The sequence below is a fragment of the Streptomyces sp. ERV7 genome (assembly GCF_001653515.1).
In the GTDB taxonomy this organism is placed as follows: domain Bacteria; phylum Actinomycetota; class Actinomycetes; order Streptomycetales; family Streptomycetaceae; genus Streptomyces.
This window is the reverse complement of record NZ_LYOY01000001.1, coordinates 903,352-1,017,674: the sequence shown is the minus strand read 5'-3', so window position 1 is coordinate 1,017,674 and position 114,323 is coordinate 903,352. Positions and strand designations below refer to the sequence as shown.

Below are 114,323 nucleotides of genomic sequence, written 5' to 3'. Positions count from 1 at the left end.
GCCGACCCTGGCGCTCGACTCGGTCGCGCTGACCGTGCGGCCCGGCGAGTCCCACGCGCTCGTCGGCCGCAACGGCGCGGGCAAGTCGACCCTGGTCGGCGTGGTCACCGGACTGCACCGGCCGGACGCCGGCACGGTGGCCTTCGGCGGGGCGCCCGCGCCCGCGTTCGGCGACCGGGCCGCCTGGCAGTCCAAGGTCGCGTGCGTCTACCAGCGGTCCATGGTCGTCCCGGAGCTGACCGTCGCCGAGAACCTCTTCCTCAACCGGTTCGAGGCCGGACCGATCCGCTGGGGCCGGCTGCGGCGCCGCGCGGCGGAGCTGCTCGCCGAGTACGGGGTGAACGTCGACCCGGACGTACGCGCCCGGGAACTGACCGTGGAGCAGCGCCAGTTCGTGGAGATCGCCCGCGCGCTGTCCTTCGGCGCCCGGCTGATCGTCCTGGACGAGCCGACCGCCCAGCTGGACGCGCGCGGCATCCAGCGGCTGTTCACCAAGCTGCGCGAGCTCCAGGCCCAGGGCGTGGCGTTCCTCTTCATCTCGCACCACCTCCAGGAGGTGTACGAGCTGTGCACCGCCGTCACCGTCTACCGCGACGCCCGGCACGTGCTGACCGCGCCGGTGGCCGAGCTCGCCAAGGACGACCTGGTGGCGGCGATGACCGGCGAGACGGGCGGCGGGGCCTCGCGGCGCACGGGTGCCCGTGCGGTGCGCTCCTCGGACGCGGCCCCGGTCCTGACGGTGGAAGGGCTCGCCCTGGACGGCGAGTTCGAGCCGCTCGACCTCGCGGTGCGCCCCGGCGAGGTGCTCGGCCTCGCGGGGGCCGCCGCCAGCGGGAACACCGCGCTCGGCGAGACCCTGGCCGGGATGCGGCGGGCGAGCGCGGGCCGGATCGCGGTGCGGGGGAGAGCGGTGCGGCCCGGCAGCGTGCCGCACGCGCTCGACGCGGGCATCGGCTACATCCCCGAGGACCGGCACCGCCAGGGCCTGGTGCCCGGGCGCTCGGTCGCCGAGAACGCCACGCTCACGGTCACCGACCAGCTCGGGCCGTGGGGGACCGTACTGCCCTCCCGTACGAGGGAGTTCGCACGGTCGATGATCGCCTCGCTCGACATCAAGACCCGGGGGCCCGGACAGCCGGTGTCCGGGCTCTCCGGCGGCAACCAGCAGAAGGTCGTGGTGGCGCGGGCGCTGGCCAGGAGACCGGTGGCGCTGGTCGCGGTGCGCCCCACCGCCGGCGTCGACGTGAAGTCCAAGGAGGCGCTGCTCGCGGTGGTGCGCCGGGTGGCCGACGAGGGGAACGCCGCCGTGATCGTCTCCGACGAGCTGGACGACCTGCGGGTGTGCGACCGGGTGCTCGCCCTGTTCCACGGACGGGTCGTCGCCGAATACGACAGCGGGTGGACCGACCGGGACCTGGTCGCCGCCATGGAAGGTGTGGGGGAGCGGCCATGACCGAGACGGTGACGACGGCGCCCGCCGAGGTGACGGGCGCGGGCGCGCTGCGGCGGCTCGCGCAGGTGCGCTGGAGCGACTTCTCGCTGGTCCCGGTGATCCTGGTGCTGATGGTGATCGGCTTCGTCGTCTCGCCGGTCTTCCTCACGTCGGACAACCTGATCAGCGTGATCCAGCAGTCCTCCGAGCTGAGCCTGCTGGTGCTCGGGCAGGCGCTGATCCTCATCTGCGGCCGGATGGACCTCTCCCTGGAGTCCACCATCGGGATCGCGCCGGTGGTCGCGATGTGGCTGGTGCTGCCTTCGGAGGGCGGCCGGTTCGCGGGGCTCGGCCTGCTGCCGACCTGGACGGCGATCCCGCTCTGCCTCCTGGTGGGCCTGGTGATCGGCGCGGTCAACGGCTTCCTGATGCTGAAGCTGAACGTCAACGGGTTCATCGCCACCCTCGGCATGCTGACGATGCTGCGCGGCCTCCATGTCGGCATCACCGAGGGCAAGTCGATCACCGAGGTGCCGGAGTCCTTCCGCTACCTCGGCAAGACGGAGTGGCTGGGCGCCCCGGCCGCCGTCTGGATCTGTCTGGCCCTCTTCGCCGCCGGCGGCGCCGCACTCGCCTGGCTGCGCCACGGGCGGGCGCTGTACGCGATCGGGGGCAACCCGGAGGCGGCGCGGGCGGCCGGGATCCGGGTGGACCGGATCACCTGGGCGGTGCTCGCGATCGGCGGCCTGCTCGCCGCGTTCGCGGGGATCCTCTACACCGGCCACTACGGCTCGGTGGCCGCGACCCAGGGCAACGGCTGGATCTTCCAGGTGTTCGCGGCGGCGGTGATCGGCGGGATCAGCCTCAAGGGCGGCCGGGGCACGCTGTTCGGCGCGCTCACGGGCGTACTGACGCTGCAACTGGTGGTCAATGTGATGACCCTGGGCGGGGTGCCCGCACTGTGGAACCAGTTCCTGAACGGGGCGATCATCATCGTCGCGCTGGTGATCTCACGCTTCGCGAGCGGCGAGAAGCAGGACTAGGGGGCGTGGTGCTTCGTCTGCGGACGCCGCCCCCTACAACGTCGACCGCAACCACTGCTCCACGCTCGCGATGTGGACCGTCGCCCAGGACCGTGCCGCCTCCGCGTCACGGTCGCGCAGGGCCGCGAGGATCGCGCGGTGCTCGTGCAGGGTGCGGGCCACCGCGTCCTCCTGGGTGAGGCCGCGCCACACCCGGGCCCGGGTGGTGGGGCCGGAGAGGCCGTCCAGGAGGGAGCAGAGCACCGAGTTCCCGGCGCTCTGCACGATTCCCCGGTGGAACTCCAGATCGCAGGCGACCAGCTCCTCCACCGACGGCTCGGGGCCGAGCGCGTCCAACTGGGCGGTGAGCGCGTCCAGTTCCGCGTCCTCGATCCGGGCGGCCGCCATCGCGGTCGCCGCCGGCTCCAGGATCCGCCGCACCGCCAGGAACTCCAGGACCGTGTCGTCGCGGTGGAAGTCCACGACGAAGCTCATCGCCTCAAGGAGCAACTGGGGGTCCAGGCTGGTCACATACGTACCGTCGCCCTGGCGTACGTCCAGGATGCGGATCAGGGAGAGCGCGCGGACGGCCTCCCGGAGCGAGTTCCTGGACAGACCGAGCTCGGCGGCGAGTTCGCTCTCCTTGGGCAGCCGGTCGCCCGGGCGCAGCGCACCGGAGACGATCATTTCCTTGATCTTCTCGATGGCCTCGTCGGTGACTGCCATGGGGCGACCTCCATACATCCGATGAATCGGTCCCCATTATGCGTCCGATCCGCGTCGGCGCATACGAAAGGGGCGGCTCCCCCCGTGGGAACCGCCCCTTCCGGCTGACTGGCCGGACTAACTATACGTCAGTTCTTCTTGCCGAGCAGGTCGTCGACCTTGCCGCGGATCTCGTCCGTGGCCAGGCCCCGGATCGTGAGCGTGGTGCGGCGGCGCAGCACGTCGTCGGCCGTCTCGGCCCACTCGTGGTCGCGCGCGTAGACGACCTGCGCCCAGATCTCCGGGGCGTCCGGGTGGATCCGCTCGGCCAGCGCCGCGTCCTCGTTGGCCAGGCGCGCGATGTCGAAGGACAGCGAGCCGTAGTGCGTGGCGAGGTGCTTGGCGGTGTCGGCGGCCATCCGCGGGCCGGGCGCCGGGCCGTCCACCATCAGACGGTGGGCGACGGCGCGCGGGTTGGCTATCCCGGGCAGCGGCAGCTTGCCGGGGAGCGAGGAGATGGGCTCGAAGTCGTCACCGAGCGGACGGCCCGGAAGCTGCTCCAGCTTCTGCATCACCGTACGGCCGATGTGGCGGAAGGTCGTCCACTTGCCGCCGGCGACCGACAGCATGCCGCCGCGGCCCTCGGTGACGACCGTCTCGCGCTTGGCCTTGGAGGTGTCGCCGGGACCGCCCGGAAGCACCCGCAGACCGGCGAAGGAGTAGGTGATCAGATCGCGCGACAGCTGCTGGTCGCGGATCGAGAACGCGGCCTCGTCCAGGATCTGCGCGGTGTCCGCCTCGGTGACCGCGACGTCCGCCGGATCGCCCTCGAACTCCTCGTCCGTGGTGCCGAGCAGGAGCATGTCCTCCCACGGCAGGGCGAAGGTGATGCGGTACTTGTCGATCGGGGTCGCGAGCGCGGCCTTCCAGGGGGAGGTGCGCTTGAGGACCAGGTGCGCGCCCTTGGACAGCCGGATGGAGGGAGCCGCGTCGGGGTCCTCCATCTTGCGCAGGTGGTCGACCCAGGGGCCGGTCGCGTTCAGCACCAGTCGGGCGTTGACGCCGAACTCGTCGCCCGAGAGGCGGTCGCGCAGATCGGCGCCGGTGACCCGGCCCTTGGTGAAGCGCAGCCCGGTGACCTCGGAGTGGTTGAGCACCGCGGCGCCCGCGTCCACGGCGGCGCGGACGGTCATCAGGGCCATGCGCGCGTCGTTCATCTGGTCGTCGCCGTACACGGCCACGGCCTTGAGGTTGTCCGTGCGCAGCTCCGGCACGTCCTGCGCGGCCTTGGAGGGGGAGAGCAGGTGGCCGACGCCGTCACCGAAGGCGGACAGCGCCGAGTAGGCGAAGACGCCCGCGCCGAGCTTGGCCGCGCCGTGCGGGCCGCCCTTGTAGACGGGCAGGTAGAAGGTGAGCGGGTTGGCGAGGTGCGGTGCCACCTGACGCGACACCGCACGCCGCTCGAAGTGGTTCTCGGCCACCAGCTTCACCGCGCCGGTCTGCAGGTAGCGCAGACCGCCGTGGAGGAGCTTGGAGGAGGCCGAGGAGGTGGCGCCGGCGAAGTCGCCGGCGTCCACCAGGGCCACCCGCAGCCCGGACTGCGCGGCGTGCCAGGCGGTGGAGATGCCCAGGATGCCGCCGCCGATCACCAGGAGGTCGTACGTCGCCTTGGAAAGCTGCTCCCGAGTTTCGGCGCGGCTCGGGTGGGAGCCGGAGGCCGGGTGCGTCCCAAGGGCAGGGACGCTCTGCAGGGTGGTCATTTCGATTACTCCTCGTCCTCGATCCAGCCCATGGTCCGCTCGACGGCCTTGAGCCAGCTCTTGTACTCGCTGTCACGCTTGTCGGCGTCCATGCGAGGGGTCCATTCCGCCGCCCGGCGCCAGTTGGCGCGCAGCGCGTCGGTGTCCGGCCAGAAGCCGACGGCCAGACCGGCGGCGTAGGCGGCGCCGAGGCAGGTGGTCTCGGCGACCATCGGACGCACCACGGGCGCGTCCAGGAAGTCCGAGAGCGTCTGCATCAGCAGGTTGTTGGAGGTCATGCCGCCGTCGACCTTGAGCGCGGTCAGCTCGACGCCGGAGTCCTTCGTCATGGCGTCGGTGATCTCGCGGGTCTGCCAGGCGGTGGCCTCGAGCACGGCGCGCGCGATGTGCGCCTTGGTGACGTACCGGGTGAGACCGGCGATCACACCGCGGGCGTCGGAGCGCCAGTACGGGGCGAACAGACCGGAGAAGGCCGGCACGAAGTACGCGCCGCCGTTGTCCTCGACCGAGGAGGCCAGGGTCTCGATCTCCGCGGCGGTCTTGATCATGCCCATCTGGTCGCGCATCCACTGGACGAGCGAGCCGGTGACGGCGATCGAGCCCTCAAGGGCGTAGACCGGCTTCTGGTCGCCGATCTGGTAGCCGACGGTGGTCAGCAGGCCGTTGTAGGAGTTGACGGGCTTGTCACCGGTGTTCATCAGCATGAAGGTGCCGGTGCCGTACGTGGACTTGGCCTCGCCCTCGGAGAAGCAGGTCTGGCCGAAGAGGGCCGCCTGCTGGTCGCCGAGCGCGGAGGCGACCGGGATGCCGTCCAGGACGCCGCCCTTGGCGTGGCCGTACACCTCGGCGGAGGAGCGGATCTCGGGCAGCACGGCCGCCGGGATCTCCATGGACTGGAGGATCTTCTCGTCCCAGGCCATCTCGTGGAGGTTCATGAGCAGCGTGCGCGAGGCGTTGGTGACGTCCGTGACGTGCACACCGCCCTCGACACCGCCGGTCAGGTTCCAGATGACCCAGGAGTCCATGGTGCCGAAGAGGATGTCGCCGCGCTCGGCGCGCTCACGCAGGCCCTCGACGTTGTCGAGCAGCCAGCGGACCTTGGGGCCGGCGAAGTACGAGGCGAGCGGCAGGCCCGTCTCGCGGCGGAAGCGGTCCTGGCCGACGTTGCGGCCGAGCTCCTTGCAGAGCGCGTCGGTGCGGGTGTCCTGCCACACGAGCGCGTTGTGCACGGGCTCGCCGGTGTTCTTGTCCCACATCAGCGTGGTCTCGCGCTGGTTGGTGATGCCGATCGCCTTGACGTCGGCGGCGGTGATGCCCGCCTTGTCGATGGCGCCCGCCACGACTTCCTGGACGTTGGTCCAGATCTCGGCGGCGTCGTGCTCGACCCAGCCCGGCTTCGGGAAGATCTGCTCGTGCTCCTTCTGGTCGACCGAGACGATCCGGCCGTCCTTGTCGAAGACGATGCAGCGCGAAGAGGTGGTGCCCTGGTCGATGGCCGCGATGAAGGGCCCGTGGCCGTGCGAGGCGGTGGTGTGGGTGTCGCTCACGGAGTGCTCCTGGAGGTCTGAAGGTCTCTACGGCTTCTCAACGCCGTACGGCTCAGGCGAACGCGAGGTTGTACAGGCCGCCCGCGAGGGCGGCACCGGCCAGCGGGCCGACGACCGGCACCCAGGCGTAGCCCCAGTCCGAACCGCCCTTGTTGGGCAGCGGCAGCAGCGCGTGCACGATGCGCGGACCCAGGTCGCGGAACGGGTTGATGGCGTAGCCGGTGGGGCCGCCGAGCGAGAGGCCGAGGCCGACGACGACCAGCGAGGTGATCAGTACGCCGATGACGCCGAGGCCCTTGCCGTCGCCGTTCAGGCCCTGGGTCAGGATGGCCAGGACCAGCACGGCGGTGCCGATGATCTCGGTGGTGAGGTTCTGTATCGCGTTGCGGATCTCGGGGCCGGTGGAGAAGATCCCGAGCACCGGGCCGGCGTGGGAGGCGCCGTTGTGCGGGCCCTCGATCGCCTTGGCAGCGTTTTCGTCAGGCTGGCCGACGATCTCCGGATCGGTCAGATGCGCCTGGAACTGGCCGTAGTAGGCGAGCCAGACCAGGGTGGCGCCGATCATGGCGCCGAGCAGCTGTCCCGCCAGGTAGGTGGGCACGTCGCTCCACTCGGTGCCGCCCTCGATGGCGAGGCCGAGCGTCACCGCCGGGTTGAGGTGCGCACCCGAGAGCGGGGCGGAGATGTAAGCGCCGGTGAGCACCGCGAAGCCCCACCCGAAGGTGATGGCGAGCCAGCCCGCGTTGCGTGCCTTGGAGCTCTTCAGTGTGACGGCGGCGCACACGCCACCGCCGAGCAGGATGAGAACGGCGGTACCGATGATCTCGCCGGTGAAGATGTCGGAGCTGGACACCCGCGACTCCTTTGTCCTTCGTCCAGGGGAAGGCGAACCCCGGGTCAATCCGGTGGTCCGCGCCCTCACGTCGAGGGCTTGGCGGCCCTTGGCGTTGTCACACTCTAACTCGTATTGCCGTTAGGTGTTCGACAATGCCGACCGATGAACGGCAGTGTTGCCCCGGGGTTAAGTCGACGTCAAGGGTTCTGTGGCCGGTATCCCGATCGTTACCAGCAGGTATCTTTCGGCCACATTGATCGAATACTTCCGGCCAGGATCGGAAACGATCAGTACCGCGCCGGAAGTGGCTGGTCAGACGCTCAGAAGCGGCCGGCGCCCAGGTCGCGCGAGACCGAGCGGGCGCAGTCGCGCACCGCCGCCACCAGGTCGGACCGGATCTCGCCGTCCCTGCACACGCGCTCCACGGCCCCGGTCACCCCCACCGCGCCCACCGGCATCCGGCGCCGGTCGAAGATGGGTGCGGCAACCGAGGCCACCCCGTCCCAGGTCTCCTCGGTGTCGCCGGCCCAGCCTCGCGCGCGGATCAGGTCGAGCAGCTCCTCGAAACGGTCCGGCTCGGTCACCGTGCGGGGCGTGAACGCCGTCCGCTCGCCGTCCACCGCCTCGGTGTGCGCCACCGGGTCGAAGGCGGAGAGGACCTTGCCGAGCGCGGTGGAGTGCAGCGGCTGCATCGCCCCGACCTCCAGCACCTGTCGGCTGTCGTCGGGCCGGAAGACGTGGTGCATGATCAGCACGCCCTGCTGGTGCAGGACGCCCACGTACACGCTCTCGCCGCTGGAGCGGGCCAGGTCGTCGGTCCACACCAGGGCACGGGCCCGCAGCTCGTGGACGTCCAGATAGCTGTTGCCCAGGCGCAGCAGCTCCGCGCCGAGCTGGTAGCGGCCGGAGGCCGGGTCCTGCTCGACGAACCCCTCCGCCTGGAGGGTGCGCAGGATGCCGTGCGCGGTGCCCTTCGCGAGGCCCAGCGCGGAGGCCACCTCGGACAGGCCGAGCCGCCGCTCGCCGCCCGCGAGCAGCCGCAGCATGGCGGCCGCCCTTTCGAGCGACTGGATGTTCCGCGCCATCGCGCTTCCTCCCACTTCGGAACGTTGAGTTCGACAATGCTGAACAGTATCGGCCGTTGTCGACCCCCTGTCACCGTGATGGCGGCCCCCGCCGGCATCCGGCCAGTTCAGATGACAGACGCACCGGGGCCATCCGGCCGTCACCCGGGCGGCCCCCCGCGCGGTCCGCCCCGTGGGACACCTGTGCTCATGCAGCCCCCACCCGGTTACCCTGACCGGGTGCGGCCTCCCAGAGGACGCCGCGAAGCCGACAGCCGTCGCACTCCAGGGAGCACATCCATGGCCTCGTTGCCGACCCCTTCCGCCGACAGCCGGACCCGCGCCGACGCGCTACGCGAAGCGCTCGCCACCCGAGTGGTGGTGGCCGACGGAGCGATGGGCACCATGCTCCAGGCCCAGGACCCCACCCTGGAGGACTTCCAGGACCTAGAGGGCTGCAACGAGATCCTCAACGTCACCCGGCCCGACATCGTGCGCTCGGTGCACCGGGAGTACTTCGCGGTCGGCGTCGACTGCGTGGAGACCAACACCTTCGGCGCGAACCACTCGGCGCTCGGTGAGTACGACATCCCGGAGCGGGTGTACGAGCTGTCCGAGTCGGGCGCCCGGATCGCCCGCGAGGTGGCCGACGAGTTCACCGCCGCCACCGGACAGCAGCGCTGGGTGCTCGGCTCCATGGGCCCCGGCACCAAGCTGCCCACCCTGGGCCACGCCCCGTACACCCTGCTGCGCGACGCCTACCAGCAGAACGCCGAGGGCATGCTCGCGGGCGGCGCCGACGCGCTCCTGGTGGAGACCACCCAGGACCTGCTCCAGACCAAGGCCGCGATCCTCGGCGCCCAGCGCGCCCTGGACGTGGCCGGCTACCGGGTCCCGATCATCTGCTCGGTCACCGTCGAGACCACCGGCACCATGCTGCTCGGCTCCGAGATCGGCGCCGCGCTCACCGCCCTGGAGCCGCTGGGCATCGACATGATCGGCCTGAACTGCGCCACCGGCCCGGCCGAGATGAGCGAGCACCTGCGCTACCTCGCCCGCAACTCCCGGGTGCCGCTGTCCTGCATGCCCAACGCCGGACTGCCCGTCCTCGGCAAGGACGGCGCGCACTACCCGCTCTCCGCGCCAGAGCTCGCCGACGCCCAGGAGACGTTCGTCCGCGAGTACGGCCTCTCCCTGGTCGGCGGCTGCTGCGGCACCACGCCCGAGCACCTGCGCCAGGTCGTCGAGCGGGTCCGCGGCCTCGCCCCCACCGAGCGGCACCCGCGCCCCGAGCCCGGCGCCGCCTCGCTCTACCAGAGCGTGCCGTTCCGCCAGGACACCTCGTACATGGCGATCGGCGAGCGCACCAACGCCAACGGCTCCAAGAAGTTCCGCGAGGCCATGCTGGAGGCCCGCTGGGACGACTGCGTGGAGATGGCCCGCGACCAGATCCGCGAGGGCGCCCACATGCTCGACCTCTGCGTCGACTACGTGGGCCGCGACGGCGTCGCCGACATGGAGGAGCTGGCCGGCCGCTTCGCCACCGCCTCCACCCTGCCGATCGTCCTCGACTCCACCGAGGTGAACGTCCTCCAGGCCGGTCTGGAGAAGCTCGGCGGGCGTGCGGTCATCAACTCCGTCAACTACGAGGACGGCGACGGCCCCGAGTCGCGCTTCGCCCAGGTCACCAAGCTCGCCGTGGAGCACGGCGCGGCGCTGATCGCGCTCACCATCGACGAGGAGGGCCAGGCCCGTACCGTCGAGAACAAGGTCGCCATCGCCGAGCGGCTCATCGACGACCTCACCGGCAACTGGGGCGTGCGCGAGTCCGACATCCTCATCGACGCGCTGACCTTCACCATCTGCACCGGCCAGGAGGAGTCCCGGGGCGACGGCATCGCCACCATCGAGGCGATCCGCGAACTCAAGCGCCGCCGCCCGGACGTCCAGACCACCCTCGGTCTGTCCAACATCTCCTTCGGCCTCAACCCGGCCGCCCGCGTCGTCCTCAACTCGGTGTTCCTGGACGAGTGCGTCAAGGCGGGCCTCGACTCCGCGATCGTGCACGCCTCCAAGATCCTGCCGATCGCGCGCCTCGACGAGGAGCAGGTCAAGGTCGCCCACGACCTGATCTACGACCGCCGCGAAGAGGGCTACGACCCGCTCCAGCGGCTCATGGAGCTCTTCGAGGGCGTCAGCACCAAGTCCATGAAGGCGGGCAAGGCCGAGGAACTGCTCGCGCTGCCGCTGGACGAGCGTCTGCAGCGCCGGATCATCGACGGCGAGAAGAACGGTCTGCAGGCCGACCTCGACGAGGCGCTTCAGACCCGCCCGGCGCTCGACATCGTCAACGACACCCTCCTGGAGGGCATGAAGGTCGTCGGCGAGCTCTTCGGCTCCGGCCAGATGCAGCTGCCGTTCGTCCTGCAGTCCGCCGAGGTCATGAAGACCGCGGTGGCCCATCTGGAGCCGCACATGGAGAAGTCCGACGCGGAGGGCAAGGGCACCATCGTCCTCGCCACCGTGCGCGGAGACGTCCACGACATCGGCAAGAACCTCGTCGACATCATCCTGTCCAACAACGGCTACAACGTCGTCAACCTCGGCATCAAGCAGCCCGTCTCCGCGATCCTGGAGGCGGCCGAGGAGCACCGCGCCGACGTCATCGGCATGTCCGGCCTGCTGGTGAAGTCGACCGTGATCATGAAGGAGAACCTGGAGGAGCTCAACCAGCGCAAGCTGGCGGCCGACTACCCGGTGATCCTGGGCGGCGCGGCCCTCACGCGCGCGTACGTCGAGCAGGACCTGCACGAGATCTACGAGGGCGAAGTCCGCTACGCCCGCGACGCGTTCGAGGGTCTGCGTCTGATGGACGCCCTGGTCGCGGTGAAGCGCGGGGTGCCCGGCGCGACCCTGCCCGAGCTCAAGCAGCGCCGGGTGGCCAAGCGCGCGACGGCCCTGCCCGAGGCGGAGGAGCCCGAGGGCTCGGTCCGCTCGGACGTGTCCGTCGACAACCGCATCCCCGAGCCGCCGTTCTGGGGCACCCGCGTGATCAAGGGCATCGGCCTCAAGGAGTACGCCTCCTGGCTCGACGAGGGCGCGCTCTTCAAGGGCCAGTGGGGCCTCAAGCAGAACCGGGCCGGCGACGGGCCGAGCTACGAGGAGCTGGTGGAGAGCGAGGGCCGGCCGCGGCTGCGCGGCTGGCTGGAGCAGCTGCACACCAGGAACCTCCTTGAGGCGGCCGTCGTCCACGGCTACTTCCCGTGCGTCTCCAAGGGCGACGACCTGATCATCCTGAACGAGGACGGCTCGGAGCGGACCCGCTTCACCTTCCCGCGCCAGCGCCGCGGCCGCCGGCTGTGCCTGGCGGACTTCTTCCGCCCGGAGGAGTCCGGCGAGACCGATGTGGTCGGGCTCCAGGTGGTCACGGTCGGCTCCAGGATCGGCGAGGCCACGGCCGAGCTGTTCGAGGCCAACTCCTACCGCGACTACCTCGAACTGCACGGCCTGTCCGTGCAGTTGGCCGAGGCGCTGGCCGAGTACTGGCACGCGCGCGTGCGCGGCGAGCTCGGCTTCTCGGGCGAGGACCCCTCGGAGGTCGAGGACATGTTCGCGCTCAAGTACCGCGGCGCGCGCTTCTCGCTGGGCTACGGGGCCTGCCCCGACCTGGAGGACCGCGCCAAGATCGCCGAGCTGCTGCGGCCCGAGCGGATCGGCGTCCACCTCTCCGAGGAGTTCCAGCTCCACCCCGAGCAGTCCACGGACGCCATCGTCATCCACCACCCCGAGGCGAAGTACTTCAACGCCCGTTGAGCAGGGGCGTGAGCATCACCACGAGCGTTTCCCGCTGACGAGACGTACACTGGTCGGTCCAGTGCAGGCCGGTTCCCACCCTGGGAACCGGCCTTCTCGTCCCTCCAGGAGGTGTGCCCGGATGACCACCACGGTTCCCGCGCCCGTAACCGGTACGGCCGAAGGCTCCGCCCTCGAAGCCGTCTTCCTCGACATGGACGGCACACTGGTCGACACCGAGGGGTTCTGGTGGGACGCCGAGGTGGAGGTCTTCGCCGCGCTCGGCCACCAGCTCCAGGAGAGCTGGCGCGACGTCGTGGTGGGCGGCCCCATGACCCGCAGCGCCGGGTTCCTCATCGAGGCCACGGGTGCGGACATCACCGTCCCCGAGCTCACGGTCCTGCTCAACGACGGCTTCGAGGCGCGCATCGGCCGAGGGGTGCCGCTGATGCCCGGGGCCGCCCGGCTGCTGGGCGAGCTCGCCGAGCACTCGGTGCCCACCGCCCTGGTCTCCGCCTCGCACCGGCGGATCATCGACCGGATCCTGCACTCGCTCGGCCCGCGCAACTTCGCGCTCACCGTCGCCGGGGACGAGGTCGGCCGCACCAAGCCGCACCCCGAGCCGTATCTGTTCGCCGCCTCGGGCCTCGGCGCGGACCCCACCAGATGCGCGGTCATCGAGGACACCGCGACCGGTGTGGCGGCCGCCGAGGCGGCCGGCTGCCGGGTGGTGGCGGTGCCGTCCGTCGCCCCCATCGAGGCCGCCTCCGGCCGGGTCGTCGTCGAATCCCTCGAACAGGTCGACCTGGCTTTTCTGCGGACCTTGATCACGCGCATGAACTGATTCGTTCACACAGCGCGACTCCTGAATGCGGCGCAAACTGATCGCATCCGAGCGTGCATTTTCCGTGACCTCGTAAGAAGATCACGGCACCATCACAACGGCGGAATTCACGACGGGTCAACGCCTGTCAAGAGGGTGACCTTCGTCACCTGATCTGCCGTCAATGACCCCCGGCAAGGGCGTCTCCGGGTGCTCCGGAGGTGCCCTTGTGTCCTGTTTGGTGATCTCCTGTACGAAAGATTCCCTCGCTCCGATATCGGTGGGCCGCTATTTCCGGCCACTGCGTGGCGTGTGAATGGAGCAGGCCCAGTACGGGCTTTCCCGGCCCGCCCACTAATCTCGTCGCGAGAACTTCGCCGCACCCTCAACTGCCCCGGCACCCACCAAGCCGCCGGGCGCGCAGGTCCGATCGTACGTACCGGCCCGATCGCCCCCGCCCCGACCGGGCGGCCGCGGCGGAGTCTTCCGTACACCGCTGTACCCCAGTGCCGGACACATAGGGAGAACGTCCAGGATGAACCGCAAGACTTTGGTGCTGCTGCCGGCCGTAGTGGGCCTGCTCGCCCCCGTACTCGCCGCATGTGGCGGCGCGGGAAGTGGGGGCGACGGCGGCAAGGCCATCGTCGTGGGCACCACGGACCAGTTCGTGGTCACCAAGGACGCGCCCGCTCCCTTCGACCCGGCCTACGCGTACGACACCGGCGCCTGGAACGTGCTGCGCCAGACCGTGCAGATGCTGGTCCACGTGCCGCGCGGCGGCGGTGAGCCGGTCCCGGACGCGGCCTCCAGCTGCTCGTTCACCGACAAGGAGAACGAGAGCTACCGCTGCAAGCTGCGCAGCGGCCTCAAGTTCGCCGACGGCTCCAAGCTGACCGCCGCCGACGTCCACTACTCCATCCAGCGCGTCCTGAACATCAAGGACGACAACGGTCCCGTCGCTCTGCTCGACAACATCGACACGATGGAGACCAAGGGCGACGACGAGATCGTCTTCCATCTGAAGACCCCCGACGCCACCTTCCCGTACAAGCTCGCGACGCCCGCCGCCGCGATCGTGCAGAAGGACAAGTACCAGCCCAAGAAGCTGCGCGGCGGCTTCGAGGTCGACGGATCCGGCCCGTACACGCTCAAGGCCGAGTACAAGGGCGACCAGGTCGTCAAGGCCGTCTTCAGCAAGAACCCCCACTACAAGGGGGACTTGAAGGTCAACCACGACAAGGTCGAGCTGCGCTCGTTCCCCGACGCCGACTCCATGGGCACCGAGCTCGAGTCCGGCAAGATCGACATGATGACCCGCTCCATGTCGCCGGAGCAGATCCAGAAGTACTCGGTCACCCCGCCGAAGAACGTCAACCTCGTCGAGATGCCCGGCCTGGAGATCCGCTACCTGGGCTTCAACACCAACGACCCGTCGGTGAAGAACAAGGCCGTCCGCCAGGCGATGGCCGCCGTCGTCGACCGCGGCGCGCTGGCCTCCAAGGTGTACGGGGCGACCGCCGAGCCGCTCTACTCGCTCATCCCGACCTCGATCGCCGGGCACACCAACTCGTTCTTCAACAAGTACGGCGAGCCGAGCAAGCAGAAGGCCGCGGGCATCCTGAAGGCCGCGAACATCCCCACCCCGGTGAAGCTGACGCTGAACTACACGGGCGACCACTACGGCCCGGGTACCGCCAAGGAGTTCTCGATCCTGCGGGACCAGCTGAACGCCACCGGGCTGTTCGCCACCACGCTCAAGGCGACCGACTGGCCCAAGTACCGCCCGGCCCAGAAGGCCGGCGAGTACGCCGTCTACGGCCTCGGCTGGTTCCCCGACTTCCCGGACCCGGACAACTACGTCGCGCCCTTCCTCGGCCGCGACAACTTCCTCAACTCGCCGTACTCCAACGTCGAGGTGCGCAACACCCTGATCCCGGAGTCCCGGGTCGCGGCGGACCGCAACCAGGCCTCCAAGCCGTTCGAGAAGATCCAGGACATCGTCGCCAACGACGTCCCCGTGCTGCCGCTGTGGCAGGGCAAGCAGTACGTCGCCGCCCGCAGCGACATCACGGGCACCGAGTGGGCGCTCAACTCCTCCGCCGACCTCCAGCTCTGGGAGCTGGGCCGCGGCGTGAAGTAACGCAGGACCCGGCCGCGATTCTTCACGTGCCGGCAAGCAATTTCAGTGAGGCCGCGGCTGCCGGGGGGCGACCCCCGGGCCCCGGCCGAGCAACGACTGTGAGGCACTTGCACGTGAAGATACGGAACCGATGGCTGACGGCCCCGCTCGCCGCGGGGCTGGCAGCCGGTCTCCTCAGCGGCTGCGGCTCGGAGGACGGATCCTCGTCCGGGAGCGGCGACTCGGTGGTCATGGGGATGTCGGACGACATCCAGGCCACCGACCCGGCCTCCGGCTACGACCCGGGCTCCTGGCTGCTGTTCAACAACGTCTTCCAGTCGCTGCTCAGCTTCCCCAAGGGAAGCTCCACCCCGCAGCCCGAGGCGGCCGAGCGCTGCTCGTTCGACAAGGGAGGCTCCCAGGTCTTCCGCTGCACCCTGCGCTCCGGTCTGAAGTTCAGCAACGGCAACGCGCTGACCTCGCAGGACGTCAAGTTCTCGTTCGAGCGGGTGCTGCGCATCAACGACGCCAACGGGCCCGCGCCGCTGCTCTCCACCCTGGGCAAGATCGACACCCCGGACAAGCAGACGGTCGTCTTCCACCTCAAGGTGCCGGACGCCACCTTCCCCAGCAGGATCGCCTCGGGTGCGGGCTCGATCGTCGACCACGAGACGTACCCGGCGGACAAGCTGCGCACCGACAACAAGGCGGTCGGCTCGGGCGTCTACAAGCTCGACGCCTTCGGCGAGAACGAGGCGAGCTTCTCGGTCAACTCGGGCTACAAGGGCAGCGCCAAGGTCAAGAACTCCGGCATGACCATGAAGCTCTACCACGGCCGTCAGAAGGACCTGGCGGACGCGCTGAAGCAGGGCGACATCGACCTCGCCTACCGCGGTCTCACCGCCAAGGACATCGCCGACCTCCAGGCCGCCAGCGTGGCCGACAAGAAGGGCGTCAAGGTCGTCGAGGGCACCGGCGCCGAGGTCCAGCACCTGGCCTTCAACATGAACGACCCGGTCGCCGGCAAGCTCGCCGTCCGCAAGGCCATCGCCTACCTCGTCGACCGCGAGGCGCTGGTGCGCGACGTCTACAAGTCGACCGCGACGCCGCTCTACTCGATCGTCCCGTCCGGCATCACCGCGCACAGCACCGCGCTGTTCGACATGTACGGCGGCAGTCCGCAGCCCGCGAAGGCCAAGCAGGTCCTGCACAAGGCCGGCCTCACCGGCAAGGTGAAGCTCACCCTGTGGTCGACGCCGATCCGCTACGGACCGGGCACCGACGAGGAAATGCGGACCATCGCCAAGCAGCTCAACGCGAGCGGGCTGTTCGAGGCCGATGTGAAGTCGGTCGAGTTCAAGCAGTACGAGAAGGACATCGCGGCGGGCAAGTACGGCGTCTATGTGAAGGGCTGGATCCCCGACTACCCGGATCCGGACAACTTCACCTCGCCGTTCTTCGGCAAGGACAACGTGCTGTCCAACCGCTACGTCAACAAGGCGATCACCGACGAGATCATCCCGTCGACCGCCGCCACGGAGGACCGCTCGGCCACCGAGGCCGACTTCAGCCGCCTCCAGGACCTCGTCGCGGCCGATCTGCCGATCCTGCCGCTGTGGCAGGGCAAGCAGTACGCGGTGGCCCGCGAGGGCGTGGTGGGCCTGGAGTGGACCCTGGACCCGTCGACGGTCTTCCGGTTCTGGGAGATCAGCAAGAACTAGGCGCTCCGCTTCGCCGTGAACGCGAGCGAGGGGGGTGCGGGGTCAACCCCGCACCCCCCTCGTGCTGTTCCGCTCCGCCGCGCTCGGGCGGGCTCGGGCTACTGCGCTCCGGGCCGGACCAGGCCGCTCTCGTACGCGTACACCGCCGCCTGGACCCGGTCGCGCAGGCCCAGCTTGGTCAGCACATGGCCGACGTGCGTCTTCACCGTCGTCTCGCTGACGAACAGGTCCGCGGCGATCTCCGCGTTGGAGAGCCCGCGTGCCACCAGCTTCAGGACCTCGACCTCGCGGTCGGTGAGCGTGTGCAGCGTGTCCGGGACCGGCTCCTCACCCGAGGGGAGGTGGTCCGCGTATTTGTCGAGCAGCCGGCGGGTGATCGACGGGGCGAGCATCGCCTCGCCCGCCGCGACCACCCGGATCGCCTGCACCAGCTCATTGGCCGGGGCGTCCTTCAGCAGGAAGCCGCTGGCCCCCGCCTTCAGCGCCTCCACCACGTACTCGTCGAGGTCGAAGGTGGTCAGCACCAGCACCTTGGCCGGGCCGTCCTTGCCCGGGCCGCTGATCTGCCGGGTCGCCTCCACGCCGTCCATCCGGGGCATCCGGATGTCCATCAGCACCACATCGGGCTGGAGCGCCCGCACCTGGTCGAGGGCCTGGAGACCGTCGCCGGCCTCGCCCACCACCGCGATGTCCTGCTCGGCCTCCAGGATCATCCGGAAGCCGGTGCGCAGCAGCGGCTGGTCGTCGACCAGTAGGACGCGGATCGCCACGGGAACTCCTCATCAGGATTGCTGGACCGGGTCCATTCTGCCCTGCTCATCCCGCGCCACCCCGGCTGGGAGCACCTGGAGCGGCTGTCCTCACCCGGGGGGCGCCCCCGGATCCCCGGCCCGGGGCGTCGCACTTCAGCCTGCGGAATCCCCGACCTGGATCAAAGGAAGCGGATAAGCCGGGGGAGTCCCCCCGAATTCCGGACAGACCGCCTGGTGGTCGCACCAGCCGCACAGCTTGGTCGGCCGCGGCCGCCAGTCACCCGTCTCGGTGGCCAGCCGGATCGCCTCCCACAGGGCGTGCAGCTTCCGCTCCACCTGGTGCAGATCCGCCTCCACCGGGTCGTACGTCAGCACGTCCCCGCTGCCCAGGTACACCAGCTGGAGGCGGCGCGGCAGCACGTTCTTCAGCCGCCAGACCACCAGTGCGTAGAACTTCATCTGGAACAGGGCACCCTCCGCGTACTCCGGACGCGGGGCCTTGCCCGTCTTGTAGTCGACGATCCGGACCTCGCCGGTCGGCGCCACGTCGACCCGGTCGATCACGCCGCGCAGCCGCAGCCCCGACTCCAGCTCCGTCTCGACGAAGAACTCGCGCTCCACCGGCTCCAGGAGGGTGGGGTCCTCCAGGGAGAACCACCGCTCCACCAGCCGCTCGGCCTCGGCCAGCCACTTCGCCAGCCGCTCGCCCTCGGCGTCCTCGGCGAACAGCTCCGTCAGCTCCGGCTTGGACTCCAGGAGCCGGTCCCACTGGCCCGGGATCATCGCCTTCGCGCGCGGAGCGGTGCGCTCCGCCGCCGGGTCGTCGAAGAGGCGCTCCAGCACCGCGTGCACCAGCGTGCCGCGGGTCGCCGCCTCGCTCGGCTTCTCGGGGAGCTTGTCGATCACCCGGAACCGGTACAGCAAGGGGCACTGCATGAAGTCGTTCGCCCGCGACGGCGACAACGACACGGGTCGCCGGGCCGCCGCGGCCCCTTCGGTGCTCGTATCCATGACACAGACCCTACGACCCGCCACTGACAGCGAGCGGAATACCATCGACGACGAGCCCCCTCACACTGCATGATCGTGACAGAAGCACCGACGAAGGGACACCGTGGACGAGAGCGGCGACAGCAAAAGGCCGCAGTCCGGCGCGGGCGACGAGGACCCCGGCGCCGCGCCCGGCAGCGGCAAGTCGCCCCGTGGACCGGAGCCGGGCGGCGGACTCCTCATGGGGCGCCCCTTCGGCGTGCCGGTCTACGTCGCCCCCAGCTGGTTCCTGGTCGCGGCCCTGATCACCTGGGTCTTCGGCGGCCAGCTCGACCGTGTGCTGCCCGAGCTCGGCGCCGCCCGCTACCTCGTCTCGCTCTTCTTCGCGGTCGCCTTCTACGCCTCGGTGCTGGTCCACGAGCTGGCCCACACCGTCGCCGCGCTGCGCTTCAAGCTCCCCGTGCGCCGCATCCAGCTCCAGTTCTTCGGCGGCGTCTCCGAGATCGAGAAGGAGACCGAGACCCCGGGCCGCGAGTTCGTGCTCGCCTTCGTCGGCCCGCTGCTCTCGCTGGTCCTGTCGGGGCTGTTCTACCTCGGTATGCAGGCCGTCGAGCCCGGCACCGTCCCCGGTGTGCTGCTCGCCGGACTGATGATCTCCAACCTGATCGTGGCGGGCTTCAACCTGCTGCCCGGACTGCCGCTGGACGGCGGCCGGATGCTCCGCGCCGTGGTGTGGAAGATCACTGGCAAGCCCATGAGCGGCACCGTCGCCGCCGCCTGGGTCGGCCGCGCCCTCGCCGTCACCGTCCTCATCGGCCTCCCGCTGCTCACCCAGACCGGCGCCCTCGGCAACGCGCCGGAAGAGGTCGACGGCATGGACACCGTCACCGACGCGCTGCTCGCCGCGATCCTCGCCGCGATCATCTGGACCGGCGCGGGCAACAGCCTGCGGATGGCCCGGCTGCGCGAGCACCTGCCTGAGCTGCGCGCCCGCAACCTCACCCGCCGGGCCGTCCCGGTCGAGTCGAGCACCCCGCTCTCCGAGGCGCTGCGCCGGGCCAACGAGGCCGGGGCGCGGGCCCTGGTCGTCGTCGACGGCCACGGCGACCCCACCGGTCTGGTCCGCGAGGCGGCCATCGTCGGAGTGCCGGAGCACCGCCGTCCCTGGGTCGCGGTCAGCGGTCTCTCCCAGGACCTCACCGACGGGATGCGCGTCCCGGCCGAGCTGGCCGGCGAACCGCTGCTCGACAAGCTCCGCGCCACCCCCGCCACCGAGTACCTGGTGGTCGAGGAGACCGGGGAGATCTACGGGGTGCTCTCGGCGGCCGACGTCGAAAAGGCCTTCGTCGCGGCGATGGCCCGGCCCACCGCGTAACCGCCGGCCCGTCCCGACCGCGCCCGCGCAGGCCGTGGCGCTCCGCGGTCAACAGGGCCGGTACCCTGTTCGTATGTCCGAACCGACCGGTGCCGCCCGCCGTCGCGGGCCCTTCAAGGTCGGGGACCAGGTCCAGCTCACCGACCCCAAGGGACGCCACTACACGTTCACGCTCGAAGCCGGGAAGAACTTTCACACCCACAAGGGTTCCTTCCCGCACGACGAGCTGATCGGCGCTCCCGAGGGCAGTGTTGTCCGTACCACCGGGAACGTCGCGTACCTCGCGCTGCGCCCGCTGCTCCCCGACTACGTCCTGTCCATGCCCCGCGGCGCCGCCGTGGTCTACCCCAAGGACGCGGGGCAGATCCTGGCCTTCGCCGACATCTTCGCCGGCGCGCGCGTCGTCGAGGCGGGTGTGGGCTCCGGCTCGCTCAGCGCCTTCCTGCTGCGCGCCATCGGCGACCACGGCATGCTCCACTCCTACGAGCGCCGCGCGGACTTCGCCGAGATCGCCCAGCAGAACGTGGAGCGCTACTTCGGCGAGCCGCACCCCGCCTGGCAGCTCACCGTCGGCGACCTCCAGGACAACCTGTCGGACACCGATGTCGACCGCGTCATCCTGGACATGCTCGCCCCCTGGGAGTGCCTGGACGCCGTCTCCAAGGCGCTGGTGCCCGGCGGCATCCTCTGCTGCTACGTGGCCACCACCACCCAGCTCTCGCGCACCGTCGAGGCCATCCGCGAGATCGGCTGCTTCGCCGAGCCGCAGCCGTGGGAGTCGATGATCCGCAACTGGCACGTGGAGGGCCTCGCGGTCCGCCCCGACCACCGGATGATCGGCCACACCGGCTTCCTCGTCACCGCCCGCCGTCTCGCGGACGGCGTCGAGCCCCCGCTGCGCCGCCGCCGCCCCGCCAAGGGCGCGTACGGAGACGACTACGAGGGCCCCAACAAGGACTGACGAGCCCGTCAGCACAACGCACCGGCGCCGCCGCCGAGTTCCCGGACACTCCGGGGAACTCGGCGGCGGCGCTTTTCCGTTGGAGGCAGGGGAGGTACGGACGGAGGTACGGACACAGCGGCGCGCGAGGCGGCGCAGAACGTCCGGACCCCGCTGTTCCGCCCGACTGTGACGTGTGGCACGATGCTGGCCACTCCCACCAACCGCACCGCCCCTCACAGGAGACCCACCGCGTGCAGAACGCCGCCGTCCCCGAGCTCGCGCACACCCACGCCCGCCCGGTGCACTGGCTGGCCACGGCCGCCGCGATGGCCGGTGTCGTGGCGCTGGCCGGCTGGCTGCAGCCCGAGGCCGCCAAGGCCTCCCAAGGGGCCCCCGGAGCCCGTGTGGCGGCGGCTCCGGCCCCCGACACGGCGGCCGTCGTCTACCCGCTCCAGTGCGGCTCGGTGGGCACCCGGGTGGCGTCCCGGGCCACCGGGGACCTCGACGGCGACGGCAGTCCCGAGACCGTGGCCGTCGTCCACTGCCGGGCGGGCTCGGGCACCCCGCCGAGCGGGATCTACGTGCTGACCCGGCCGGCCGTGAAGGGCGCCCCGCCCCGTCTGGTGGCGACGCTGGCCGACCCCCGCGAGAAGCTGAGTGTCCTCGGCCTCGCGGTCCAGGACGGGGCGGTCACCGCGACCCTGCTCGGCTACTCGTCGGCGAGCGTGCCGCGCTGCTGCCCCGACCAGGAGCAGAAGGCCAAGTGGCGCTGGCAGGGCGGGAAGTTCGTCCGGAGCACCCAGTCCCCGGCGCCGAGCATCTGATCCGTCACCCAGCGTACGGACTCCGTCACTTACCGTCTCAGTCGGCGTCCGGCCCGTAGACCTCGACGCTGTCCGAAACCCGTCGTACATGAATGCAGTCGCCCGGGCAGTCCTTCACCGAGTCGACGACGTCCTGGAGCAGGGGCAGCAGGACCGGTGTCGCGGCGCCCGGCGTCTGCAGCAGCTCGTCGTCGGCGCTCTTCACATAGGCCAGACCGTCGATGTCCAGCTCGAAGACCTCGGGCGCGTACTGGACACAGATGCCGTCGCCGGTGCAGAGCTCCTGGTCGATCCAGACTTCAAGAGCGTCGTTCATGTCGCCTGCCGTTCGTGCGCGGTGCTGTGTTCGTACGGTGTGCCCCACCTCACGGGACGGCCGAGCAATCGGTACCAGTCCTGACGGGTGTTGACCGACTCGACGATACAACCGCCCGCTTTCCGATGTTGATGGGTGGGTATTCCCCTGGCGTGAGGGAGAGCGCAAGGGTGAAGATCGGACACACCCCGAGGTCTTTGTGATCTAGGGGTTTCAATCACCACCCGCCCAGGTAGGGTCAGGAAGCGTCCAGCTCCCCTTGGAGGAGGTGAGGACCGTGGCAGCCCACGACGACGACATCAACCGCGGCATCCGGCCGGGGCGGGGGTCTGAGGACCCAGCCGGCCAGGTTGCCTATCTAGAGCAGGAAATCGCCGTCCTGCGACGTAAGCTCGCCGACTCTCCGCGTCATACGAGGATTCTCGAAGAGCGGATCGTCGAGCTGCAGACCAACCTGGCGGGTGTGTCCGCGCAGAACGAGCGGCTCGCCAATACGCTCCGCGAGGCCCGGGACCAGATCGTGGCCCTCAAGGAGGAGGTCGACCGGCTCGCACAGCCGCCGGCCGGCTTCGGTGTCTTCCTGCAGTCCAACGAGGACGGCACCGCCGACATCTTCACCGGGGGCCGCAAGCTCCGGGTGAACGTCAGCCCCAGCGTCGAGCTCGACGAGCTCCGGCGCGGCCAGGAAGTCATGCTCAACGAAGCGCTCAACGTGGTCGAGGCCATGGAGTTCGAGCGCGCCGGGGACATCGTCACCCTCAAGGAGATCCTGGAGGACGGCGAGCGCGCCCTGGTGGTCGGGCACACCGACGAGGAAAGGGTGGTGAGGCTCGCCGAGCCGCTCCTGGACATCACCATCCGCCCCGGCGACGCCCTCCTGCTCGAACCCCGCTCCGGCTATGTGTACGAGGTGGTCCCCAAGAGCGAGGTCGAGGAACTCGTCCTCGAAGAGGTCCCGGACGTCGACTACGACAAGATCGGCGGACTCGGCGGCCAGATCGAGATGATCCGCGACGCGGTCGAGCTCCCGTACCTCTACCCGGACCTCTTCAAGGAGCACGAACTGCGGCCGCCCAAGGGCATCCTGCTCTACGGGCCGCCCGGCTGCGGCAAGACGCTCATCGCCAAGGCCGTCGCCAACTCGCTCGCCAAGAAGGTCGCCGAGGTCACCGGCCAGCCCGCGGGGAAGAGCTACTTCCTCAACATCAAGGGCCCCGAACTCCTCAACAAGTACGTCGGTGAGACCGAGCGTCACATTCGCCTGGTCTTCCAGCGAGCCCGGGAGAAGGCCAGCGAGGGCACCCCCGTCATCGTCTTCTTCGACGAGATGGAGTCCCTCTTCCGCACCCGCGGATCCGGCGTCAGCTCGGACGTGGAGAACACCATCGTCCCGCAGCTGCTCGCCGAGATCGACGGTGTGGAGGGCCTGGAGAACGTCATCGTCATCGGCGCCTCCAACCGCGAGGACATGATCGACCCGGCCATCCTGCGCCCCGGGCGCCTGGACGTGAAGATCAAGATCGAGCGGCCGGACGCCGAGGCGGCCAAGGACATCTTCGCCAAGTACCTCACGGCCACCCTGCCGCTGCACTCGGACGACCTGTCCGAACACAGCGGTTCCAAGGACGCCGCGGCACACGCGATGATCCAGTCCGTCGTCGAGCAGATGTACGCGGAATCCGAGGAGAACCGCTTCCTGGAAGTCACGTACGCCAACGGCGACAAGGAAGTCCTCTACTTCAAGGACTTCAACTCCGGCGCCATGATCCAGAACATCGTGGACCGGGCCAAGAAGATGGCCATCAAGGCCTTCCTCGACCACAACCAGAAGGGCATCCGGGTCTCCCACCTCCTCCAGGCCTGCGTGGACGAGTTCAAGGAGAACGAGGACCTGCCCAACACCACCAACCCCGACGACTGGGCCCGTATCTCCGGAAAGAAGGGCGAGCGGATCGTGTTCATCCGTACCCTCGTCACCGGAAAGCAGGGCGCGGACACCGGGCGCTCCATCGACACGGTGGCCAACACCGGTCAGTACCTGTAGAACACGGGGCGGCTGCGGGTGCCCGACCGGGCATCCGCAGCCGACTGCTTTTCCGGCCAAAAACAGGCCAGAGACCGACCAAGAGCAATGACGGAATTGATCTCCCCACCAGCGCAAAGGCGTTCTAGGCTCTTCCGTACCGCCGCGTCGCGCAGTGCGGGGACGGGCACCGCACACGCACCGGAGAATCAGCGGTACTTGAGCGCCGCTCCCGGAGGGGAGCGCCGCCGGGCAAGGAGGGCCGCATGACCGTACGGCGAGTAATGGGCATCGAGACGGAGTACGGCATCTCCGTCCCCGGCCACCCCAATGCCAATGCCATGCTCACCTCGTCCCAGATCGTCAACGCCTACGCGGCGGCGATGCACCGGGCGCGCCGCGCCCGCTGGGACTTCGAGGAGGAGAACCCGCTGCGGGACGCCCGCGGCTTCGACCTCGCCCGCGAGGCCGCCGACTCCAGCCAGCTCACCGACGAGGACATCGGCCTCGCCAACGTCATCCTCACCAACGGGGCACGGCTCTACGTCGACCACGCACACCCCGAGTACAGCTCGCCCGAGGTCACCAACCCGCGCGACGCGGTGCTGTGGGACAAGGCCGGCGAGCGCATCATGGCCGAGGCGGCCGAACGCGCGGCGCAGCTCCCCGGCGCCCAGCCGATCCACCTCTACAAGAACAACACGGACAACAAGGGCGCGTCCTACGGCACGCACGAGAACTACCTGATGAAGCGGGAGACCCCGTTCTCGGACATCGTGCGCCACCTCACCCCGTTCTTCGTCTCCCGCCAGGTCATCACCGGCGCCGGCCGCGTCGGCATCGGCCAGGACGGGCACGAGCACGGCTTCCAGATCAGTCAGCGCGCCGACTACTTCGAGGTCGAGGTGGGTCTGGAGACCACCCTCAAGCGCCCCATCATCAACACCCGCGACGAGCCGCACGCGGACGCGGAGAAATACCGCCGGCTGCACGTCATCATCGGCGACGCCAACCTCTCCGAGATCTCCACCTACCTCAAGCTCGGTACGACGGCGCTCGTCCTCTCCATGATCGAGGACGGTTTCATCAACGTCGACCTCGCCGTCGACCAGCCGGTCCGCACCCTCCACCAGGTCTCCCACGACCCCGATCTGCGCCATCTCGTCACCCTGCGCAGCGGCCGCACCCTGACCGCCGTACAACTCCAGATGGAGTACTTCGAGCTGGCGCGCAAGTACGTGGAGGAGCGGTTCGGCGTCGACGCCGACGACCAGACCAAGGACGTCCTCGGCCGCTGGGAGGACGTGCTCAACCGGCTGGAGAACGACCCGATGAGCCTGTCCGGCGAGCTCGACTGGATCGCCAAGCGGGAGCTCATGGAGGGCTACCGGCGGCGCGACGGCCTCGGCTGGGACGCGGCCAGGCTTCACCTCGTCGACCTCCAGTACGCCGACGTACGGGCCGAGAGGGGCCTCTACAACCGGCTGGCGGCCCGCGGGAAGATGAAGCGCCTCCTCGACGAGCCCGCGGTCTCCCGGGCCCGGGCGAAGCCCCCGGAGGACACCAGGGCGTACTTCCGCGGCCGCTGCCTGGAGCAGTACGCGGACGACGTCGCCGCGGCCTCCTGGGACTCGGTGATCTTCGACCTGCCGGGCCGGGACTCGCTCCAGCGCGTACCAACCCTGGAACCGCTTCGCGGAACGCGTAATCACGTGAAGGAGCTGCTCGACCGCTGCCGGACGGCCGAGGATCTGGTCCGGGTGCTCTCGGGCGGCTGACCCGGGGCTGAAAAGTCGACGGCGTGGGAAACACAGAGGTAGGCCCCGCACGTTCCACCAAGTGCGGGGCCGATGTCAGGCCCTGCTTGTAGGGTCTGATCAAGGACATCGAACCGAGCGGGGTGAGGTAGATGGCGACCAAGGACACCGGCGGCGGACAGCAGAAGGCCACGCGTTCCACCGAGGAGGTCGAGGAGCAGACCCAGGACGCGCAGGCTTCCGAGGACCTCAAGGAGCGCCACGAGAAGCTGTCCGACGACGTCGACTCGGTGCTGGACGAGATCGACGATGTGCTGGAGGAGAACGCGGAGGACTTCGTCCGCTCCTTCGTTCAGAAGGGTGGACAGTAGTCCACGGATGTGAACGGCGAAGGGTGTGGGTGAGGGAGCGACGGCTCCCTCCGGCGGGGCGGCACCCGGTGTGCCCAACCCGCCCTTCCGCCCTCGCCGTTCATGTGGATCACCGCCGCGGGAGATGGGTAAGGTCCGTGGCGTACGGTGCTTCAACTGCAATTCGGCCATCGGCAAGTTGGGAGACGATCCCGACACAGTTCGTCGGGCTGCCGCCTACCTGGAGGGAACCTCGTGGAAGCCAACACTCGTGGCACAGGGCGTCTACCAGCTGCCTTCCTGACGCCGGGCTCGTCCTCGTTCATGGACTTCCTGTCCGACCACTCGCCGGAGATGCTGCCCGGCAAGCGCGTACTGCCGCCCGTGCAGGGGCATGTGGAGGCGCCGCACGGCACCACCATCGTCGCCGCCACGTTCCCCGGCGGCGTGGTGCTCGCCGGTGACCGGCGGGCGACGATGGGCAACATGATCGCCCAGCGCGACATCGAGAAGGTCTTCCCCGCCGACGAGTACTCGGCGGTGGGCATCGCCGGCACCGCCGGTCTCGCCGTGGAGATGGTCAAGCTCTTCCAGCTGGAGCTGGAGCACTTCGAGAAGGTCGAGGGCGCCACCCTCTCCCTGGAGGGCAAGGCCAACCGGCTCTCCACGATGATCCGCGGCAACCTCGGCATGGCCATGCAGGGCCTGGCCGTGGTCCCGCTCTTCGCGGGGTACGACGTGGACCGCGACAGGGGCCGCATCTTCTCCTACGACGTCACCGGCGGCCGTTCCGAGGAGCACGGCTTCGCGGCCACCGGCTCCGGCTCGATCTTCGCCCGGGGCTCGATGAAGAAGCTCTACCGCGACGACCTCACCGAGGCGCAGACGACGACCCTGGTCGTCCAGGCGCTCTACGACGCGGCGGACGACGACTCGGCGACCGGCGGTCCCGACGTCGCCCGCCGGATCTATCCCATCGTCACCGTCATCAGCGACGAGGGCTTCCGGAGGCTGACCGACGCGGAGTCCTCCGAGATCGCCCGCTCGATCCTGGAGCGGCGTCTGGAGCAGCCCGACGGCCCGCGCGCCGCGCTGCTCTGAGGCCGCAGAGATGACCCCGCCACTGACAGAAAGGGACGGATAGCCGGTGTCGACGCCGTTCTATGTCTCACCCCAGCAGGCCATGGCCGACCGTGCCGAGTACGCCCGCAAGGGCATCGCGCGCGGCCGCAGCCTGGTCGTGCTGCAGTACGCCGACGGCATCGTGTTCGTCGGCGAGAACCCGTCCCGCGCGCTGCACAAGTTCAGCGAGATCTACGACCGGATCGGCTTCGCGGCCGCCGGCAAGTACAACGAGTACGAGAACCTCCGCATCGGCGGTGTGCGCTACGCGGATCTGCGCGGGTACACCTACGACCGCGACGATGTGACGGCCCGTGGTCTGGCGAACGTGTACGCGCAGACACTGGGCACCATCTTCTCCAGCGTCGGCGAGAAGCCGTACGAGGTGGAGCTGGTGGTCGCCGAGGTCGGGGCGACGCCGGAGGAGGACCAGATCTACCGGCTGCCGCACGACGGCTCGATCGTGGACGAGCACGGCTCGGTCGCGGTCGGCGGCAACGCGGAGCAGATCAGTACCTTCCTGGACCAGCGCCACCAGGACGGTATGTCGCTGGCGGAGGCGCTGAAGCTGGCCGTGCAGGCCCTGTCGAACCAGACGAACGGCGCCGAGCGGGAGATCCCCGCGGAGCGTCTGGAGGTCGCGGTGCTCGACCGGACGCGGCCGCAGCAGCGGAAGTTCAAGCGGATCGTCGGCCGTCAGCTGTCCCGTCTGCTGCAGACGGAAGAGGCGAGCGCCGAGCCGACCGAGGTGCCGTCGGACAACGACGACGAGTAGAAGTCGCCACAGAGGCCCGTGCTCCCCGCCGCCCGCCAGGTCGTACACCCCCACTGACAGCGAGCCCTGGGCCACCGTCGCCACCCTCGCGTCCAGATCCACCCCCACGACGTTACGGTCCGGGCCGCCCGCCGGGGAATTCCCCTGGTGCGGGGGCCGGGGCGGGCCCCGGTTAGGCTCGTGCCGTGGCGCTCAAGAACATCCCGGACCCCGGTTTCTCCGACGACGACGGCACCGCCGACCCCGAACTCACGGCGGCGCTCGCCGCCTGGGCCGAGGACAGGGGGAGCGGCGCGGCCCAGTCCCGCGTCCTGGCCGCGCTCAAGGGCGCCCGGCTGCTCGTCCCCGTCGTCGCCGTGCTCGGCGAGGTGGAGACCGACGAGAACGGGCTGCGCCGCGAGAAGACCAGCGACATGGCGGTGCCCACGCTCACCGCGGGCGACCGCAAGGCGCTGCCCGCCTTCACCTCGCTCGCCTCGCTCGCGCTGTGGGACCCGGAGGCCCGGCCCGTCGCCGTACCGCTGCACCAGGCGCTCCAGGCCGCCGCGCACGAGCGCGCCGACACGGTCGTCCTCGATCTGGCGGGGCCCGTCGCGTACGAGCTGAAGGGCGGCGCGCTGCTCGCCCTGGCCGAGGGGCGCACCAGCGCGGACCCGCTCGACGACCCGGCCGTCATCGAGGCGGTGCGCACGGCGGTCGCCGCCGAGCCCGCCGTCCTGCGCGCCCACCTCGGCCCCGGCAGCGCCGACGGCACGCTCGTCCTGGTGCTGGCCGACGGAGCGGTGCCGGCCGAGGCCGCGCGCCGGGTCGTCGAGCTGCTCGCCGCCGACGAGGTGCTGCGCGCCCGTCTCGTCCGGGGCCTCGACCTCGCCCTGCTCCCGGCCGCGGCACCGCAGCCCAACGCCCCCCTGTTCACGCGCTGAGCGGACGACGGACACAAAGAGGCGCCCCCGGGGAACCGGGGGCGCCTCACTTCGTACGGGAGGGAGCGGCGACTAGCCGTATACCGGGCCCGTGTACTTCTCGCCGGGGCCCTGGCCGGGCTCGTCCGGGACGATGGACGCCTCGCGGAAGGCGAGCTGGAGGGACTTCAGGCCGTCGCGCAGCGGGGCGGCGTGGAACGAGCTGATCTCGGTGGTGCTGGCGTCGAGCAGACCGGCCAGCGCGTGCACGAGCTTGCGGGCCTCGTCCAGGTCCTTGTGCTCGTCGCCCTCCTCCGTCAGTCCGAGCTTCACCGCGGCGGCGCTCATCAGGTTCACGGCGACCGTGACGATCACCTCGACGGCCGGGACCTCCGCGATGTCGCGGGTCATGGTGTCGAAGTCGGTGGTCCCGGAGGACTGGGGGGCGTTCTCACTCATGCCCCACACGATAGGCGCTGCGGCGGTGTGCGCACGATTGGCCCCCGTGCCGGTGTGCTGCTAACCTTGTGTAACGACCGGCCAGGTACTCCCATGTGCCCGGCCCACAAGTGGAGGCTCCGATCTCCCACCTGACTGCCCTCCGGGGCGGCGGGTCATCCGGTCAGACGGTAGCCATCGTTCCGTACGGACGATGGAGCCGTCCGATGTGCGCCCCGCGGTTGACCGCGGCGGTGTTCCGGTTGTTCATGGAGCCCCGCCTGTGTCCCGTCCGGGGCATTTTTCATGTGCCGTGATGGTTGGTCCCGAGTGAAAGTACGCGCTTGTCTGCCAGACAGGCGTGTGGTGCTACCGAGGAGGATCCATCAGCGCCGAGCCCCGCATCAACGACCGGATTCGCGTTCCCGAAGTGCGACTTGTCGGTCCCAGCGGCGAGCAGGTCGGGATTGTTCCGCTTGCCAAGGCCCTGGAGCTCGCACAGGAGTACGACCTGGACCTGGTCGAGGTCGCGGCGAACGCCCGTCCGCCCGTGTGCAAGCTCATGGACTACGGGAAGTTCAAGTACGAGTCGGCCATGAAGGCCCGTGAGGCGCGCAAGAACCAGGCGCACACGGTCATCAAGGAGATGAAGCTCCGGCCGAAGATCGACCCGCACGACTATGACACCAAGAAGGGTCACGTCGTCCGGTTCCTCAAGCAGGGCGACAAGGTCAAGATCACGATCATGTTCCGTGGTCGTGAGCAGTCCCGGCCGGAGCTCGGCTACCGACTGCTCCAGCGCCTCGCTTCGGACGTGGAGGACCTCGGCTTCGTCGAGTCCAGCCCGAAGCAGGACGGCCGAAACATGATCATGGTCCTCGGTCCGCACAAGAAGAAGACCGAGGCGATGGCCGAAGCCCGCGAGGCGCAGGCCGCCCGCAAGGCGGAGCGCCAGGGTCTGCCGGCCGAGGCGGACGACTCCGTTGAGGAGCCGGTCGTCGAGGCGTCGGCCGAGGAACCCGCCGAGGCCTGATTCCCGGGCAGCCAGCCCAGGACAACCGATACATATGACGCTCCCGCGCGCCGGTCCCCGGACCGGCTGGGGGCGCCACTGACGAGGAGATAACGGCGCTATGCCGAAGAACAAGTCGCACAGCGGTGCCAGCAAGCGCTTCAAGATCACCGGCTCCGGCAAGGTGCTCCGTGAGCGTGCCGGCAAGCGCCACCTGCTCGAGCACAAGTCGTCCAAGCTGACGCGTCGCCTCACCGGCAACGCCGAGATGGCCCCGGGCGACGCCAAGAAGATCAAGAAGCTTCTCGGCAAGTGACGTTCCTCCGCCTCCGGTTCAACCGGGGGCGGGACGTCGAGACCGGGACCTATTCGAATTCGGGCCGTGTGATCACGCACCACGGCCCCGCTACAAGGAGTTAACAAGTGGCACGCGTCAAGCGGGCAGTCAACGCCCACAAGAAGCGCCGGGCGATCCTCGAGGCGGCCTCCGGCTACCGCGGTCAGCGTTCGCGCCTGTACCGCAAGGCCAAGGAGCAGGTCACCCACTCGCTGGTCTACAACTACAACGACCGCAAGAAGCGCAAGGGCGACTTCCGTCAGCTGTGGATCCAGCGCATCAACGCCGCTGCCCGCCAGAACGGCATGACGTACAACCGCCTCATCCAGGGTCTGAAGGCCGCCAACATCGAGGTGGACCGCAAGATCCTGGCCGAGCTCGCGGTCAACGACGCCAACGCGTTCGCCGCGCTCGTCGAGGTGGCCCAGAAGGCCCTCCCGAGCGACGTCAACGCCCCGAAGGCCGCGTAAGCGCCTGACGGCTTGTTGAGCCGGACCGGACCCGCAGGCCGATGGCCTGCGGGTCCGGGTGCGTTACGGGACCTTTCCCGGGGGCGGCGCCCCCCGGGCCCCCGCACCGGGGGCTCCGCCCCTCGACCCCGCTCCCGGGGGTCGCGCTTTCCGGCCCGGTTCAGGGGGGTGCGCCCCGGGTTCCTGCTCCCGGGGGCTGTGCCCCTCAACCCCGCTCCCTGGGCTGCGGCCCCCGACCCCGCTCGGGGGGTGCAACCCGGGTCCCTGCTCCCGGGGGCCTGCGCCCCTCGACCCCGCTCCGGGGCCCCGTGTCCGGCGGGTCGGTCCCGGTCCGTAGCGCCGTGGGCCGTAGGCCGCACGTTCCCGTTCCACCTCGTAGAGAGAGACCCGCGAGCACATGCCCATGCCCGAGCTGATCTCCCCGCGCTCCCCCCGCGTCGCTGCCGCCAGGCGGCTCGCGCGGCGTAACTTTCGTGGCAAGGAGCGCCGGTTCATCGCCGAGGGGCCGCAGGCCGTCCGGGAGGCCGTGGAGCACCGCAGCGGCGGCGAGGCGACGCTGACCGAGCTGTTCACCACCGTCGAGGCGGCGGAGCGGTACGCGGACATCGTGGCCGCCGCCCGCGACGCCGGGGCCCGGGTGCACTACGCGGACGACGAGGTGCTCGCCGAGGTCTCCCAGACCGTCACCCCGCAGGGGCTGGTCGGTGTCTGCCGCTTCCTGGACTCCCCGTTCGAGGACATCCTCAAGGCGCGGCCCAAGCTCGTCGCCGTCCTCGCGCACGTCCGCGACCCCGGCAACGCCGGCACCGTACTGCGCTGCGCGGACGCCGCCGGTGCCGACGCGGTCGTCCTCACCGACGCCTCCGTCGACCTGTACAACCCCAAGTCGGTGCGCGCCTCGGTCGGTTCGCTCTTCCATCTGCCGGTCGCCGTCGGCGTACCGGTGGAGCAGGCCGTGCAGGGGCTGCGGGACGCCGGGGTGCGCATCCTCGCCGCCGACGGAGCGGGCGAGGACGACCTCGACGACGAGCTCGACGCGGGCACCATGGGCGGTCCCACCGCCTGGATCTTCGGCAACGAGGCCTGGGGCCTGCCGGAGGAGACCAGGGCGCTGGCGGACGCCGTGGTGCGCGTCCCGATCCACGGCAGGGCCGAGAGCCTCAACCTGGCGACCGCCGCCGCGGTGTGCCTGTACGCCTCGGCGCGGGCCCAGCGCACCCGTACTCCTCGCTGAGGGGGTCCGCACCGTCACCTCCAGCTAGTAGTGTGACGGGCTCGGGGGCCCACTGTGCGCTTCGGAGAGGTGGGATACGGGGATGGCTGTCGGCGTGAGGACCATCGGCGAGAATGCCCTGGTGCGCCCTTCCGGTGGCCCGGACGCCCTGGGGATAGACCCCGAGGACCTGCCCGACGGTCTCGTCGTCGCCGACGAGAAGGGCCGGGTCATCTGCTTCAACGCGGCCGCCGCCCGGATCACCGCGGTCGCCAGGCGCGACGCGCTCGGCGTGGAGCTGGAGCGCGCCCTGCCGCTTGAGGACCTCAAGGGCCGCCGCTGGTGGCAGCTGACCGACCCGTACGGCGGACTCGCCATCCGCGTCGGCCAGCCCGAGCGCAATCTGCTGCTGCCCGGCGGGCGCGAGGTGCTGGTCTCCGCGCGGTACGTGCGCGAGCACCCCACCGGACCGGTGCGCCGGGTCGTGGTGAGCCTGCGCTCCACCGAGGCGCGGCGGCGCACCGAGCGCTCGCACGCCGAGCTGATCGCCACCGTCGCCCATGAGCTGCGCTCGCCGCTGACCTCCGTCAAGGGGTTCACCGCGACGCTGCTCGCCAAGTGGGAGCGGTTCACGGACGACCAGAAGCGGCTGATGCTGGAGACCGTCGACGCCGACGCCAACCGCGTCACCCGGCTGATCGCCGAGCTCCTGGACATCTCCCGGATCGACTCGGGCCGCCTGGAGGTGCGCCGCCAGCCGGTGGACATAGCGGCCGCCGTCGGCCGGCACATCCAGGCCCATGTGGCCTCCGGACAGGTCCCCGACCGCTTCCTCGTCCGCATCCAGCGCCCGCTGCCCGATCTGTGGGCGGATCCCGACAAGATCGACCAGGTCCTGGGCAACCTGCTGGAAAACGCGGTGCGCCACGGCGAGGGAACCGTCACCATCGAGGTGGCACCCGCGCCCGTCCGTATCGACGAGCACGACGAGAAGGGAACGGCCGTCACCGTGAGCGACGAAGGCCCCGGCATCCCCGAGGAGTCGATGGGCCGTGTCTTCACCCGCTTCTGGCGGGGCAGCAAACGCGGCGGCACCGGCCTCGGCCTCTACATCGTCAAGGGCATCGTGGAGGCGCACGGCGGGACGATCGCGGTGGGCCGCGGCTCCGGCGGCGGCGCCGAGTTCCGATTTATCCTGCCCGTCAGCGCCCCGGCCTACCTCCAGTAGCGACCGCCGGGCCGCCCACGGGCGCATCCGCACGTACCCACCCCGTTAGACTCGACCTTTGGCGCGTTCGTGTCCGTGCTGTCGCGCGGCCCAGTCGCTGTCGCGGTGGCGGGACCCCCAGCCAAGCCAATCGGAAGTACGGGAAGAGATGTCGGCACCCAATAAGTCGTACGACCCTGTTGAGGTCGAGGCACTGAAACCGGAAGAGATCGAGCGCATGCGGGACGAGGCGCTCGCCGCCTTCGCCGCGGCCGGTGACCTCGAGGCGCTCGCTCACGCGAAGACCGCGCACGCCGGTGGCACCTCGCCCCTGTCCCTCGCCAACCGCGAGATCGGCGCCCTGCCGCCGCAGGCCAAGGCCGCGGCAGGCAAGCTCGTGGGCATGGCCCGCGGCGCCGTGAACAAGGCGCTGGCCGCCCGCCAGAGCGAGCTGGAGGCCGAGCGCGACGCGCGCGTCCTGGTCGAGGAGGCGGTGGACGTCTCGCTGCCGTACGACCGTGTACCGGCCGGCGCCCGCCACCCGCTCACCACGCTCTCCGAGCGCATCGAGGACATCTTCGTGGCCATGGGCTACGAGGTCGCCGAGGGCCCGCAGGTCGAGGCCGAGTGGTTCAACTTCGACGCGCTCAACATCGGCCCGGACCACCCGGCCCGCGGCGAGGCGGACACCTTCTTCGTCCAGGCCGCCGACGGCACGGCGAACTCCGGCACGGTGCTGCGCACGCACACCTCCCCGGTGCAGATCCGCTCGCTGCTCGACCGTGAGCCGCCGGTGTACGTGATCTGCCCCGGCCGGGTCTACCGCACGGACGAGCTGGACGCCACGCACACCCCCGTCTTCAACCAGGTCGAGCTGCTCGCCGTCGACGAGGGCCTGACCATGGCGGACCTCAAGGGCACCCTGGACCACATGGTCCAGTCGCTCTTCGGCCAGGACATGAAGACCCGGCTGCGGCCGAACTTCTTCCCGTTCACCGAGCCGTCCGCCGAGATGGACATGGTCTGCTACGTGTGCCGCGGCGAGTCCGTCGGCAACCCCGACCGCCCCTGCCGCACCTGCTCCAGCGAGGGCTGGATCGAGCTCGGCGGCTGCGGCATGGTCAACCCGAAGGTGCTCACCGCCTGCGGCGTCGACCCCGAGAAGTACAGCGGATTCGCCTTCGGCTTCGGCATCGAACGCCTGCTGATGTTCCGCCACAACGTCGAAGACATGCGAGACATGGTCGAGGGTGACGTCCGGTTCACCCGGCCGTTCGGGATGGAGATCTGATGCGGGTCCCGCTTTCTTGGCTGCGGGAGTACGTCGACCTGCCGGCGACCGAGACCGGCCGTGACGTCCAGGCCAAGCTCGTTTCCGCCGGCCTCGAGGTCGAGACCGTCGAGCAGCTCGGCGCCGGCCTCAAGGGCCCCCTGGTCGTCGGCCAGGTGCTGACCATCGAGGAGCTGGAGGGCTTCAAGAAGCCCATCCGCTTCTGCACGGTCGACGTCGGCACGGCCAACGGCACCGGCGAGCCGCAGGAGATCGTCTGCGGCGCCCGGAACTTCCAGGTCGGCGACAAGGTCGTCGTGGTGCTCCCCGGCGCCGTGCTGCCCGGCGACTTCGCCATCGCCGCCCGCCAGACGTACGGCAAGACCTCGCACGGCATGATCTGCTCCGGCGACGAGCTGGGCATGGGCGACGACGGCAGCGGCGGCATCATCGTCCTGCCGCACGAGCACGAGGCCGGCACCGACGCGATCGCGCTCCTGGAGCTCGTCGACGAGGTCCTGGACATCGCGGTGACCGCCAACCGCGGCGACTGCCTGTCGATGCGCGGTGTGGCCCGCGAGACCGCCATCGCGTACGGTCTGCCGCTGCGCGACCCGGCGCTGCTCGACGTGCCCGCGCCCAACTCGTACGGCTACCCGGTGAAGATCGTCGACCCGATCGGCTGCGACCGCTTCACCGCGCGCACCGTCGGAGGCCTCGACCCCGAGGCCCGCTCGCCGATCTGGCTCCAGCGCCGGCTGCAGAAGGCCGGGATGCGCCCGATCTCGCTCGCCGTCGACGTCACCAACTACGTGATGATCGAGCTCGGCCAGCCGCTGCACGCCTACGACCGCTCGCTGGTCGACGGCCCCATCGGCGTCCGCCGCGCCGAGCCCGGCGAGGTGATCACCACCCTCGACGGCGCCAAGCGCAAGCTGGACGCCGCCGACCTGGTCATCACCGACAACCGCGGCCCGATCGGGCTTGCCGGTGTGATGGGCGGCGCCAACACGGAGATCGCCGACTCGGTCACCGACCCGCAGACCGGACAGGTCACGGGTACCACCGAGGTGGTCATCGAGGCCGCGCACTTCGACCCGGTCGCCATCGCCCGCAGCGCGCGCCGCCACAAGCTGACCTCCGAGGCGTCCAAGCGCTTCGAGCGCGGCGTCGACCCGCAGGCCGCCTCCGCGGCCGTCCAGCGGACCGTCGACCTGCTGGTGCTGCTCGCGGGCGGCACCGCCGAGGCCGGCGTCACCGAGGTCATCGCGCCCTCCGCGCCGCGCACCATCTCCGTCTCCGCCGACCACCCGGACAAGGTGGCGGGCGTCGACTACGGCCGCGAGACCGTCGTGCGCCGCCTCCAGGAGATCGGCTGCGACGTCTACGGGCAGGACGAGCTCGTCGTCACCGTGCCCTCGTGGCGCCCCGACCTCACCGAGCCGAACGACCTCGCCGAGGAGGTCATCCGGCTGGAGGGGTACGAGAACCTGCCCTCCACCCTGCCGAAGCCGCCCGCCGGCCGCGGTCTGACCGAGCGCCAGCGGCTGCACCGCCGGGCGGGCCGCGCGCTCGCCGGCGCCGGTTATGTGGAGGCGCTGAACTACCCGTTCGTCTCCGAGCAGGTCTTCGACCAGCTGGGCCTGGAGGCCGGCGACCCGGCCCGCCGGGTCGTGAAGCTGGTCAACCCGCTCAACGACGAGGAGCCGGCGCTGCGCACCACGCTGCTGCCGGGGCTGCTCACGGCGCTGCGCCGCAACGACGGCCGCGGCAGCCACGACCTGGCCCTCTTCGAGACCGGTCTGGTCTTCCAGCCGGGCGAGAGCCAGGGCGTCGCCGTCCAGCTGCCCGTCGACCGCCGCCCCACCGACGAGGAGATCGCCGCGCTCGACGCCGTGCTGCCCGCGCAGCCCCGGCACGCGGCCGCCGTCCTCGCCGGTGCGCGCGAGCAGGCCGGCTGGTGGGGCAAGGGCCGCCCGGCGGACTGGGCCGACGCGGTCGAGGCCGCCCGGACCCTGGCCCATGAGGCGGGCGCCGAACTCATCGTCCAGCAGGGCCAGTACGGGCCGTGGCACCCGGGCCGCTGCGCCGAGCTCGCCGTCGTCATCGACAGCGAGATCGTCGTGATCGGCCACGCGGGCGAGCTGCACCCGCGCGTGGTCAAGGCGCTGAGCCTGCCCGAGCGCACCTGCGCCATGGAGCTCGACCTGGATCTGCTCGCGAAGGCCGGAGAGGGCGCCCTGCGGGCCCCGCGGATCTCCACCTTCCCGGTGGCCACCCAGGACGTGGCGCTGGTCGTCGACGCGGAGGTCCCCTCCGCCGCCGTCGAGTACTTCCTGCGCGGCGGCGCCGGTGAACTCCTGGAGTCCATCCGGCTGTTCGACGTCTACACCGGTGAGCAGATCGGCGAGGGCAAGAAGTCGCTGGCGTACGCGCTGCGCTTCCGCGCCGCCGACCGCACGCTGACCGTCGAGGAGGCCTCGGCCGCCCGCGACGCGGCGGTGGCCCTGGCCGCCGAGCGCACGGGCGCGGTGCTCCGCGGGGCGTAACTCCCCGAGGCGGGACCAGGAAGGGCGTATCCGGACCCCCGGATGCGCCCTTCCGGCGTTCGCGCCCCTGCCCGCAGGGCTCTCCTCCAGAACCCCACCCTTCTCACTCGTTCGGGTGAGAAGAGGGAGCGATGTACGCAAAAAGGGGCGGACCGTCGACAGAATCAATCCGGTCGTGAAGGCCGGTGCAGGGGTGAGAGGCGCAGAGGCCTAGGGGGGCCGACGGCATGATCCGTACCAGGAGTTGGACGGCGGCCTGCGCGCAGGCACTCGGTACGGGCCGGGGACTCGCCCTGGCGCTGCCCGCCCTGTGGCTGGTCCTGGTCGTCGTCTGGCAGCTGACCTGTCCGCTGGCCACCGACGAGTCGATGGGTCTGCGGATCGCCACCTGTGCGGCCTTCTTGATCGCGGTGGTCTGTCTGGTGCACGGCGTACGGCTGGGCGCGGCCCGGGAGTTGCGGCTCGTCCAGGAGGTCGCCGACGCCGCCCAGCGGGTGCTGCTGCGCCCGCCGCCGCCCCGTGTCGACGGGCTCACGGTGGCCGCCGGCCAGCTCTGCGCGGGCCGGGGCGCGGCGGTCGGCGGCGATCTGTACGAGGTGATGGCCACCCGGCACGGGGTGCGGGTCGTCATGGGCGATGTGCGCGGCCACGGCCTGGGCGCGCTCGGCGCGGTCGCCGCACTGCTCGGCAGCTTCCGCGAGGCCGCCCACGACGAGCCGGACCTGGCGGGCGTGCTGCGGCGTCTGGAGCGGGCGCTGCAACGGCATCTGCGCGAGCGGGCCCGCGCCGAGCACCCGGCCTGCTGCCCGGGCGAGCCGGAGAGCCCGCTCGCCGAGGAGTTCGTGACCGTACTGCTCCTGGAGATCCGTGCCGACGGCACGGTGCTCGCCCTCAACTGCGGTCATCCCTGGCCCTATCGGCTGTGCGGCGGCGCCGAGGCGCTGCTGCCCGGCGACCCGCTGCCGCCGCTCGGCTCCTTCCCGCTCCCCGCCGAACTGCCGCTCCAGTACTGCACCCGGCTGCTGCCGGGGGAGGCGCTGTGTCTGCACACGGACGGCGCCGAGGACGCCAGGGACCGCGCCGGGCGGTTCTTCCGGCTGCAGGAAGTACTCGCCCGGGCGGCCCTGGACACCCCGCTGTCCCCCGCAGCAGTGATCCACTGCGTACAGCGGGAGTTGTTGCGCCACACCGGCGGACGGCTGGCCGACGACGTGGCGCTGATGGTGCTGCGCAACGACCGGGTGCGCGTGCCCGCGCAGCCCGGAGCCGTCCCGGCCGCGCAGGCGGGGCGCTGAGGCGGTGGAGCGTGCGCCGTCGGTCCTGCCGCGGAGTGACGGGCAGTTCGGCAGGACCGGCGGCGCCGGGAGCGGGCCGCCGCACTGTACGAGGGGGAGCCGGCGGCCCGGCACGCCTCTGTGGAGAGGCAGTTCAGTCAATCGGCAGTGGGCTCGCGGCGGCAGAGTGCGCGGCGCATAAATGCGAGTACTCCCTTCACACCCCGTGTGAACGCGCCTCGTTTACGCTGGGTCCACCGAGCCAACGGAGGGGCCTGATGCAGCCCAATACCCTGCTCGACGCGCTGGTCGACGAGGCCGGCATCTCGAACGCCGGGCTCGCGGCCCATGTGAACCAGGCCGGCCGTGCCAGAGGTCTGGCACTGAGATACGAACACACCGCGGTGGCACGGTGGTTGAAGGGGCAGCGGCCGCGCGGCCAGGTGCCCGATCTGATCTGCGAGGTGCTGGCGGCCCGGCTGCACCGGCCGGTCACCCTCGACGACATCGGGCTCGGTGTGCCGGGTGAGCCGGCCGCGCCGGTGGGCTCGCCGCTCGCCGGGTTCGTGGAGCGGGCCACCGCCCTGTGGCGCTCCGACGAGCAGCAGCGCCCGCACATACTGGGCGCGCCCGCGGTCACCGGCACCCCGGCCGTGATGCCGGTGTGGGAGTGGGAGAATCCGCCGGAGGACACCGATGTGTCCCGGCACGGCCAGACCGCGGTGAGCGAGAGCGACATCGAGATGCTGCGTGCGGCCCGCGCGCACTACGAGCTGATGTACCGCAAGGCCGGGGGCATCGCCACCCGCTCGCGCATCGTGGGCTTCCTCAACTCCGAGACCGCGCCGCTGCTGCGCGGCTGCTACACCGACCAGACCGGCCGCCAGCTGCACCGGGCGACCGGGGGACTGGTCGCGATCGCCGGGATCTGCGCGTACGACTCCAACGCCCAGGGCCTGGCCCAGCGTTACTTCCACCAGGCGCTGCGGCTGGCGAAGGCGAGCGGGGACCGGGGGCTCGGCGCGTATGTGATCGCCCTGCTGGTCAACCAGTCGCTGTTCATGCGCGACTACCGCCAGGCGGTCGCCTTCGCGGAGGCGGCGCTGCGGGCGGCGGGCCACCAGCTCACCCCGGCGCTGGCCGCGGATCTGCACGCGATGCAGGCCAAGGCGTACGCGCACCTCGGCGACGGGCGCAGCGCGCTCGGCGCGATCCGCGGCGCCGAGCGGGCCGCCGAGCGGATCCGGCCGAAGAACGAACCCGCCGAGACCGGCTACGTCCAGCCGGGCCTGGTCAACGTCCAGGTGGCGGAGGCCCTGCTGCGGCTCGGGGATCTCCCGGCCGCGCGCGAGCAGGCGGGACTGGCGGCGCACGCCCCCTCGCACGACCGGGGCAGGGTGCACCGGCTGGCGATGCTCGCGCAGATCGAGCTCCGGCAGGGCGAGGCGGACCGGGCCGTCGCGACGGCGGTCGAGATGGCCGAGCGGGCCCGGGGGATGGAGTCGCAGCGGTTGCGCGACCGGTTGCGCGTCGTACGCGAGCATCTGGTCGAGAGCGGTTGCGCCGGCGCCGACGATGCCGCCGAGCTGATCGACGGGGCACTGCGCGTTCCCCTGTGAGCGCGTGCCTGCTGCGATATTGCCATCCTCTTGTCGGAAGGTGGCAAAAACGTGCAGTGGACGAACCTGAGTGAACAAACTGTCTATGAGAACCGCTGGTTCCGCGTCAATCTCGCCGATGTCGTCCTCCCGGACGGGCGGCACCTGGACCACTTCCTGATCAGGCTTCGCCCGGTCGCCGTGGCGACCGTCGTCAACGAGGCCAACGAGGTGCTGCTGCTGTGGCGGCACCGGTTCATCACCGACAGCTGGGGCTGGGAGCTGGCCGCCGGAGTCGTCGAGGACGGCGAGGACATCGCGGCCGCGGCCGCCCGGGAGATGGAGGAGGAGACGGGGTGGCGGCCGGGCCCGCTGCGCCCGCTCCTCACCGTCGAGCCCGCCAACGGGCTCATCGACGCCCGGCACCACCTCTACTGGTCGGAGTCGGCCGAGTACATCGGCCACCCCGAGGACGACTTCGAGTCGTCGCGGCGCGAGTGGATACCGCTCAAGCTGGTACCCGACATGATCGCCCGCGGCGAGGTCCCGGCCGCCAATATGGCGGCCGGACTCCTGCTCCTGCACCATATGCGGCTCGGCGACGGCTAGGGCCTGTCCGGCGGATCTGGTCGGCACGCGGGGGTCTGGCACGCCCTCCCCCAAGGCCTTAAGGGCCAGGGGGGACCCCCAGCGGCGTTGTCGTCAATCACCGACGCTCCGCGTCGCCTCAATCCTCCGCCTTGCAGCTGGACGCACCAGACCCCCGCTCACCAGCACCGCAAGGTCCCTCCGGACCGAAAGCCGACCAGATCCGCCGGACAGACCCTAGGGGCCGGCCGCCGGACGCTCACCGCCCCAGCGCCTGCCAGACCGCGACGGCCAGTGCGCCGAGGGCGGTGAGCACCGTGAGCGCGGGCAGCGGCCACCTCGTGTGTTCCAGGGACGCCACCCGCACGCCCAGCTCGGTCAGTTCGCGTTCGCTCTGGTCGTCGCGGTGGGTGAGCAGCGTCATCTGCCCGTCGATGCGGGCCAGACTCACTTCCAGGGAACGGCGTAACGCGAACAGTTCGTCGACGGCCATCGGGTGGCCGGGGTCGCTCGGCACGGCGAGGCTCCTTCGTCGTTGTGGCTGATTGCCATTGACTTTTCGCCAAGGAGTCAACTCGCCCTGCTCCAGGGGCGGGAGAGTGTGCGAAGAGCATATGCGGGTTCGCGCCGCACACCGGGTGTGAACGCGCCGGGCCCGGCCCTCACACAGAGGAGCCGGGCCCGGCGAAAAGCGTCCCCGGAAGTACGCGGACGCGCTCAGGCGTACGTGTAGAAACCGGAGCCGGTCTTGCGGCCCAGGCGTCCCGCGTCCACCATGCGCTGCAGCAGCGGAGGCGCCGCGTACAGCGGCTCCTTGAACTCGTCGTACATCGAGTCCGCCACCGAGGCGACCGTGTCCAGACCGATGAGGTCGGACAGCTTGAGCGGACCCATCGGGTGGGCGCAGCCCAGCTCCATGCCGTTGTCGATGTCCTCGCGGCTGGCGATGCCCGACTCGAACATCCGGATCGCGGAGAGCAGATACGGGATGAGGAGCGCGTTGACCACGAAGCCCGAGCGGTCCTGGGCGCGGATCGCGTGCTTGCCGAGGACCTTCTCCACCATGGCCTGCGCCCGGCTGAGGGTGCCCTCGGAGGTGGTGAGCGCCGGGATCAGCTCGACGAGCTGCTGCACCGGGGCCGGGTTGAAGAAGTGGATGCCGATGACCTGGTCCGGCCGCGAGGTCGCGACCGCGAGCTTCACCAGCGGGATGGAGGAGGTGTTGGACGCCAGGATCGCGTCCGGGCGGGTCACCACCTGGTCGAGCACCTGGAAGATCTCGGTCTTGACCTGCTCGTTCTCGACGACGGCCTCGATGACGAGATCGCGGTCGGCGAACTCGCCGAGGTCGGTGGTGAAGCTCAGGCGGGCGAGCGTCGCGTCGCGCTCCTCCGCGGTGATCTTGCCGCGCTCGGCAGCCTTCGAAAGGGAGTTGTGCAGCCGGGTGCGGCCGATCTCCAGGGCCTCGCCGGTGGTCTCGGCGACCTTCACGTCCAGGCCGCTGCGGGCGCAGACCTCCGCGATGCCGGCCCCCATCTGGCCGCAGCCCACCACTCCGACGCGTGCAATATCTCCCGTAGGGCCCGTCACATCGCTGCCTTTCGCTTCTGACAGAAAAGTCCTGGCGGGTCCCCCGTGTGATTCCGGCGCCCGTCCCGGCCCACGACGTTACTCCGCGCCTGCGTGTGGATCACGGGGTGGGGCGGGCATGCTGTGCGCAACACCGGACATTCGTAGCGACGAGGGGGTCATCAAGTGGGACGGATCACTCGGCGGGGACTGCTCGCGGGGTCCCTCGCGGCCGGAACGGCGGGCGCGATGAACGGGCTGGGCGGCAGGTGCGACGCGCGGGCCGGATCAGGCCCGGACCTCCTGTGCCGCCTCGACGATCACCTCGGCCACCCGCGCCGGCTGCTCCACCAGCACCGCGTGCCCCGCGTCCGCCACCGTCACCATCGTGACCCGCGGATCCGCCTCCAGCTGGAGGCGCTCCTCGTCCTTCAGCCCGATCTCGTCGTGGTCGCCGCGCACGACCCAGGAGCGGACCCCCGACTCCCGCAGACGGGCCACGAGCGAGGGGTGCCGGGCGAGGTAGGCGTAGTAGTGCCGTACGACGTCGCGGCAGAACGCGGGGTCGTTGTTGCCCAGGTCCGCCGCCAGCGCCTCCGCACGGTCCTGCGGCACGTTCCCCTTCAGCATCTCCTTCTTCATCATCGGGGGGATCGCCTTCAGCATGGCCGTCCAGGCCAGGGGCCCCAGCGCCGGCAGCCGCCCCACCTGGTCCAGGACCCCCAGGAACTTCGCCTCGTCCGCCCGGGAGAACGTCGGTGACAGGAGGACCAGGGGGCCCGGGGACACACCGAGCGCGGCCATCTCGATCGCGACGTTCGCACCCAGACTGTGCCCCACCACCACGTCGCAGCCCTCGGCCGCCGCGAACTCGCCCATCAGCCGCGCGTAGTTCTCCATCGACAGATCCGCCGACGGCGTGGTCCGGCCGAACCCCGGCAGGGTCGCCGCCACCAGGCCCAGTCCCGCTTCGGTCATCGCCGGCTGGGCCATCACCTCCACGTAGAACTCGGTGGTGCACATACCGCCCGGCAGCAGCAGCGCCCGGTGCGCCGCGTCCACCGGGCCCGCCCTGCGGACATCCCGACTCGCGTCCATACCTCCACACTGAGCTCGCGGTACCCATCCCGCTACCGTTCCCGGGAGACCGGAAAGGACCTTTGCATAAAACTGCATTGCTGCGTATAGTCATGCCATCGACGAGGAGGCTTCGATGGCGGTACGAGCGGCAGTGGCCGGGGCGAGCGGGTATGCGGGCGGGGAACTGCTGAGGCTGCTCCTCGCGCACCCGGACGTCGAGATCGGCGCCCTGACCGGGAACACCAACGCCGGGCAGCGGCTCGGCGCGCTCCAGCCGCATCTGCTCCCGCTGGCCGCGCGCGTCCTTGAGCCCACCACCGTCGAGGTGCTGGCGCGCGACCACGACGTGGTGTTCCTGGCGCTGCCGCACGGCCAGTCCGCCGCCGTCGCCGAGCAGCTCGGCGACGAGGTGCTGGTCATCGACATGGGCGCCGACTTCCGGCTGAAGGACGCCACCGACTGGGAGCGGTTCTACGGCTCGCCGCACGCCGGGACCTGGCCCTACGGGCTGCCCGAACTGCCGGGCGGCCGCGCCGCGCTGGAGGGGGCCAGGCGCATCGCGGTCCCCGGTTGCTACCCCACCGCCGTGTCGCTGGCGCTCTTCCCGGCGTACGAGAGCGGCCTCGCCGAGCCCGAGGCCGTGATCGTCGCGGCCTCCGGCACCTCCGGCGCGGGCAAGGCGGCCAAGCCGCATCTGCTCGGCAGCGAGGTGATGGGCTCGATGTCGCCGTACGGCGTGGGCGGCGGGCACCGCCACACCCCCGAGATGATCCAGAACCTGAGCGCGGCCGCCGGAGAGCACGTCACCGTCTCCTTCACCCCGACCCTCGCCCCCATGCCCCGCGGCATCCTCGCCACCTGCTCCGCCAGGGCGAAGCCGGGGGTCAGCGGCGAGGCGGTACGGGCGGCGTACCAGAAGGCGTTCGCCGACGAGCCGTTCGTCCATCTGCTCCCCGAGGGGCAGTGGCCCGCCACCGCGTCCGTGTACGGCTCCAACGCCGTGCAGATCCAGGTCGCGTACGACGAGGACGCCCACCGGATCGTCGTGGTGAGCGCCATCGACAACCTGACCAAGGGCACCGCGGGCGCCGCGGTGCAGAGCATGAACATCGCCCTGGGGCTGGATGAGACCACGGGCCTGACGATGACAGGAGTTGCGCCGTGAGCGTGACGGCAGCCAAGGGGTTCACGGCGGCGGGGATCGCCGCCGGGATCAAGGAGAACGGCAACCCGGACGTGGCCCTCGTGGTCAACGACGGGCCGCGCCGAGCCGCCGCGGGCGTCTTCACCTCCAACCGCGTCAAGGCCGCCCCCGTCCTGTGGTCCGAGCAGGTCCTCAAGGGCGGCGCGGTCACCGCCGTCGTCCTCAACTCCGGTGGCGCCAACGCCTGTACGGGCCCCCAGGGCTTCCAGGACACCCACGCCACCGCCGAGAAGGTGGCCGAGGTCCTCGACGGGCACAGCGCGGGCGAGGTCGCCGTCGCGTCGACCGGGCTCATCGGCGTCCTGCTGCCGATGGACAAGCTGCTGCCGGGCATCGAGAAGGCCGCGGCGGAGCTCTCCGCGCACGGCGGCGAGAAGGCCGCCATCGCCATCAAGACCACCGACACCGTCCACAAGACGTCCGTGGTGACCAAGGACGGCTGGACGGTGGGCGGGATGGCCAAGGGCGCGGGCATGCTCGCCCCCGGTCTCGCCACCATGCTCGTCGTCCTCACCACCGACGCCGACCTGGACACCCCGGTCCTGGACCGCGCCCTGCGCGACGCCACCCGGACCACCTTCGACCGGGTCGACTCCGACGGCTGTATGTCCACCAACGACACCGTGCTGCTGCTCGCCTCCGGAGCCTGCGAAGTGGCCCCGGAGTACGCGGAGTTCGCCGAGGCCGTACGGACGGTCTGCGACGACCTCGCCCGGCAGCTCATCGGGGACGCCGAGGGCGCCAGCAAGGACATCCGCATCGAGGTCGTGAACGCCGCGAGCGAGGAGGACGCCGTCGAGGTCGGGCGTTCCATCGCCCGCAACAACCTCCTCAAGTGCGCCATCCACGGCGAGGACCCCAACTGGGGCCGGGTGCTCTCCGCCATCGGCACCACGAAGGCCGCCTTCGACCCCGACCGGCTCAACGTCGCCATCAACGGCGTCTGGGTGTGCGAGAACGGTTCGGTCGGCGAGGACCGCGACCTCGTCGACATGCGCTACCGGGAGGTCCGCATCACCGCCGACCTCGCCGCCGGAACCGCCGAGCCCGTCGTGATCTGGGCCAACGACCTCACCGCCGACTACGTCCACGAGAACAGCGCGTACAGCTCATGAGCACCCGCAAGCACACCGCGCTCCCCAAGGCGCAGATCCTCATCGAGGCGCTGCCGTGGCTGACCCGTCACCACGGCAGGACCGTCGTGATCAAGTTCGGCGGCAACGCCATGGTCGACGAGGCGCTGAAGGCGGCCTTCGCCCAGGACGTCGTCTTCCTGCGGCACGCCGGGCTCAAGCCCGTCGTGGTGCATGGCGGCGGCCCCCAGATCAGCGCCCAGCTCGACCGGCACGGCCTGGTCAGCGAGTTCAAGGCGGGCCTTCGCGTCACCACCCCGGAGGCCATGGACGTCGTACGGATGGTGCTCGCCGGGCAGGTCCAGCGCGAGCTCGTCGGGCTGCTCAACCAGCACGGCCCGCTCGCCGTCGGGATGACCGGCGAGGACGCGCACACCATCACCGCCACCCAGCACCGGCCCGAGATCGACGGCGAGCTCGTCGACATCGGCCGGGTCGGTGAGATCACCGCGATCGACACCGGCGCCATCGAGGCGCTGCTGACGGACGGCCGTATCCCGGTCATCTCCTCGATCGCCCGCTCCCAGGACGACGGACATGTCTACAACGTCAATGCTGATACGGCGGCTGCGGCTCTTGCGGCTGCGCTGGGCGCCGAGACCCTGATGGTCCTGACCGACGTCGAGGGCCTGTACGAGGACTGGCCGCACAGCGACGAGGTCATCAGCAGGCTCACCGCGAGCCAGTTGGAGAAGCTGCTGCCCGACCTCTCCAGCGGCATGGTCCCCAAGATGGAGGGCTGTCTGTTCGCCGTGCGCAACGGCGTCACCACCGCGCGCGTGATCGACGGCCGCGTCCCGCACTCCATCCTTCTTGAGATCTTCACGGACGAGGGCATCGGCACGATGGTCGTGCCCGACCACCGGCCGCCCGACAACCAGCAGGGGGAGACACCGTGACCGGTCAGGAGCTGGCCCAGCGCTGGCAGCGGGTCATGACGGACAACTACGGCACCCCGGGCCTGGCGCTGGTGCGCGGCGCGGGCGCCAAGGTGTGGGACGCGGACGGCACCGAGTACACCGACTTCGTCGGCGGCATCGCGGTCAACGCCCTCGGCCACGGCCACCCGGCCGTCGTCGAGGCGGTGTCCCGCCAGATCGCCTCGCTGGGCCATGTCTCCAACCTGTTCATCGCCGAGCCCCCGGTGGCGCTCGCCGAGCGGCTGATCGAGCTGTTCGGGCGGCCGGGCCGGGTCTTCTTCTGCAACTCGGGCGCCGAGGCCAACGAGGGCGCCTTCAAGATCGGGCGGCTGACCGGGCGCGGGCACATGGTCGCCACCCACGGCGGCTTCCACGGCCGGACGATGGGCGCGCTCTCCCTCACCGGCCAGCCCACGAAGCAGGAGCCCTTCCGGCCGCTGCCCGGCGAGGTGACGCATGTGCCGTACGGGGACGCCGAGGCGCTGCGGGCCGCGGTCACCGAGGAGACCGCACTGGTGGTCATCGAGCCCATCCAGGGCGAGAACGGCGTGGTCGTCCCGCCCAAGGGCTATCTGCGGGCGGCCCGTGAGATCACCGCGGCCACCGGCACGCTGCTCGTCCTGGACGAGGTGCAGACCGGCGTCGGCCGTACCGGCACCTGGTTCGAGTACCAGCAGCACGAGGGCGTCCTGCCCGACCTCGTCACTCTGGCCAAGGGCCTCGGCGGCGGCCTGCCCATCGGCGCCACCGTTGCCTTCGGCCCGGCCGCCGACCTGCTGAAGCCCGGTCAGCACGGTACGACCTTCGGCGGGAACCCGGTGGCGTGCGCGGCCGGACTCGCCGTTCTGGACACGCTCGCCGCCGACGGCGCCCTCGATCGCGTGAAGCGCCTCGGCGAGCGGCTGCGGGACGGAATCGAGGGCCTGGCGCACCCGCTGGTCTCCCATGTCCGTGGCGCGGGCCTGCTGCTGGGTATCGTGCTCACCGAGGCCGTCGCCGCCAAGGTGCAGCGGGCGGCCCAGGATGCCGGCTTCCTGGTCAACGCGCCCGCCCCCGATGTCGTACGGCTCATGCCGCCGCTGATCATCGGTGACGCGGAGGTGGACGCGTTCCTCCAGTCGCTGCCCGGCGTCCTCGACGCAGTGACCAACGGGGACGGACGATCCGGAGAATGAGACGACGATGACCGACGAGGCGCAGGACTCCGAGCCGGGCGGCCCCGCCGTACCGCAGACCCGCACCGCCCGCCACCGCCGGATCGTGGACATCCTCAACCGGCAGCCGGTGCGGTCCCAGAGCCAGCTCGCCAAGCTGCTCGCGGACGACGGGCTGAGCGTCACCCAGGCGACGCTCTCCCGCGACCTCGACGAGCTGGGCGCGGTGAAGATCCGCAACACCGGCGGCGAGCTGATCTACGCGGTGCCCAGCGAGGGCGGCTTCCGCACGCCCAAGGCCCCCCTCGGCGAGTCGGCCAAGGAGGAGCGGATGCGCCGGCTCTCCGCGGAGCTGCTGATCTCCGCGGAGGCCTCCGCCAACCTGGTGGTGCTGCGTACGCCGCCGGGCGCCGCCCAGTTCCTCGCCTCGGCCATCGACCAGGCCGAACTGCACGACATCCTCGGCACGATCGCGGGTGACGACACCCTGATGCTGATCAGCCGTGACCCGGCCGGCGGCCAGGCCCTCGCGGACCATCTGCTGCGGCTGGCGCAGAACGACCGGTAGGGCGGCAGGAAGGGGCGGGCGGCCGGATTTCCGGCCGGCCGTCGGCCCCGACGCCGTGCCGATCGCGATGTGGGGGTGCTTGGCCGGGTCCGCCCAGGCCAGGATGCGCGCCATCGCGTCCGCCGGGACGGACACACAACCGGCCGTCGCCCCCTTCCCGTTGACGTGCAGGAAGATCCCCGCACCCCGCCCGCGCACCGGCTGGTCGTAGTTGAACCCGACCACCAGGGCGCGGGCGTACTGCGTGGGGAACGCGGTGATCCGCTCGGACTCGCTCGCGCGGCAGTCCGCCGGCAGCCCCTCCACCCAGCGGTTGTACGCCTGCGAGGCGGTGTCCTCGCACCACCAGGACCTGTCCGTGGCGCGGCGGTAGGAGAACCGGGTCCCGGCGGGCGCCGCCGTGGTGCCGAAGGCGTACGGCAGGTCGTAGAGGCCGGTCGGAGTGGTGCTGGTGCTCTGTTTGCGGGCGGTGCCCTCGACCAGGCCGTTGGAGCCGAACCTGGCCTCGGTCCTGCCCGCCGTCACCCAGAGCCGGCCGCGCTTGTTCCACCAGGTCACCGTGCCCGTGGTGGAGCCGGTGGACGCGGCCTCGGCGGTGATCAGCTGGGTGCCGCCACCGGTGTCGGCCATCCGGTTGGGCAGGTGGGGCGAGTGGAACGGGCAGGAGTCCGCCACGGCGGCCGGGGTCGCGAGCGCGAGCAGGGCCGCGCCGAGCGCGAGAGCGGTACGCATCATGCCCGAGACCGTACGCGGCCCGCCCGCTGACGTCCTCTCAGGGGACCGAACCGTTACCCCGGCCGCGTGGCCCGCGCGCTCCCCGCCGCCTCCGGACGGCCCCGCACCCCTCTCGCCGCACCTCTCGTTGACAAAACATACGGAGCACTGCATAGTTATACTCATCACCGAATGCACCGTAAGGAGAAACCCGTGACCGAGCGCGTCGTACTCGCCTACTCGGGCGGTCTGGACACCTCCGTCGCCATCGGCTGGATCGCCGAGGAGACGGGCGCCGAGGTCATCGCCGTTGCCGTGGACGTCGGCCAGGGCGGCGAGGACCTGGACGTCATCCGCAAGCGCGCGCTCGCCTGCGGTGCCGTCGAGGCCGAGGTCGCGGACGCGAAGGACGAGTTCGCCGACGAGTACTGCCTCCCGGCGATCAAGGCCAACGCCCTGTACATGGACCGCTACCCGCTGGTGTCGGCCCTCTCCCGGCCGACCATCGTCAAGCACCTGGTGGCCGCCGCCAAGAAGCACGGCGCCACCACGGTCGCCCACGGCTGCACCGGCAAGGGCAACGACCAGGTGCGGTTCGAGGCCGGTATCGCCGCCCTCGGCCCCGATCTGAAGTGCATCGCCCCGGTCCGTGACTACGCGATGACCCGGGACAAGGCGATCGCCTTCTGCGAGGCCAAGAACCTCCCCATCGCCACCACCAAGAAGTCGCCGTACTCGATCGACCAGAACGTCTTCGGGCGGGCCGTCGAGACCGGCTTCCTGGAGGACATCTGGAACGGGCCGATCGAGGACATCTACGAGTACACCTCGAACCCGGCCGAGCCGCGCGAGGCCGACGAGGTCGTCATCTCCTTCAAGGAGGGCGTCCCGGTCGCCATCGACGGCAGGCCCGTCACCGTGCTCCAGGCGATCCAGCAGCTCAACGAGCGGGCCGGCGCCCAGGGCATCGGCCGGATCGACATGGTCGAGGACCGGCTCGTGGGCATCAAGTCCCGTGAGGTGTACGAGGCGCCGGGCGCGATCGCGCTGATCACCGCCCACCAGGAGCTGGAGAACGTCACCGTCGAGCGCGAACTGGCCCGCTACAAGCGGCAGGTCGAGCAGCGCTGGGGCGAGATGGTCTACGACGGCCTGTGGTTCTCCCCGCTCAAGCGCGCCCTGGACGGCTTCATCAACGAGGCCAACCAGCACGTCACCGGCGACATCCGGATGACCCTGCACGGCGGCCGCGCCGTCGTCACCGGCCGGAAGTCCGAGGAGTCCCTGTACGACTTCAACCTCGCCACCTACGACTCGGGCGACACCTTCGACCAGTCCAAGGCGCAGGGCTTCATCGAGATCTTCGGCCTCTCCTCGAAGATCGCGGCCAGGCGCGACCTGGCGTAACGACGACTCGTTGTCCGTGCCGCCTCCCCGATCCTCCGCGGCGGGGAGGCGGACGCATATCCACCCTTCGGCACATCTACCCTTCGGCACATCCGGCCTTGTGAGGAGCAGCAGCTGTGAGCAGCAACAACGGTGACGTCCGGCTCTGGGGCGGCCGCTTCGCCGACGGTCCCGCCGAGGCGCTGGCGAAGCTGTCCGCGTCGGTCCACTTCGACTGGCGGCTCGCGCCGTACGACATCGCCGGCTCCCGCGCCCACGCGCGCGTGCTGCACAAGGCGGGCCTGCTCACGGCCGACGAGCTCCAGCGGATGATCGCCGGCCTCGACCTGCTCGAAGGCGATGTCGCCGACGGCTCCTTCGTCGGCACCGTCGCGGACGAGGACGTGCACACCGCCCTGGAGCGCGGCCTGCTGGAGCGCCTGGGCCCCGACCTCGGCGGCAAGCTGCGCGCCGGCCGCTCCCGCAACGACCAGGTCGCCACGCTCTTCCGGATGTACCTGCGCGACCACGCCCGGATCATCGGCGCTCTGGTCGCCGAGCTCCAGGACGCCCTCGTCGGGCTCGCCGAGGCGCACCCGGACGTGGCGATGCCCGGCCGCACCCACCTCCAGCACGCCCAGCCGGTCCTCTTCGCCCACCACGTCCTGGCCCATGTGCAGTCCCTGTCCCGGGACGCCGAGCGGCTGCGGCAGTGGGACGAGCGCACGGCGGTCTCGCCGTACGGCTCGGGCGCGCTCGCGGGCAGCAGCCTCGGCCTCGACCCGGAGGCGGTCGCCGCCGACCTCGGCTTCGAGCACGGCAGCGCGGCCAACTCCATCGACGGCACGGCCTCCCGCGACTTCGTGGCGGAGTTCGCCTTCATCACCGCGATGATCGGCGTCAACCTCTCCCGGATCGCCGAGGAGGTCATCATCTGGAACACGAAGGAGTTCTCCTTCGTCACCCTGCACGACGCCTTCTCCACCGGCTCCTCGATCATGCCGCAGAAGAAGAACCCCGACATCGCGGAGCTGGCGCGCGGCAAGTCCGGCCGCCTCATCGGCAATCTGACCGGGCTGATGGCGACGCTGAAGGCGCTGCCGCTCGCGTACAACCGGGACCTCCAGGAGGACAAGGAGCCGGTCTTCGACTCCTGCGACCAACTGGAGGTGCTGCTGCCCGCTTTCACCGGGATGATGGCGACCCTCACGGTCCACCGGGAGCGCATGGAGGAACTGGCGCCCGCGGGCTTCTCGCTCGCCACCGACATCGCCGAGTGGCTGGTCAGGCAGGGCGTGCCGTTCCGGGTGGCGCACGAGGTCGCGGGGGAGTGCGTCAAGGTCTGCGAGGCGCACGGCATCGAGCTCGACGAGCTCACCGACGAGCAGTTCGCCGAGATCTCCGGGCATCTGACGCCCGAGGTGCGGACCGTCCTGAACGTGCCCGGCGCCCTCGCCTCCCGCGACGGCCGCGGCGGCACCGCTCCCTCCGCCGTCGCCGTCCAACTCGCCGAGGTCAAGGCCGATCTGGCCGTCCAGCACAGCTGGGCCACCGCCAAGAAGTGAGATACCGGTACGGGGTGTGCGCGCCGCGCATGCCCCGTACGGATGGAGTGCGCCGCCGATGTCGATCAGCGGCAGCCGTTTCGTGCGACCATGGTCCCTTCGGCGGTGAGGGAGTGGACGTGGGGGACGTGGCGGTCGGCGCGCAAGAAGGACACGGGGAGGCCGAGCGGCCCCAGCAGGACCCCGCGGGACCCGAGGGGCTCGACCGGCCCCAGGGGACCGAGGGAACGGCGCCCGACGAGGCGGCCGGGACCGGCGGCGAGAACGCACCGAAGACCGGCAAGCAGCGCTCCTTCTGGAAGGAGCTGCCACTCCTCATCGGTATCGCGCTGATCCTCGCGCTGCTGATCAAGACGTTTCTGGTGCAGGCGTTCTCGATCCCCTCGGACTCGATGCAGAACACGCTGCAGCGCGGTGACCGCGTCCTGGTGGACAAGCTGACGCCGTGGTTCGGCTCCGAGCCGGAGCGCGGTGAGGTCGTCGTCTTCCACGACCCGGGCAACTGGCTCCAGGGCGAGCCGACCCCGCAGCCCAACGCCGTCCAGAAGGTGCTCAGCTTCGTCGGGCTGATGCCGTCGGCCGAGGAGAAGGACCTGATCAAGCGGGTCGTCGCGGTCGGCGGGGACACCGTGGAGTGCAAGGGAACGGGTCCCCTGAAGGTCAACGGCAAGGCCCTGAACGAGCCGTACGTCTTCGCCGGGAACACCCCGTGCAGCACGGACCCGGAGAGCCAGTTCAAGATCACCGTGCCCAAGGGCAGGCTCTGGGTGATGGGCGACCACCGGCAGAACTCGGCGGACTCCCGCTACCACCAGGAGCAGCCGGGCGGCGGCTCGGTTCCGGTCGACAAGGTCGTGGGCCGCGCGCTCGTCATCGCCTGGCCGCTCAACCGCTGGGACACGCTCCCGGTGCCGAGCACCTTCAGCCAGCCGGGCATCGGCACGGCCGCCTCGGCGGCGCCCGCCGCGCTCGGTCTGCTCGGCGCTGCCCCGATCGTGGTGCTGCGCCGACGCCGGCGGCTGCGCGCGAGCCGCTGAGGCGAACGTGCTCAGGTGAAGGGCCGGACCGTCCGATCGGATGGTCCGGCCCTTCACCGTGTCCGGGCCAGGGCCTGTCGGCCGGCCAGGCCCTAGGCCCCGACCGTCCCGTCTATCCCCTCGCGCAGGAAGTCGGCGTGGCCGTTGTGGCGGGCGTACTCCAGGGTCACGTGCACCATCACGAGCCGCAGCGAGACGTCCGTGTCCCACCGGGAGGCATGGACGACCGTGTCCAGCGACTCGGCCTCGCGCTCGATGCGGCGGGAGTGCTCCACCTCGGCCTGCCAGCGCGCGAAGGCGTCCGCGCGGGTGGCGCCGCTCGCGTCGTACGCCACCTGGTAGTCGTCCACGTCCGAGTAGGCCAGCGTGATGTCCTCGCCGTCCACGACCCGGCGGAACCAGGTGCGCTCGACCTCGGCCATATGCCGTACGAGACCGAGCAGCGAGAGCGTCGACGGCGGCATGGAGTGCGCGCGCAGCTGCTCGTCCGTCAGGCCCTCGCACTTCATCGCGAGGGTGGCGCGGTGGTAGTCCAGAAAGGCCCGCAGCGTCTCGCGCTCACCGGCGAGCAGGGGCGGCGGCACACGGTTGTCGGTCACTTCGGGTTCCTTCCGAGGGCGTTGACGGGCCGTCCGCCAGGCTAGTGATCCACGAGTCGCGAGTCGACAGGCTTTCGAATGAGACGGTGACGTCTCATTCGGGCTATGGTCGTCTCATGACTGTGGACCGCGACCAGGTGCTGCGTACGGCAGCCGCCCTGCTCTCCCGCAAAGCGACCGCGACGATGGACGAGGTGGCCCGCGCCGCCGGTATCGGGCGCGCCACCCTGCACCGCCACTTCGCCGGGCGTGACGCGCTGGTCAGGGCGCTGGAGAACTTCGGCATCGAGCAGTTCGAATCCGCCCTGGACGCGGCCCGGCTCGACGAGGGTCCCGCCCCCGACGCGCTGCGCCGGCTGATCGCCGAGGTGGAGCCGGCGGCGGGGCTGCTCGCCTTCCTGGTCACCGAGAACCAGCTCTTCGAGGGCGACCGGATGAACGAGGGCTGGGCCCGGCTGGACGCACGTGTCTCCGCGCTCTTCCGGCGCGGCCAGGAGCAGGGCGATTTCCGTATCGACCTCACCCCCGCGTGGCTCACCGAGGCCCTGTACGGCCTGATCGGCACCTGCGCCTGGGCCGTCCAGGTCGGCCGGGTCGCCGCCAATGACTTCCAGTACATGATCGTCGAGTTGCTGCTCGGCGGAGCGCGACGGAGCGTGGAGAAATGACCAGTACCGATCGGCGGGCCGAGCCGGACCACGAGGTGCGCCATCCCGGCCGCTGGCTGGCCCTGGCCGTGCTCGTCCTGGCCGTGCTCCTCGTCGCCGTCGACGCGACCGTGCTCGGCCTGGCCACCCCGTTCCTGAGCGAGGACCTGAAGCCGTCGGGGCCGCAGCTGCTCTGGATCGGCGACGTCTACTCGTTCGTCATCGCGGGCCTGCTCGTCTCGATGGGCAGCCTCGGCGACCGCATCGGCCGCAAGCGGCTGCTGCTGTGCGGCGCGGTGGCCTTCGGCGCGGTCTCGGTGCTCAACGCGTACGCGACCAGCCCGGAGATGATGATCGCGGCGCGGGCGCTGCTCGGTGTGGCGGGCGCGACCCTGATGCCGTCCACCCTGGCGCTGATCCGGAACATCTTCCACGACCCCCGTGAGCGCAGCCTGGCCGTCGGCATCTGGGGCGCGGCGGCCTCGGCGGGCGCCGCCGTCGGACCGGTCGTCGGCGGCTTCCTCCTGGAGAACTTCTGGTGGGGCTCGGTCTTCCTGATCAACCTGCCCGTGATGGCCGTGCTCGTGCTCGTCGGCATCAAGCTGCTGCCCGAGTCGCGTGACCCCGACCCTGGCCCCTGGGACCTCATCAGCGTGCTGCTCTCACTGGTCGGCATGGTCGCGATCGTGTACGCGGTGAAGGAGGCGGCGGTCAACGGCTTCGGCCTGGAGATCGCGGCGGTGGCGGCGGTGGGCGTACTGGCCCTGGTCTGGTTCGTACGCCGCCAGCTCACCCTCGAATCGCCGCTGCTCGACATCCGGCTCTTCCACCACCGAGGCTTCTCCGGCGCGGTCCTGGCCGATCTGCTGACGATCCTGGGCCTTTCCGGCCTGGTCTTCTTCCTCTCCCAGTTCCTTCAACTGGTCCAGGTGCGCTCGCCGTTGGAGGCCGGTCTGATCGAACTTCCCGCAGCCGTGGGCGCGGTGGGCGCCGGGCTCGCGGCGGGCTACGTGGCCCGCCGGGCCTCGGTGCGCAGCGCGGTCGCGGTGGGTCTCGCGGCGGTGGGCGCGGCTCTCGCGGCCTGTATGGCGATAACGGCCGACACAGGGGTCCTGCCCCTCGGCATCGCCCTGTTCGTGGGCGGTCTCGGCGCCGGACTCGCCTTCACGGTCACCGCCGACGTGATCCTCTCCAGCGTGCCGAAGGAGCAGGCGGGGGCGGCGTCGGCGGTCTCCGAGACGGCGTACGAGCTGGGCGCGGCGCTGGGCATCGCGCTGCTCGGCTCCGTGGTGACGGGTATCTACCGCGGCTTCACGGCCCCGGCGGATCTCCCCGCGGGGGTGGCCGACGAGGCCCACGACTCGCTCGGCGGCGCGGTGGAGGTGGCGGCGCGGCTTCCCGCCGAGCAGGCGGCCCCGATGCTGTCCGCCGCCCGGGACGCCTTCACCGACGGCTTCCAGACGGCGGCGGCGGTCGGCAGCGCGGTGCTGTTCGCGACGGCGGTGGCCGCGTGGTTCCTGCTGCGGGGCCAGAAACTGGAGGAGGGCCTGGAGCACCCGTAGCTCTGCGTGCGGCTCCGCCTCGGACCCCTAGGGGCGCGGGGAACTGCGCGAGCAACCACAGACGGTCCGCACCCGAAGAGCGACGTCTTCGCCTGCGGACCGTGCGTGGCTGAGCGCGCAGTCCCCCGCGCCCCCAAAAGCCAGAACCCGAAAACCGGCGGCTACGCCGCCTTCGCCTTCGTGGCGTACATGTCGACGTACTCCTGCCCGGACAGCCGCATGACCTCCGCCATCACCGAGTCCGTGACGGCCCGCAGCACATAGCGGTCCCGGTCCATGCCCTCGTACCGCGAGAACTCCATCGGCTCGCCGAAGCGGACCGTCACCTTGCCGGGCCGCGGCAGCCCCGCCCCGCTCGGCTGGATCTTGTCCGTGCCGATCATCGCGAACGGCACGACCGGCGCGCCGGTCATCAGGGTCAGCCGCGCGATGCCGGTGCGGCCCCGGTACAGCCGGCCGTCGGGGGAGCGGGTGCCCTCGGGGTAGATGCTGAACACCTTGCCCTCCTCCAGCACCTGACGTCCCGTCATCAGCGCCGCGACACCGCCGTGGCCGCCGTCGCGGTTGACCGGGATCATGCCGACGCCGCTGAAGAACCAGGCCATCAGCCGGCCCTTGAGACCCTTGCCCGTGACGTACTCGTCCTTGCCGATGAAGTACACCGGACGGTCCAGGCACACCGGCATGATCATCGAGTCGATGAACGTCAGATGGTTGCCCGCGAGGATGACCGGACCCGTCCCCGGAATGTTCTCGACGCCCTCCACCTGCGGACGGAACATCAGGCGCATGATCGGTCCGAGCACTGCCTTGATGAGCGCGAGTCGGGACAACGCTTCCTCCGGTGTCGTGGGCGGGTCCGCACGGAAGTGAGGTCCGCGCAGGTGAGGACGATACTCGCGGGCCGCGTCTGATCGCACATCGGGTTCATGGAGTGGATACGCGATGTTGACGCGTGTTCGCGCCACGTTCCCCTCCCCTTGGCCGCGGGGGCTCCCCTCCTTAAGGGGGGTCCGCCTACGCTCGTCACCTCGCGTTGACAGGTGCTGGACAGGCCCCAGACGCGGCACACACCACTTCACAAGGAGCGTTCATGACACAGGGTGAGCGGATGAGCCCCGGGCGGCGCACCGTGCTCGGCGCGGCGGTTCTGGGCACGGCGGCCGCCGGGCTGCCCGCCGCGACCGCGAGCGCGCAGACCCGGCAGGGGCCGGTCCCGTACGTGATCGGGCACCGCGGCACCGCCGGCTACCGGCCCGAGCACACCCTCGGCTCCTACCAGCACGCCCTGGACCTCGGCGCCCACGTCATCGAGCAGGACCTCGTCCCCACCAAGGACGGGCACCTGGTCTGCCGCCACGAGAACGACATCACCGCCACCACCGATGTCGCCGACCGCCGTGAGTTCGCCGGGCGCAAGGCCACCAAGACCATCGACGGCACCGCCGTCACCGGCTGGTTCACCGAGGACTTCACGCTCGCCGAGCTGAAGACCCTGCGGGCCAAGGAGCGGCTGCCCGCCGTGCGGCAGCGCAACACGCTCTACGACGGCCGCTGGGACGTGCCCACGTTCGAGGAGGTCCTCCAGTGGGCCGAGCGCGAGGGCCGCCGTCTGGGCCGCCGCGTCTGGCTGCACACCGAGACCAAGCACCCCACGTACTTCCGGGGCATCGGTCTGCCCCTGGAGGACCGGGTCGCCAAGCTGCTGCGCCGCTACGGCCGCCACCGCGCCGACTCCCCGCAGTTCCTCCAGTCGTTCGAGCCGAGCAGCATCCAGCGGCTGAGCCGGCTGGTCGACACCCCGTCGGTGGTCCTGCTGTCCGGCACCGGCACCCGGCCGTGGGACTTCGTGGCGAGCGGCGACCCGCGGACCACCGACGACCTGGTCAAGCCCGAGGGCCTGAAGTGGATCGCCTCCTACGCGCAGGGCATCGGCCCCACCCTGGACCTGATCATCCCCAAGGACGCGGCGGGCCGGCTGACCAAGCCGACCACGCTGGTCAAGGACGCCCACGCGCACGGGCTCGTGCTGCACCCGTACACGATGCGCGACGAGAACACCTTCCTGCCCGCCGACTTCCGGCGCGGCACCGACCCCACCGCGTACGGCGACGCGTTCGGGGCGTTCAAGACGTACTTCTCGACCGGCATCGACGCGGTCTTCTCCGACAACGCGGACACGGCGCTGCTCGCGGCGGCCGACTTCCGGGCCGGCAAGTAGTCCCCGCGACCTGGTAGTCCCGTATACGGAACTTCACGTACGGGTGAGATGCGGCCGCCGTCGAAACCGTCCTGGGCGGCGGTCGCGTCCCGCCCGGCATGGACCTCGTCAAAGAGCTGAGCCCGCTGCTGGCCGCCGAGGCCGCTGCGGAGGCGCCGGGCGCCGGAGTAGACCCCGCCGACCTCGAACAGGACGTCTGGGTGCGGCTGCTCGAAATCCGTCCGGCGGACCCCGTGCCCTGGGTGCGTTGGGCCGTTCGGGCGGAAGTCAGACGGGCCCGCCGACGGGCGCGGCGCGAGCTGCCGTTCGCCGCGGAACCGGCCGCCGACCCGGAATCAGGCCCGGAACGCACGGTTCTGAGTGAGGAGCTGAGCCGTGCTCTGCGTACAGCCGTGGCCAGGACTCCGGGGAACTGTCCGCGTCTGCTGACCGCACTTCTCTCGCCCAGCGACCCCACATACCGAGAAATCGCAGGGGAGTTGGATATCTCACAGGGGAGTCTGGGGCCGATGCGTTCCCGTTGCCTGGGATGCCTGCGCAGAATGCTCGCGGCGGAGGTTGCGGCTCCTGGCCTGCGGGGAATGGAGCGTTAGACAACCGGCGGACAGGTGAGCGGAAGGCATGCACACATGGGCATGAGCGTGACCATCTCGGCGGCGCGTGAAGGCGACTGCGAGCAGATCCTCAAGCTTCAGTACCTCTGCTACCAGAGCGAGGCCGAGCTCTACGGCGACTACTCCATCGAGCCGCTCACCCAGACCCTCGACGGCCTGCGCAGCGAGCTCGGCGGTGGATACGCGCTGGTGGCGCGGCTGGGCGACGAAGTCGTCGCCTCGGTCAGAGGCAGCGTGGACGCCTCGGGGACCGGCCGGATCGACAAGCTGATCGTGCATCCGAGGATGCAGGGGCACGGCCTGGGGAGCCGGCTGCTGAGCGCCATAGAGGAGCACTTCGCCGGCCGGCTGTCGGCCAAGCGGTTCCGGCTCTTCACCGGCCACCGCAGCGAGTCCAACCTGCGGCTGTACCGCAGGCACGGCTACGCGCCGGTCTCCACCGAGGCGATCGGCCCCGAGCTGACGCTGGTCACCCTGGAGAAGGACGCGGCGGCCCGGCAGTTCGTCGCCAGCGCCTAGGCGGGCTTCGGGTCCCTGTTCCGGCGCAGCCACAGGATGCCGAGCACCGGGAGGATCACCGGGATGAAGAGGTAGCCGTAGCCGTAGTCCGACCAGACCGTGGCATCGGGGAACGCGGACTTGTCCGCGAGCGTCCAGGTGCCCACGGTCAGGACGAAGACCAGCTCGGCGGCGCAGCACACCAGCGCCGTGCGCCGCAGCCGCTCGCCGCCGCGCACCAGCGAGAACGTGATGAACCCGTAGACCACGGCCGCGACCGCCGACAGGACGTACGCCAGCGGCGCCTTGCCGAAGTCCTGGATCATCTGGACGATCGAGCGGGAGGCGGCGGCGACGGTGAACACCCCGTAGAACCAGACCAGTACGCGGCCGGGGCCGCTGCCCAGCCGCTTGCCGTCGGACGCGTTCCGTCCGGTGGACCCGGTGGTGGACTCGGCCACGGTCACCCTCCCCAGATGTCGTAGAGACGCACTTCGAGCACCGCGAGCACCACCGCGCCGGCCGAGACCGTCACCGAGCCCCACTTGGTCCGCTCGCTCAGCGAGAGCAGGCCCGCCGCCGGGATCGCCGCGAAGGATCCGACCAGATAGGCGAGGAAGATCGCCATGCCCTGGTCGGGCCGCTCGCCGCGCCCCAGCTGCACGATGCCGACCACCAGCTGCGCCAGGGCCAGCACGGAGACCACGGCCATGCCGATGAAGTGCCAGTCCTTGGTGGGCTGGTCCCGGTAGGCGGCGAAGCCGCACCAGGCGGCGAGGGCGAGCGCGGCGGCGGCGACCGCGACCGTCAGGGCGTCAAGCATGAGAACGAGCGTATTACGGCCCGAAGCGCCCGATGCGCCCGCCCCGGGCGGGACGGACGGACGCGATCCGGCCACCGTGGCCTTGACCACAGGACGGCGTCGCCCGGCGGATGGCGGCCACTGCCGCAGGACGGTCGGTGACCGCCGTATCGGCCCAGGCCAGACGGGGGAGGAGCGGTTGCCCCGGGGTGTCGTCGCCGCTCCCGGGCCGCCCCAGGGGTGTCCGTATCGCGGGCCAATGCTGTCCGGAATCCGGACAGCATTGATCCGCTCTTCGCTCCTTCTGCTTTACTTCATGCATGACCACGACGAGCAGCCGCACCCTTGCGACCGAGGCGATGAACACGCCCGGTGCTCGTTGTATGTGTCGAATGTGCGCCTTCTGAGGGCCCCCGCCTGAGCCTCGCGCCCCGAAGCGAGACCCATGAGCCATGCCCGCGCACGCCATGCCTCCCGGTTACCACCGATGTGGCTGTGACGCGTCCCGAACACGAATGCACCGTGCCCGGCGGACACCGCGCCGCGCACTCGACAGTGACGGAAATCCTGTGATCACCACTACGGGCCTCACCAAGGTCTACCAGTCGCGCGGCCGTGAGGTCACCGCCCTGGACGGCGTAGACCTCCATGTCCGCGAGGGCGAGGTCTTCGGCGTCATCGGCCAGAGCGGCGCCGGCAAGTCCTCCCTCATCCGCTGCGTCAACCTCCTGGAGCGGCCGACCACCGGCACGGTGACCGTCGACGGCGTCGACCTCACCGCGCTCGCCGGCCGCGGCCGCCGCGCCGGCAAGGAGCTGCGCCAGGCGCGCAGCCGCATCGGCATGGTCTTCCAGCACTTCAACCTGCTCTCCGCGCGCACCGTGCAGGCCAACATCGAGCTGCCGCTGGAGATCCTCGGCGTCTCCGGCAAGGAGCGCTCCCGCAAGGCCCTCGAACTCCTCGACCTGGTCGGCCTCGCCGACAAGGCCAAGGCGTACCCCTCGCAGCTCTCCGGCGGCCAGAAGCAGCGCGTCGGCATCGCCCGCGCCCTGGCCGGCGACCCCAAGGTGCTGCTCTCCGACGAGGCGACCAGCGCGCTCGACCCCGAGACGACCCGCTCGATCCTCCAGCTGCTGCGCGACCTCAACCAGCAGCTCGGCCTCACCGTCCTGCTCATCACCCACGAGATGGACGTCGTCAAGACGGTCTGCGACTCGGCCGCGCTGATGAAGCGCGGGCGGATCGTGGAGTCCGGCACCGTCGGCGAACTCCTCGCCACCCCGGGCTCCGAGCTCGCCGCCGAGCTGTTCCCGGTGACCGGCGAGGCCACCGGCCCCGAGCGGACCGTCATCGACGTCACCTTCCACGGCGAGGCCGCGACCCAGCCGGTCATCTCGCAGCTGTCGCGCACGTACAACATCGACATCTCGATCCTCGGCGCCGCGATGGACACCGTCGGCGGCCGGCAGATCGGCCGGATGCGCATCGAGCTGCCCGGACGGTACGAGGAGAACGTCGTCCCGGTCGGCTTCCTGCGCGAGCAGGGCCTCCAGGTCGACGTGGTCGAGTCCGAAGACGCCGCGGACGCCGCAGGATTCGCCGACGCCGAAGCAGCCGTCCCGGCGCAGGCGCAGGCCGCCGCTCCGGTCAAGGAAGGTGCCAAGTGAGCTGGTCCGAGATGCAGCCGCTGCTGTCCCAGGGAACCATCGACACCCTCTACATGGTGCTCTGGTCCAGCCTGGTCACCGTCGCGGGCGGACTGCCGCTGGGTGTGCTGCTCGTCCTCACCGACAAGGGCGGGCTGCTCCAGAACCGCCCGGTGAACAAGGTCATCGGCGTGATCGTGAACATCGGCCGCTCGATGCCGTTCATCATCCTGCTGATCGCGCTGATCCCCTTCACCACCTGGGTGGTCGGCACCTTCATCGGCCCCACCGCGATGATCGTGCCGCTCGCCGTCGGTGCCATCCCCTTCTTCGCCCGGCTCGTGGAGACCGCGATCCGCGAGGTCGACCACGGTCTGGTCGAGGCCGTCCAGTCGATGGGCGGCTCCATCCCGACCATCGTCGGCAAGGTGCTGCTCCCGCAGGCCCTGCCCTCGCTGATCGCCGGGCTCACCACCACCGTCATCACGCTGGTCAGCTACTCGGCGATGGCCGGCGCGGTCGGCGGCGAGGGCCTCGGCTCCAAGGCCATCACCTACGGCTTCCAGCGCTTCGAGACCCCGTTCATGCTCATCACCGTCGGTGTGCTCATCGCCATCGTCACCGTGGTCCAGCTGATCGGCGACGGCGCCGTACGCCTGCTGGCCCGCCGGGGCCGCACCTCCTGACTTCCTCTCCAGCAGAGCCCGCACTCCTTGTCCGGGCGACCACCGCACCACCAGAAAGAGGCACTTTTCGTGCGTAAGAACATCAAGCTCACCGCTGCTGCCGCCGCCACCGCCGCGCTCGCCCTCGGCCTCACCGCCTGCGGCACGTCCTCCGACCCGAAGTCGTCGTCCGCCAAGGGCGCTTCGGCCGACCCCACCAAGGCGCTCGTCGTCGCGGCGTCCCCGACCCCGCACGCCGACATCCTCGACTTCGTCAAGAAGAACCTGGCGGAGAAGGCCGGACTCAAGCTGGAGGTGAAGGAGTTCACGGACTACGTGCTGCCGAACACCGCCACCCAGCAGGGCCAGGTCGACGCCAACTTCTTCCAGCACAAGCCCTACCTCGACGACTTCAACAAGAAGAACCACACGACGATCGTCCCCGTCGTGAACGTGGAGCTGGAGCCGCTCGGCCTCTACTCCAAGAAGGTCAAGTCCGTGAAGGACATCGCCTCCGGCCAGACCGTCGCGGTACCCAACGACACCACCAACGAGGGCCGCGCGCTCCAGCTGCTCGCGGGCAACGGCCTGATCACCCTCAAGGACGGCGTCGGCACCTCCGCCAAGCTCTCCGACATCAAGGACAGCAAGGGCCTGAAGTTCAAGGAGATCGAGGCCGCCACGCTGCCCCGCGCCCTGAACGACGTCGACGCCGCGGTCATCAACGGCAACTACGCCATCGAGGCCAAGCTCAGCCCGGCCAAGGACGCCCTCGTCCTGGAGAAGTCGGACGGCAACCCGTACGCCAACTTCCTCGCCGTCAAGAAGGGCAACGAGGCCGACCCGCGGATCCAGAAGCTGGCCAAGCTGCTCAACTCCGACGAGGTCAAGAAGTTCATCCAGGACAAGTACCAGGGCTCGGTCGTCCCGGCCTTCGGTGCCGTCAAGTCCTGACCCCTGACGGTCAGTTCCCGTCACCACCCCGGGGCCCCGCACACCGCTCGGTGCGCGGGGCCCCGGCGCGCCCGCCCACCTCGCGGGCCGCCCCCGGCCATGCGCATCCCCGTACCGATGCTGCATGCTGTGCCTTTACGGCCTGACGACCGTCCCCCGGCATGGAGCGGCACATGACTACCCCGACCCCGGTGTTCCCGGACATCTCCATCAGCACCGACCGGCTGGTGCTGCGCGCCTTCGACGAGGACGACATCCCGGCGCACATCGAGATGATGAACGACGAGAACGTCATCGCCTGGACCTCCGTGCCGCACCCCTACACGGCCCGCGACGCCCTGGAGTTCGTGCGGCTGCACGCACCCGCCGAGCGCACCTCGGGACGCGGCATCGTCTTCGCCGTCACCGAGTTCCTCACCCAGCGGCTCGTCGGCGTCGTCCATCTGCAGAACACCAACTGGCGCACCCTGGCCACCGAGGCCGGCTATGTCATCGCCCCCTGGGCGCGCGGTGAGGGCTATGCCACCGAGGCGGTGCTCGCCGCCGCGCAGTGGCTCTTCCGGGACCAGCGCTTCGAGCGCATCGAGCTGCGCACCGCCGCCGACAACACCGCCTCCCAGCAGGTCGCCCAGAAGATCGGCTGCATCAGCGAGGGCGTGCTGCGCAACGCCTGGATAGCGCGGACGCAGACGGAGGACGGCGGCTGGACGGACATCCGCACCGACCTGATCGTGTGGAGTCTGCTCCCCGAGGACCTGGACGGCGTCGCCGACCAGCTCGCGGACGCCGGATACGCCTCCTTCGCCGACTGGAACTGACCCGGCCCCGCCCCCGCTCGCCCGACCGCACCCGCGCCGCACCAGGTACCCTCACCCTGGCCGGGCCCGCCGGGGCCGCCCCGACCTGCGACAACTCCAGGAGACTGACGACGATGGCCGACCGCGTCACGGTGATCGGCTGGGACGGCTCGCCGCTCACCCCGGCGGCCAGGTCCGCGCTGTCCGCCGCCACCCTGGTGGCCGGCGCCGCCCACCATCTGGCGCTGCCCGAGGTGCCCCCGCGCGCCGAGCGGATCCGGCTCGGCAGCGTCGACCTCGCCGCCCGCCGCATCGCGGGCCACCGGGGCAGCGCGGTCGTCCTGGCCGACGGGGACCCCGGCTTCTTCGGCGTCGTGCGCACCCTGCGCGCCCCCGAGCACGGCCTGGAAGTCGAAGTGGTGCCCGCCGTCTCGGCCGTGGCCGCCGCGTTCGCCCGGGCCGGGATGCCCTGGGACGACGCCCAGGTCGTCGTGGCCCACCGCCGCACCCTGCGCCGGGCCGTCAACGTGTGCCGGGCGCACACCAAGGTCGCCGTCCTCACCTCGCCGGGCGCCGGGCCCGCCGAGCTCGCCCTGCTCCTCGAAGGCGTCCACCGCACCTTCGTCATCTGCGAGGAGCTCGGCAGCGAGCGCGAACAGGTCACCGTCCTCACCTCCGACAAGGTCGCCGACCACGCCTGGCGCGACCCCAACCTGGTCATAGTGATCGGCGGCGGCCAGAGCGCGGCACCCGGCGCGGGCTGGATCGCCGGCCGCGATCCCGCCCACCCGCAGCAGGTGCGCGGCTGGGCGCTGCCCGCGTACGAGTACGGGGACGGGCTCGGCCCGGGCGAGTCCGCCGGTCTGCGCGGCGCCCAGCTGGCCCGGCTCGGGCCGCGCACCGGCGACCTCGTCTGGGACATCGGCTGCGGCAGCGGGGCGCTGGCCGCCGAGGCCGCCCGGTTCGGGGCCGCCGTCATCGCCGTCGACGCCGACCCGGACGCCTGCGCCCGCACCGAGGCCGCCGCCCGCCGCTTCGGCGTCCAGCTCCAGGTCGTGGCGGGCCGCGCCCCGCACGTACTGGAGTCGCTGCCCGAGCCCGACGTCGTCCGCGTCGGCGGCGGGGGAGCGGAGGTCGTCTCCGCCTGTGCCGACCGCCGCCCGGAGCGGATCGTCGCGCACGCCGCCACCCGCGACGGCGCCGAGGCGATCGGGGCCGCCCTCGAAGCCGGCGGCTACGACGTGGAGTGCGCCCTCCTCCAGTCCGTGGAGCTGGACACGAGCGCCTGGTCGGAACGCGAACGCTCGGTCGCTTTCCTGCTCTCCGGAAGGCGCCGGGAAAGGTCCCCGTGATCTCTCCGGCGTGTCGTCCGGGGTAGGCTGGCCGACTGTTGTACCGCACCGGGCCGTTCGGCGCTACGTTCGTCAATGTCCGGAATGGGGAACCGGTTTGGGCCCCTGTCGCGGTACGTCGGATCCCGGGGAAGCGCAACGTGGCGCACCCCACACGTTCCGTGGCCGAGACGGGGCGCCAGGTCGGCGATCTCCCGCGAGAATGCTGTGTGTTCGCGGGCCGTACGCACCGCGCGGCGTGCCCGCTCGTTCTTGTTGACGGGTGCGGGGCGCGCCGTGCGTGGGCGGTCCCCGGGCGCAGGCCGAAGAAGCACTACAGATGGGCGAGGGGTACGCATGACTGACACCGGCCAGGTCCCGGGCGAGGGACTGCCGGAGGACGCAGGCATGGTGGAGCAGCCGGGCGTCCCCGCTCCCGGCGCGTACACCTTCCTCGACCCCTCCGACGGTTCGGCGCTCGGCGCGGACGACGACGACCTCCTGCTGATGCCCGGCGCCCAGGGCGCCTGGATCGACCCGCAGTCCGCGCCCCCCCGGCCCGCCGACCACCGGCCCCGAGTACCTGGACGTGCCCCGCGAGGAGACGGCCGTACCGCCCGCAGGCCCCCGGCTGAGCGAGCTCCCGCCGCAGGGCGCGACGCCGTGGGAGTCCGTGGCGCCGCAGGAGGCCGTGCGGACTCCGGCGCAGCAGCCCGCGCCCGAGCCGCAGCGGGTCCGGCAGCCCGAGCCCGTAGCGGCCGAGGCCGCTCGGCCGCAGGCCGTCCAGTCCCAGCCGTCCCTGGCGCAGCCGGAACCCCAGCAGTCACTGAACGGCCTGGTCAGCGCCGCAGAAACGGTCGTCCCGGAGGAGCCCGTGCCGGTCGGCGCGCCCGCCGCCGTGCCCGTCCACGCCGCCGCCGAGCAGCCGTCGCCGGTCGAGGCGCCGGTGCCGCCGGTCCTGCCCGTGGCGCCGGTGGCGGCCGTACAGCCGCCCGCCGTCGGCCAGTTCGTGCCGGTGGAGGGCTCGGTCCCGACCGGGCCGCATCTGGCCCCTTCGCCGGTGGAGCCGGTCGCCGGACCGGTCGTCGCCGAGCAGCCCGCGCCCGTATCCGCGCCCGCGCCCGAGTCCGTCCCGGTGCCCGCCGCCGAGCCGGTGGCCGCCACCGCGACGCCGGAGCCGCAGGCCCCCCAGCCGGTGCGGCCCCTTCCGGCCGAAGGCGGCCAGGCCGAGGCGGCGCCGCAGCCGGTGGCCGAGACGGTCGCCGAGCCCGCCTCGCCGGTGGCACCCGTGGCCGTGGGCCCCGTGGTCGTGGAGGAGCTGGGGGCCGGCGCGGCTGCCGAGCCCGTCGCCGCGGTGGCCGCGGCCGCTCCGGAGCCGGTCGCCGAGGGCGCCGCGCCCGTGGCGCCGATTGCGGTGGAGCCCGTGGAGGTGCCCGCGTCCGCCGAGCCCGTCGCCGAGGTCCGGGAGCAGATCCAGCCCCCGCTTCAGGAGCAGGACGCGGTGGAGCCGCAGGCCGTGGCCATCGCGGCGCCGGTCGTGCCCGTACCCCGCTCCGAGTCCGTCCCTGAGCCGCAGCCCGAGCCGGTCGTCCCCGGGGCACCGGCCCCCGTACGCGTCACGGACGAGCCCGAGCCCCTGGCCGCCGAGGCCGAGCCGGAGCCGGCCGCACCCGCTCCCGTGATCATCGAGGACTACGCGGACGACGCAGCCGACGAGGACGCAGCCGAGGAGATCGTCCCGGCGGCCGTGACCGTCGGGCAGGCCGAGCCGCTCCCTGCCGACGCCGCCGCGCCGGTCGGCACCGCCGACGCGGACGACGAGGACGCCCTCGCCGAGGCGGGCGCCCCGGCCCCCGGCTACGCCGACGCCGAGCGCGAGGCCGTACTGCGCGTGATGCGCGAACGGCGCGACATCCGCAACGGCTTCCGCGGCGACCCGATCCCGCACGAGGTGCTGCTGCGCGTCCTGGAGGCGGCCCACACCGCCCCCAGCGTCGGCCACTCGCAGCCCTGGGACTTCGTGGTCATCCGGTCCGCCGAGACCCGTCGCACCATGCACGAGCTCGCCCAGCGCCAGCGCGACGCGTACGCGAAGTCGCTGCCCAAGGGCCGGGCCAAGCAGTTCAAGGAACTGAAGATCGAGGCCATCCTCGACACCCCGGTGAACATCGTGGTCACCGCCGACCCCACCCGCGGCGGCCGCCACACCCTGGGCCGCTACACCCAGCCGCAGATGGCCCCGTACTCCTCGGCGCTCGCCGTCGAGAACCTGTGGCTCGCCGCCCGCGCCGAGGGCCTCGGCGTCGGCTGGGTCTCCTTCTTCGACGAGCGCGAGATGGTCCGCGCGCTCGGCCTGCCGGAGCACCTGGAGGTCGTCGCGTACCTCTGCGTGGGATACGTGGACGAGTTCCCGGAGGAGCCCGAGCTGATGCAGGCGGGCTGGTCCAAGCGCCGTCCGCTGTCCTGGGTGGTCCACGAGGAGACGTACGGCCGTCGCGCGCTGCCCGGCGAGGACCCGCACGACCTGCTCCAGGAGACCGTCGCCAACATCCGCCCGCTGGACGCCAAGGCGCTCGGCGAGGCGTGGGAGCGGCAGAAGCGGATGACCAAGCCGGCCGGTGCGCTCGGCATGCTGGAGATCATCTCCGCGCAGCTCAGCGGGCTTTCCCGCAAGTGCCCGCCGCCGATCCCGGAGCCCGCGGCCGTCGCGATCTTCGCGGGCGACCACGGGGTGCACGCCCAGGGCGTCACCCCCTGGCCGCAGGAGGTCACCGGCCAGATGGTCGCCAACTTCCTGGGCGGCGGAGCGGTCTGCAACGCGTTCGCCAACCAGGTCGGCGCCGAGGTCTGCGTCATCGACGTCGGCGTGGCCGGCGAGCTCCCGGCCACCCCGGGCCTGCTGCCCCGCAAGGTGCGCCCCGGTACCGGCGACATGACCACCGGGCCCGCCATGACCCGCGAGGAGGTCGTCGCGGCCGTCGAGGTCGGCATCGAGACCGCCCGCGACCTGGTGGCGGCGGGCAACAAGGCGCTCCTGACGGGCGAGATGGGCATCGCCAACACCACGGTGTCGGCCGCCCTGATCTCCCTCTACACGGGCGTCGACCCGGCCGAGGTCACCGGCCGCGGCACCGGCATCAACGACGAGACGCACGCCCGCAAGGTCGACGTGGTCCGCCGCGCCCTGGAGCTGCACAGCCCGGACCCGGCCGACCCGATCGGCGTCCTCGCCGGGATCGGCGGCCTGGAGCACGCGGCCATGGTCGGCTTCATCCTCGGCGGCGCCTCGCTGCGTACGCCGGTGATCCTGGACGGTGTCTCCGCAGGCGCCGCGGCCCTGGTCGCCCGGGCCATCGCCCCGGAGTCCCTGGCGGCGTGCATCGCGGGCCACCGCAGCGCGGAGCCCGGCCATGTGGCGGCCCTCAACAAGCTGGGCCTGCGCCCGCTGGTCGACCTGGACCTCCGTCTCGGCGAGGGCACCGGCGCCCTGCTGGCCCTCCCGCTGGTCCAGAGCGCGGCCCGCGCGATGCACGAGGTCGCGACGTTCGACTCGGCCGGAGTTACCGAGAAGTAGCCACTGTCGTACCCGGTGTGCCCGCCCGTTCCGCAGTACGGAACGGGGGGCGCGCCGGGCGACGGTCCGCAGACAATGGGGTCCGGGGCGACGCCCCGTCCTCCGACGACGCCCGCCGACGCCGCACCAGGAGCCACCCGCCATGGCAGAACACCCCGCGTACCCCGTAGGCCTGCGCCTCACCGGCCGCCGCGTAGTCGTCATCGGCGGCGGCCAGGTGGCCCAGCGCCGCCTCCCGGCCCTGATCGCGGCCGGTGCCGACATCGTCCTGGTCTCCCCGAGCGCCACCCCCTCCGTGGAGGCCATGGCGGACACCGGCGAGATCACCTGGCACCGCCGCCCGTACCAGGAGGGCGACCTCGCCGACGCCTGGTACGCGCTGATCGCCGGCAGCGACGCCGAGGCCAACCGGCTCGCCTCCGCCGAGGCCGAGCGGCACCGGGTCTGGTGCGTGCGCTCCGACGACGCCTCCCAGGCCACCGCCTGGACCCCGGCGACCGGCCGTACCGAGGGCGTCACCGTCGCCGTGCTCACCGGCGGCGCCCCCGACCCCCGCCGCACCGCCGCCATCCGCGACGCGGTGGTGGAGGGGCTGCGCGACGGCACCCTGGTCGCCCCGCACCACCGCACCCGTACCCCCGGCGTCGCCCTGGTCGGCGGCGGCCCCGGCGACCCGGACCTGATCACCGTGCGCGGCCGCCGGCTGCTCGCCGAGGCCGATGTGGTCATCGCCGACCGGCTCGGCCCGCGCGACCTGCTGGACGAGCTCCCGCCGCACGTCGAGGTGATCGACGCCGCGAAGATCCCGTACGGCCGGTTCATGGCCCAGGAGGCCATCAACAACGCGCTGATCGAGCACGCCAAGGCGGGCAAGGCCGTCGTCCGGCTCAAGGGCGGCGACCCGTACGTCTTCGGCCGCGGTATGGAGGAGCTCCACGCGCTCGCCGAGGCGGGCATCCCCTGCACGGTCGTCCCCGGCATCTCCAGCTCGATCTCGGTGCCGGGCGCGGCCGGGATCCCGGTCACCCACCGGGGTGTGGCCCATGAGTTCACCGTGGTCAGCGGCCATGTGGCCCCCGACGACGAGCGCTCGCTGGTCGACTGGGAGGCGCTCGCCCGGCTGACCGGGACGCTGGTGATCCTGATGGGCGTCGACAAGATCGGCGCGATCGCCCGGACGCTGATCGCCCACGGCAAGAACCCCGACACCCCCGTGGCCCTCGTCCAGGAGGGCACCACCGCCGCCCAGCGCCGGGTCGACGCGACCCTCGCCACGGTGGGGGAGACTGTGACCACGCAGGACGTACGGCCGCCGGCCGTCATCGTGATCGGTGACGTGGTCGCCGTGGGTCCCGCGCTCCCGACTACGTAACCCGCGGTAACGGATCTCGGTCCGGGCCGTTGGCACCACACCCAGGACAAGGCAGTATCACCCTGTGGCTGATCTCATCACCATCGACGACCCCGACGACCCGCGCCTGCGCGACTACACGGGTCTGACCGACGTCGAACTGCGCCGCAAGCGCGAGCCCGCCGAGGGCCTGTTCATCGCCGAGGGCGAGAAGGTCATCAGACGGGCCAAGGACGCCGGTTACGAGATGCGGTCCATGCTGCTCTCCGCCAAGTGGGTCGACGTCATGCGCGATGTCATCGACGAGCTCCCGGCGCCGGTGTACGCGGTCAGCCCGGACCTCGCCGAGCGCGTCACCGGCTACCACGTGCACCGCGGCGCCCTCGCCTCGATGCAGCGCAAGCCGCTGCCGACGGCCGAGGAGATCCTGGCGAGCACCCGCCGCGTCGCGGTGATGGAAGCCGTCAACGACCACACCAACATCGGCGCGATCTTCCGCAGCGCGGCCGCCCTCGGCATGGACGCCGTGCTGCTCTCGCCGGACTGCGCCGACCCGCTCTACCGCCGCTCGGTGAAGGTTTCCATGGGTGCGGTCTTCTCCGTCCCGTACGCGCGCCTGGAGGCCTGGCCCAAGAGCCTGGCGACCGTGCGCGAGGCGGGTTTCCGGCTGCTCGCCCTCACCCCGGACGAGAAGGCCTCCGCCATCAACGAGGTGGCGCCCCACCGGCTCGACAAGGTGGCCCTGATGCTCGGCGCCGAGGGCGACGGGCTCTCCACCCAGGCCCTGGTCGCGGCCGACGAGTGGGTGCGCATCCCGATGGCCCACGGCGTCGACTCGCTCAACGTGGGCGCGGCCGCCGCCGTCGCCTTCTACGCGGTGGCGACGGGCCGCCCGGCCTGACACCCGCCGTGCGGGGCCCGTTACAGCTGCTGCGCCGCCGCGATCCCGAGCGCCACGATCAGCGTCACCACGAAGAACACGATCAGACGCTGGCGCAGCAGCCGCGGGTTGGCCGGGCGCAGCCGGCCCGTGCCGGTGCGGGCGCCCGGGCGCGTGCCGGGGCGGCCGTTGGTCCCGTTGGTGCCGTTCGTACGGCCGGCCGAGCGCGTGCCGTTGCGGGGCGCGGGCGGACGTGAGCCGCCGGTGCGCGGCGCCCCCGTCCGCTGGCCCGCGCCGGTGCCCCGGCCGCTCTCCGTGTAGCGCTGGGTGCGCTCGTCGTGCTCGTACCGCTCGGTGCGCTCGGGCAGCCGCCCGGTGGGGCGGTCCGCCTCGGAGCGGTCGCGCTGGGCGGGCGGGCGCGCGTCCAGACCGCCGCCCTGTGCCTCCCGCGCCGCGATCTCCTTGAGGCGCATCGAGAGCTGGAGCGTGCTCGGGCGCTCCTCGGGGTCCTTGGCCAGACAGGCCCGCACCAGCGGCGCCAGCGCGTCCGGCACCCCGTGCAGCTGGGGCTCCTCGTGCACCACCCGGTAGAGCATGACCTCCGAACTGCCGTGCCCGAAGGGCGAGTCGCCCATCGCCGCGTACGCCAGCGTCGCACCCAGTGAGAAGACGTCCGTGGCGGGCGTGACCGCCGCGCCGCGCACCTGCTCGGGCGCGAGGAAGCCGGGCGAGCCCACCGCCGTGCCGACATGGGTCAGCGTGGAGGCGCCGGTCGCCCAGGCGATACCGAAGTCGATGATCCGGGGGCCCTTGGGGGAGAGCAGGATGTTCGACGGCTTGAGATCGCGGTGCACCACACCGGCCTCGTGCACCGCCACCAGGCCCTCGGAGAGCGCGGCGCCGATCGCGGCGACCTCGGCCGCGGCCAGCGGGCCCTCCTCGGCGACCTTGTCGTGGAGCGAGGGGCCCGGCACGTACTGCGTCGCGAACCAGGGGCGGTCGGCCTCCAGATCGGCCGCGACGAGGCGGGCCGTGCAGCCGCCGCGGATGCGCCGGGCCGCCGAGACCTCGCGGGCGAAGCGCGAGCGGAACTCCTGGTCCTCGGCGAGGTCGGGACGGATCACCTTCAGCGCGACCCGCTGGCCGCGCCGGTCGGAGCCGAGGTAGACGACACCCATGCCACCCGCGCCGAGGCGCCGGTGGAGCCGGAACGAGCCGACGACACGCGGGTCCTCGCGCCGGAGCCGCATCATCGCCATGTTCATCCCCGCTGCCCGGTCCTGTTGACGTGGCACAGCTTACGTACCCCCGGGCCGGTGTGCTCATAGGCCGCGCCCTCGCGCACCGATCGATTGTCAGTGCCCGGTGGGAAACTTGAAGAGTGGTCAGCAAGCCGCCGTGCGCGGGGCGCTGGCGCGAGCGTGATCTCAACGATCCGTCGCAGAAGGGGGATTGGATCAGTGAAGGGTGACCGCGTGGAGATAGTCGTGGACGCGGGTGACACGACACGGACGTACGAAGTGGTGGCAAGCCGGGCGGGTCGCAGGGTGGAGACGGCGGTCCGCAGAGGGGTGGTGGAAGTGAGCGAAGTCACCCGTAGCGGGACAGTTGTGCGCACCGCGCGCTTCATGGCGAACCGGGTCCTGGCCCTGGTCGAGCAGCCGGTCCCCCGGGAGGACGCGTCGGAGGCGGAGACCCGTCCCCTCCGGGAAGACCCCAAGTCCTAGGACCCCGTCTCCACCCAGGGGAGTAGGAGAGTGGGGACCCACTCATCCCCTGGGAGGCCCGGCAATCGGTACGAGGGCATGACGCCCGGCGTCCGCCGTTTCCCTAATGTTGAGGTCAAGCGGCGGGCGCAGCACTCGGTGCTGCGGTCCTGGGGCCAACTCCCGGCATGGGCCCGCGCCGAAGCCCCGCACCCCGGCCCCGCCCGGCTCTGCCACGGCGACTTCCACCTCGGTCAGCTCGTCCGCCACCCGGCCGCCACCGGCGACTGGCTGCTCATCGACGTGGACGACCTGGGACTGGGCGACCCCGCCTGGGACTTGGCGCGCCCCGCCGCCTGGTACGCGGCCGGACTGCTCGACCCCGAGGACTGGGCCCGCTTCCTCGCCGCGTACCGGGAGGCGGGCGGTCCCGCGGTCCCCCCGGACGGCGATCCCTGGCCCCAACTCGACGTTCCCGCCCGCGCCCTGACCGTACAGACGGCGGCGCTGGCCCTCGCCAAGTGCGCGCGTGAGCGCCGGGCGCCGGACGAGGCGGAGCTGGTCATGATCGAGAGCTGTACCCGAATCGCAGCACTCCCGCCCGAGTTCCCGTGACGGAGGCCGTCGTAGGGTGCCGATTGCCCATCGTAGAAACGGCGAGGAGTTGAGCCGGTCATGCAGTGTCCCAAGTGCCACGCACCGATGCACACGTACAACCGCAACGGTGTCCAGATCGAGCAGTGCAGCGGCTGCCGGGGGATCTTCCTCGACTACGGGGAGCTGGAGTCGCTGACCCGGCTGGAGGCGCAGTGGGGGCAGCAGGCCCCGCCGGCGCCGCCCGCCCCGCAGGCCTACCCCGCGGCGCCCCAGGCCCCGCAGCCCTACCCGGGCCAGGCCTCGCACGCTCCGGCCTGGGGCGCCCCGCAGCACCACGGCGGCCACGGCGGTCACTACGGCCACAAGCGCCACAAGGGCTTCGGCCACATGCTCTTCTCGTCCTGAGCACGACGAAGCCCCCGGCCTTCGAGAAGGCCGGGGGCTTCGGGCTGTGCGCGATACTGGGATTGAACCAGTGACCTCTTCCGTGTCAGGGAAGCGCTCTCCCGCTGAGCTAATCGCGCGGGTACGGATCTTCGAGAAGATCCAAGTGCGCGATACTGGGATTGAACCAGTGACCTCTTCCGTGTCAGGGAAGCGCTCTCCCGCTGAGCTAATCGCGCGGGGTCGGTCAGAACCCTACAGGACGGTTCCGGACCGGGTGGTACTGCGTGCGCGATACTGGGATTGAACCAGTGACCTCTTCCGTGTCAGGGAAGCGCTCTCCCGCTGAGCTAATCGCGCGGGTACGGATCTTCGAGAAGATCCAAGTGGACGATACTGGGATTGAACCAGTGACCTCTTCCGTGTCAGGGAAGCGCTCTCCCGCTGAGCTAATCGTCCTTGGAGGTGGAGACGGGATTTGAACCCGTGTAGACGGCTTTGCAGGCCGTTGCCTCGCCTCTCGGCCACTCCACCAGGAGTGCGAGCAGGGGTTCGGGAAGATCCCCCACATCGAGCGGACGACGAGATTCGAACTCGCGACCCTCACCTTGGCAAGGTGATGCTCTACCAACTGAGCCACGTCCGCTTGTCGTTTCCGTTTCGCTTGCGCGTCCCGGCGACGTGTTGAACTCTAGCGGATTCCTGGGCCAGTACAAAAACGCGTTTGTGCAGCGTGCTGCGGTGTGCCCGGCCCGCGCCCGCCGCCGGGCCCGCCCCGGACCCCGCGTCGTCCCTGGTCCGCGCCCGGTCCGGGGCGGCGGCGCGGCGGCCCCCCTAGACTCACAACCGTGCATGACCTCGCTCCTCTGGCCCGTTTCGGCGGGCTCCTCGCCCGAGATCTCCGCGATGTGACGGCCGACCCGGAGGCGCTGGACTCCGCCGGCTTCTGGGCGGTCGCCGCCGACTTCGAGGGCCGTCTCGTCTGTGCCCGCTTCGCGGACGTACGGGCCGACCCCGTCCCCGCGCCCGTCCCGGGCGCCTGGCGCGGGCCCGCCGCCGGTGACTGGACGTCCTCCCTCGACCGCGCCGCGTACACCGCGGGCGTCCGCAGGATCCGCGAGCACATCGCGGCCGGCGAGGTCTACCAGGCGAACCTCTGCCGCGTCCTGACCGCGCCGCTGCCCGACCCGGCCGCCGCCGACGTCGACGCGCTCACCGCCCTGCTCGCCCGGGGCAACCCCGCCCCCTATGCAGGAACGATCCGCCTGCCCGCGCACGGCGTGGAGATCGCCACCGCCTCGCCCGAGCTCTTCCTGCGGCGTACGGGACGGGTCGTCGAGTCCGGGCCCATCAAGGGGACCGGCCGCACGGCCGAGGACCTCCTGGAGAAGGACCACGCCGAGAACGTGATGATCGTCGACCTGGTCCGCAACGACCTGGGCCGGGTCTGCGCCACCGGCTCGGTCACCGTGCCCGAGCTCTGCGCGGTCGAGCCGCACCCGGGCCTGGTCCACCTCGTCTCGACCGTCCGCGGGGAACTGCGCGAGGGAGCGGGCTGGAAGGAGCTCCTCGACGCCTCCTTCCCGCCCGGCTCGGTCACCGGGGCGCCCAAGTCCAGCGCGCTGCGGATCATCGAGGCGCTGGAGACCGCCCCGCGCGGCCCCTACTGCGGCGGCATCGGCTGGGTCGACGCCGACCGGGGCCGCGGCGAGCTCGCCGTCGGCATACGCACCTTCTGGATCGACCGCCCCCGTGGCGTGCTGCGCTTCGGCACCGGCGCGGGCATCACCTGGGGCTCGGACCCCGAGCGGGAGTGGGCCGAGACCGAGCTGAAGGCGGCACGGCTCCTCGCGGTAGCGTCGGGCGCGTACACGCAGAGTGGAAGGACCGCGTAGATGCAGATCTGGGTGAACGGCGGACTGCGGGACGCCGACGCCGCACAGGTGTCCGTCCTCGACCACGGGATGACCGTGGGCGACGGCATCTTCGAGACGGTGAAGGCGGAGAAGGGGACGACGTTCGCGCTCACCCGCCATCTCGCCCGGATGACCCGCTCGGCCCGCGGCCTCGGGCTGCCCGACCCCGATCTCGACGAGGTCCGCCGCGCCTGCGCCGCCGTGCTCGACGCCAACCCGGTCGCGCTCGGCCGGCTGCGCATCACCTACACCGGCGGCCTCTCCCCGCTCGGCTCCGACCGCGGCGACGCGGGCCCCACGCTGGTGGTGGCCCTCGGCGAGAGCGCCCGGCGCCCCGACACCACCGCCGTGATCACCGTCCCCTGGACCCGCAACGAGCGCAGCGCCGTCGCCGGGCTCAAGACCACCTCGTACGCCGAGAACGTCGTCGCGCTGGCCCGCGCCCACGGGCAGGGGGCCACCGAGGCGCTCTTCGGCAACACCGTCGGCGCGCTCTGCGAGGGCACCGGCTCCAATGTCTTCGTCGTCGTCGACGGACAGCTGCACACCCCGCCGCTCGCCTCCGGCTGCCTCGCCGGGATCACCCGTGAGCTGGTCGTGGAGTGGACCGGCGCCCAGGAGACCGAGCTGCCCCTGGACGTACTGGGCAGGGCCGAGGAGGTCTTCCTGACCTCGACCCTCAGGGACGTCCAGGCGGTGCACCGGGTGGACGGCCGGGAGCTGACCGGCACGCCGGGCCCGGCCACCGTCAAGGCGATGCGCGTCTTCGACGAGCGGGCCGCGTCCGACCTCGACCCGTAGGACCTGGGAAGAGGCGGCCCGTCCCGACAAATCCGGTGACGGACGGCGGCCCGGCAGGTACAACGGCCTTGATGACCACGACCATTCGGCCGACCGGGCCGCTTCAGCAGGGCGCCGACGGCGCCGCCTCCCGTACGTACGACGTCTGTGTGAACAGCAGACGCGTCGGCACGATCACCGTCGCCACCGACCCGGCGTTCGGCCGCGCCATGGGGGTGATCAGCGGGCTGCACATCGACGGGCCCGACCGGGGACGCGGCCGGGGGACGGTCGCCGCGCTCGCCGCCGAGGAGGTGCTGCGGGGCTGGGGCTGCACCCAGGTGCGCGCGGCGGTGCCCGCGGCCGCCTCGGCCGCCCTGCGGCTGGCCGACGCGCTCGGCTACACCGAACGCAGCCGCAACATGGTCAAGCGGCTGCCCGCCGAGCCGCCCGCGCTGCCCGCCTCGGTCACCGGGCGGGCGATGACCGAGGCCGAGTTCACCGTCTGGCACCACGACGAGCAGGAGAACTACGCCCGCAGCTGGATCGCCCGGGGCGTCCCGGCCGACCAGGCCCGCGCCAAGTCCGAGGCCGACCACCGCGACCAGCTGCCCGACGGCCTGGCCACGCCCGGCGTCCATCTGGAGGTGCTGGTCAGCGGTGACGCGGTGGTCGGGCACGTCTGGGTGGCCCGGCGGCAGCTGGACACCGGGCCCGCCGCCTATGTCTACGACGTGGCGGTCGCCGAGGAGTACCGGGGCCGGGGCCACGGCCGCTCCCTGATGCTCCTCGCCGAGCGGGCGGCGCTGGCCGAGGGGATGTCCGAGCTGGCCCTGCACGTCTTCGCCGACAACACCCCGGCCGTGCGGCTGTACGAGTCGCTGGGGTACGAGCCGACGGAGTACAACCGGGCCAAGGCTCTCCTGTAGGGGCTCAGGCGCCCAGCAGCCGGTCCGCGATCTCCTGGATGCGGGCGCGCAGCCCGTCCTGGCTCTTGCCGCCGTCCAGACGCTCGCCGTCGATGACGTATGTGGGGGTGCCGGTGACGCCGATCGCCTTGCCCTCGGCCTGGTCGGCGTCGACGATCAGCAGATGCCGGCCGTCGATGAGGGCGGTGTCGAACTCCTCGGCGTCCAGGCCGAGTTCCCGCGCGGTGTCGAGCAGTACGCGCTCTCCGCGCTCGCCCAGCTCGCCGGTGCGGGCGAGCACCGCCTCCACGTACGGCCAGCCGCGGCCCTGCTCGAACGCCTCCTCGGCGGCCTGGGCGGCGGCGTAGGCGTGCTTGTGCTTCTCCAGCGGGAAGTGCCGCAGCCGGATGTCGAGCCGGTCGCCGTACTGCTCCCGCAGGGCGCGGACGTCGTCGAGGGCGGCGTGGCAGTCGGGGCACTGGAGCTCGCACCACACGTCGAGGACGACGGGGGCGGAGCCGGGGGCTTCCTTGCGGCGGGCCCGGTAGGCGGCCACGTGCAGCCGGTTCCCGCAGGTGCGGCTGTCGCAGTAGCGGCGCGAGCGGTTGCGCGAGAGGTCCACGAAGGCCCGCCCGCAGTCCGGCGCCTCGCACCGGCACAGCCGCTCCTGCTCGCCCGCCACCACGATGAACGCGAGCGCCATCCCGCCGTCGGCGGCCAGGTGGTCCGCGATCGAGGCGCCCGGCGCGAAGTAGTGCACGTGCCAGTCGTAGCCGTCGTGGTCGGTGAGCTGGGGTGTGGTGCCCGCCTCCGCCACGATCTCGTTGACGAGACCGGCCGCCGCCCGGGCGTCCGGCGCCTCGAAAACGGCCGAGAAACGGTCCCGTACGGTCCGTACGCCGGAGAGGTCGCGCCCGGTGAGGGTCTCCACGCCGCTGATGGAGTGGTCCTGGGCGAAGCCGTGCAGCGCCTCGACGTCGGCGAGCCGGTCGGGCTCCTCGCCCTCCGGTGCGGTGTTCACCAGATCGACCACCATGTCGAGGGCGATCCGGGTGTCGTGAGGGATCAGCACGATTCGCTCCCTGGCCTGCTGCGGGCCGGTGCCCGCCGATGCCCGGTGACTCTAGCGGCTCGGGAGTGGTCGCGGGACGGGCGCCGGTGGGGTGCCTATGCGGTGGGCGTGCCTATGCGGGCGGCCGCGCGGCGCCGTCTCCCCGAGTCGGACGGCGCCGTGCGGCTCTCGGTCTGGCTCAGTTCTCCGCCAGGATGTGCGAGAGCTCCGTGTCCAGATCGAAGTGACGGTGTTCGGTGCCCGGTGGCACCGCGGCGTCGGTCCGCTTGAGGAACGACTCCAGAGCCCGCGCCGGGGCTTCGAGCAGGGCCTCTCCTTCCGGGGAGCTGAGGGCGATGCAGACGACGCCCTGGCCATGGCTGCGCGACGGCCAGACTCTGACGTCGCCGGTACCGGTGGGCCGGTGCAGGCCCTCGGCGAGAAGGTCGCGGGCGAACACCCACTCGACGGTCTCCTCGGCTCCGGTGTGGAAGGTGGCGTGCACGGCGTAGGGATCGGCCGTGTCATACCGCAGGCCCGCGGGTACAGGCAGTGAGGACTCGCTCGACACAACGAGGCGCAGGTGCAGCTCGCAGCTGACCGTGGTGTTCATAAGCGCCAGGGCCTTTCGCTCAGTGTGCGCTCGGGGATTCGCACGTCGGCGAAATCGACATGCCACCTACGGTGCCGTTGTAAACCCCTCTGGCCGTTTTGCGGGTGTTCAGGTAGCTCGTACGGCGGAGTATTACTTTGGGTTATGCGGCCATTCTGGTGAGGGTGCCCGGTCGGGTAGGTTGGACGGCATGAATACGGGGAGTGACGAGCAGGCCGGAGCGCCCGAGGCGGTCCTTGGATCGCGGGCGCCCGCCTTCATCAAGGCGTCCAGGCCGCTCCATCTGAGCTGGCAGGTCGGCGTCTTCATCGTGGGTCTCGCGGTGGTGGTCGCGGGCATCATCATGCTTCCGCTGCCGGGGCCCGGCTGGCTGGTGATCTTCGGTGGCATGGCGATCTGGGCGACCGAGTTCGTCTGGGCCCAGCTGGTGCTGCGCTGGACCCGGCGCAAGGTGACCGAGGCCGCCCAGCGGGCCCTCGACCCCAAGGTGCGGCGGCGGAACATCATCCTGACGGCGGTCGCCCTGGTGATCATGGCGACGCTCGCCGGGATCTACCTCTGGAAGTTCGGCCTCGTCATGCCGTGGAAGATCAACGACTGACGGGCGGGACCCGCCACCATGGTCAAACGCCCCGCTGACATGCGGTAATGTTTGCGGTGCGCCCGGGCGATTAGCTCAGTGGGAGAGCGCTTCGTTCACACCGAAGAGGTCACTGGTTCGAACCCAGTATCGCCCACCCGGACCGAAGGCCCGGAGATCCGCGAGGATCTCCGGGCCTTCGGCGTTCCAGGAACCCGTGCCCCGCCCCGGTGCACTTCCCGTTCCCCGGCGCAGACTTGAGCCATGAAGCGCACGACCGCGCACTGGAGCCACTACACCTTCCGCAGCGTCTGGCACCTGCCCGCCCCGCCCGGCGCCGTCTACGCCGTCCTGGAGCGCGCCGAGGAGTACCCGCGCTGGTGGCCGCAGATCCGCGAGGTGACCGCCGTCGACGACGGCGCCGGCATCGCCAGGTTCCGCTCCCTCCTGCCGTACGACCTGGTCGTCACCGCCCGCGAGCGGCGCCGCGACGAGGCGGCCGGGGTCCTGGAAGTGGCCATGAGCGGCGACCTGGACGGCTGGGCCCGCTGGACGCTGAGCGCCTGCGACGGCGGTACGCGCGCGGTGTACGAGCAGGAGGTCGAGGTGCGCAAGCCGCTGATGCGGCGGCTCGCCGTCCCCGGGCGGCCCGTCTTCCTCGCCAACCACGCCCTGATGATGCGCGCCGGACGGCGGGGGCTGACGGCCGTCCTGAACGGAGTTTGAACCCAGGCCGTCCGGGCCTGTATGGTTCAGTCCGTTCCCGGGCGATTAGCTCAGTGGGAGAGCGCTTCGTTCACACCGAAGAGGTCACTGGTTCGAACCCAGTATCGCCCACCCGGACCGAAGGCCCGGAGATCCGCGAGGATCTCCGGGCCTTCGGCGTTCCAGGAACCCGTGCCCCGCCCCGGTGCACTTCCCGTTCCCCGGCGCAGACTTGAGCCATGAAGCGCACGACCGCGCACTGGAGCCACTACACCTTCCGCAGCGTCTGGCACCTGCCCGCCCCGCCCGGCGCCGTCTACGCCGTCCTGGAGCGCGCCGAGGAGTACCCGCGCTGGTGGCCGCAGATCCGCGAGGTGACCGCCGTCGACGACGGCGCCGGCATCGCCAGGTTCCGCTCCCTCCTGCCGTACGACCTGGTCGTCACCGCCCGCGAGCGGCGCCGCGACGAGGCGGCCGGGGTCCTGGAAGTGGCCATGAGCGGCGACCTGGACGGCTGGGCCCGCTGGACGCTGAGCGCCTGCGACGGCGGTACGCGCGCGGTGTACGAGCAGGAGGTCGAGGTGCGCAAGCCGCTGATGCGGCGGCTCGCCGTCCCCGGGCGGCCCGTCTTCCTCGCCAACCACGCCCTGATGATGCGCGCCGGACGGCGGGGGCTGACGGCCGTCCTGAACGGAGTTTGAACCCAGGCCGTCCGGGCCTGTATGGTTCAGTCCGTTCCCGGGCGATTAGCTCAGTGGGAGAGCGCTTCGTTCACACCGAAGAGGTCACTGGTTCGAACCCAGTATCGCCCACCGGGAGAAGGCCGGTCCGTCATCGACGGACCGGCCTTCCGCATGTTCCGGCCGGTCCACCGGTCAGGCGGCGGCCGGCAGCTCGGGCCGCACCGGCCACGCCGGATCCACCGCCTCCGGCGTCCCGTTGCGCGTGAACCACGCCTGCAGGCCACGCGCCTGGGCCGCGTGCCAGCCGGTCTGCAGGGTGTGGATCTCCGCCGGGGTCAGCCGCTCCAGGCGTGCCGCGAACCGGCGCCCCACCGCCCGTACGACCTCCAGCGCGGCCAGCGCGTCCGCCGCCGCGTCGTGCGCGCTGTCCAGCGCGACCCCGTAGTGCGCGCACAGATCGGTCAGTGTGCGGCGGCCCTTGCGGTAGCGGTCCAGATGCTTGTCCAGGACCCGCGGATCCAGCACCCGCAGCGGCGCCCCGTCCAGATAGCGCGCCAGCGACGAGGCGCGGTGCCGCTTCAACTCCCGGTCGAGCAGCGTCAGGTCGAACGGCGCGTTCATCACCACCAGCGGCCGCCCCGCCGCGCACTCCTCGGCCAGCGCCCTGGCCACCTCCTCCATCACCGGCGCGGGCCACCGCCCGTTCAGCTGGAGGTGCTCGTCGGTGAGCCCGTGCACGGCCGTCGCGCCGGGCGGCACGGGTATGCCCGGGTTCACCAGCCAGCGGGTCGCCCGGGGCCGCGCGCCCGGCCCGTCCTGCACCACCAGGGCGGCCGAGACCAGTCGGTCCCGCTCGACGTCCACACCCGTCGTCTCGGTGTCGAAAGCGGCCAGGGGGCCTTCATACCAGCACGTCATGGTTCAACTCCCTTTGCGCCCTTGGCAGATGGCGTGCGTCCCCTGCCCGATTCGGTGATACCCGGGCCGTTTGCGGCGTACGCCCTCCGGCAACAACACAGGTGAAGGGCCCGCAAGTTGACGGAAGGCGTACGACGGCCATGGCGATCGCGCAGCCCGAGCCGAGCGGGCTCCTGCCCGAGCTGATCGCCCCGCTGCGCGGCTCACTCGCCACCACCGCCTGCATGGAGACCCTCCAGGTGGGCTATCTCCACGCCGTGGCGGCCGCCGCCGGCTGCTCGCTCTCACAACCCTTTCCGGACAACGGCATCGACTGGCACGTGAGCCACAGCGCCCCCGGCCACACCGTCGACGACGAAGTCACGATCAAGGTGCAGCTCAAGTGCACGTACCAGATCCCGCCGCACCCGCCGGGCGGGGCCTTCTCCTTCACCCTCGACAACGAGCACCTGGTGAAGCTGGCCCGTACACCCGTCTCGGTGCACAAGATCCTGGTCGTGATGCTCGTCCCCAGAAGCCGGGACGAGTGGCTGCGCGCGGGCCACGACCGGCTCGCGCTGCGGCACTGCTGCTACTGGACCAATCTGGCCGGCCACGCGGTGACCGGACGGCGCAGGACCACAGTGCGGATACCGACCTCGCGGATCTTCGACGATCGCGCGCTCTGCGAGATCATGACCCGGGTCGGGGTGGGAGGGAGGCCCTGATGCGTCTGTCGAGCGGGGAGTTCGGCGGTCCGGAGGCGGTGGAGCCGGTTCCGGCCCAGGTGGACCCGGCCGTGCTCGGCGTGCTGCTGCACCGGCACGGCTGGCAGCGGCGCGGCGGCGGCGCCGGGCGGTACGCGCGCTGGACCCCGCCCGGGGGCGGCGGCTCCGGCACCAGCCTGCTGGTGCCCGAGAGCCGCGCGTACCCCGACAGCGAGGATCTGATCGGCGAGGCGCTCACCGCGCTGGCCCGCTCGGCGGTCCCCTCCGCGCGCGAGGTGCTGGTCTCGCTCGCCGTGCCCAGTGACGAGGTCCGCTGGTGGCGCGACACCCCGCCGGGCCCCTCCGGCGCCACCGTCTGGACCGAGCAGGAGCGGCTGCGCGGCGCCGCCCACCGCATGCTCCTGGCGGGCGCGCTCGCCGTGCGCGGCCGGGCCGGGTACTACGGGCGCGGGCCGGGGCGCGGGGGTGCGCAAACCGTTTCGCGGGGGACCCCACCGGCTCGGTAGGATTCTTCCGCGTACGCGGATACGAGCGTGCGTACCCCTTCAGTCAGGAGAGACCGGTGTCAGACGTCCGTGTGATCATCCAACGCGATTCCGAGCGGGAAGAGCGCGTGGTGACGACGGGCACTACGGCTGCCGAGATCTTCGCCGGTGAGCGCACCATCGTCGCGGCCCGCGTGGCCGGCGAGCTGAAGGACCTCGCGTACGAGGTGAAGGACGGCGAGGAGGTCGAGCCGGTCGAGATCTCCTCCGAGGACGGCCTCAACATCCTGCGCCACTCCACCGCGCATGTGATGGCCCAAGCCGTGCAGGAGCTCTTCCCCGAGGCCAAGCTGGGCATCGGCCCGCCGGTCCGGGACGGCTTCTACTACGACTTCGACGTCGAGAGGCCCTTCACCCCGGAGGACCTCAAGGCCATCGAGAAGAAGATGCAGGAGATCCAGAAGCGCGGCCAGCGCTTCTCGCGCCGTGTCGTCACCGACGAGGCGGCCCGCGAGGAGCTCGCGAACGAGCCGTACAAGCTGGAGCTCATCGGCATCAAGGGCTCCGCCTCGTCCGACGACGGCGCGGACGTCGAGGTCGGCGGCGGCGAGCTGACCATCTACGACAACCTGGACGAGGGCTCCGCCTCGTCCGACGACGGCGCGGACGTCGAGGTCGGCGGCGGCGAGCTGACCATCTACGACAACCTGGACGCCAAGACCGGTGACCTGTGCTGGAAGGACCTCTGCCGCGGTCCGCACCTGCCGACCACCCGCAACATCCCGGCGTTCAAGCTGATGCGGAACGCGGCCGCCTACTGGCGGGGCAGCGAGAAGAACCCGATGCTCCAGCGCATCTACGGCACCGCGTGGCCGTCGAAGGACGAGCTGAAGGCGCACCTCGACTTCCTGGCCGAGGCCGAGAAGCGCGACCACCGCAAGCTCGGCGCCGAGCTCGACCTGTTCTCCATCCCGGAGCAGATCGGCTCCGGCCTCGCCGTCTTCCACCCCAAGGGCGGCATCATCCGCCGGGTCATGGAGGACTACTCGCGGCGCCGCCACGAGGAAGAGGGCTACGAGTTCGTCTACACCCCGCACGCGACGAAGGGGAAGCTCTTCGAGCAGTCGGGCCACCTGGACTGGTACGCCGACGGCATGTACCCGCCCATGCAGCTCGACGAGGGCGTGGACTACTACCTCAAGCCCATGAACTGCCCGATGCACAACCTGATCTTCGACGCGCGGGGCCGGTCCTACCGTGAGCTGCCGCTGCGCCTGTTCGAGTTCGGCACCGTGTACCGGTACGAGAAGTCCGGCGTCGTGCACGGTCTGACCCGTGCCCGCGGCTTCACCCAGGACGACGCGCACATCTACTGCACCAGGGAGCAGATGGCGGAGGAGCTGGACCGCACCCTCACCTTCGTCCTGAACCTGCTGCGCGACTACGGTCTGACCGACTTCTACCTGGAGCTGTCCACCAAGGACCCGGAGAAGTTCGTCGGCTCGGACGAGGTCTGGGAGGAGGCCACCGAGACCCTGCGGCAGGTGGCCGAGAAGCAGGGCCTCCCGCTGGTCCCGGACCCGGGCGGCGCCGCGTTCTACGGCCCGAAGATCTCGGTGCAGTGCAAGGACGCCATCGGCCGTACCTGGCAGATGTCCACCGTGCAGCTCGACTTCAACCTGCCGGAGCGCTTCGACCTGGAGTACACCGGCCCGGACGGCTCCAAGCAGCGCCCGGTCATGATCCACCGTGCGCTGTTCGGCTCCATCGAGCGCTTCTTCGCGGTGCTCCTTGAGCACTACGCGGGCGCCATGCCGCCGTGGCTGGCCCCGGTCCAGGCGGTCGGCATCCCGATCGGCGACGCGCACGTCGAGTACCTGCAGAAGTTCGCCGCCGACGCCCGCAAGAAGGGCCTGCGGGTCGAGGTGGACGCCTCCTCGGACCGGATGCAGAAGAAGATCAGGAACCAGCAGAAGGCCAAGGTTCCGTTCATGATCATCGCGGGTGATGAGGACATGGCCGCCGGCGCGGTCTCGTTCCGCTACCGCGACGGTTCGCAGGAGAACGGCGTCCCGGTCGACGAGGCGATCGCCAAGCTGCTCAAGGTCGTCGAGGAGCGGGCGCAGGTCTGACGCGCCCCACCAGCTCGACGCGGCCCCCGGGAAGCCCTGCTCCCCGGGGGCCGCTCCTCGTCCCCGCACGTGAAGTCATATGCTGCACAGCATGACGAGTGAGCCGGAACAGCAGATCGGGGTGGGTGTCCAGGACGCCTTCCAGCGCCTGTGGACGCCCCACCGGATGGCCTACATCCAGGGCGAGAACAAGCCGACCGGCCCGGGTGCGGGCGACGGCTGTCCCTTCTGCTCCATCCCGGCCAAATCCGACGAGGACGGGCTGATCGTGGCCCGTGGCGAGCATGTGTACGCGGTGCTCAACCTCTACCCGTACAACGGCGGTCACCTGATGGTCGTGCCCTACCGGCACGTGGCCGACTACACGGACCTGGACGCCGCCGAGACCCTGGAGCTCGCGGAGCTCACCAAGCAGGCCATGACGGCCCTGCGCACGGCCTCCGGGGCGCACGGCTTCAACATCGGCATGAACCAGGGCACCGTCGCCGGCGCCGGTATCGCCGCCCATCTGCACCAGCACATCGTGCCGCGCTGGGGCGGCGACACCAACTTCATGCCGGTCGTCGGCCACACCAAGATCCTGCCCCAACTCCTGGGCGACACCCGCAAGATGCTCGCCGACGCCTGGCCGCGGGGCTAGACGCCGGACGGGCACCCCTCACGCGTCGTACGAGTCCGCCCTGCGCGGCGCCGGGTCCTGCACCATGCCGCTCAGGATCATCGAGCGGTTGGTGAAGCGCTCGGTGTCCACGCCGTGCTCGTCCAGCACCTTCATCGCGGCGGCGTGCACCACCCGCAGCACCGGCGTGGCCGCGCGCATCGCGTCGTCGGCCATGAAGCGGTGCCGCCAGGGCTTGTCGGCCCAGGCGTGCCGCAGGCCGAACGGCTCGGGCAGCACCAGCTTTCCGCCGAGGTGGTCGAGGAGCGGCGGGTACCAGGTGAGCGGGGCGCGGGCGGCCAGGCGGACGACCTCGCGCGGCTCGACCAGCGGAAGCTGTATCTCCTTCTTCTCCCAGAACTTGAAGGTCTTGTCGACCGACTTGGTCTTGGGGCTCGGCTTGGTGGTGAACAGGGCGTGCACCGGGCCCAGCGCGTGTCCGGTGACCTCGATGCGCAGGGTCTCGTGGAGCACGGTCACGGTGATCATCATGGTGATCACCAGCTGGCCGTCCCAGAGGGTGAACTGCACGCCCAGATAGTGGCGGTTGCCGCTGGAGAACTGCTGCTCGTTGCAGATCCGCTGGACCTCGTGCTGGCGCACCTGGAAGTTGTCGACGTCCTGGCCGGTGGGCCGGCCGACTTCCTTGGCGTTCTCGCCGACGGGGGAGACGACCCAGTTGGTGACCGAGGGCTTGGGGAAGCCCCCGGTGTGCAGCGGGCCGCGTTCGAGCAGCTGGAGGCGGTCCTGGATGGACCTTATGACGTCCCAGCTGCGGAAGCCGTGGATCTCCTTGCCGGGGTCCTTGGGGACGAGCTCCTCGGCGAGCTGCCAGCTGCCCCAGCGGGTGCCCATGCCGAGTATGCCCTTGGGGCCGGCGTAGAAGACGGCGTTGCTGTGCTGCTCGGCGGTGAGCTTGGCGAGGTTCTGGCGCAGCTGCTCGGCGGCCGTCTCGTGCGGGTTCTTCGGTACGGCCTCGGGGATCTTGGCGCCGACTCCGCCGCCCGCGAGCAGGCCGCTCCAGCGGACCCTCAGGTCCTTGGCGGTGGATTCGCAGATCTGCTTGGCCCAGAACCAGCCGAGGACGGGCATCACCAGCATGGCGCGCAGATAGACCGCGAGGAAGCCGCCGAAGGGCAGTTTGACCAGGGCGATCACGGCGAGCACGGCGAAGGCGACGAGCAGCAGGTTGCCGAGGGCCCCGACGCGGCGGTCCTTGGCGCCGGCGAGGGTGCGGCGCAGCTGGAAGAGGCCGAGCCAGAGCAGCAGCCCGGGCAGGAAGAGCACGCCGAAGACGCCGGTGACCAGGGTGAGCCGGGTGTCGCGCTCCTTGCGGATGCGGATCGCGGCGAGGCAGTGCTCGACGACGGTCTGCGGTTCGGTGCCGAAGGACTGGATGAGCGCCTTGCGGGTGGCGCCGAGCATGCGGGACTGCACGGCGCGGGAGAAGGCCTCGCCGAGGTTGGGTTCGAAGAGGGAGAGCCGGGGTTTGGTGACGGCCGACTCGTGCCACTCGTTGTTGGCCTTGAGTATGTCGGCGACCGGGCTGTCCCGGTACGCGGCCGAGGCCAGTGCCTGGGTCGCGGCGGTCTGGCCCGCCGAGCCCTGGAGCGGGACCTGGGCCCCGGGTGAGAAGTCGAATGGTTCGTCCGCCACTGCCGCCCCCATCGCCGCACACTGTCGCTCTGCGGCCTCTTCCCGACTGCCGTTCCCCGCACACCTGCTGAGCAGGGACACAGCGTATCGGGGTCGGTGCCCGCGCGACACGGGACATCGGAATGCCGCCCGCCGCAAGGAGGTTGGGCGGGCGACGTTTCCGACGATCCGTCAATTACCGTACCTAAGCGGTCTTTTCCAGTGATTCCCGGAGCTTCTCGGCCAGTTGCGGCGGCATCGGCTCGTGCCGGGCGTAGCTGCGGTCGAACCGGCCGGTGCCGTGCGAGACGGAGCGCAGGTCCACCGCGTACCGCCCGATCTCGATCTCGGGCACCTCGGCCCGTACGAGGGTCCGCCCGGGGCCCGCCTGCTCGGTGCCGACGACACGGCCCCGGCGGCCGGACAGATCGCTCATGACCGGGCCCACATAGTCGTCGGGGACCAGTACCTGGAGCTCGGCGACGGGTTCCAGGAGGTGGATGCGGGTGTCGGCGGCGGCCTCCCGCAGCGCCAGCGCCCCGGCCGTCTGGAAGGCGGCGTCGGAGGAGTCCACCGAGTGGGCCTTGCCGTCCAGGAGCGTGATCCGTACGTCGACGAGGGGGTAGCCCGCGGCGACGCCCTTGGCGGCCTGGGCGCGTACGCCCTTCTCGACGGAGGGGATGAACTGGCGCGGGACGGCGCCGCCCACCACCTTGTCGACGAACTCGATGCCGGACCCGGGCGGCAGCGGCGCCACCTCGATCTCGCAGATCGCGTACTGCCCGTGGCCGCCGGACTGCTTGACGTGGCGGCCGCGCCCGGTGGCGGTGTCGCCGAAGGTCTCGCGCAGGGACACCTTGTGCGGGACGACGTCGACCTGGACGCCGTAACGGCTGTGCAGCCGCTCCAGGGCCACGTCCTTGTGGGCCTCTCCCAGGCACCACAGGACCAGCTGGTGGGTGTGCGGGTTCTGCTCCAGGCGCATGGTGGGGTCCTCGGCGACGAGCCGGGAGAGCCCCTGCGAGAGCTTGTCCTCGTCGGCCTTGCTGTGGGCCTGGATCGCGAGGGGGAGCAGCGGGTCGGGCATGGCCCAGGGCGCCATGAGCAGCGGGTCGTCCTTGCCGGAGAGGGTGTCCCCGGTCTCGGCGCGGGTCAGTTTGGCCACGCAGGCGATGTCGCCCGCGATGCAGGAGCTCAGGGTGCGCTGCTGTTTGCCGAAGGGCGAGGAGAGCGCGCCGATCCGCTCGTCCGCCTCGTGGAGGGCATGGTCCTGGTGGCCCCGGTCGGTCAGACCGTGCCCGGAGACATGGACGGTCTCGTCGGGGTGCAGGGTGCCGGAGAAGACGCGGACCAGGCTGACGCGGCCCACATAGGGGTCGGACGAGGTCTTGATCACTTCGGCGACCAGCGGGCCCTCGGGGGCGCAGACCGGGGTGGGGCGCGCGGCGCCCTGCGGGGTCGTCACGTCGGGCGCGGTGCGCTCCAGAGGGGTCGGGAAGCCGCCCGTGACCAGTTCCAGGAGCTCGACGGTGCCGATGCCCTGGCGGGCGCCCTCGGCCGCCGGCGCCGCCGCGAGCACCGGGTGGAAGGTGCCGCGGGCGACCGCCCTCTCCAGGTCGTCGACGAGCGTTTTCAGGTCGATTTCCTTGCCGCCGAGATAGCGGTCCATGAGGGTCTCGTCCTCGCTCTCGGCGATGATCCCCTCGATCAGCCGGTTGCGGGCCTCCTCGACGAGCGGGAGCTGCTCGGGTCCGGGTTCGGCTTCCTTGCGCTCGCCGGAGGCGTAGTCGAAGACGCGCTGCGACAGCAGCCCGATCAGGCCGGTGACGGGCGCGTGCCCGTCCGGTCCCTCGGCTCCGTGCAGCGGCAGGTAGAGCGGCAGTACGGCGTCGGGGTCGTCGCCGCCGAACGCCTCGGCGCAGACCCGGGTCATCTCGGCGAAGTCGGCGCGGGCCGCCTCCAGATGGGTGACCACGATGGCCCGGGGCATGCCCACGGCCGCGCACTCGTCCCACACCATCCGGGTCGCCCCGTCCACGCCGTCCGAGGCCGAGACGACGAAAAGGGCCGCGTCCGCCGCTCGCAGACCGGCCCTGAGTTCCCCGACGAAGTCGGCGTATCCGGGGGTGTCCAGAATATTGATCTTGCAGCCGGCCCACTCCACGGGGACCAGCGACAGCTGCACCGAGCGCTGCTGCCGGTGTTCGATCTCGTCGTAGTCGGAGACGGTCCCGCCGTCCTCGACCCGGCCCGCGCGGTTGACGGCTCCCGCCGTCAGCGCGAGCGCTTCCACCAATGTCGTCTTCCCGGATCCGCTGTGGCCGACCAGCACCACATTCCGTACGGATGAGGGGTGGTCGGCCGTAGCTGCCCTGCCGGCGGCTCCGGGATGTGCACTCGCCTTGTCGCCCATGCCGTTCCTCCCGTATGGCTTCCGTTTCTTGCACGGTGAGGTGGTGAAAGGGCGCGGCCGCGCGGAATCCTCCCCCGGCCCCGGCCGGGGAGGACCCCGGCGAGGGCGGCTTCGCGTGCCCGCGGTCTTTCCAGCGTTCCACTCCGGTCACTGTGCGTCCATACGTCGTACGGGAACGCGGGCAGCAAGGGTGCGCGGCGGTGGAGGTGCGCGGGCCTGGCTACGATGGGCCAGCCGGTGGCCAGCAGGGCCGCGCGGCCACACCGACCGTCGGGAAGGCCATGCTGAACAAGTACGCGCGTGCATTCTTCACGCGTGTCCTCACGCCGTTCGCCGCGTTTCTGCTCCGCCGGGGGGTGAGCCCGGACGCCGTGACCTTGCTCGGCACGGCCGGAGTGATGGCGGGTGCGCTGGTCTTCTTCCCCCGCGGGGAGTTCTTCTGGGGCACCATCGTCATCACCTCGTTCGTCTTCTCCGACCTGGTCGACGGCAACATGGCCCGCCAGGCGGGGATCTCCAGCCGCTGGGGAGCGTTCCTCGACTCGACGCTGGACCGCGTCGCGGACGGGGCCATCTTCGGCGGCTTCGCCCTCTGGTACGCGGGCAGCGGCGACGACAACGTGCTGTGCGCGGTCGCGATCTTCTGCCTGGCCAGCGGCCAGGTCGTCTCGTACACCAAGGCGCGCGGCGAGTCGATCGGGCTGCCGGTCGCCGTCAACGGACTGATCGAGCGGGCCGAGCGCCTGGTGATCTCCCTGGTCGCGGCCGGTCTCGCGGGGCTGCACAAGTTCGGTGTCCCCGGCATCCAGATCCTGCTGCCGATCGCGCTGTGGGTCGTCGCCGTGGGCAGCCTCATCACGCTGATCCAGCGGGTGGTGACGGTGCGCCGCGAGGCCGCGGAGGCCGACGCCGCCGCCGCGAGTGAGGCCGCCTGATGCGGGACCGGCTGACGGACACGCTCTACGGACTGGGCTGGGCCACCGTCAAGAAGCTCCCCGAGCCGATGGCCACGGGCCTGGGCCGGCGGATCGCGGACACGGTGTGGAAGCGGCGCGGCAAGAGTGTGCTGCGCCTGGAGTCCAACCTCGCGCGCGTGGTGCCCGACGCCTCCCCGCAGCGGCTGGCCGAGCTGTCCAAGGCCGGCATGCGCTCGTACATGCGGTACTGGATGGAGTCGTTCCGGCTGCCGGCCTGGAGCAAGGACCGGATGAAGACCGGTTTCGAGCCGCAGGACGTGCACTACCTGATCGACGGCCTCGCCTCCGGCCGGGGCGTGGTCCTGGCGCTGCCGCACATGGGCAACTACGACCTGGCGGGCGCCTGGGTCACCACCAGGCTGGACACCCCGTTCACCACGGTCGCCGAGCGGCTCAAGCCCGAGACGCTGTACGACCGGTTCGTCGCCTACCGCGAGAGCCTGGGCATGGAGGTCCTGCCGCACACCGGCGGCTCGGCCTTCGGCACGCTGGCCCGCCGGCTGCGCGACGGCGGTCTGGTCTGCCTGGTCGCCGACCGCGATCTGTCGGCCTCCGGCGTCGAGGTGAAGTTCTTCGGGGACACCGCGCGGATGCCCGCCGGCCCCGCCCTGCTGGCCCAGCAGACCGGCGCGCTGCTGCTGCCGGTGACGCTCTGGTACGACGGGTCGCCCGTCATGCAGGGCAGGGTGCACCCGCCGATCGACGTGCCCGAGACGGGCACGCGCGCGGAGAAGACCTCTGTGATGACCCAGGCGCTGGCCGACGCCTTCGCCACCGGAATCGCCGAACACCCGGAGGACTGGCACATGCTGCAGCGGCTGTGGCTCGCCGACCTTGAGGAGCGCCGGGCGTGAGGATCGGCATCGTCTGCCCGTACTCCTGGGACGTACCGGGCGGCGTCCAGTTCCACATCAGGGACCTGGCCGAGCATCTGATCCGGCGCGGCCACGAGGTCTCCGTGCTCGCCCCCGCCGACGACGAGACCCCGCTCCCGCCGTACGTGGTCTCGGCGGGCCGGGCGGTCCCCGTCCCGTACAACGGCTCGGTGGCGCGGCTGAACTTCGGCTTCCTGTCGGCGGCCCGGGTGCGGCGGTGGCTGCACGAGGGCACCTTCGACGTCATCCACATCCACGAGCCGGCCTCGCCCTCGCTCGGCCTGCTGAGCTGCTGGGCGGCGCAGGGGCCCATCGTGGCCACGTTCCACACCTCCAACCCCCGCTCGCGCGCGATGATCGCGGCGTATCCGATCCTCCAGCCCGCCCTGGAGAAGATCAGCGCACGGATCGCGGTGAGCGAATACGCGCGGCGCACGCTGGTCGAGCACCTCGGCGGCGACGCGGTGGTGATCCCCAACGGTGTCGACGTCGACTTCTTCGCCAAGGCCGAGCCGCGGCCCGAGTGGCAGGGCGACACGCTCGGCTTCATAGGGCGCATCGACGAGCCCCGCAAGGGCCTGCCGGTCCTGATGAGGGCACTGCCCAGGATCCTGGCGGAGCGCCCGGGGACCCGTCTGCTCGTCGCGGGCAGGGGCGACGAGCAGGAGGCGGTGGCGTCCCTCCCCCAGGAGATGCGCTCGCGCGTCGAGTTCCTGGGCATGGTGAGCGACGAGGACAAGGCGCGCTTCCTGAGCAGCGTCGACGTGTATGTGGCGCCCAACACCGGCGGCGAGAGCTTCGGCATCATCCTGGTCGAGGCGCTGTCGGCCGGGGCGGCGGTACTGGCGAGCGACCTGGACGCGTTCGCGCAGGTCCTGGACCAGGGCAGCGCGGGCGAGCTCTTCGCCAACGAGGACGCGGACGCGCTGGCGGACGCGGCCCTGCGCCTCCTCTCGGACCCGGCCCGCCGAGCCGAACTGAGCGCACGCGGCTCCACGCACGTGCGCCGCTTCGACTGGTCGACGGTGGGGGCGGACATCCTCGCGGTCTACGAGACGGTGACGGACGGCGCGGCGTCGGTGGCGACGGACGAACGCCCCGGCTTCCGCGCGAGATTCGGCCTGGCCCGCGACTGACGCCGTCCCGGGGGCGGCGCGCCCCGCTGTGGGGGCCGGTTGTTCGTCTGCGGCCGTCTGTGGCTGGTCGCGCGGTTCCCCGCTCCCCTGACTGCCCAGGGGCGCGGGGAACCGCGCGAGCAACCCGGCACGGTCCGCAGGGAAGGAACGGGGCCCGGGGCGTAGCCCCGGGAGAGACGCCTTCGCCCCGCCCGCCCGGAGGCCACGCGGCGGAGCCGCACATGTCACAGCGGGAAGGGGCGGGGCGGGGGCCCGGTAGCCTTGCCGCCCGTGACCGTAACCCTCATCTGGATCGCCGTCGCCCTCGTAGCGACCGGTCTCTACCTCAGCTGGACCGCCGGCCGCCTCGACCGCCTGCACGCCCGCATCGACGCCGCCCGCGCCGCCCTCGACGCCCAGCTGCTGCGCCGCGCCTCGGTCACCCAGGAACTGGCCACCTCCGGCGTACTGGACCCGGCCGCCTCCATCGTGCTGTACGAGGCGGCGCACGCGGCACGCCAGGCCGAGGAGGAGCACCGGGAGGTCGCCGAGAGCGAGCTCAGCCAGGCACTGCGGGCCGTCTTCGGCGAGCCGGCCCAGATGGAGGCGGTCCGCGAGGCCCCCGGCGGCGTGGACGCGGCGGAGGAGCTGGCCCAGGCCGTACGCCGCGTCCCGATGGCCCGCCGCTTCCACAACGACGCCGTACGCGCGGCACGCGCCCTGCGCAGGCACCGCAAGGTCCGCTGGTTCCGGCTCGCCGGTCACGCCCCGTTCCCGCTCGCCTTCGAGATGGACGACGAGCCCCCGGCCGCGCTCGCGGACCGCCCGGGCTCGCGGCCGTAACCGCTCGCAGCCGTAACCGGGGAACCCTCCCCGTAAGCGGTGGGAACGCCTCCGCAAAGGGGAAACGGCCAGGCCACCACGATCCACCGCAGGCCAAAACGATCCACCGCCTCTACATTGGCCCTTGCTGTGGACTGGTCCGCGGAGACACCCTCTGCGGAGTAGAGAACCGTTTTTCTTCACCCTGTTCTTCACCCCCTTCGCCACCCCAGTGAGGTCCCGTGTCCAGCACCCTCTCCAGCAGCGCCCAGAACCCCGAGACCGGCACCGCGCGCGTGAAGCGCGGCATGGCCGAGCAGCTCAAGGGCGGTGTGATCATGGACGTGGTCAACGCCGAGCAGGCGAAGATCGCCGAGGACGCGGGCGCCGTGGCGGTCATGGCCCTGGAGCGGGTCCCGGCCGACATCCGCAAGGACGGCGGCGTGGCCCGGATGTCCGACCCCAACATGATCGAAGAGATCATCGAGGCCGTCTCCATCCCGGTCATGGCCAAGTCCCGCATCGGCCACTTCGTCGAGGCCCAGGTGCTGCAGTCCCTCGGCGTCGACTACATCGACGAGTCCGAGGTCCTCACCCCGGCCGACGAGGTCAACCACTCCGACAAGTGGGCGTTCACCACCCCCTTCGTCTGCGGTGCCACCAACCTGGGCGAGGCCCTGCGCCGTATCGCCGAGGGCGCGGCCATGATCCGCTCCAAGGGCGAGGCCGGCACCGGCAACGTCGTCGAGGCCGTCCGCCACCTGCGCCAGATCAAGAACGAGATCGCCAAGCTGCGCGGCTTCGACAACAACGAGCTGTTCGCCGCCGCCAAGGAGCTGCGCGCCCCGTACGAGATCGTCAAGGAGGTCGCCGAGCTCGGCAAGCTCCCGGTGGTGCTGTTCTCCGCCGGTGGCGTCGCCACCCCGGCCGACGCCGCGCTGATGCGCCAGCTCGGTGCCGAGGGCGTCTTCGTCGGCTCCGGCATCTTCAAGTCGGGCGACCCGGCCAAGCGCGCCGCCGCCATCGTGAAGGCCACCACCTTCTACGACGACCCGAAGATCATCGCGGACGCCTCCCGCAACCTGGGCGAGGCCATGGTCGGCATCAACTGCGACACCCTCCCCGAGGCCGAGCGCTACGCCAACCGCGGCTGGTAAGGCACAGGTACCGAAGGACATGAGCACCACACCCGTCATAGGCGTCCTGGCCCTTCAGGGCGACGTACGGGAGCACCTGATCGCCCTGGCCGCGGCGGACGCCGTGGCCAGGCCGGTCCGGCGCCCCGAGGAGCTCGCCGAGGTGGACGGCCTGGTCATCCCCGGCGGCGAGTCCACCACCATCTCCAAGCTCGCGGTCCTCTTCGAACTGATGGAGCCACTGCGCGCGCGCGTGGCCGAGGGCATGCCCGTCTACGGCACCTGCGCCGGCCTGATCATGCTCGCCGACAAGATCCTCGACCCGCGCTCGGGCCAGGAGACGATCGGCGGCATCGACATGATCGTGCGCCGCAACGCCTTCGGCCGGCAGAACGAGTCGTTCGAGGCCACCGTCGAGGTCGACGGTGTCGGCCCCGTCGAGGGCGTCTTCATCCGGGCCCCCTGGGTCGAGTCGGTCGGCGCACAGGCCGAGGTCCTCGCGGAGCACGGCGGCCACATCGTCGCGGTGCGCCAGGGCAACGCGCTCGCGACCTCGTTCCACCCCGAGCTGACCGGTGACCACCGGATGCACGCGCTCTTCGTGGACATGGTGCGCGACGCCCGGTGACCGGCTCCCGGTAGGATCTCTGGCGAACGACGCAGAATTGGTTACGCGAAGGAGACAGGCAGATGTCCGGCCACTCTAAATGGGCTACGACGAAGCACAAGAAGGCCGTGATCGACGCCAAGCGCGGCAAACTCTTCGCGAAGCTGATCAAGAACATCGAGGTCGCGGCCCGCACCGGCGGCGCCGACATCGACGGCAACCCGACCCTCTTCGACGCCGTGCAGAAGGCGAAGAAGCAGTCGGTGCCCAACAAGAACATCGACTCCGCGCTCAAGCGCGGCGCCGGTCTTGAGGCCGGCGGCGCCGACTACGAGACGATCATGTATGAGGGCTACGGCCCCAACGGTGTCGCGGTGCTCATCGAGTGCCTCACCGACAACCGCAACCGTGCCGCCTCCGACGTCCGCGTCGCCATGACCCGCAACGGCGGCAACATGGCCGACCCGGGCTCGGTCTCGTACCTGTTCAACCGCAAGGGCGTCGTCGTGCTGCCCAAGGGTGAACTGTCCGAGGACGACGTCCTGGACGCCGTCCTGGAAGCCGGCGCCGAAGAGGTCAACGACCTCGGCGAGTCCTTCGAGATCATCTCCGAGGCCACCGACCTGGTCGCGGTGCGCACCGCGCTCCAGACGGCCGGTATCGACTACGACTCGGCCGACTCCAACTTCGTCCCGACCATGCAGGTCGAGCTGGACGAGGAGGGCGCGCGCAAGATCTTCAAGCTGATCGACGCGCTGGAGGACAGCGACGACGTGCAGAACGTCTTCGCCAACTTCGACGTCTCCGACGAGGTCATGGAGAAGGTCGACGCGTAACGCCGCCTCGGGCGGGCGTTTTCGGCGGGCCGGTGGGACACATCCCACCGGCCGGACACATCCCACCCGGCCCGCCGCCGTTGTCGGTGGCAGCGGATAGCCTGGCGTGAAGTCAAAGATCAGCGAGGGGAGGGCGCGTGCGCGTACTGGGCGTGGACCCGGGGCTGACCCGGTGCGGGGTCGGTGTCGTCGAGGGCGTGGCGGGCCGTCCGCTGACGATGCTCGGCGTCGGCGTGGTCCGCACGCCGGCGGACGCCGAGCTCGGCCACCGCCTGGTCGCCATCGAGCAGGGCATGGAGCAGTGGCTGGACGAGCACCGGCCCGAATTCGTCGCCGTGGAGCGGGTGTTCAGCCAGCACAACGTGCGGACGGTGATGGGCACCGCCCAGGCCAGCGCCGTCGCGATGCTGTGCGCCTCCCGCCGCGGCATCCCGGTCGCCCTGCACACCCCCAGCGAGGTCAAGGCCGCCGTCACCGGCAGCGGCCGGGCCGACAAGGCCCAGGTCGGGGCGATGGTGACCCGCCTCCTCCGACTGGACGCCCCGCCCAAGCCGGCCGACGCGGCGGACGCGCTGGCCCTCGCCATCTGCCACATCTGGCGCGCCCCCGCCGTCAACCGCCTGCAGCAGGCGCACGAGCAGGCCCGCCGTGCCCAACTCTCCGTAAAGAAGGTCACGCGATGATCGCCTTCGTCAGCGGCCCGGTCGCCGCCCTCGCCCCCGACACCGCGGTGGTCGAGGTCGGCGGCGTCGGCATGGCCCTCCAGTGCACCCCGAACACCCTGGCGGGTCTGCGCATCGGCCAACACACCAAGCTCGCCACGTCGTTGGTCGTGCGCGAGGACTCGCTGACGCTGTACGGCTTCGCGGACGACGACGAGAAGCAGGTCTTCGAGCTGCTCCAGACCGCCAACGGAGTGGGCCCCCGGCTCGCCCAGGCGGTCCTGTCGGTGCACACGCCGGACGCGCTGCGCCGGGCCTTCGCCACCGGCGACGAGAAGGCGCTGACCGCCGTCCCCGGCATCGGCAAGAAGGGCGCCCAGAAGCTCCTCATCGAGCTGAAGGACCGGCTCGGCGCGCCCGTGGGCAGCGCCCCGCCCGTCGGCGCCCCCGTCACATCGGGCTGGCGCGACCAGCTGCACGCCGCCCTGATCGGCCTCGGGTACGCGACCCGCGAGGCCGACGAGGCGGTCTCCGCCGTGGCCCCGCAGGCCGAGGCCGCCGAGTCCCCGAACATCGGAGCGCTCCTGAAGGCCGCGCTGCAGACCCTCAACCGCGCCCGCTGACCGAGCCGACGAGAGAACCACACTGATGAACTGGGACGAGACCGGAGCCGACGCCACCGACCCGAGGCTGGTCGACTCGGTGGCCGACGGCGAGGACCAGGCCGTCGAGGCCGCCCTGCGCCCCAAGGACCTGGAGGAGTTCGTCGGCCAGGAGAAGGTCCGCGAGCAGCTCGACCTGGTGCTGCGGGCCGCCCGCGCGCGCGGCGCCACCGCCGACCACGTGCTGCTCTCGGGCGCCCCAGGCCTCGGCAAGACCACGCTCTCGATGATCATCGCGGCCGAGATGGGCGCCCCCATCCGCATCACCAGCGGCCCGGCGATCCAGCACGCGGGGGACCTGGCCGCGATCCTCTCCTCCCTCCAGGAGGGCGAGGTCCTCTTCCTCGACGAGATCCACCGGATGTCGCGGCCCGCCGAGGAGATGCTCTACATGGCGATGGAGGACTTCCGGGTCGACGTGATCGTCGGCAAGGGCCCCGGCGCCACCGCCATCCCGCTGGAGCTGCCCCCCTTCACCCTGGTCGGCGCCACCACGCGCGCGGGGCTGCTGCCGCCCCCGCTGCGCGACCGCTTCGGCTTCACCGGGCACATGGAGTTCTACGAGCCGGCCGAGCTGGAGCGCGTGATCCACCGCTCGGCCCGCCTCCTCGACGTGGAGATCGACCCGGCGGGCGCGGCGGAGATCGCCGGCCGCTCGCGCGGAACGCCCCGTATCGCCAACCGGCTGCTGCGCCGCGTCCGGGACTATGCGCAGGTCAAGGCCGACGGCGTGATCACCCGAGAGATCGCCGAGGCGGCCCTCGGGGTGTACGAGGTGGACGGCCGGGGCCTGGACCGCCTGGACCGGGCGGTCCTCCAGGCCTTGCTGAAACTGTTCGGTGGCGGCCCGGTCGGTCTGTCCACGCTGGCGGTCGCCGTGGGGGAGGAGCGCGAGACCGTCGAGGAGGTGGCCGAGCCCTTCCTGGTACGGGAAGGCCTGCTCGCGCGGACCCCGCGCGGCCGCGTCGCCACCCCCGCCGCCTGGGCGCACCTGGGCCTCGTCCCGCCCCAGCAGGGCCAGGGCGGTGTCTCAGGAAGCGGACAACAGGGGCTCTTCGGGCCGTGACGGCGCGGGTGGGTGCACCGGGAGGAACCCGGGTGGGATGCTGGGCGTTGTTCCAGCTGTGCGGACTCGCTTAGACTCCGCCGATGCCGCCCTCGTATTTGCCGGTCGGCATACCCACCCCCAGATCAGGCCGCACTCCTTGCGCGGTCGTGCGAAGGAAGTTCGTCCCGTGAGTCTCGTGACCCTTCTCCCCTTCATCGTCCTCATCGGGGCCATGTTCCTCATGACCCGCTCGGCGAAGAGGAAGCAGCAGCAGGCCGCCTCCATGCGCAGTGAGATGCAGCCCGGCACCGGCGTCCGCACCATCGGCGGCATGTACGCCACCGTCAAGGAGATCGGCGACGACACGGTCCATCTGGAGGTGGCGCCGGGCGTCCACGCCGTCTACGCGAAGAACGCGATCGGCGCGGTCCTCTCCGACGAGGAGTACAACCGCATCGTGCACGGCGACTCGGAAGAGTCGTCCGACCTCCCGGCCGTGCCGGACGATGCCTCGTCGCTGACCGAGAGCGCCGAGGACGCGGCCGACGCGGCCGAGGCCGCCCCGGCGGACAAGATCGACCTGGGCAAGAAGGACGAGGCGGACGACGCCGCCGCGCCCAAGGACGGCAAGGCAGACGGCGAGTCGGACGCGAAGTAACCACTCTCGGGGACCGCTGGGCGCCCACCCGCGCCCGCCGGTCCCGCCGAGGGTGGTGACTTCCACGGGGGACGTCCCCACAACACTTCGTGGCCGCCCAGACGCACACCCGGCGCGGGCGGTTGGACAGGGAGAATCGACAAGGTGGCAGCACCGAAGAAGGGCCGAAGGCCGGCGGGGGCCCAGGGCAGGCCGGGGCGCACCCTCGTCCTGTTCCTGATCGCCATGGTGGCCCTCGCGGGCGGCATGTTCGCCTCCGGGCACAACACGCCTCGCCTGGGCATCGACCTCGCCGGCGGTACGAGCATCACGCTCAAGGCGAAGGCCGAGCCCGGCCAGGAGAAGGCGATCAACAAGGCCAATATGGACACCGCGGTTTCGATCATGAACCGTCGTGTCAATGGCCTGGGTGTCTCCGAGGCCGAGGTCCAGACCCAGGGCGATCGCAACATCATCGTCAACATCCCCAAGGGGACGAACTCGGAGCAGGCCCGCCAGCAGGTCGGCACCACCGCCAAGCTCTACTTCCGGCCCGTCCTGACGGTCGCCGCCGGCACCCCGGCGAAGCCCCAGCCCAGCACCACGCCGAGCCCCTCGGCCAGCAAGGGCGCGGACAAGAACGGCGACAAGAACAAGCCGTCCTCGACGCCGTCGGCCAAGCCGAGCGCGAAGTCGACGCCGCAGGGCCGTGCCCTCACCGACGCCCTGAAGGCGGACGGCAAGCCGTCCCCGAAGACCACCCCGCCGGCCACCCCGAAGCCGGGTACGACGCCGGGCACCACGCCGCCGCCGGCCAACGACGCGGCCGCCGTCGCCAAGCTCCAGAAGGACTTCGAGGCGCTCGACTGCTCCACCAAGGAGTCCCGCGCCAAGGCCGCCTTCGCCAGCAAGGCCACCGACACCATCGCGGCCTGCAGCCAGACGGGTGACGCCAAGTACATCCTCGGCCCGGCCGAGATCGAGGGTACGGACGTCAAGAAGGCCAAGGCGGTCATCGACCAGCAGCGCGGCATGTGGATCGTCCAGATGGACTTCACGGGCAAGGGCTCGAAGAAGTTCCAGTCGATCACCGGCAAGCTGTCGAAGCAGCAGTCCCCGCAGAACCAGTTCGCCATCGCCCTGGACAACCAGGTCGTCTCCGCCCCGTCGGTGAGCCAGACGCTCAGCGGCAGCGCCGAGATCTCCGGCAGCTTCAACCAGCGCTCCGCCACCGACCTGGCGAACGTGCTGTCCTACGGCGCCCTGCCGCTCTCCTTCGAGGAGCAGAGCGTCACCACCGTCACCGCCGCGCTCGGCGCCGACCAGCTGCACGCCGGTCTGATCGCCGGTGCCATCGGTCTGGCGCTGGTCATCATCTACCTGGTGCTCTACTACCGGGGTCTGGCGCTGGTCGCCATCCTGAGCCTCGTGGTCTCCGCGGTCCTCACGTACGTGATCATGGCGCTGCTCGGTCCAGCCATCAACTTCGCGCTGAACCTGCCCGCGGTCTGTGGCGCCATCGTCGCCATCGGTATCACCGCGGACTCGTTCATCGTGTACTTCGAACGGATCCGGGACGAGATCCGCGAGGGCCGCACCCTGCGCCCGGCCGTCGAGCGGGCCTGGCCCCGCGCGCGGCGCACGATCATGGTCTCCGACTTCGTGTCGTTCCTCGCCGCCGCGGTGCTGTTCATCGTGACCGTCGGCAAGGTCCAGGGCTTCGCGTTCACGCTGGGCCTGACCACCCTGCTCGACATCGTCGTGGTGTTCCTGTTCACCAAGCCGGTGATGACGCTCCTGGCGCGCAAGAAGTTCTTCGCCTCCGGCCACCCGTGGTCCGGTCTGGACCCGAAGCGGCTCGGCGCCAAGCCGCCGCTGCGCCGCGCGCGCCGCACCTCCTCCGCCCCCACCGACCCGAAGGAGGCGTGAGATGTCGCGACTCGGTCATCTCGGCGCCCGGCTCTACCGCGGTGAGGTCGGCTACGACTTCGTCGGCAAGCGGAAGATCTGGTACGGCATCTCGATCCTGATCACCATCACGGCCATCCTCGGCCTGGCGGTGCGGGGTCTGACGATGGGTATCGAGTTCGAGGGCGGTGCGGTCTTCACCACCCCGAAGACCAGCGCCTCGGTCGCCCAGGCCGAGGAGGTCGCGGAGCGGGCCTCCGGCCACGACGCGATCGTCCAGAAGCTCGGCAACAAGGGCCTGCGCATCCAGATCAGCGGTATCGACACCGCGAAGTCGGACGCGATCAAGAGCGAGCTCTCCAAGGAGCTCAAGGTCCCGGCCGAGGACATCAACGCCGACCTCGTCGGTCCGAGCTGGGGCGACCAGATCGCCAACAAGGCATGGACCGGTCTGATCGTGTTCATGGTCCTCGTGGTGATCTATCTGGCGATCGCCTTCGAGTGGCGCATGGCGCTCGCGGCCCTGGTCGCGCTGATCCACGACATCACGATCACCGTCGGTGTCTACGCGCTGGTCGGCTTCGAGGTCACCCCGGGCACCGTGATCGGTCTGCTCACCATCCTCGGTTACTCGCTGTACGACACCGTCGTCGTCTTCGACGGTCTCAAGGAGGGCCAGCGGGGCATCACCAAGCAGACCAGGCTCACCTACAGCGAGATGGCGAACAAGAGCCTCAACGGCACCCTGGTGCGTTCCATCAACACCACGGTCGTCGCGCTGCTCCCGGTGGCGGGCCTGCTGTTCATCGGTGGCGGCGTCCTCGGCGCCGGCATGCTGAACGACATCTCGCTGTCGCTGTTCGTCGGCCTCGCGGCCGGTGCGTACTCCTCGATCTTCATCGCCACCCCGCTGGTCGCCGACCTCAAGGAGCGCGACCCGCAGATGAAGGCCCTCAAGAAGCGGGTGCTCGCCAAGCGGGCCGCCGCCGCGGCCAAGGGCGAGACCGCCGAGGAGCCGCGCGACGGCGAGCAGGACGGCGCCGAGGACGCGGAGGACACCGCGACCGCCGGTGCGGTCGTCGGCCAGCGCCGTCAGCCCTCCCGCAACAACCGGGGGAAGCGGCGATGACGGTCTCCACCCAGGAGCTGCTGCTCAGCCGCATCCGTGACGTACCGGACTACCCGAAGCCCGGCGTGCTGTTCAAGGACATCACGCCGCTGCTCGCGGACCCGGCCGCCTTCACGGCCCTGACCGAGGCCCTCGCCGAGCTGTGCGTACGGCACGGCGCGACGAAGATCGTCGGCCTGGAGGCGCGCGGCTTCATCCTGGCGGCCCCGGTCGCGGTCCGCGCCGGCATCGGCTTCATCCCCGTGCGCAAGGCGGGCAAGCTCCCCGGAGCGACGCTCTCGCAGGCGTACGAGCTGGAGTACGGCACGGCGGAGATCGAGGTGCACGCCGAGGACCTGGCCGCGGGCGACCGCGTCATGGTCATCGACGACGTGCTGGCGACCGGCGGCACGGCCGAGGCGTCCCTGGAGCTCATCCGGCGGGCCGGAGCCGAGGTGGCCGGAGTGGCCGTCCTGATGGAGCTCGGCTTCCTGGCCGGGCGCGACCGGCTGGAACCCGCCTTGCGCGGGGCCCCGCTGGAGGCTCTCATCACGCTCTGACCAGGGCAGCGAACACGAAGAGGCGGGCGCCGGAGGAACCCGCCTCCCGCGTTTCCCCCACACGGGCTGTCACACCCGCCCGGCACGAACCGGCCGCCCAGGATCGATACCATGGGATTTCCGGGCCTGACCGGGGGACCCGGATCCGCACGAGGAGCGCTCTTGCCAGACGAGGCCCAGCCACTCTCCGCCGAGCGGCCCGACCAGCAGGCCGAACAGGCCACGGCGGCCCCCGCCGCGCCCGAGCAGCCCGCGGCGGAGCCCAAGCCGGTCACGCCGCAGACGCCCCAGCGACCCCTGGCGGCGGCCCCGGCCGCCAAGCCCGCCGCGCCCGCCGGCCCGGTGTCCCGCTCGGCCGGCTCCTCCAACCGTGTCCGCGCCCGGCTCGCCCGCCTCGGTGTGCAGCGCTCCTCCGCGTACAACCCGGTTCTGGAGCCGCTGCTGCGGATAGTGCGCAGCAACGACCCGAAGATCGAGACCGCCACGCTGCGCCAGGTCGAGAAGGCCTACCAGGTCGCCGAGCGCTGGCACCGCGGCCAGAAGCGCAAGAGCGGCGACCCGTACATCACGCACCCGCTCGCCGTCACCACCATCCTGGCCGAGCTCGGCATGGACCCGGCGACCCTGATGGCCGGGCTGCTCCACGACACCGTCGAGGACACCGAGTACGGCCTGGACACCCTGCGCCGCGACTTCGGCGACCAGGTCGCCCTGCTCGTCGACGGCGTCACCAAGCTCGACCGGGTCCAGTTCGGCGACGCCGCGCAGGCCGAGACCGTGCGCAAGATGGTCGTCGCCATGGCCAAGGACCCGCGCGTCCTGGTCATCAAGCTCGCGGACCGCCTGCACAACATGCGCACCATGCGCTACCTCAAGCGGGAGAAGCAGGAGAAGAAGGCCCGCGAGACCCTGGAGATCTACGCTCCGCTTGCCCATCGCCTGGGCATGAACACCATCAAGTGGGAGCTGGAGGACCTCGCCTTCGCGATCCTCTACCCCAAGATGTACGACGAGATCGTCCGGCTGGTCGCCGAGCGCGCGCCCAAGCGCGACGAGTACCTGGCCATAGTGACCGACGAGGTCCAGTCCGACCTGCGCGCCGCCCGTATCAAGGCGACCGTCACCGGGCGCCCCAAGCACTACTACAGCGTCTACCAGAAGATGATCGTCCGCGGCCGTGACTTCGCGGAGATCTACGACCTGGTCGGCATCCGCGTCCTGGTGGACACCGTCCGCGACTGCTACGCGGCGCTGGGCACGGTCCACGCCCGCTGGAACCCGGTTCCGGGGCGGTTCAAGGACTACATCGCGATGCCCAAGTTCAACATGTACCAGTCGCTGCACACGACGGTCATCGGCCCGAACGGCAAGCCGGTCGAGCTCCAGATCCGTACGTTCGACATGCACCGGCGCGCCGAATACGGCATCGCCGCGCACTGGAAGTACAAGCAGGAGGCCGTCGCCGGCGCCTCCAAGGTGCGCACCGACGTACCGAAGAAGGCCGGCAAGGACGACCACATCAACGACATGGCGTGGCTGCGCCAGCTGCTCGACTGGCAGAAGGAGACCGAGGACCCCAGCGAGTTCCTGGAGTCCCTGCGCTTCGACCTGTCGCGCAACGAGGTCTTCGTCTTCACCCCCAAGGGCGACGTCATAGCGCTCCCGGCGGGTGCGACGCCCGTCGACTTCGCGTACGCGGTCCACACCGAGGTCGGCCACCGCACCATAGGCGCACGGGTCAACGGACGGCTGGTGCCGCTCGAATCGACCCTGGACAACGGCGACCTGGTCGAGGTCTTCACCTCCAAGGCGGCCGGCGCCGGACCCTCGCGCGACTGGCTGGGCTTCGTCAAGTCGCCGCGCGCCCGCAACAAGATCCGCGGCTGGTTCTCCAAGGAGCGCCGCGACGAGGCGATCGAGCAGGGCAAGGACGCCATCGCGCGCGCCATGCGCAAGCAGAACCTGCCGATCCAGCGGATCCTCACCGGCGACTCCCTGGTCACCCTCGCCCACGAGATGCGCTACCCCGACATCTCCTCGCTGTACGCGGCGATCGGCGAGGGCCATGTGGCCGCGCAGGGCGTCGTCCAGAAGCTGGTGCAGGCGCTCGGCGGCGAGGAGGCGGCCAACGAGGACATCGCCGAGTCGGCGCCGCCCTCGCGCGGGCGCAGCAAGCGCCGGGCCAACGCCGACCCGGGCGTGGTGGTCAAGGGCGTCGACGACGTGTGGGTCAAGCTGGCCCGCTGCTGTACGCCCGTCCCCGGCGACCCGATCATCGGCTTCGTCACCCGTGGCAGCGGTGTCTCGGTGCACCGCGCGGACTGCGTCAACGTGGACTCGCTCTCGCAGCAGCCGGAGCGGATCCTGGAAGTCGAGTGGGCGCCCACCCAGTCGTCGGTCTTCCTGGTCGCCATCCAGGTGGAGGCGCTGGACCGCTCCCGGCTCCTGTCGGACGTCACACGCGTCCTGTCCGACCAGCACGTCAACATCCTGTCGGCGGCGGTCCAGACCTCCCGCGACCGGGTGGCCACCTCGCGCTTCACCTTCGAGATGGGCGACCCCAAGCACCTCGGCCACGTCCTGAAGGCCGTGCGGGGAGTGGAAGGTGTGTACGACGTGTACCGGGTGACGTCGGCGCGCAGGCCGTAACCCCTTTCCGGGTCCCCCGACTTGCCCAATCCCCTTGCCCGGCAAGGGCGTTGAGGGTGATGATCGGGGGACTCGGGCACAGGGGGTGACATGGCCGAGCCGACCGTGATCGACCAGCGGTACGAGCTGCTCACGCGGCTGGGCTCCGGTGGCATGGGCGAGGTGTGGGAGGCCATGGACACCGCGCTCGGGCGGCGCGTGGCCCTGAAGATGATCCGCTCCGGCCTCGCCGGCCCCGAGATGCGCGTCCGGTTCGAGCGGGAGGCGCACGCGCTGGCCCGGATCGCCCACCCCAACACGGTCGTCGTCCACGACGTGGGCCTCGACCACGACGCGCCCTTCCTCGTCATGGAACTCCTGGAGGGCGTCGATCTGCGCACCCTGATCGACGCGGAGGGCCGGCTGCCGCACGCCCTGGTACGGGCCGTCGCGAGCGGGGTGTGCGCGGGGCTCAGCGCCGTGCACGAGGCGGGCATCCTGCACCGGGACGTCAAGCCCGGCAACGTCCACCTCACCCGGACCGGCCGGGTCGTCCTCCAGGACTTCGGCATCGCCCACCTGCTCGACACCTCACGGCAGACCGCGACGGGAATGGTGGTCGGCACACCCTCGTACATGGCGCCCGAGGTCGTGCGCGGCGAACGCCTCGGGGTGCACTCGGACCTGTACGCCCTCGGTGTCTGTGTGCACGAGATGCTCTCCGGCGCCCAGCCCTACGGCGGTGAGTCGGCGCTGGTGGTCCTCTACAAGATCGTCCATGAGCCGCCGGCCCCGCTGAAGGGCATGCCGGGCATACCGGACGACCTCGCCGAGCTCGTCGCCGACCTGATGGCCAAGGACCCGGCCGCACGGCCCTCCGCGGCGCAGGCGCTGGAACGGCTCCGCTGCCCGCCCAACGCCGCGGAGCTCGTGGACGACGCGGTCACCGGATACCTGCGCAGACGGGCCGTGCGGGACTTCGGGCCGCCCGCGGCCGAGGCCGCCACCGCCGGGCCGCCCCTGCCCCGGGCCGCCCCCACCTGGCGGCCCGGGACGGAAGACACGGGACACGTCCACCGCGCCCCCGGGACAGCGCTCGCCGAGGAGGCGGACTCCTCACCCGGCCCGGAGCCGGCGGCAGCCGCCGAGCGGCGCTTCGCCACCTCCGTGCTCGCGCTCAGCGGCGCCACCAGGCACCAGATCCTGCGGGCCATGACGCCCTCCGTCGCGGAGGCCCGCCAGCGCGAGGCCGTCAACCTGGTGCTGCGCGGCTCGCTGGAGGAGGCCATCGGGCTGCTGAGCACGGTCGCCGAGGTCAGCCGCGCCTCCTTCGGCCCCGACCACCCCACCACGCTGGCCTGTGTGTACTGGCAGGGCGTGTGCCTGGCCCGGCTCGGCGCGGGCCCCGAGGCGGTGGCCAAGTTCGCGGAGGTGTCCGCGGTGGTGACGCCTGTGCTCGCCGCCCGTGAGCAAGAGTGACGCGGCGCCCACCCGCGCACCCCCGAAAGAACCGATCGCCGAAGGGAACCGAGGAACCGGTGTCGAAGATCGAGATCCGGGTGCGCGGCGCCGCCGACCCCGAAGCGGAGCTGCGGTCCCTGCTGCGGTGGCTCCACGCGGACGACGAGGTCGGCCGGGCCGTGCACGGCACGCTCGGCAGCTCACGGCCGCCCGACCCCGAGCACATGGGCGCCCTGCTCGACGTCATGTCGCTGGTGGTCAGCGGCGGGCTCGGAGCGGGCCAGCTGGCGCTCGCCGTCGGCCAGTGGAGATCCGCCCGCCGCACCGCCCCGGCCGTCGTGGTGCGCAGGGGCGACGTGGAGATCGAGCTCAACGGGGCGGACCCGGCCACGCTCGCGCGGATCACCGCACTGCTGGCGGGTGAGGAGCGGTCCGGTGACGGCGGATCTGCCTGACCCCTCGGCGTCGGCCGCCGTACTGATCGGCACCGCCGGCTATCTGCATCTGCCCCAGCTGCCCGCCGTGGAGTCCAACCTCCAGGACCTGGCGAAGGTCCTGCGCGACTCGACGGTCTGGGGGCTGCCCGAGGCGCACACACTGACGGTGGCCGAGCCGGAGACCCCGGCCGCCCTCCTCGACCCGGTGTACGCGGCCGGCGAGCGGGCCCAGGACACGCTGCTGGTCTACTACTGCGGCCACGGCCTGCGGGACTCCGAGTCCGCCGACCTGTACGTGGCCCTGACCGGATCCCGCGAAGGCGCCGGGTACACGGCGGTCGAGTACCGCCATCTGCGGGCCGCGATCCTCGCCTCCCCGGCCCGGCGCAAGGTCGTGGTCCTCGACTGCTGCTTCAGCGGACGCGCGGCCCGCACCCTCGGCACCCCCAACGCCCTCGCCGCGCAGGCCGGGATCCAGGGCGCGTACGTCCTCACCGCCTCCCCGAAGGACCATGTGGCGCTCGCCCCGGACGGGGAGAGACACACCGCCTTCACCGGCGAGCTGCTGCACGTCCTGCGCCAGGGGCTGCCGGACGCGCCGGAGACCCTGGACCTGGAGACCCTCTACCGGGCCGTGGACGCCCGGCTCGGCGCCCGGAACCGGCCGCGCCCGCAGCGCAGCCAGGAGAACGACGTGGGGCGGCTGCCGCTGGTGCGCAACCGCGCCAAGGGCGACCCGGGCGTCCCGGCCGGACCCGTGATGGACGCCGAGGTCGAAGCCGCGATGATCTCCTCCGGGCTCCAACTGGCCCGGCTGCTCAGATCGGTGGGGCGCGGCCGGGACGCGCTGCCCGTACTGCGGATGATCCTGCAGAACCGGGTGCCCGACGCCGAGGGCGACGCCGTCATCGTCCATCTGGAGCTCGCCGAACTGCTCACCGAGTCGGGCCTCGACGACCAGGCGATCGAGGTCCTGGAGAACGCCTTCCACCTCACCCACAAGAGGTTCGGCCCCGAAGCCCTCACCGTCTGCCGCCGGCTGGCCGAACTCCTCCAGTCGGCCGGCAACCACAGCCAGGCCTGCGATGTGCTGCGGCACGCGCTGGACACGCTGGAGCGGGGGAGCAGAGGAGTGGGCCCGGCCGCGTGACGACGACACATACGCCGAGGGCCCGGCCGTGACATCACGGCCGGGCCCTCGTACGTACACCCGTCGGGAACGGTGTCAGCCGCCGAACTCCTCAAGCCCCTTCAGAGCCTGGTCGAGCAGCGCCTGACGGCCCTCGAGCTCCTTGGCGAGCTTGTCGGCCTTGGCGTTGTTGCCCGCCGCACGCGCCGCGTCGATCTGGCCGCGCAGCTTGTCGACGGCGCCCTGGAGCTGGCCCGTCAGACCCGCGGCACGCGCGCGTGCCTCCGGGTTGGTGCGGCGCCACTCCGACTCCTCGGCCTCCTGAAGGGCCCGCTCCACGGCGTGCATCCGGCCCTCGACCTTGGGACGCGCGTCACGCGGTACGTGGCCGACCGCCTCCCAGCGCTCGTTGATGCCCCGGAAGGTGGCGCGGGCCGACTTCAGATCGGTCACCGGGACGAGCTTCTCGGCCTCGACGGCCAGCTCCTCCTTGAGCTTCAGGTTCTCGGTCTGCTCGGCGTCGCGCTCCGCGAAGACCTCGCCGCGCGCGGCGAAGAAGACGTCCTGGGCGCCGCGGAAGCGGTTCCACAGCTCGTCCTCGGCCTCGCGCTGGGCGCGGCCCGCCGCCTTCCAGTCCGCCATCAGCTCGCGGTAGCGGGCCGCCGTGGTGCCCCAGTCCGTGGACGAGGACAGCGACTCGGCCTCGACGACCAGCTTCTCCTTGGCCTTGCGGGCGTCCTCGCGCTGCGCGTCCAGCGACGCGAAGTGCGCCTTGCGGCGCTTGGAGAACGCCGAGCGCGCGTGCGAGAAGCGGTGCCACAGCTCGTCGTCGGACTTCCGGTCGAGCCGGGGCAGGCCCTTCCAGGTGTCCACGAGCGCCCGCAGCCGCTCGCCGGCCGAGCGCCACTGCTCGCTCTGCGCCAGCTCCTCGGCCTCGGTGACGAGCGCCTCCTTGGCGTGCTTGGCCTCGTCGGTCTGCTTGGCCTTCTGGACCTTGCGCTCCTCGCGCCGCGACTCGACGGTCTCGACGAGCTTGTCGAGCCGCCCCCGCAGCGCTTGGAGGTCGCCCACCGCGTGGTGCTCGTCCACCTGGGTGCGCAGATGGTCGATCGCGGTCTGGGCGTCCTTCGCCGACAGGTCGGTGGTCCTCACCCGTCGTTCGAGGAGGCCGATCTCGACAACCAGGCCCTCGTATTTGCGCTCGAAGTAGGCCAGGGCCTCCTCGGGAGTCCCCGCCTGCCACGATCCGACGACGACTTCGCCCTCGGCTGTACGCACATACACGGTGCCCGTCTCGTCGACGCGGCCCCACGGGTCGCTGCTCACAGCGCCTCCTCCACATGATGCCTGCGCGAGGGGTTCGGCCCTCGTGGCATCGTCCACAGTTTCCGGGACGGGCCTCGCCCGCCCTCCACAACGCGATGTCAGCCCGCGCTGCACAACGCCAATCTAGGCGACCGGCCGCCCGGCCGTCCGCACTCAGCGCGGCCGAATTCCGCGGGTCAGTCCTTGTTGACGGCGCCCTTCGTGATGGTGACGGCCGTCTTCGGCGCGCCGTCCCCGGCGCCGCCGGCGACCCCGGCCTTCGCCACTTCCTCGACGACCTTCAGCGAGGCGGCGTCCATCGTGCCGAACGGCGTGTAGCTGGGCGGCAGTTTGGTGTCCTTGTAGACCAGGAAGAACTGGCTGCCGCCGGTGTGCGGCTGGCTGGTGTTGGCCATGGCGACCGTGCCCGCCGGGAAGGTCACCGTGCCGTCCGCGCCCGCCTTGCCCAGGCCCGTCAGGTTCTCGTCCGGAATGGTGTAGCCGGGGCCGCCGGTGCCGTCGCCCTTGGGGTCGCCGCACTGGAGGACGAAGATGCCCTGCGTGGTCAGCCGGTGACACTTCGTGTTGTCGAAGTAGCCCTTGTCGGCGAGGGACTTGAACGAGTTGACCGTGTGCGGGGTCTTCGCCGCCGCCATCTTGAACGCGATGTCACCGGCGCTGGTCTTCAGCGACATCGTGTACGAGGCCTTCTGGTCGATCGCCATCTTCGGCTCCGGAGCCGAGTCCTTGCTCGCCGGGGGCGTCGGGGTCTCGGAGGGGGAGGCGGCGTCCGACTTCTTCTTGTCGTCGCCGTCGAAGGCTCCCGTGGCGAAGGCCGCCCCGCCCGCCGCGACGACCACCGCGAGGGCGGCGGCGATGACGGTGTTGCGGCGCTTGGCCTTGCGGCGGGCCGACTCGCGGCGCTGCTGCTGACGCTCGAACTTCTCCCGGGCGAGCTGGCGCCGGCGCTGATCGCTGCTGACCACCGGTGGTCTCCTTGTGCGGTGTAGTGGGCTGGGACGCGTGTACGCGCGGACTGTGCCCGTACCGTATATGGGTTCGCTGTGACAGGAGCAGCGCCGGTAGGCTCTGAACAGCCGCAATCACCCGTCGTACGAGAAATTGAGGACGATCGTGCTCATTGCCGGGTTCCCCGCCGGGGCCTGGGGCACCAACTGCTATCTGGTCGCCCCCGCCGCAGGCGAGGAGTGCGTGATCATCGACCCGGGCCACCAGGCCGCCCAGGGAGTCGAGGACGCGCTCAGGAAACATCGGCTCAAGCCCGTCGCCGTCGTCCTCACCCACGGCCACATCGACCACTGCGCCTCGGTGGTCCCGGTGTGCGGGGCCCACGACGTGCCCGCCTGGATCCACCCCTCGGACCGGTACATGATGAGCGACCCGGAGAAGGCGCTCGGCCGCGCCTTCGGCGCGCAGATCATGGGCGAGCTCACCGTCGGCGAACCGGACGACGTCAAGGAGCTGACGGACGGCGCCAGGCTGGAGCTCGCCGGTATGGAGCTCACCGTGTCGCACGCGCCCGGCCATACCAAGGGGTCGGTGACGTTCGGGCTGCCCGAGGCGGAGGACATCCCGCCGATCCTGTTCTCGGGCGACCTGCTCTTCGCCGGCTCCGTCGGACGCACCGACCTGCCCGGCGGCAGCCACGCCGAGCTCCTCGAGTCGCTGGGCCGTGTGTGCCTGCCGCTCGACGACTCGACCGTGGTGCTGTCCGGCCACGGCTCCCAGACCACCATCGGCCAGGAGCGCGCCACCAACCCGTATCTGCGGCAGGTGGCCGCTGGCCTCGGAGAGGGCATCGCCTCTCCCCGACGAGGAATGTGACGAGAAGCTTCCCCATGAGTACCTTCCAGGCCCCCAAGGGCACCTACGACCTGCTGCCGCCGAACAGCGCCACCTATCTGGCCGTCCGCGAGGCGATCGCGGCCCCGCTGCGCAACTCCGGATACGGCTACGTCGAGACCCCGGGCTTCGAGAACGTCGAGCTCTTCGCGCGCGGTGTCGGTGAGTCCACCGACATCGTCAGCAAGGAGATGTACGCCTTCGAGACCAAGGGCGGCGACAGGCTCGCCCTGCGCCCCGAGGGCACCGCGTCCGTGCTCCGCGCGGCCCTCGAGGGCAATCTGCACAAGGCCGGCAACCTGCCGGTCAAGCTCTGGTACTCGGGCTCGTACTACCGCTACGAGCGCCCCCAGAAGGGCCGCTACAGGCACTTCTCGCAGGTCGGCGCCGAGGCGATCGGCGCGGAGGACCCGGCGCTCGACGCCGAGCTGATCATCCTGGCCGACGACGCGTACCGCTCGCTCGGCCTGCGGAACTTCCGCATCCTGCTGAACTCGCTGGGCGACCAGGAGTGCCGTCCCGTCTACCGGGCGGCCCTCCAGGACTTCCTGCGCGGCCTCGACCTCGACGAGGACACCCTGCGCCGGGCCGAGATCAACCCGCTGCGCGTCCTCGACGACAAGCGGGACGCGGTCCAGCAGCAGCTGGTGGGCGCGCCGCTGCTGCGCGACTACCTGTGCGACGCGTGCAAGGCGTACCACGAGGAGGTCCGCGAGCTCCTGAACGCGGAGGGCGTCGCGTACGAGGACGACCCCAAGCTGGTGCGCGGCCTCGACTACTACACCCGCACGACCTTCGAGTTCGTCCACGACGGTCTGGGCTCGCAGTCCGCGGTGGGCGGCGGCGGCCGCTACGACGGCCTCTCCGAGATGATCGGCGGCCCCGCGCTGCCGTCGGTGGGCTGGGCGCTCGGCGTCGACCGCACGGTCCTGGCCCTGGAGGCCGAGGGCGTCACCCTCGACATCCCGTCCGCCACCAGCGTGTTCGCGGTGCCGCTGGGCGAGGAGGCGCGCCGGGTGCTGTTCCGCGTGGTCACCGAGCTGCGCCGGTCCGGCGTCGCGACCGACTTCAGCTACGGCGGCAAGGGCCTCAGCCCGCCTCACGATCGTGGCGGGCGAGCGGGACCTGGCCGAGGGCCTGGTCCAGCTCAAGGACATGGAGTCCGGCGACCAGGTGGCGGTCCCCGTCGCGGAGGTCGTCGAGGCCGTGCGCGCGCGCCTGGCCTGACGGCCGGGTCAACTCGGTACGTACGGCGTCGTCCTGATGGATGACGCCGACGGCGAAGTGCCAAGTCCGGTCGTTACGGGCCGGACTCGGCACGCCGGATCCTGCCGTCCTTATCTCCATCGAACGGTGGCCGGGCCACGGATTGCGGCACAATGGCCCCTGTCCAGCAGCCGCAAAACGGCAGCCACGGAATGACGGAACGGCGATATGACCACAACAGTTGACGACGTCTCCTCCGGCCAGGAGCAGGTGAGCACCCGGGGCACCGTCGGCGGCAGCCGCGCGTTCGCGTGGCTCCTGGTGATCACGGGGGCCGCCGGACTGCTGGCCGCGTGGGTCATCACGATCGACAAGTTCAAGCTGCTCGAAGACCCGAACTTCACCCCGGGCTGCAGTCTCAACCCGGTGGTCTCCTGCGGCAACATCATGAAGAGCGACCAGGCCTCGGCGTTCGGCTTCCCGAACCCGATGCTGGGTCTGGTGGCGTACGGGATCGTGATCGCGGTCGGTATGAGCCTGCTGGCGGGCGCGCGCTTCCGCCGCTGGTACTGGCTGACCCTCAACGCGGGCACGCTCTTCGGCGTCGGGTTCTGCACCTGGCTGCAGTTCCAGTCGCTGTACCGGATCAACGCGCTCTGCCTGTGGTGCAGCCTGGCGTGGGTCGCCACGATCTTCATGTTCTGGTACGTGACCTCGCACAACATCCGCCGCGGCCTGCTGCCGGCGCCGGGCTGGCTGAAGTCGTTCCTGTCGGAGTTCACCTGGGTGCTGCCCGTGGTGCACGTCGGGATCATCGGGATGCTGATCCTGACCCGCTGGTGGGACTTCTGGACCAGCTGACCTGGCTGATCTGGTTGACCTGGCTGACCTGGGGGGTTCCCCGCCCTGACCGCGTTGTCAGTGGGGTGGCATAGGGTTCTCGACGTGGAGCCCGACCTGTTCACCGCAGCCGCAGAGGACCGCCAGGAGAAAGACCCGGCGGGCAGCCCTCTGGCCGTCCGGATGCGCCCGCGCATCCTCGACGAAGTGGTCGGGCAGCAGCATCTGCTCAAGCCGGGATCGCCCCTGCGGCG

At 71.2% G+C, this 114,323-nt stretch carries 101 protein-coding genes, 9 tRNA genes and 7 pseudogenes (2 of these 117 only partly in view); 85 read left to right on the top strand and 32 right to left on the bottom strand.

Annotated elements, in window-relative coordinates; translation table 11 throughout:
• Together A8W25_RS04570 and A8W25_RS04565 are read left to right on the top strand one after the other, a co-directional pair.
• A protein-coding gene (locus A8W25_RS04570) for a sugar ABC transporter ATP-binding protein (RefSeq protein ID WP_067156072.1) crosses the window boundary here: on the top strand, positions 1-1,453 show its 3' portion. Its footprint begins 50 nt before the window's first position; only the last 1,453 of its 1,503 coding nucleotides appear in the window; its start codon lies beyond the left edge, outside the window; the stop codon is at positions 1,451-1,453.
• On the top strand, positions 1,450-2,475 hold the full coding sequence (locus A8W25_RS04565) for an ABC transporter permease (protein ID WP_067156069.1): 1,026 nt from the start codon (positions 1,450-1,452) through the stop codon (positions 2,473-2,475). The genes A8W25_RS04570 and A8W25_RS04565 overlap by 4 nt, the downstream gene beginning before the upstream one ends.
• A gap of 33 nt (positions 2,476-2,508) precedes the next feature.
• On the opposite strand, the gene A8W25_RS04560 is transcribed toward A8W25_RS04565, so the two are convergent.
• The 5 genes from A8W25_RS04560 to A8W25_RS04540 form a co-directional block, all read right to left on the bottom strand.
• Complete coding sequence (locus A8W25_RS04560; RefSeq protein WP_067156067.1) at positions 2,509-3,180, bottom strand: FadR/GntR family transcriptional regulator; 672 nt, start codon at positions 3,178-3,180, stop codon at positions 2,509-2,511.
• Positions 3,181-3,308: 128 nt separating this feature from the next.
• On the bottom strand, positions 3,309-4,919 hold the full coding sequence (locus A8W25_RS04555) for a glycerol-3-phosphate dehydrogenase/oxidase (protein WP_067156064.1): 1,611 nt from the start codon (positions 4,917-4,919) through the stop codon (positions 3,309-3,311).
• 5 nt (positions 4,920-4,924) lie between these two features.
• Complete coding sequence (gene glpK / locus A8W25_RS04550) at positions 4,925-6,466, bottom strand: glycerol kinase GlpK (protein WP_067156062.1); 1,542 nt, start codon at positions 6,464-6,466, stop codon at positions 4,925-4,927.
• Between the two features lie 52 nt (positions 6,467-6,518).
• Complete coding sequence (locus tag A8W25_RS04545) at positions 6,519-7,319, bottom strand: MIP/aquaporin family protein (protein WP_067156059.1); 801 nt, start codon at positions 7,317-7,319, stop codon at positions 6,519-6,521.
• A 302-nt stretch (positions 7,320-7,621) separates the two neighbouring features.
• Positions 7,622-8,386, bottom strand: coding sequence for an IclR family transcriptional regulator (locus tag A8W25_RS04540; RefSeq protein ID WP_067156056.1), 765 nt, complete (start codon positions 8,384-8,386; stop codon positions 7,622-7,624).
• A 279-nt stretch (positions 8,387-8,665) separates the two neighbouring features.
• Between A8W25_RS04540 and metH the strand changes: the two genes are divergently transcribed.
• From metH to A8W25_RS04520, 4 genes are all read left to right on the top strand, one after another.
• A complete protein-coding gene (gene metH, locus A8W25_RS04535) occupies positions 8,666-12,178 on the top strand; it encodes a methionine synthase (RefSeq protein ID WP_067156053.1) in 3,513 nt (1,170 codons plus the stop codon).
• A gap of 121 nt (positions 12,179-12,299) precedes the next feature.
• Positions 12,300-13,001, top strand: coding sequence for an HAD family hydrolase (locus tag A8W25_RS04530; RefSeq protein WP_067156050.1), 702 nt, complete (start codon positions 12,300-12,302; stop codon positions 12,999-13,001).
• A 514-nt stretch (positions 13,002-13,515) separates the two neighbouring features.
• Complete coding sequence (locus tag A8W25_RS04525) at positions 13,516-15,120, top strand: ABC transporter substrate-binding protein (RefSeq protein ID WP_067156047.1); 1,605 nt, start codon at positions 13,516-13,518, stop codon at positions 15,118-15,120.
• 113 nt (positions 15,121-15,233) lie between these two features.
• A complete protein-coding gene (locus A8W25_RS04520; RefSeq protein WP_067156044.1) occupies positions 15,234-16,820 on the top strand; it encodes an ABC transporter substrate-binding protein in 1,587 nt (528 codons plus the stop codon).
• A 98-nt stretch (positions 16,821-16,918) separates the two neighbouring features.
• Here A8W25_RS04520 and A8W25_RS04515 read toward each other — a convergent pair whose 3' ends face one another.
• On the bottom strand, positions 16,919-17,590 hold the full coding sequence (locus A8W25_RS04515; protein WP_053723497.1) for a response regulator: 672 nt from the start codon (positions 17,588-17,590) through the stop codon (positions 16,919-16,921).
• Positions 17,591-17,725: 135 nt separating this feature from the next.
• Positions 17,726-18,583: a RecB family exonuclease gene (locus A8W25_RS04510; RefSeq protein WP_234386172.1), complete on the bottom strand. Its 858-nt coding sequence runs from the start codon at positions 18,581-18,583 to the stop codon at positions 17,726-17,728.
• Between the two features lie 103 nt (positions 18,584-18,686).
• On the opposite strand from A8W25_RS04510, the gene A8W25_RS04505 reads away from it, so the two are divergent.
• From A8W25_RS04505 to A8W25_RS04495, 3 genes are all read left to right on the top strand, one after another.
• Complete coding sequence (locus A8W25_RS04505) at positions 18,687-19,937, top strand: site-2 protease family protein (RefSeq protein WP_067156042.1); 1,251 nt, start codon at positions 18,687-18,689, stop codon at positions 19,935-19,937.
• A gap of 73 nt (positions 19,938-20,010) precedes the next feature.
• Positions 20,011-20,898: a tRNA (adenine-N1)-methyltransferase gene (locus tag A8W25_RS04500; RefSeq protein ID WP_067156039.1), complete on the top strand. Its 888-nt coding sequence runs from the start codon at positions 20,011-20,013 to the stop codon at positions 20,896-20,898.
• Positions 20,899-21,131: 233 nt separating this feature from the next.
• Positions 21,132-21,704 (top strand): hypothetical protein, encoded by a 573-nt coding sequence (locus A8W25_RS04495; RefSeq protein ID WP_067156036.1) that lies wholly within the window; start codon positions 21,132-21,134, stop codon positions 21,702-21,704.
• Between the two features lie 37 nt (positions 21,705-21,741).
• On the opposite strand, the gene A8W25_RS04490 is transcribed toward A8W25_RS04495, so the two are convergent.
• On the bottom strand, positions 21,742-22,020 hold the full coding sequence (locus A8W25_RS04490) for a ferredoxin (protein ID WP_067156033.1): 279 nt from the start codon (positions 22,018-22,020) through the stop codon (positions 21,742-21,744).
• Between the two features lie 277 nt (positions 22,021-22,297).
• Between A8W25_RS04490 and arc the strand changes: the two genes are divergently transcribed.
• From arc to A8W25_RS04460, 7 genes and pseudogenes are all read left to right on the top strand, one after another.
• Complete coding sequence (arc, locus tag A8W25_RS04485) at positions 22,298-24,064, top strand: proteasome ATPase (RefSeq protein ID WP_067156029.1); 1,767 nt, start codon at positions 22,298-22,300, stop codon at positions 24,062-24,064.
• 245 nt (positions 24,065-24,309) lie between these two features.
• Positions 24,310-25,821 (top strand): depupylase/deamidase Dop, encoded by a 1,512-nt coding sequence (dop, locus tag A8W25_RS04480; RefSeq protein WP_420708399.1) that lies wholly within the window; start codon positions 24,310-24,312, stop codon positions 25,819-25,821.
• Between the two features lie 131 nt (positions 25,822-25,952).
• Positions 25,953-26,171 carry a ubiquitin-like protein Pup gene (locus A8W25_RS04475; protein ID WP_067134420.1) on the top strand — a complete coding sequence of 73 codons (219 nt, stop codon included), beginning with the start codon at positions 25,953-25,955 and terminating at the stop codon, positions 26,169-26,171.
• 89 nt (positions 26,172-26,260) lie between these two features.
• Positions 26,261-26,454, top strand: a pseudogene (locus A8W25_RS31935) (endonuclease domain-containing protein); the annotation flags it as partial.
• The gene (gene prcB / locus A8W25_RS04470; RefSeq protein WP_067156023.1) at positions 26,406-27,251 is read left to right on the top strand and encodes a proteasome subunit beta; all 846 of its coding nucleotides are present in this window, start codon (positions 26,406-26,408) and stop codon (positions 27,249-27,251) included. The pseudogene A8W25_RS31935 and the gene prcB, both read left to right, overlap by 49 nt.
• Before the next feature lie 46 nt (positions 27,252-27,297).
• Positions 27,298-28,047, top strand: coding sequence for a proteasome subunit alpha (gene prcA / locus A8W25_RS04465; RefSeq protein ID WP_067156020.1), 750 nt, complete (start codon positions 27,298-27,300; stop codon positions 28,045-28,047).
• A gap of 185 nt (positions 28,048-28,232) precedes the next feature.
• Positions 28,233-28,970, top strand: a complete 738-nt coding sequence (locus A8W25_RS04460) for an SseB family protein (RefSeq protein WP_067156016.1) — start codon at positions 28,233-28,235, stop codon at positions 28,968-28,970.
• Between the two features lie 72 nt (positions 28,971-29,042).
• On the opposite strand, the gene A8W25_RS04455 is transcribed toward A8W25_RS04460, so the two are convergent.
• Positions 29,043-29,408: a DUF1844 domain-containing protein gene (locus tag A8W25_RS04455; protein WP_067156013.1), complete on the bottom strand. Its 366-nt coding sequence runs from the start codon at positions 29,406-29,408 to the stop codon at positions 29,043-29,045.
• Between the two features lie 340 nt (positions 29,409-29,748).
• Between A8W25_RS04455 and infC the strand changes: the two genes are divergently transcribed.
• The 10 genes from infC to A8W25_RS04405 all read left to right on the top strand — a co-directional run bounded on the left by infC (position 29,749) and on the right by A8W25_RS04405 (position 40,926).
• Complete coding sequence (gene infC / locus A8W25_RS04450; RefSeq protein ID WP_079125797.1) at positions 29,749-30,420, top strand: translation initiation factor IF-3; 672 nt, start codon at positions 29,749-29,751, stop codon at positions 30,418-30,420.
• Between the two features lie 100 nt (positions 30,421-30,520).
• On the top strand, positions 30,521-30,715 hold the full coding sequence (rpmI, locus tag A8W25_RS04445; RefSeq protein ID WP_030754426.1) for a 50S ribosomal protein L35: 195 nt from the start codon (positions 30,521-30,523) through the stop codon (positions 30,713-30,715).
• Positions 30,716-30,822: 107 nt separating this feature from the next.
• Positions 30,823-31,206, top strand: a complete 384-nt coding sequence (rplT, locus tag A8W25_RS04440; protein ID WP_003970214.1) for a 50S ribosomal protein L20 — start codon at positions 30,823-30,825, stop codon at positions 31,204-31,206.
• Positions 31,207-31,603: 397 nt separating this feature from the next.
• Positions 31,604-32,440, top strand: a complete 837-nt coding sequence (locus tag A8W25_RS04435) for a TrmH family RNA methyltransferase (protein ID WP_067156008.1) — start codon at positions 31,604-31,606, stop codon at positions 32,438-32,440.
• An 82-nt stretch (positions 32,441-32,522) separates the two neighbouring features.
• Complete coding sequence (locus tag A8W25_RS04430; RefSeq protein WP_067156006.1) at positions 32,523-33,647, top strand: sensor histidine kinase; 1,125 nt, start codon at positions 32,523-32,525, stop codon at positions 33,645-33,647.
• A gap of 148 nt (positions 33,648-33,795) precedes the next feature.
• A complete protein-coding gene (gene pheS / locus A8W25_RS04425; RefSeq protein ID WP_079125796.1) occupies positions 33,796-34,917 on the top strand; it encodes a phenylalanine--tRNA ligase subunit alpha in 1,122 nt (373 codons plus the stop codon).
• On the top strand, positions 34,917-37,445 hold the full coding sequence (gene pheT / locus A8W25_RS04420; RefSeq protein WP_067156000.1) for a phenylalanine--tRNA ligase subunit beta: 2,529 nt from the start codon (positions 34,917-34,919) through the stop codon (positions 37,443-37,445). The genes pheS and pheT overlap by 1 nt, the downstream gene beginning before the upstream one ends.
• A 227-nt stretch (positions 37,446-37,672) precedes the next feature.
• Positions 37,673-38,740, top strand: a complete 1,068-nt coding sequence (locus tag A8W25_RS04415) for a PP2C family protein-serine/threonine phosphatase (RefSeq protein ID WP_079125795.1) — start codon at positions 37,673-37,675, stop codon at positions 38,738-38,740.
• A 257-nt stretch (positions 38,741-38,997) separates the two neighbouring features.
• Positions 38,998-40,338, top strand: a complete 1,341-nt coding sequence (locus A8W25_RS04410; protein WP_067155997.1) for a transcriptional regulator — start codon at positions 38,998-39,000, stop codon at positions 40,336-40,338.
• A gap of 51 nt (positions 40,339-40,389) precedes the next feature.
• Positions 40,390-40,926, top strand: coding sequence for an NUDIX domain-containing protein (locus A8W25_RS04405; protein ID WP_067155993.1), 537 nt, complete (start codon positions 40,390-40,392; stop codon positions 40,924-40,926).
• A 238-nt stretch (positions 40,927-41,164) separates the two neighbouring features.
• Here A8W25_RS04405 and A8W25_RS04400 read toward each other — a convergent pair whose 3' ends face one another.
• From A8W25_RS04400 to A8W25_RS04390, 3 genes are all read right to left on the bottom strand, one after another.
• Positions 41,165-41,422 carry a hypothetical protein gene (locus A8W25_RS04400; protein ID WP_067155990.1) on the bottom strand — a complete coding sequence of 86 codons (258 nt, stop codon included), beginning with the start codon at positions 41,420-41,422 and terminating at the stop codon, positions 41,165-41,167.
• Between the two features lie 200 nt (positions 41,423-41,622).
• On the bottom strand, positions 41,623-42,495 hold the full coding sequence (locus tag A8W25_RS04395; protein WP_079125794.1) for a 3-hydroxybutyryl-CoA dehydrogenase: 873 nt from the start codon (positions 42,493-42,495) through the stop codon (positions 41,623-41,625).
• 267 nt (positions 42,496-42,762) lie between these two features.
• On the bottom strand, positions 42,763-43,572 hold the full coding sequence (locus A8W25_RS04390; protein ID WP_158942378.1) for an alpha/beta fold hydrolase: 810 nt from the start codon (positions 43,570-43,572) through the stop codon (positions 42,763-42,765).
• Between the two features lie 115 nt (positions 43,573-43,687).
• On the opposite strand from A8W25_RS04390, the gene argC reads away from it, so the two are divergent.
• The 5 genes from argC to A8W25_RS04365 are packed head-to-tail and all read left to right on the top strand — an operon-like array spanning position 43,688 to position 48,533.
• Complete coding sequence (gene argC / locus A8W25_RS04385) at positions 43,688-44,719, top strand: N-acetyl-gamma-glutamyl-phosphate reductase (RefSeq protein ID WP_067155982.1); 1,032 nt, start codon at positions 43,688-43,690, stop codon at positions 44,717-44,719.
• A complete protein-coding gene (argJ, locus tag A8W25_RS04380; RefSeq protein WP_067155978.1) occupies positions 44,716-45,873 on the top strand; it encodes a bifunctional glutamate N-acetyltransferase/amino-acid acetyltransferase ArgJ in 1,158 nt (385 codons plus the stop codon). The genes argC and argJ overlap by 4 nt, the downstream gene beginning before the upstream one ends.
• Positions 45,870-46,790, top strand: coding sequence for an acetylglutamate kinase (gene argB, locus A8W25_RS04375; RefSeq protein WP_067155976.1), 921 nt, complete (start codon positions 45,870-45,872; stop codon positions 46,788-46,790). The genes argJ and argB overlap by 4 nt, the downstream gene beginning before the upstream one ends.
• Entirely contained in the window at positions 46,787-47,986 is a 1,200-nt protein-coding gene (locus A8W25_RS04370) for an acetylornithine transaminase (protein ID WP_067155973.1), read from the top strand. The genes argB and A8W25_RS04370 overlap by 4 nt, the downstream gene beginning before the upstream one ends.
• Before the next feature lie 7 nt (positions 47,987-47,993).
• Complete coding sequence (locus A8W25_RS04365; RefSeq protein ID WP_067155970.1) at positions 47,994-48,533, top strand: arginine repressor; 540 nt, start codon at positions 47,994-47,996, stop codon at positions 48,531-48,533.
• A gap of 36 nt (positions 48,534-48,569) precedes the next feature.
• Here A8W25_RS04365 and A8W25_RS34705 read toward each other — a convergent pair.
• Positions 48,570-49,265: pseudogene (locus tag A8W25_RS34705) on the bottom strand (L,D-transpeptidase family protein); the annotation flags it as partial.
• A 195-nt stretch (positions 49,266-49,460) separates the two neighbouring features.
• Between A8W25_RS34705 and A8W25_RS04355 the strand changes: the two are divergent.
• The 3 genes from A8W25_RS04355 to lepB all read left to right on the top strand — a co-directional run bounded on the left by A8W25_RS04355 (position 49,461) and on the right by lepB (position 53,235).
• Positions 49,461-50,654 carry an argininosuccinate synthase gene (locus A8W25_RS04355; RefSeq protein ID WP_067155965.1) on the top strand — a complete coding sequence of 398 codons (1,194 nt, stop codon included), beginning with the start codon at positions 49,461-49,463 and terminating at the stop codon, positions 50,652-50,654.
• A gap of 116 nt (positions 50,655-50,770) precedes the next feature.
• On the top strand, positions 50,771-52,198 hold the full coding sequence (gene argH / locus A8W25_RS04350; protein ID WP_067155962.1) for an argininosuccinate lyase: 1,428 nt from the start codon (positions 50,771-50,773) through the stop codon (positions 52,196-52,198).
• 119 nt (positions 52,199-52,317) lie between these two features.
• Entirely contained in the window at positions 52,318-53,235 is a 918-nt protein-coding gene (gene lepB / locus A8W25_RS04345) for a signal peptidase I (protein ID WP_067155960.1), read from the top strand.
• A gap of 92 nt (positions 53,236-53,327) precedes the next feature.
• Here lepB and A8W25_RS04340 read toward each other — a convergent pair whose 3' ends face one another.
• Positions 53,328-53,834 (bottom strand): DinB family protein, encoded by a 507-nt coding sequence (locus A8W25_RS04340; RefSeq protein WP_067155958.1) that lies wholly within the window; start codon positions 53,832-53,834, stop codon positions 53,328-53,330.
• A gap of 116 nt (positions 53,835-53,950) precedes the next feature.
• On the opposite strand from A8W25_RS04340, the gene A8W25_RS04335 reads away from it, so the two are divergent.
• Positions 53,951-54,502, top strand: coding sequence for a TetR/AcrR family transcriptional regulator (locus tag A8W25_RS04335; RefSeq protein ID WP_067155955.1), 552 nt, complete (start codon positions 53,951-53,953; stop codon positions 54,500-54,502).
• Entirely contained in the window at positions 54,499-56,043 is a 1,545-nt protein-coding gene (locus tag A8W25_RS04330; protein ID WP_067155952.1) for an MFS transporter, read from the top strand. Before A8W25_RS04335 ends, A8W25_RS04330 begins: the two co-directional genes overlap by 4 nt.
• A gap of 161 nt (positions 56,044-56,204) precedes the next feature.
• Here A8W25_RS04330 and A8W25_RS04325 read toward each other — a convergent pair whose 3' ends face one another.
• Positions 56,205-56,876: a lysophospholipid acyltransferase family protein gene (locus A8W25_RS04325; protein ID WP_067155949.1), complete on the bottom strand. Its 672-nt coding sequence runs from the start codon at positions 56,874-56,876 to the stop codon at positions 56,205-56,207.
• Positions 56,877-57,136: 260 nt separating this feature from the next.
• Here A8W25_RS04325 and A8W25_RS04320 point away from each other — a divergent pair, with 260 nt between their 5' ends.
• The 3 genes from A8W25_RS04320 (at position 57,137) to A8W25_RS04315 (ending at position 59,397) form a co-directional block, all read left to right on the top strand.
• The gene (locus tag A8W25_RS04320) at positions 57,137-58,264 is read left to right on the top strand and encodes a glycerophosphodiester phosphodiesterase (RefSeq protein ID WP_067155946.1); all 1,128 of its coding nucleotides are present in this window, start codon (positions 57,137-57,139) and stop codon (positions 58,262-58,264) included.
• A gap of 98 nt (positions 58,265-58,362) precedes the next feature.
• Positions 58,363-58,857, top strand: a complete 495-nt coding sequence (locus tag A8W25_RS34700) for a sigma-70 family RNA polymerase sigma factor (RefSeq protein ID WP_079125792.1) — start codon at positions 58,363-58,365, stop codon at positions 58,855-58,857.
• A gap of 36 nt (positions 58,858-58,893) precedes the next feature.
• Positions 58,894-59,397, top strand: a complete 504-nt coding sequence (locus A8W25_RS04315; RefSeq protein WP_067155944.1) for a GNAT family N-acetyltransferase — start codon at positions 58,894-58,896, stop codon at positions 59,395-59,397.
• Here A8W25_RS04315 and A8W25_RS04310 read toward each other — a convergent pair.
• Positions 59,394-59,843, bottom strand: coding sequence for a hypothetical protein (locus tag A8W25_RS04310; protein ID WP_067155941.1), 450 nt, complete (start codon positions 59,841-59,843; stop codon positions 59,394-59,396). The genes A8W25_RS04315 and A8W25_RS04310 overlap by 4 nt on opposite strands.
• Positions 59,840-60,199 (bottom strand): hypothetical protein, encoded by a 360-nt coding sequence (locus A8W25_RS04305; RefSeq protein ID WP_067155938.1) that lies wholly within the window; start codon positions 60,197-60,199, stop codon positions 59,840-59,842. Before A8W25_RS04305 ends, A8W25_RS04310 begins: the two co-directional genes overlap by 4 nt.
• A 548-nt stretch (positions 60,200-60,747) precedes the next feature.
• Between A8W25_RS04305 and A8W25_RS04300 the strand changes: the two genes are divergently transcribed.
• From A8W25_RS04300 to A8W25_RS04265, 8 genes are all read left to right on the top strand, one after another.
• Complete coding sequence (locus A8W25_RS04300) at positions 60,748-61,845, top strand: methionine ABC transporter ATP-binding protein (protein ID WP_067155935.1); 1,098 nt, start codon at positions 60,748-60,750, stop codon at positions 61,843-61,845.
• Positions 61,842-62,510, top strand: coding sequence for a methionine ABC transporter permease (locus A8W25_RS04295; protein WP_067155932.1), 669 nt, complete (start codon positions 61,842-61,844; stop codon positions 62,508-62,510). Before A8W25_RS04300 ends, A8W25_RS04295 begins: the two co-directional genes overlap by 4 nt.
• Before the next feature lie 69 nt (positions 62,511-62,579).
• Positions 62,580-63,443, top strand: coding sequence for a MetQ/NlpA family ABC transporter substrate-binding protein (locus tag A8W25_RS04290; RefSeq protein ID WP_067155930.1), 864 nt, complete (start codon positions 62,580-62,582; stop codon positions 63,441-63,443).
• Between the two features lie 161 nt (positions 63,444-63,604).
• A complete protein-coding gene (locus A8W25_RS04285; RefSeq protein WP_067155927.1) occupies positions 63,605-64,261 on the top strand; it encodes a GNAT family N-acetyltransferase in 657 nt (218 codons plus the stop codon).
• A gap of 113 nt (positions 64,262-64,374) precedes the next feature.
• Entirely contained in the window at positions 64,375-65,592 is a 1,218-nt protein-coding gene (gene cbiE / locus A8W25_RS04280) for a precorrin-6y C5,15-methyltransferase (decarboxylating) subunit CbiE (protein WP_067155918.1), read from the top strand.
• 568 nt (positions 65,593-66,160) lie between these two features.
• Positions 66,161-69,145 carry a nicotinate-nucleotide--dimethylbenzimidazole phosphoribosyltransferase gene (cobT, locus tag A8W25_RS04275; protein WP_420708398.1) on the top strand — a complete coding sequence of 995 codons (2,985 nt, stop codon included), beginning with the start codon at positions 66,161-66,163 and terminating at the stop codon, positions 69,143-69,145.
• A 142-nt stretch (positions 69,146-69,287) separates the two neighbouring features.
• On the top strand, positions 69,288-70,517 hold the full coding sequence (gene cobA / locus A8W25_RS04270) for a uroporphyrinogen-III C-methyltransferase (protein ID WP_067155916.1): 1,230 nt from the start codon (positions 69,288-69,290) through the stop codon (positions 70,515-70,517).
• A 64-nt stretch (positions 70,518-70,581) separates the two neighbouring features.
• Entirely contained in the window at positions 70,582-71,397 is an 816-nt protein-coding gene (locus A8W25_RS04265; RefSeq protein WP_067155912.1) for a TrmH family RNA methyltransferase, read from the top strand.
• 20 nt (positions 71,398-71,417) lie between these two features.
• Here A8W25_RS04265 and A8W25_RS04260 read toward each other — a convergent pair whose 3' ends face one another.
• On the bottom strand, positions 71,418-72,635 hold the full coding sequence (locus tag A8W25_RS04260) for a serine/threonine-protein kinase (protein WP_079125825.1): 1,218 nt from the start codon (positions 72,633-72,635) through the stop codon (positions 71,418-71,420).
• Positions 72,636-72,836: 201 nt separating this feature from the next.
• On the opposite strand from A8W25_RS04260, the gene A8W25_RS04255 reads away from it, so the two are divergent.
• From A8W25_RS04255 to A8W25_RS04245, 3 genes and pseudogenes are all read left to right on the top strand, one after another.
• Positions 72,837-73,103, top strand: coding sequence for a hypothetical protein (locus tag A8W25_RS04255; RefSeq protein WP_067155909.1), 267 nt, complete (start codon positions 72,837-72,839; stop codon positions 73,101-73,103).
• A 138-nt stretch (positions 73,104-73,241) separates the two neighbouring features.
• Positions 73,242-73,697 (top strand): annotated as a pseudogene (locus A8W25_RS04250) (phosphotransferase family protein); the annotation flags it as partial.
• Between the two features lie 60 nt (positions 73,698-73,757).
• The gene (locus A8W25_RS04245; protein WP_067155906.1) at positions 73,758-74,084 is read left to right on the top strand and encodes a zf-TFIIB domain-containing protein; all 327 of its coding nucleotides are present in this window, start codon (positions 73,758-73,760) and stop codon (positions 74,082-74,084) included.
• Positions 74,085-74,131: 47 nt separating this feature from the next.
• Here A8W25_RS04245 and A8W25_RS04240 read toward each other — a convergent pair.
• The 6 genes from A8W25_RS04240 to A8W25_RS04215 all read right to left on the bottom strand — a co-directional run bounded on the left by A8W25_RS04240 (position 74,132) and on the right by A8W25_RS04215 (position 74,709).
• Positions 74,132-74,203 (bottom strand) — tRNA-Val (locus A8W25_RS04240).
• 27 nt (positions 74,204-74,230) lie between these two features.
• Positions 74,231-74,302 (bottom strand) — tRNA-Val (locus A8W25_RS04235).
• A gap of 49 nt (positions 74,303-74,351) precedes the next feature.
• Positions 74,352-74,423: transfer RNA gene (locus A8W25_RS04230), tRNA-Val, on the bottom strand.
• Positions 74,424-74,450: 27 nt separating this feature from the next.
• A tRNA-Val gene (locus tag A8W25_RS04225) sits at positions 74,451-74,522 on the bottom strand.
• 1 nt (position 74,523) lies between these two features.
• Positions 74,524-74,597: transfer RNA gene (locus A8W25_RS04220), tRNA-Cys, on the bottom strand.
• A 39-nt stretch (positions 74,598-74,636) separates the two neighbouring features.
• Positions 74,637-74,709, bottom strand: a tRNA-Gly gene (locus A8W25_RS04215).
• 202 nt (positions 74,710-74,911) lie between these two features.
• On the opposite strand from A8W25_RS04215, the gene A8W25_RS04210 reads away from it, so the two are divergent.
• The 3 genes from A8W25_RS04210 (at position 74,912) to A8W25_RS04200 (ending at position 77,688) form a co-directional block, all read left to right on the top strand.
• On the top strand, positions 74,912-75,958 hold the full coding sequence (locus A8W25_RS04210) for a chorismate-binding protein (RefSeq protein ID WP_067155903.1): 1,047 nt from the start codon (positions 74,912-74,914) through the stop codon (positions 75,956-75,958).
• Positions 75,959-76,780: an aminotransferase class IV gene (locus A8W25_RS04205; protein ID WP_067155900.1), complete on the top strand. Its 822-nt coding sequence runs from the start codon at positions 75,959-75,961 to the stop codon at positions 76,778-76,780.
• A gap of 71 nt (positions 76,781-76,851) precedes the next feature.
• Positions 76,852-77,688 carry a GNAT family N-acetyltransferase gene (locus tag A8W25_RS04200; RefSeq protein ID WP_067155897.1) on the top strand — a complete coding sequence of 279 codons (837 nt, stop codon included), beginning with the start codon at positions 76,852-76,854 and terminating at the stop codon, positions 77,686-77,688.
• Between the two features lie 4 nt (positions 77,689-77,692).
• On the opposite strand, the gene A8W25_RS34695 is transcribed toward A8W25_RS04200, so the two are convergent.
• The 3 genes and pseudogenes from A8W25_RS34695 to A8W25_RS04190 form a co-directional block, all read right to left on the bottom strand.
• The gene (locus tag A8W25_RS34695) at positions 77,693-78,163 is read right to left on the bottom strand and encodes a DsbA family protein (protein ID WP_234386242.1); all 471 of its coding nucleotides are present in this window, start codon (positions 78,161-78,163) and stop codon (positions 77,693-77,695) included.
• Between the two features lie 21 nt (positions 78,164-78,184).
• Positions 78,185-78,739, bottom strand: a pseudogene (locus tag A8W25_RS33240) (CGNR zinc finger domain-containing protein); the annotation flags it as partial.
• Between the two features lie 178 nt (positions 78,740-78,917).
• Complete coding sequence (locus A8W25_RS04190; protein WP_003987206.1) at positions 78,918-79,331, bottom strand: SsgA family sporulation/cell division regulator; 414 nt, start codon at positions 79,329-79,331, stop codon at positions 78,918-78,920.
• A gap of 190 nt (positions 79,332-79,521) precedes the next feature.
• On the opposite strand from A8W25_RS04190, the gene A8W25_RS04185 reads away from it, so the two are divergent.
• From A8W25_RS04185 to A8W25_RS04160, 6 genes are all read left to right on the top strand, one after another.
• Positions 79,522-79,932, top strand: coding sequence for a TIGR02611 family protein (locus A8W25_RS04185; RefSeq protein ID WP_067155894.1), 411 nt, complete (start codon positions 79,522-79,524; stop codon positions 79,930-79,932).
• Between the two features lie 64 nt (positions 79,933-79,996).
• A tRNA-Val gene (locus A8W25_RS04180) sits at positions 79,997-80,068 on the top strand.
• 107 nt (positions 80,069-80,175) lie between these two features.
• Entirely contained in the window at positions 80,176-80,637 is a 462-nt protein-coding gene (locus A8W25_RS04175; RefSeq protein WP_067155891.1) for an SRPBCC family protein, read from the top strand.
• A gap of 39 nt (positions 80,638-80,676) precedes the next feature.
• A tRNA-Val gene (locus A8W25_RS04170) sits at positions 80,677-80,748 on the top strand.
• 107 nt (positions 80,749-80,855) lie between these two features.
• A complete protein-coding gene (locus A8W25_RS04165; RefSeq protein ID WP_067155891.1) occupies positions 80,856-81,317 on the top strand; it encodes an SRPBCC family protein in 462 nt (153 codons plus the stop codon).
• 39 nt (positions 81,318-81,356) lie between these two features.
• Positions 81,357-81,428 (top strand) — tRNA-Val (locus A8W25_RS04160).
• A gap of 63 nt (positions 81,429-81,491) precedes the next feature.
• Here A8W25_RS04160 and A8W25_RS04155 read toward each other — a convergent pair.
• Positions 81,492-82,217 (bottom strand): 3'-5' exonuclease, encoded by a 726-nt coding sequence (locus tag A8W25_RS04155; RefSeq protein WP_067155889.1) that lies wholly within the window; start codon positions 82,215-82,217, stop codon positions 81,492-81,494.
• 140 nt (positions 82,218-82,357) lie between these two features.
• Here A8W25_RS04155 and A8W25_RS04150 point away from each other — a divergent pair, with 140 nt between their 5' ends.
• From A8W25_RS04150 to A8W25_RS04135, 4 genes and pseudogenes are all read left to right on the top strand, one after another.
• A complete protein-coding gene (locus tag A8W25_RS04150; protein ID WP_067155886.1) occupies positions 82,358-82,924 on the top strand; it encodes a DUF4365 domain-containing protein in 567 nt (188 codons plus the stop codon).
• Positions 82,924-83,394 (top strand): annotated as a pseudogene (locus tag A8W25_RS04145) (hypothetical protein); the annotation flags it as partial. The gene A8W25_RS04150 and the pseudogene A8W25_RS04145, both read left to right, overlap by 1 nt.
• A 92-nt stretch (positions 83,395-83,486) precedes the next feature.
• The gene (thrS, locus tag A8W25_RS04140; RefSeq protein ID WP_067155883.1) at positions 83,487-85,541 is read left to right on the top strand and encodes a threonine--tRNA ligase; all 2,055 of its coding nucleotides are present in this window, start codon (positions 83,487-83,489) and stop codon (positions 85,539-85,541) included.
• A 79-nt stretch (positions 85,542-85,620) separates the two neighbouring features.
• A complete protein-coding gene (locus A8W25_RS04135) occupies positions 85,621-86,181 on the top strand; it encodes an HIT family protein (RefSeq protein ID WP_067155880.1) in 561 nt (186 codons plus the stop codon).
• 18 nt (positions 86,182-86,199) lie between these two features.
• Here A8W25_RS04135 and A8W25_RS04130 read toward each other — a convergent pair whose 3' ends face one another.
• Positions 86,200-87,855 (bottom strand): hypothetical protein, encoded by a 1,656-nt coding sequence (locus tag A8W25_RS04130; RefSeq protein WP_107470614.1) that lies wholly within the window; start codon positions 87,853-87,855, stop codon positions 86,200-86,202.
• A 184-nt stretch (positions 87,856-88,039) separates the two neighbouring features.
• Entirely contained in the window at positions 88,040-90,247 is a 2,208-nt protein-coding gene (locus A8W25_RS04125; RefSeq protein WP_067155874.1) for an elongation factor G-like protein EF-G2, read from the bottom strand.
• A 281-nt stretch (positions 90,248-90,528) separates the two neighbouring features.
• Here A8W25_RS04125 and pgsA point away from each other — a divergent pair, with 281 nt between their 5' ends.
• The 18 genes from pgsA (at position 90,529) to A8W25_RS04035 (ending at position 108,876) form a co-directional block, all read left to right on the top strand.
• The gene (gene pgsA / locus A8W25_RS04120) at positions 90,529-91,182 is read left to right on the top strand and encodes a phosphatidylinositol phosphate synthase (protein ID WP_067155871.1); all 654 of its coding nucleotides are present in this window, start codon (positions 90,529-90,531) and stop codon (positions 91,180-91,182) included.
• Positions 91,182-92,078 (top strand): phosphatidylinositol mannoside acyltransferase, encoded by an 897-nt coding sequence (locus tag A8W25_RS04115; protein ID WP_067155868.1) that lies wholly within the window; start codon positions 91,182-91,184, stop codon positions 92,076-92,078. Before pgsA ends, A8W25_RS04115 begins: the two co-directional genes overlap by 1 nt.
• Positions 92,075-93,235: a glycosyltransferase family 4 protein gene (locus A8W25_RS04110; protein ID WP_067155865.1), complete on the top strand. Its 1,161-nt coding sequence runs from the start codon at positions 92,075-92,077 to the stop codon at positions 93,233-93,235. Before A8W25_RS04115 ends, A8W25_RS04110 begins: the two co-directional genes overlap by 4 nt.
• Positions 93,236-93,505: 270 nt before the next feature.
• A complete protein-coding gene (locus tag A8W25_RS04105) occupies positions 93,506-94,057 on the top strand; it encodes a hypothetical protein (RefSeq protein ID WP_067155862.1) in 552 nt (183 codons plus the stop codon).
• Positions 94,058-94,278: 221 nt separating this feature from the next.
• Positions 94,279-95,193 (top strand): pyridoxal 5'-phosphate synthase lyase subunit PdxS, encoded by a 915-nt coding sequence (gene pdxS / locus A8W25_RS04100; RefSeq protein WP_067155859.1) that lies wholly within the window; start codon positions 94,279-94,281, stop codon positions 95,191-95,193.
• A 19-nt stretch (positions 95,194-95,212) separates the two neighbouring features.
• A complete protein-coding gene (pdxT, locus tag A8W25_RS04095) occupies positions 95,213-95,800 on the top strand; it encodes a pyridoxal 5'-phosphate synthase glutaminase subunit PdxT (protein WP_067155856.1) in 588 nt (195 codons plus the stop codon).
• 62 nt (positions 95,801-95,862) lie between these two features.
• The gene (locus tag A8W25_RS04090) at positions 95,863-96,615 is read left to right on the top strand and encodes a YebC/PmpR family DNA-binding transcriptional regulator (RefSeq protein WP_067155853.1); all 753 of its coding nucleotides are present in this window, start codon (positions 95,863-95,865) and stop codon (positions 96,613-96,615) included.
• 137 nt (positions 96,616-96,752) lie between these two features.
• Positions 96,753-97,298, top strand: coding sequence for a crossover junction endodeoxyribonuclease RuvC (ruvC, locus tag A8W25_RS04085; RefSeq protein WP_067155850.1), 546 nt, complete (start codon positions 96,753-96,755; stop codon positions 97,296-97,298).
• Positions 97,295-97,900 carry a Holliday junction branch migration protein RuvA gene (gene ruvA, locus A8W25_RS04080; RefSeq protein ID WP_067155847.1) on the top strand — a complete coding sequence of 202 codons (606 nt, stop codon included), beginning with the start codon at positions 97,295-97,297 and terminating at the stop codon, positions 97,898-97,900. The genes ruvC and ruvA overlap by 4 nt, the downstream gene beginning before the upstream one ends.
• 25 nt (positions 97,901-97,925) lie before the next feature.
• Entirely contained in the window at positions 97,926-99,005 is a 1,080-nt protein-coding gene (gene ruvB, locus A8W25_RS04075) for a Holliday junction branch migration DNA helicase RuvB (protein WP_067155844.1), read from the top strand.
• Between the two features lie 169 nt (positions 99,006-99,174).
• Positions 99,175-99,645, top strand: coding sequence for a preprotein translocase subunit YajC (yajC, locus tag A8W25_RS04070; RefSeq protein WP_067155841.1), 471 nt, complete (start codon positions 99,175-99,177; stop codon positions 99,643-99,645).
• Between the two features lie 144 nt (positions 99,646-99,789).
• Positions 99,790-101,553, top strand: a complete 1,764-nt coding sequence (gene secD, locus A8W25_RS04065) for a protein translocase subunit SecD (RefSeq protein ID WP_067155838.1) — start codon at positions 99,790-99,792, stop codon at positions 101,551-101,553.
• Position 101,554: 1 nt separating this feature from the next.
• A complete protein-coding gene (gene secF / locus A8W25_RS04060) occupies positions 101,555-102,661 on the top strand; it encodes a protein translocase subunit SecF (protein ID WP_067155834.1) in 1,107 nt (368 codons plus the stop codon).
• The gene (locus tag A8W25_RS04055; RefSeq protein WP_067155831.1) at positions 102,658-103,200 is read left to right on the top strand and encodes an adenine phosphoribosyltransferase; all 543 of its coding nucleotides are present in this window, start codon (positions 102,658-102,660) and stop codon (positions 103,198-103,200) included. Before secF ends, A8W25_RS04055 begins: the two co-directional genes overlap by 4 nt.
• A 162-nt stretch (positions 103,201-103,362) precedes the next feature.
• On the top strand, positions 103,363-105,849 hold the full coding sequence (locus A8W25_RS04050) for a RelA/SpoT family protein (protein ID WP_067155828.1): 2,487 nt from the start codon (positions 103,363-103,365) through the stop codon (positions 105,847-105,849).
• A 90-nt stretch (positions 105,850-105,939) separates the two neighbouring features.
• Complete coding sequence (locus tag A8W25_RS04045; protein ID WP_067155826.1) at positions 105,940-107,307, top strand: serine/threonine-protein kinase; 1,368 nt, start codon at positions 105,940-105,942, stop codon at positions 107,305-107,307.
• Positions 107,308-107,366: 59 nt separating this feature from the next.
• Positions 107,367-107,744 (top strand): effector-associated constant component EACC1, encoded by a 378-nt coding sequence (locus A8W25_RS04040; RefSeq protein WP_067155823.1) that lies wholly within the window; start codon positions 107,367-107,369, stop codon positions 107,742-107,744.
• A complete protein-coding gene (locus A8W25_RS04035) occupies positions 107,725-108,876 on the top strand; it encodes a caspase, EACC1-associated type (protein ID WP_067155820.1) in 1,152 nt (383 codons plus the stop codon). The genes A8W25_RS04040 and A8W25_RS04035 overlap by 20 nt, the downstream gene beginning before the upstream one ends.
• A 75-nt stretch (positions 108,877-108,951) precedes the next feature.
• Here A8W25_RS04035 and A8W25_RS04030 read toward each other — a convergent pair whose 3' ends face one another.
• Positions 108,952-110,181: a DUF349 domain-containing protein gene (locus tag A8W25_RS04030; protein WP_067155817.1), complete on the bottom strand. Its 1,230-nt coding sequence runs from the start codon at positions 110,179-110,181 to the stop codon at positions 108,952-108,954.
• Between the two features lie 176 nt (positions 110,182-110,357).
• Positions 110,358-111,146: a peptidylprolyl isomerase gene (locus A8W25_RS04025; protein ID WP_067155814.1), complete on the bottom strand. Its 789-nt coding sequence runs from the start codon at positions 111,144-111,146 to the stop codon at positions 110,358-110,360.
• A gap of 148 nt (positions 111,147-111,294) precedes the next feature.
• On the opposite strand from A8W25_RS04025, the gene A8W25_RS04020 reads away from it, so the two are divergent.
• The 4 genes and pseudogenes from A8W25_RS04020 to A8W25_RS04005 all read left to right on the top strand — a co-directional run.
• Positions 111,295-112,005, top strand: coding sequence for an MBL fold metallo-hydrolase (locus tag A8W25_RS04020; RefSeq protein ID WP_067155811.1), 711 nt, complete (start codon positions 111,295-111,297; stop codon positions 112,003-112,005).
• 14 nt (positions 112,006-112,019) lie between these two features.
• Positions 112,020-113,250, top strand: a pseudogene (gene hisS / locus A8W25_RS04015) (histidine--tRNA ligase).
• 207 nt (positions 113,251-113,457) lie between these two features.
• Entirely contained in the window at positions 113,458-114,090 is a 633-nt protein-coding gene (locus A8W25_RS04010) for a vitamin K epoxide reductase family protein (RefSeq protein WP_067155808.1), read from the top strand.
• Positions 114,091-114,174: 84 nt separating this feature from the next.
• Positions 114,175-114,323 (top strand): annotated as a pseudogene (locus A8W25_RS04005) (replication-associated recombination protein A) (it continues 1,241 nt past the right edge of the window).

What these genes read in the sequence shown, in the direction of transcription:
- A8W25_RS04330 (WP_067155952.1), top strand. Translation starts at nt 54,499, where the DNA reads ATGACCAGTACCGATCGGCGGGCCGAGCCGGACCACGAGGTGCGCCAT.
- A8W25_RS04260 (WP_079125825.1), bottom strand. Translation starts at nt 72,635, where the DNA reads ATGGCGATGATGCGGCTCCGGCGCGAGGACCCGCGTGTCGTCGGCTCG.
- pdxT (WP_067155856.1), top strand. Translation starts at nt 95,213, where the DNA reads ATGAGCACCACACCCGTCATAGGCGTCCTGGCCCTTCAGGGCGACGTA.
- A8W25_RS04555 (WP_067156064.1), bottom strand. Translation starts at nt 4,919, where the DNA reads ATGACCACCCTGCAGAGCGTCCCTGCCCTTGGGACGCACCCGGCCTCC.
- cbiE (WP_067155918.1), top strand. Translation starts at nt 64,375, where the DNA reads ATGGCCGACCGCGTCACGGTGATCGGCTGGGACGGCTCGCCGCTCACC.
- A8W25_RS04135 (WP_067155880.1), top strand. Translation starts at nt 85,621, where the DNA reads ATGCTGCACAGCATGACGAGTGAGCCGGAACAGCAGATCGGGGTGGGT.
- A8W25_RS04475 (WP_067134420.1), top strand. Translation starts at nt 25,953, where the DNA reads ATGGCGACCAAGGACACCGGCGGCGGACAGCAGAAGGCCACGCGTTCC.
- A8W25_RS04305 (WP_067155938.1), bottom strand. Translation starts at nt 60,199, where the DNA reads ATGCTTGACGCCCTGACGGTCGCGGTCGCCGCCGCCGCGCTCGCCCTC.
- A8W25_RS04285 (WP_067155927.1), top strand. Translation starts at nt 63,605, where the DNA reads ATGGAGCGGCACATGACTACCCCGACCCCGGTGTTCCCGGACATCTCC.
- A8W25_RS04010 (WP_067155808.1), top strand. Translation starts at nt 113,458, where the DNA reads ATGACCACAACAGTTGACGACGTCTCCTCCGGCCAGGAGCAGGTGAGC.
- A8W25_RS04090 (WP_067155853.1), top strand. Translation starts at nt 95,863, where the DNA reads ATGTCCGGCCACTCTAAATGGGCTACGACGAAGCACAAGAAGGCCGTG.
- secF (WP_067155834.1), top strand. Translation starts at nt 101,555, where the DNA reads ATGTCGCGACTCGGTCATCTCGGCGCCCGGCTCTACCGCGGTGAGGTC.
- A8W25_RS04315 (WP_067155944.1), top strand. Translation starts at nt 58,894, where the DNA reads ATGGGCATGAGCGTGACCATCTCGGCGGCGCGTGAAGGCGACTGCGAG.
- A8W25_RS04320 (WP_067155946.1), top strand. Translation starts at nt 57,137, where the DNA reads ATGACACAGGGTGAGCGGATGAGCCCCGGGCGGCGCACCGTGCTCGGC.
- A8W25_RS04525 (WP_067156047.1), top strand. Translation starts at nt 13,516, where the DNA reads ATGAACCGCAAGACTTTGGTGCTGCTGCCGGCCGTAGTGGGCCTGCTC.
- cobA (WP_067155916.1), top strand. Translation starts at nt 69,288, where the DNA reads ATGGCAGAACACCCCGCGTACCCCGTAGGCCTGCGCCTCACCGGCCGC.
- pgsA (WP_067155871.1), top strand. Translation starts at nt 90,529, where the DNA reads ATGCTGAACAAGTACGCGCGTGCATTCTTCACGCGTGTCCTCACGCCG.
- pheS (WP_079125796.1), top strand. Translation starts at nt 33,796, where the DNA reads ATGTCGGCACCCAATAAGTCGTACGACCCTGTTGAGGTCGAGGCACTG.
- A8W25_RS04490 (WP_067156033.1), bottom strand. Translation starts at nt 22,020, where the DNA reads ATGAACGACGCTCTTGAAGTCTGGATCGACCAGGAGCTCTGCACCGGC.
- argB (WP_067155976.1), top strand. Translation starts at nt 45,870, where the DNA reads ATGAGCACCCGCAAGCACACCGCGCTCCCCAAGGCGCAGATCCTCATC.
- A8W25_RS04115 (WP_067155868.1), top strand. Translation starts at nt 91,182, where the DNA reads ATGCGGGACCGGCTGACGGACACGCTCTACGGACTGGGCTGGGCCACC.
- rpmI (WP_030754426.1), top strand. Translation starts at nt 30,521, where the DNA reads ATGCCGAAGAACAAGTCGCACAGCGGTGCCAGCAAGCGCTTCAAGATC.
- A8W25_RS04055 (WP_067155831.1), top strand. Translation starts at nt 102,658, where the DNA reads ATGACGGTCTCCACCCAGGAGCTGCTGCTCAGCCGCATCCGTGACGTA.
- A8W25_RS04455 (WP_067156013.1), bottom strand. Translation starts at nt 29,408, where the DNA reads ATGAGTGAGAACGCCCCCCAGTCCTCCGGGACCACCGACTTCGACACC.
- A8W25_RS04125 (WP_067155874.1), bottom strand. Translation starts at nt 90,247, where the DNA reads ATGGGCGACAAGGCGAGTGCACATCCCGGAGCCGCCGGCAGGGCAGCT.
- A8W25_RS04390 (WP_158942378.1), bottom strand. Translation starts at nt 43,572, where the DNA reads ATGGACGCGAGTCGGGATGTCCGCAGGGCGGGCCCGGTGGACGCGGCG.
- dop (WP_420708399.1), top strand. Translation starts at nt 24,310, where the DNA reads ATGACCGTACGGCGAGTAATGGGCATCGAGACGGAGTACGGCATCTCC.
- A8W25_RS04500 (WP_067156039.1), top strand. Translation starts at nt 20,011, where the DNA reads ATGTCCGAACCGACCGGTGCCGCCCGCCGTCGCGGGCCCTTCAAGGTC.
- ruvB (WP_067155844.1), top strand. Translation starts at nt 97,926, where the DNA reads ATGAACTGGGACGAGACCGGAGCCGACGCCACCGACCCGAGGCTGGTC.
- A8W25_RS04510 (WP_234386172.1), bottom strand. Translation starts at nt 18,583, where the DNA reads ATGGATACGAGCACCGAAGGGGCCGCGGCGGCCCGGCGACCCGTGTCG.
- metH (WP_067156053.1), top strand. Translation starts at nt 8,666, where the DNA reads ATGGCCTCGTTGCCGACCCCTTCCGCCGACAGCCGGACCCGCGCCGAC.
- A8W25_RS04200 (WP_067155897.1), top strand. Translation starts at nt 76,852, where the DNA reads ATGACCACGACCATTCGGCCGACCGGGCCGCTTCAGCAGGGCGCCGAC.
- A8W25_RS04155 (WP_067155889.1), bottom strand. Translation starts at nt 82,217, where the DNA reads ATGACGTGCTGGTATGAAGGCCCCCTGGCCGCTTTCGACACCGAGACG.
- A8W25_RS04540 (WP_067156056.1), bottom strand. Translation starts at nt 8,386, where the DNA reads ATGGCGCGGAACATCCAGTCGCTCGAAAGGGCGGCCGCCATGCTGCGG.
- A8W25_RS04190 (WP_003987206.1), bottom strand. Translation starts at nt 79,331, where the DNA reads ATGAACACCACGGTCAGCTGCGAGCTGCACCTGCGCCTCGTTGTGTCG.
- A8W25_RS04530 (WP_067156050.1), top strand. Translation starts at nt 12,300, where the DNA reads ATGACCACCACGGTTCCCGCGCCCGTAACCGGTACGGCCGAAGGCTCC.
- A8W25_RS04175 (WP_067155891.1), top strand. Translation starts at nt 80,176, where the DNA reads ATGAAGCGCACGACCGCGCACTGGAGCCACTACACCTTCCGCAGCGTC.
- A8W25_RS04410 (WP_067155997.1), top strand. Translation starts at nt 38,998, where the DNA reads ATGCAGCCCAATACCCTGCTCGACGCGCTGGTCGACGAGGCCGGCATC.
- ruvA (WP_067155847.1), top strand. Translation starts at nt 97,295, where the DNA reads ATGATCGCCTTCGTCAGCGGCCCGGTCGCCGCCCTCGCCCCCGACACC.
- A8W25_RS04335 (WP_067155955.1), top strand. Translation starts at nt 53,951, where the DNA reads ATGACTGTGGACCGCGACCAGGTGCTGCGTACGGCAGCCGCCCTGCTC.
- A8W25_RS04205 (WP_067155900.1), top strand. Translation starts at nt 75,959, where the DNA reads ATGCAGATCTGGGTGAACGGCGGACTGCGGGACGCCGACGCCGCACAG.
- A8W25_RS04045 (WP_067155826.1), top strand. Translation starts at nt 105,940, where the DNA reads ATGGCCGAGCCGACCGTGATCGACCAGCGGTACGAGCTGCTCACGCGG.
- A8W25_RS34700 (WP_079125792.1), top strand. Translation starts at nt 58,363, where the DNA reads ATGGACCTCGTCAAAGAGCTGAGCCCGCTGCTGGCCGCCGAGGCCGCT.
- A8W25_RS04565 (WP_067156069.1), top strand. Translation starts at nt 1,450, where the DNA reads ATGACCGAGACGGTGACGACGGCGCCCGCCGAGGTGACGGGCGCGGGC.
- A8W25_RS04150 (WP_067155886.1), top strand. Translation starts at nt 82,358, where the DNA reads ATGGCGATCGCGCAGCCCGAGCCGAGCGGGCTCCTGCCCGAGCTGATC.
- A8W25_RS04560 (WP_067156067.1), bottom strand. Translation starts at nt 3,180, where the DNA reads ATGGCAGTCACCGACGAGGCCATCGAGAAGATCAAGGAAATGATCGTC.
- A8W25_RS04430 (WP_067156006.1), top strand. Translation starts at nt 32,523, where the DNA reads ATGGCTGTCGGCGTGAGGACCATCGGCGAGAATGCCCTGGTGCGCCCT.
- A8W25_RS04365 (WP_067155970.1), top strand. Translation starts at nt 47,994, where the DNA reads ATGACCGACGAGGCGCAGGACTCCGAGCCGGGCGGCCCCGCCGTACCG.
- A8W25_RS04245 (WP_067155906.1), top strand. Translation starts at nt 73,758, where the DNA reads ATGCAGTGTCCCAAGTGCCACGCACCGATGCACACGTACAACCGCAAC.
- A8W25_RS04435 (WP_067156008.1), top strand. Translation starts at nt 31,604, where the DNA reads ATGCCCATGCCCGAGCTGATCTCCCCGCGCTCCCCCCGCGTCGCTGCC.
- argC (WP_067155982.1), top strand. Translation starts at nt 43,688, where the DNA reads ATGGCGGTACGAGCGGCAGTGGCCGGGGCGAGCGGGTATGCGGGCGGG.
- A8W25_RS04185 (WP_067155894.1), top strand. Translation starts at nt 79,522, where the DNA reads ATGAATACGGGGAGTGACGAGCAGGCCGGAGCGCCCGAGGCGGTCCTT.
- A8W25_RS04165 (WP_067155891.1), top strand. Translation starts at nt 80,856, where the DNA reads ATGAAGCGCACGACCGCGCACTGGAGCCACTACACCTTCCGCAGCGTC.
- A8W25_RS04415 (WP_079125795.1), top strand. Translation starts at nt 37,673, where the DNA reads ATGATCCGTACCAGGAGTTGGACGGCGGCCTGCGCGCAGGCACTCGGT.
- pheT (WP_067156000.1), top strand. Translation starts at nt 34,917, where the DNA reads ATGCGGGTCCCGCTTTCTTGGCTGCGGGAGTACGTCGACCTGCCGGCG.